We start from the raw sequence: 115,343 nt of genomic DNA, 5'->3' as shown, positions 1-115,343 counted from the left end.
GATCACCTAAGATAACCAAAGATTCACGATCATATAAAGGATGCTGACATGTGATCATTTCAAGTTCTTTTCCCTTAAATGTTTTGATGATGTTTTTCTGCGTTAATCCAAATTTTTCCCATAACGCATCAACAAGCTCCTGAAGAACTAATAATTTGCCTTTTTCACTTTCAACAAGTGCATATGTATAATCCTTATTCAAACAGATTGCTAAGTTTGCAGGGATTGTCCAAGGTGTTGTTGTCCAGATGACAAAACTTGTATCTGTATCTAAGATTCCTTTACCATCTTTTACAGGGAATTTCACAAAAATCGTAGGACTCTTGATATCCTTGTATTCAATTTCAGCTTCTGCAAGAGCAGTTTCACTGGATGGACTCCAATATACTGGTTTTAATCCTTTATAGATCAAGCCATCCATTGCCATCTTCCCAAAGATTTCAATCTGGTGTGCTTCAAATTCTTTTGTTAATGTGATATAAGGATGATCATAATCTCCTACCACACCTAAAGAAAGGAAGCCTTTTTTCTGTCTTTCTACCTGTTCTAAAGCATAGTTGTAGCAAAGCTTTCTAAAATCAGCCAGTTCCATTTCCTTACGGTTATATCCAAGCTTCTGGATAGCTGTTTCAATAGGTAAACCATGTGTGTCCCATCCTGGTACATAAGGCACCTTGTAGCCAGCCATAAAGCGGTTACGGATGATGACATCCTTTAAAATTTTATTTAATGCATGTCCTAAGTGGATATCTCCATTTGCATATGGAGGACCATCATGTAAAACGAATGCTTCGCATCCTTCTCTTTTTTCTAACATCTTTTCATAGATGTTTTGTTCTTTCCAGCGCTGCTGGAAGTTTGGCTCTTTACTTGGTAACTTTCCACGCATTTCAAACTTGGTATTTGGCATTAATAGCGTATCTTTATATTCCATCGTTTCTTCCTCCTTCATAAAAAAAACGCCCTTACTCTAAGGACGTTATTCACGCGGTACCACCTTAGTTCATATCATTTCTGATATGCACTTTCAACACGTAACGTGTGCTAAACCCGTACTTCCCTACTAACCATTCAGGAAATCTGCATCGAAAAGTGATTTTTTATTACCCTTCCTACAGCTTTCCACCAACCAGCTGCTCTCTATCAGTACCTGTAATAAAACATGTCTTTTCTGTTCACGCATTTACAATTCTTTTTTCAAAAGATCCATGTTGGGAATATTGGGTGTTTCAAATTCATCCAGTGCAGCTTCCAGTTGTCTTAACTCATCCTTCATGCTGCCTTTTAATTCATTTGCCTCATTTCCCAGTCTGGCAATATCCAGCAATATGCCCCTTGCCATGATTAAAGACTCTTTCACGATAGCATCTGCATTTTTCTGTGCTGTATCTACTACCATATTTGCTTCTTTCATCGCAATCCTTGCCATCTCTCCAGCTGCCTTCTCACGAATCGCCAGATTTTCCATGACCTTGTTATATTCCTGTTGTTTTTCAGCCAGTTCTTTTTCCATTTCTTCTACCTGTTTCAAAAGCACTGTTTGCTTTTTCTTCAGTTCTTCGTTTTCATTACTAAGCAAGGATATATAGTCATCGACCTGGTAACGGTTATATCCATTTTTCATCGTATCGAATGATTTCTTGTCCATAACATCACCTTTCGTCCTCACCTTCGGAAATAAGCGGCTTAATTCACAAATGGAAATAGCATTATTATTATGTCATAAATATGCCACTTCTTCAAGGGATTTTTGTGAATGTCATTGTATTTTTCCAGCTTTTTTCATTATTTTCCAAAATCATTCCTTTTATATGACATTCATTTTCACTATGATCATATGAAAGGAATATCCCCCTCCAGCTTTGAGGGTAGTCATGGGGGTAGTTTTGGGGGTAGTCGCATTAAACTATGAAGCAGTTTAAATGCGACTTATTTACATAAGAAAACTATGTGATGTAGAATATATGTCATTGTTTTCTTCTTTTTCTAATATGAATACCTCAAAGGTATATTCCTTTCCATTCACGAATATTTTTTTATCAAGAAACTTCCTTATTGTTTCCAAACTAATTAATTTTAGTTTCAATATCTGATCTTTTTTACTAATCCTTTTGGCAGATTTTTTTTAGATTCTTGCATTTTTGATAAAAATGTATGTATTTTATCTGAATCAAAGTTTCTTGTAACTAATGCAATAGAGAATTCATCTTCTTCAATTTTATCTTCTAGGAATACCTTGATAGCATGATAATACTTATGTGTATCATTAACTTGCTTAACAAACTTTTCAATATTTAAAGCAATAATTCTGTAATTATCCATATCTGCTTTCGTAGTATCTATACTAAACAAATTACGTTTTAAATCTAAAGCAAATGCTTTCATTTTTTTCTGTTGCTCATCAACGATAATAATAAATATGTCTATCATTGAAGCATTTTCTTTATTAACGATTGGTGAACGATATTCATGTGCATAGTATGCATACTGATTCCGTTGTAACACTATTTTTGAATAAAACACATCTAATCCGTCATCATGTTCTTCACTACATAGAATAGATTTTGATTCTCCTATTTTGTATAAAGTTCCTTTTATAATCCGATCATCATATATTTTTGCTTGTATGTTCATAGGCTGTACCTCAAAAAATAGCCTTTGCTTCTTCTATCAAATTTGAAACTGCATCTTCAAATTCAGTAAAAGAATAGCCAAATCGCTCGTTATATTCTGCTTGTTCAACAATACTTTTTCCATTATGTTTTTCAAAATTATATACCAGTACTTCGGAGTCAATCAAAAGATCTTCTTGTTCTAAATGACATTGTTTTAATATATCACAGATATTTTCCTCTTGGTATCTTTTAGATAGCATGAATAAATTATTAATTTTGTTTGTGATATTATCACTGTGTGTAGAAATGATGATACGTTTTCCTTGATTGCATAAACGATTCAACATTCTAACCATTTCAAATTGCTTATGTGGGTGCAGACTCGATTCTATTTCATCAACAATCAAAGTTGTGTAGTTTTCTACTCTTGTTAACAAATAATAAAATGGTAATAATTCAGAAATCATGGAAGATGCAACATATAGTGGTATTTCAATATTTTCATTTTCAACTGGTGTATATGTCACATCAATACCTATGTTTAGCTTGCCATCCAATAAATGCTCTTGTAAGAAGATGATTAGTTTCTTATTTATTTCAGCGATATCTTCTCGATAATAATAACCTTGTAAATAGTTTAAATAATCATATAGAGGTGTAGTCAGTGAAGTTCCTTTACTCATAAGATTTCCTTTAAATTTGTCTGTTGTGACATTCAAAAAATATTCTTTATATAGTAGTTGTAACCCTGTACGAGCAGCTGGAAAAAAGGTAGTGTATAAATCAAAACCCGCTGCATTTAACAAAAGATTGAACAAAACTTTATAACTACTTTCTCCTGTATAAGTATGATAATACTCTTTATGATCATGTTGATCATCACTCACGTCAAGCATGTATCGAAAATTTGATTTGTTAGATTCCTTTAGTAAACAAAACAGAAATGCGTCATTTTCCTCTAAAACAAACTCTAATTGGCATTTTTCAATAGGGATTGATGTTTTGAAAATTGATAATATGATATCATCCAATTCTTGTTTTAGTTCTTCATTTAATCTTTCTTGCATATCATAAATCCTATTGGAATCAATTTTAATTTTATTAGATGATAAATCAGCATTGCTAAACTCATATTTTAATAATAAATCCGTTTGATTTAAAACTTTTTGTATAAATCCATAAATCAATTGCATAAGATATGTTTTCCCACTGTTATTTTCCCCAACAAAAACAATAAATTTTCCTAATTCAATATCTGCTTTTTCAATCTTACCAAAATTTGTGATGTGTATAATTATTTTCATAGACAACGCCTCCATTCTGGTCTAAGTATACCATAGAAAGTGAAAGAAAAATAATGAAATCAAAAATTTGGAAATTTCTTTATTTGGGTAGCTTTTTGGGTAGTTATTTGGATAGTTATTTTCATTTCATTGAAATGAAAAAGCCCGCACATAGCAGGCCTTACTCATATTTTGCGACTTCAATAACTAGATGATCTTTTTTTGTCTTGTTGGATACTTCTAAAAACTTAAAACGCCCTGCTTTTCGTATCGATATCACACTGCCAGCACTAACCGTTGTGGAAGCCTGCTGGTTTACGGTATGATTGACCTTCACAAGTCCTGCTTTGATAAGATCTGTTGCTTTGCTTCTGGACATATGTCCAAGTGTAGATACCATCACATCTAAGCGTAAGGAAGATACGATTTTGGTTTCATATTTTAATTTTTGTTCATGTTGAATAGGTTCATTTGTTCGCTGAAAATGAAGAGAACAGCGTTTGATTTTGGTTAAGTTGCAGGTGATATAATTTTCAACCATCTCATCACAGAAAATATAGATTCTGTCATCCTCAATGATAAAATCTCCAATCATATCCCGTTCAATGCCAATATGCATAATGGCACCTAAGATATCCGGATGTGATAATTTAGAGAAGGATGAGGAGTAGTTGGCTTTTAAACAGATGGTAGGAAAAGCTGGTTCTTCATCATCATATGGTAGAAATGCAAAACGTACACGTTCCGCATTTGGATAACCGCCATCCATACGATAAAGAATCTGTTTCCCACAGATACTTTGTGCAATCGATGCTTCTTCAGGCGTAAAAAAGGGAGTAATGCATATCCGTCTATAACGTTGCATCTGATCAATGAGATCATATAGGCGTTTTACGAATTCTTCATTACCCCGAAAATGTTGTAACTGATGCTGATTCATTAATTACTCTTCGTTTGCATCCAAACTGATTTCTCCATGTACTGCTACATTTTTAGGAGCACACAGAATAACATTATGACCAATTTTCTGGATGGTTCCATCCAGAGCGAAAATAACACCTGTTAGAAAATCGATTGTTCTTTGCGCATAATCTCTTTGCAGCTTATGTAAATTAATAACGGCTGCCTTGTTTTCTTTCAAACGTTTTGCGACTTCTTCTGCTTCATCGAATGAACGTGGTTCAAACAAAACCATCTTTGTATCACCTGATAAACGACTTACCTTTGATTTTGGCTGTTCATATTCAGACAGGACACGGTTATCTTCATCTTCCTGTTCTACTTCTAACACATCATCTTCATCCATTGGTGCAATAAATTCTTTAAATTTTTGACCGATGCTCATGTTGGCATACCTCCTATACGTTATCACTATTTTATCACAAAGTTCTGCATAGAAAAAGGCTTTTTCCAAAAGAAAAGTGAGATTTAGCTAAATCTCACCAAAATCACATCGCCCTGAATATTTTCAATTTCCTTTACATCGATTTCTATTTCTTCTTTACCGAAGAAAAAAGGAAAGCATTTTTTGATACAGGAACGTGGCGGACATGCGTAGATTGCATAAATCAGATAGGAGCACGGATCAAAAGCAAGATCACAAACCGTTCCTATCAATGCCCCGTTTCGTATATTGATAACCTGTTTCCCAACGATATCTGAATACCTCATTTGCCTCACCTAGTTTATTGTATGAGGAAACTTCAAATGTGTGCTAGTTTTCAATATCTTTTCGTAATGCCGCAATAGCATTTTTTTCAAGGCGTGATACCTGTGCCTGGGATATGCCAAGTTCATTTGCGATTTCTGTTTGTGTCATATCATCATAGTAACGTTTTTTGATGATATCCAGTTCTTTGCCTTTTAAATGCTTCAGGCTCTTTTTTAATGCCATCACATTGGATAATTTTTCAATTTCATCATGCTCATCTTTGATTTGATCTAACAGAAACAATTCATCCCCATCACTGTTATAGACGGGTTCAAAGATACTTAATACGGATTGGGTGGAATCTAATGCATCCACGATATCTTTTTCTTTGACTTCTAATACAGAAGCTAAATATGCTGTGGTTGGTTCTTTTTGATAGGTATGTATATATTCTTCTTTTACCTGAAATGCCTTATATGCTAAATCTTTTAGATGTCTGGATACTCTGATGACCTGATTATCTCTTAAGTAACGTTTAATTTCTCCCATAATCATGGGAACAGCATAGGTAGAAAAACGCACCTCATGTTTTAAATCAAAGTTATCTATGGATTTCACAAGACCGATACACCCTACCTGAAACAGATCATCCATGTTTTCACAGCGGTTATGGAAACGCTGAACGATGCTTAGCACAAGCTTTAAGTTCCCATTGATCAGGGTTTCTTTAGCTTGTAAGTCACCGTTTTGTAAAGCGACAAACAATTCTTTCATTTCTGCATTGGTCAACACTTTTAAAGTGGATGTGTTGATCCCACTGATTTCTACTTTATAACGACTCATTTCTACAACCTCCTAGCCTTGTGTACTAGGAGTTTTCCCTTGTAAAATTTATGCTATACACGTGTTTATTTGTAAGTAACTGGAAAGAGATATCACTTGACAAACAGGAAAAAACCATGGTGTTTTATCATCATGGCTCTGTTGCTTTTTTCTTCTTTTCATCTTTTTGAAATTCCCGATATATCTTCATAAAGGCCCTTTTTTCTATCCGTGATACATAAGATCGTGAGATATTCATGGTTTTGGCAATTTCTCGCTGGGTCTGTTCCTTTTGTCCATATAAACCAAAACGCTTGGTAATGATTTCCAGCTCTCTGGCATCGAGTACGTGAATGAAACGTTTAAGCTTGGATACGTTATCTTCTAACATCATATCATCAATGATATTATCTTCTGGCGCGGATATCGCATCAATGAGTGTAATCTCACTGCCATCCTTATCGGTCGCAATGGCTTCGTTAAGTGATACGTTTTGAAAATAGTTTTTAGAGCTTCGTAAATACATCAATATCTCATTTTCTATACATTTACTGGCATAGGTTGTAAGCTTATGCCCTTTTTCCGGTTTGAAAGAATCAATAGCCTTGATCAATCCAATAGTTCCGATACTGATGAGATCTTCTTTTTGTTCCTTACGGATATCGTATTTTTTTACGATATGGGCAACCAAACGCAGATTGTGTTCAATCAGCTTATTGCGTGCTTCTTCATCATGATCTTTCAATAATGCGATACACTTTGCTTCTTCTTCCTTATCAAGTGGTTGTAAAAAACTGTTGTTTCGTATATATCCAACATAACATAACGCATTTGACAGTAATTCAAATAATGTTGTTAACATTTCTTATCACCTGTTATCAGTATATGATAAGGGATGTGACAACATGCGACAAAAAAATCGGATTACACACGTAATCCGATTGGTGTTGATGCGCCTGGTAAATAGATGCCGGCGATAACAACGTTTGCACCATTGTATCCACCATGTACGACTTGTCCATTACCTACATAAACAGCGATGTGACTTTTACCACTGCCATTATTTGCATAGTATAATAAATCACCTTGCTGTAAGTTATCTAAAGAAACCTGTGAAGCGATTTGCAAGAAGTTGTCTGGTCCCATGATGTGATGTTCAACGATCGCATCGCCATCCTCTTCTTCTACTGTGATCCATGCGGATTTTCCTACTGCTTCAATACTTTTTTCTGCGACTTCTTCACACCACATGTTTGCACCTACATAAGATAATGCTGTCTGGGCAATAGGATTTGTAACTGCTTCCTGCTGAGGCTGTGGAGCTTCTTGTTTTTTGGAAGGAGAAGGCGTGCTTTCCTGCTTTGGCTGTGACTGTTGTGTCTTTGCAGGGGCCTGTGTTTGTGTTTCATTAACTTCGTTATTTTCCACAGCCTGCGCTGTTTCATTTGTTTGTTGTTCTTTTTCAACGGTTTCTTTCTTTGTTTCTTTTTTACTTGTTTCTGCTTTTGGTGTAGCTTTCTTAGCATTTTTCTTTGTAGTGACTTCCTGTACCTGTTTCATAATATCTTTAGTGCCTGAATCGATATTCGTCAAACCGATTGCCGCAACCTTAGTACTTTCAGCTGTTGTATTGTTATAAACGATACCACCACAAATCAATCCAGCGCTTAATAATGCGCATGTACTATATGTCAACATTTTAGATTTTTTCATCTTCATGTCCTCCTTGTTTTAAACTGTGTTTCTTACTTCCTACTCATACTATACACAAAACTTTGTCACACGTAAACCCTTTAGCCTACATTTTATGACCTTTTTGTGATATTAAATGCATTTTTAGCATTTATGTGACACAGCTGTGATTATTTAGATAAAAAAAGACAGTCATCTTTCTGACTGTCCTAATTCTCTAAAAATGAACGATAATAGATTTTAAAACTTAATTTTTCGTTCAGTTTTTCTAATGCAATCTTAAAACCGTCAATATCAAAGACTGCGACATCAATATAAGAATAATGGATACCAATTGCCCCGCCAATCGTTCTAGCTAGTGACATATCATAGAATAATTTATTGATTTCCTTTTCTAGCTGTTGACGTAATAGTGCTTCTTTTTCATCTTCATATAAGACTTCATAAAATAGATAGCCATATTCTGCGCCACGCTCTTTCATATCTTTACATGACTGGTATTCTTGATTTAACAATTCCTCCTGAAGTTGTGGATTGGTGGTAATGATCATCTTCATATCTTTACGAAGGGTTTCACTTGGCAGCTTTTCATCCAGTTTGTATGCCATATAAATAGTGGTAGGATCATGGTACTCGCTCCACTCTTCATCAATGATGATATCACAGATATCTTCGTAAAAGTTAGGTAAAAGACACACATTTTCTTCATCACTTGGTGTGTCAATGATCGTAATGCTGTTGATTCTTGCTTCCAGCTCCAGTTCTCCAATGAACAGCTCCAGCATATAAGCAACCAGACGGTTACGATAATCTTCTTCCATATCCTTTAATGCTTCACAATATACTTCAATATCCAGCATCTTTAATGCTTCATTGATTTTGTAATAGATTTTAAAGTCTGCCCCACCATAGCGTTTTCCTTTCACATCAATATAGCTGTTCATTGCTTTTTGTGATAATGGTGGCCGCCATGGATTCAGGATCCAGTTTTCTTTTAACTGTTCTGGTGCATCTTTCACTAATAAAGCGCTGCAAAATTGTACGTTCTTATCTCCACCGCTTGGAAATGTCATTTCATAGAAGCCATTTTCATTCATTTCCAGCTCCATCTTTGTGCCGACAATCGTCGCTAATCGATGATTTAAATCCTCTAGCAGATGATCTAATTCGTGTTGATCACCTTCTTGTAATGCCTGTTCAATAGTGCTCTGTACCGTTTCAAAATACTTCCAAAAATTTTGTACTCTATGTTTTAGATTCATATCTACACCTCTATTCATTTCTTATCAATAAACAATACTGCTTCAAATCATAATTGTCATGTGTAATGACACTCATCAATTTAAAGCCGGTTTCTTCATATAATGCCAGATTGTCTTTATGATGTGTTTCCATTGTCACATCAAACCCTTTTTCTTTTGCATCTTCACATACACGTGTAATCAGCATTTTAGCTAGTCCCTGTTTTCGATCCTCTTTTTTTGTATACATCAGATCAATATGATATGACTCATGTGTCACAAATTCTTTGACCCAGCGGCTGGTAAACATATCCCAGCACTTGATCACATGCCATATGACCTGAAAGGAATGAGTGGATATCAGCATGGGAATCATTTTCATATTCAGACTAAATAAACGCAGATGATATTTCCATGCGTTTTCAAGTGATGTATCATAGACCACCATCACACTGTGCAGTTCTTTACTATCTGCGATAAAATGACTGTATGGACGAATTGCAGCCAAGTAGTGTTTAAAGAAATACTTTACCAGGCGCCTTCTTGATTTTTTATATGGAAATACGGTTTTATACAGTTCATCCTCATAAAAATTCTCTGCCATTTCTTTATAAAGATTGGCAATTTCATAGTCATTTAATTCATATAAACCAGCGAATGACATTTTTTCACATCCTTATTCCTCGCCCTATTATATCATATTTCTTCGATATGTGTAAATTATGAAAAGAACGTCTTATGTAATTAAACATTCACTAGACGTTCTTTCAGCTTTTTCAATATTTTTTTCTCTAAACGGGATACCTGTACCTGGGAAATCGACAATTTTCGGGCAATATCCTCCTGCTTCATACCTAAATCATAGCGATAGTGTAATAGCAGCTGATCACGTTCTTCTAAGCGTTTTACTTCATTCTCCAAACTGACCTTCATCACGACATCTTCTTCTTTACGATTTTTCACTTTATCTTCTAATAGAATTGGTGAGCCATCGTTTTCATAGATGGTTTCATCTAAAGAATAAACAAACTGATTTGCTTCAAATGCCACGATTACATCGCCAACATCTAATTGTAAATCATCTGCGATCTCCTGATAGGTTGGCTCATGATGCAGCTGTTGAAATAGTTTTTCTTTGCTTTTCAGCATCGTTAAATAACCTTCTTTAATGGAACGGGATATTCGCATACTGCCATCATCACGAAAGTATCGTTTGATTTCTCCCATAATAATTGGTACTGCATATGTAGAAAACTTTACACCATAACTGACATCAAAATGATTCAGGGCTTTCATCAATCCCACACAGCCTATTTGAAATAAATCATCCTGGCTTTGTTTCGGTCGATGAAATCGTTTCACAATAGAATAGACAAGCGGTGTATTCTGCGCAACGAATTCATCTCTTGCTTTGTTGTCCCCTTGTTGAATCAGATGAATCAGTTCTTCATTGCTCCGTTTGATTTCCATGTCTGATCTTCTTTTTGATTTGCAGATCACATCCCTTTCCCGCTTCACTATGAATATGGAATTCATCCGCAAATGTCTGCATTATGGTCATTCCCATACCACTTCGCTCCAAATACTCTTTGCTGGTATACATTGGCTCCATGGCTTTTTGGATATCATCAATACCACAGCCATCATCTTTCACGTGGATATAGATATAATGCTCATCATAGCTGACTTCCAGCAGGATGATGCCATCCTCTACATTCTCATATCCATGAATCATCGCATTGACGACTGCTTCCGCTAAAATTGTTTTGATTTCCATCACATCTTCCATAGGAAGATCTAACGGCATTAAAAATGCCACAACTGAGGTTCTCGCAAATGCTTCATTTTCTAATTTACTGTAGAATTCCAGTTTCATTTTATTCATAGTTTTACCTCATTTCTTTCATGTCGTATGATCTGAAAGATGCCTGACATCTGAAACAGCTTCTCATTGGCATTTGACAGGTTGCATACCACCAAAGTGCTGCCTTTTCGTTTCAACTGTTTATATCGTGCTAATACAAATCCAATACCTGTACTATCAACAAAGGTCACTTCCTCAAAATCTAGTTTCACAATCGTTGGCTGGTATTGTTCTATCAGATCGATACAGATCTGTTTCAGATTGGTTACACTGAGATTATCTAAATCGCCAAAGAAATAGAAATACAGGATACCATCTTTAAATTGATGCTTCATGTTTTATCACCCTTTCACCTGGACTATCTTATCACTTTTTTATTTCGGCTTGTGGATATTCGACAAAGGTTGTCAAAAGCAGTCAAAAAAAGCATATCCATATCAGATATGCCTTAATCATCCTCTTCTTCATCATCTAAATCCCAGCTGTATTCTTCCATATAGCCAGCACGCTCATCTGCATCATGAGCAACCTTCAACAGGCTGTATAATAAGATGAACAATCCTGCCAATGCAAGAAATAAAACAATCCATGCAAGACGTGACATGATTCAACACTTCCTTTACTCCCATAGTATGTGTCGTTTTACCAATTTAACTATTGACAAATATATCCTCAAATGTTTTCATAAAAATATCCACAAAGTTTAATGGTACCACATCATGATCCACACCAATGGGTACCTGCATATGATAGCCATCAGACATCGTAATTTCCATTGTACCGATTTTCTTATTGGCTTTATAAGGCAATTGGGCATCGATCTTGATTTCTTTTTTGGTTTCTTTTGGCTGTGATCCTTTTTGATACACATAGGATACATCATCTAATGTCACAATACCAGCAGTGGCTGGCTTTCCATTTTCAAATTTTTTTGTTTCTATCTTTGTGCCTTTTTTATACAGGGTTGCCTGTTCATATTGTGAGAATCCATAATCCAGCAGTTGTATCATTTCTTTATTTCTTACCTTGCTGCTTGGCTCTCCCATGACTACACCAATTAAACGCAAACCATCTTTTTTGGCTGTTGTAGTAATACAGGATAATGCCTCTGTAGTAAATCCAGTCTTTAAGCCATCTACTCCGGGATATTGTTTTAACAGCTTGTTAGTATTGACCAGCCAGAATTTTGAGTCACTGTTTTCTCTGATATATGCATCATACGTACTGGTGATTTTCAACAGCTCTTCCCCGCCTTCCTTGATCAGGGCACGGGCAATAATAGCCATATCTTTTGCGCAGGAATAATGGTCTGGATCATGCAAACCGGTAGGATTCGCAAAGTGGGTATTGCTTAATTTTAAAGTTTTGGCTTTTTCATTCATCATTTCCACAAAACCATCTACACTGCCACCAACCTTTTCTGACATGGCAACCATTGCATCATTAGCAGAAGCGATACAGATACTTTTGATCATATCTTTGACGCTCATAGTTTCATTGACTTCAAGAAAAACCTGTGAGCCACCCATACTGGCGGCATATTCACTGGTGGTTACCGTATCCTCCCATTTAAGTTTTCCATCATGTAAAGATTCAAATATAAGTAATAATCCCATCATTTTGGTCATGGAAGCTGGATATAGCTTTTCTTTTTCATTGCGTGCATATATGACTTTCCCTGTTGTATTTTCACACAGATATACACCTTTTGCACTGGGAGCTAAAACATTTGTTTGTGGTTCTTCTTTCTTTTCAACACATTTGACAGGCATGGTAAGTACAGGAAGCATCATACATGCACATAGTATTAGTAGACATATCTTTTTCATCGTTATCAACCTCACTATAAGCCTATGTGAATCTTGTATAAATAAGAACAACTACCCGGTTGAAATTTCATCAGATATCATGTACCATGATTAACGAGGTGATCATGATGCAAAGTGATAAGACATGGGAATATCAGGGCTATCTCATGCGTTCTTCCAGAATAGAAGATATGGAAGAATATTATATTCAGGGCTTTTGTAGACAAGATGATGAAGGAATACGTATGACTGGCAGTAAAAATCATTACACGAAAGAGGAAGTTACCACATATTTTCAAAATTGTTTACATGATCCAAATCGTTATGATTTTTTGATTTTTGCTCCTGATGGCACCATGATTGGAGAAAGTGTCATCAATGAAATTGACTGGGAATCAAGAAGTGCTAATTTCAGGATATATTTATTTTCGCCAACGATGCGTGGCAAAGGTATTGGCTTCTGGGCAATTTGTACGACAAGAGATTTTGCCTTTGAAAGCTTACATCTTCATCGCTTATCTTTAAATGTGTTTGCTTTCAATGAACATGCGTATAAAGCATACCTGAAGGCAGGATATCGGGAAGAAGGCAGACTTCGTGATGCGATATGGGATAAAACGCAATATGCAGATGATATTTTAATGTCAATTTTAGAAGATGAATGGAAAGAAAGCCATAACTCTGATACACAATCGTGACAGAGTTATGGCTTTTTTAGCTGGGATAATAATTAATGACCATGAAGCTAGTCGTTATTTCCTTTGGATTGATATAGGTATGCGAGATAGAGGAATCAAAGGCAATGCTATCTCCTTCTTTTAAAATGAATTCACCATTTTCGGTATCCAATATAAGTTCTCCCTGCATGACATAAATATATTCTTGCGATTTTTCACTATGTCCAATGGAGCTATTGGATGCCTTGGCATCTAATTCACAATAGAATAATTCAAAGTTTCTAGTCGGTGTCGTGGTGTAATAACAATATACGCGATAGGCATTGTTTTCACTTGTTTGTTTGATGGTTTCTTTTCTTTGTACGATGGTGGTTTCATCATCTACGCCATCAATCAATTTGGTATAGGGAACCTTTAGACCATTGGCGATTTTCCAAACGGTATTGATGGTGGGATTACTGTTGCCTTTTTCTATATCTGACAACATCGTCTTACTGATACCTGAAATACTTGCCAATGCTCCTAAGCTCAAATTTCTTTCCGTTCTTAATTTTTTTAAATTCACTGCGATAATTTTTCCTGGTTCCATAGCGTTCCTTTCTTTATGCTTGACAATTATAGTGAACAAACGTAAAATATATCGTATAAACATTCAATATATCTTACGTATGTTAGATATAAGAATATAGTTATTATAGGAGAAGTAACGTAAAAAAGCAAGGAGAACTGTCTATGAAACGAAAAGCTTTGAAGGTGGCACTGCCCCATACCCTACCGATTTGTGTTGGATTTTTATTTTTAGGAATTTCTTATGGGTTCCTGATGAAAAGTAAAGGATTCTCATTTTTGTATCCGATGTTCATGAGTATGTTCATCTTCGCAGGTTCTATGGAATTTGTGACGGTCAATTTATTATTATCTGCATTTAATCCTTTATATGCCTTATTATTAACGTTGATGGTGAACGCTAGACATCTTTTTTATGGGATTTCTATGCTGGATACTTATAAAGATTGTGGCATCAAAAAATATTATTTGATTTTTGGGATGTGTGATGAATCTTTTTCGATTAACTGCTCCACTATCCCACCTTTGGATATTGATCGTGGATGGTTTATGTTTTGGGTTACACTTCTTAATCATATCTATTGGGTCGTTGGTGCGACCTTAGGTGGATTGTTGGGATATATCATTCATTTTGATACGACCGGGATCGAATTTGTGATGAGTGCACTTTTTGTTGTCATGTTTATCAATCAATGGAAAGCGGCCAAAGATCATACACCTGCAATCATCGGCATCTTCAGCTCCCTTATTTGTCTATTACTATTTGGTGCTCAGAATTTTATGATTCCTTCGATGTTATTGATCGTATGTAGTTTTGCGATGAAGCGTTCCTCTTTGGAAATAGAAAGTGAAGGTGATGCATCATGACATTCATTCAGCAAATCATCATTATCATGATCGTCGTTTTGGGAACCATGTTGACGCGATTTTTACCATTTATCATATTTCCTGCGTATAAGACCCCGCCTGCTTTTATTAAATTCTTAGGAAAAGTGTTACCGAATGCCGTGATTGGTCTGTTGATCCTCTATTCCTTAAAGGATGCCGTATTTAGTGATTTTCATTGTCTGCCAGAGCTTATTGCTATTGGCTGTGTTGTTTTCTTTCATCAATGGAAAAACAATATGTTGCTAAGTATCGCAGGAGGTACAATCCTGTATATGTTTTTGGTTCAATATTGTTTCATCTAAAAAAACAGGAGAATTATCCTGTTTGAGCTTGTATTTTATGAAACAACAGTTGTTGAAGCGATGGTTCTTGTAGACAGCTTTTCTGTATCATGGTGATATCATGATCATGGAACTGCTTCATTAGTGCTTCTTTATCCTTTTGCATATGTGTGCCAGATAACATATATAAAGAGAAAATCATGATCTGCTTTGTGAAGGTAGCACTATCTAAGAATGGCACTTGCTTTTCCTGTATGATTCTGGTATGTTTTTTTACCTTGCATTGTGCTGCATACTTGGAAAATGCACCATGTGTACTGGAATGATATACAATAAGTAAATCCTGATGAGGTTTACTATATGTCTGTTCAATTATATCGATAAGCTGTACGACTTCTCTTTGTCCATCAAAAGGAAGTGTAAGCAGCTTTGCCTGATAAGGCTGTAGTAACTCTTTGATTTGAATATGAAAACGGCCATCCTGCATCAACATCGGATATAATGAAACTTCAATATGACAAGCATGTAAAATCGACAAGCTTTCTTCTAATGACAATACTTCCATATGCGTTTGATTTAATGTATTTATGACCATATCACTGAGAAATGCAAAGTGATATGCATAAGCTGAATTTTGTTGTTTCAAAGCTTCTATAAAAGAAGTGATTTCCCCACCTAATACCGATTGTATCTTTACACCATGAAAGACAAGCAGACATGCTTGCTTTTTTTGTATCGCCTCTAATAAAAACTTTAGAAAAGATACAGGATACACAGGCAGTTTTTTTAATAAGCTATATGCTTCTTTTCGAGCAGGCAGGATGGAAAGAAGCTTTTCACGCAATGCATATAAATAAGGCATTTCCCCTGCGTATTCTTCTTCATATACCTGTGCAAAGCGTTCTAACATAATACGATTAATAGCAGGATATCGGCCTTTGGTAGATACGCCAATGATTACATTATCATCTTCATAAGACAGCACACTGCCAACTTCCCCTTTGGTTGCGCTTAAACAAAGAATGCCCATTGCTTTACAATCCATAGTGATTTGATGATTCAGTAAGGGATCATTAGTGGCTGCATATACAAGCTTGTAGCCATTTAAGTATGATGGCGCATATGCATCATGAATACAAGGGATATCACAACACTCTTCTAAAAAAGTTTTGGATAATATTGTAAGCTTCGCTCCCTGCACTCTGTATTCTTTTGCTTTACGAAGGCCAACATGGCCTGCACCTATAATCAAGACTGGCTGATCTTTGATATCATATCTGAGCAGTATACTCATAAGCGTTTTAATGCTTCCTTGATGATGGATAGTGTGTGATCTAGTTCTTCCATCGTATGTGCTGTGGATAAAAACATACATTCATATGGGGATGGCGCAATCAGAATGCCATGATCATAGAGATATTGGAAGTAAGACACAAATGCCTTCTGATCGATATCTTTTACATCACGATAAGATTTTATCGTGTGGTCTGTAAAAAACAGTGTCAACAGACTGCCGCATTGATGAATCTGATATGGCAGATTATATTCGTTTAGGATATCTTGTATACCCTCTTTTAGGTAAGCACCTTTCTGATTTAATTCTTCATATACTTGTGGATGTTGTTTTAGATATGTGAGTAAGCGAACACCTAAGTGCATCGCCAAAGGATTTCCTGACAGGGTGCCTGCCTGATAGACAGGTCCACTTGGAGATACCATATCCATGATGGCTTTTTTACCACCATAAGCACCTACTGGAAGACCTGCGCCTATGATTTTGCCAAAACATGCCATATCTGGTGTGACGCCATAATATTGTGCTGCCCCGCCATAGGCGATACGAAAGCCTGAAATTACTTCATCAAAGATCAATATGATTTTTTCTTCCTCGCAAAGTTTTCTTAAATCCTGCAAGAACTTTTTATCAGCGTTCACAAGTCCCATATTGCCGGCAATCGGCTCTATAATAATACAGGCAATCTCATGAGGATTGGCTTTGATACATGCTTTTACGGAATCAATGTGATTGTATTCACATACCAGTGTATTTTTCACAACATCTTCAGGTACCCCAGGACTTGTTGGTGTCCCAAATGTCAATGCACCAGAGCCTGAGCTTACCAATAAACAATCGCTGTGTCCATGATAACAGCCTTCAAATTTGATGATTTTATCTTTACCCGTATAGCCTCTAGCCACACGTATGGCAGACATGGTGGCTTCTGTGCCTGAATTGACCATACGCACCATATCGATTCCAGGATAGGCATCAACGATTAAATCTGCCAATACAAGTTCTTCTGGTGCACATAAGCCATAACTGATTCCTTTTTCTATGACTTCCTGCATATGATTTGTCAATAATGGATGGGCATGTCCTAGGATCATAGGTCCCCAGGAACAGATATAATCAAGATAGTCATTGCCATCTACATCATAGATATGTGAACCAGATGCATGATCGACAAATAAAGGTGTTTCATTCGCACTGGAAAATGCACGTACTGGCGAATTAACGCCGCCTGGTATTTTTTTACATGCTTGTTGGAAGAAAGCTTCACTTCTTTGATGCATTATTGTATGCCTCCTTCATCGATCAGCTGTGCTAAATACAAGGCGAAATATGTAATGATCATATCCGCACCTGCACGTTTCATGGATAAGACACTTTCATAGATGACATCTTCTTTCATCAGTCCAGCATAGATAGCCTGCATCAGCATACTGTATTCTCCACTGACATTATATACACAGATTGGTGTATGGATATGCTCCTTGGCACGTGCCACAATATCTAAATAGCACAAGGCTGGTTTTACCATAACGATATCTGCGCCTTCTTCGATATCCGCTAAGATTTCACGCTGTGCCTCTTGTCCATTGGCATAATCCATCTGATAGCTTTTGCGATCGCCAAAACATGGCGCAGAGTCTGCGGCTTCACGAAATGGTCCATAGTAGCTAGACGCAAATTTTGCGCTGTATCCCATGATTGCCACATTAGTAAAACCAGCTTCATCCAGTGCTTCACGAAGGGCTTTAATATGTCCATCCATCATATCACTTGGTGCCACCATATCAATACCTGCCAATGCATAGCTGACTGCGATTTTAGATAATACAGGTAATGTCGCATCATTATCAACATCATGGTGTTCATCTAAGATACCACAATGTCCATGTGAAGTGTATTCACACATACAAACATCCCCAATGACATAGAATCGTTCATCATATGCTTTGATAAAGCGAATGGCACGTTGTACAATGCCATCGGATGCATATGCCTGAGAACCTGTTTCATCCTTATGGGCTGGTATTCCAAACAGAATACAGCTGAAGATGCCACAGGAAATCATTTCATCTAATACCTCATGTAAACGGTCAATGGAATAATGGTATACATTGGGCATAGAGGCGATTTCTTCTTTGATATTGTCCCCTTCTACGATAAACAATGGATAGATCAATTCTGATTTATCCAACCTGGTTTCCTTCATCATGTTGCGAATCACAGGATTTTTTCTTAGTCTTCTTCCTCGATACATATTATTTCAGCTCCTCTTTTATTAATGACAACAGTGCTTTTTTATCTGCTGTTTTACTTTCTATGATGTGTTTTGCGCCATATTTACGACATGCTTTGGTGGTATGTGGTCCTATGGAAAATATGGTATCTATATGTGCGAATAGATCTTTACATGCCTTTACATGAAAGGCACTAGAAGCCATCATGGCATCATAGTGTTCATAAGTGGTCGTAAATGGCTTCATGATGGTATGATACATTGCGACTACATGTACATCATAATCGGATAATGCCTCCTGTAAGATCGTATTATCATTGTCGGCTTTTGCCAACAGGATGCATTCGTCTTTTGAAATCGTCTGTTTCAGTAATTCTGCCATATGCCAGCTGTCACTTTGGGCACAGATGATATCGGATAAAATACCAAATTCACGTAATTCCTTTGCAGTCTTTTCTCCAATACAGGCAAATTTTATATGGGAAAGACAACGAGTATCACAGCCTTTTTCCATCAGAGAATGAAAGAAAGATGATACACCATGGCGACTTGTGAACAGGATACAGGAATAATCCATTATATCGATATCTGCCAATGCATTTTTATATTCTTCTATTTCTCCCACCTGTACCTCTTCTACCATGGCACCCGCTTCTCGTAAATCTTCTCCAATTAAGTGATGATCTAAATTAGGAATGAGAATACGTTTATGAAGTAATGGTTTAGATGTATAAAAATCCATTTGTTCATGTAAGGCAACCACATCACCTACCACGATCGTACAAGGACTTTCCATATCAAAGTCTTGATTTAATGCCTCCTGCAAGGTGGAATAGATACTTTTTTGATTATATCGTGCCCCGTTGGAAATAAGGGCAATGGGGGTGTCTTTCGCTTTGCCATGGTCAAGTAACCCCTGAAATACCTCCTGCTTATGTTTTAATCCCATTAAAAACACAAGGGTATCACTACTACAGGCCATAGAGCGATAATCTAAATCATTGATTTCATCATCTTTGGTATGTGCACTGTATACACGAAAGCCACGATTGATTCCACGCTGGGTAATGGGTATACCTGCATAGGTAAGCGCCGCAATACTGCTGGATATACCCGGCACTACCTCAAAGTCAATATTGGCTTTTGTTAAGGCGAGAACTTCCTCTCCACCACGGCCAAATACATAAGGGTCCCCGCCTTTTAAACGGATGACACGCTCATATCGTGATGCTTTTTCAATCAATGTTTCTTCAATCTTTGTTTGCGGCATCGTATGATGATGATTTTCTTTTCCTACATTGATGCATTCACAATGCGCAGGTACCAGCTGTAACAACAATGGATCAATCAATCGATCATATAACACACAATCTGCCTTTTTCAATAAGTCAATCCCACGTTGTGTCATTAAATCATAACCGCCACAGCCAGCGCCAATTAAATATACCTTTCCCATATTATCCTTCTTTCACATGTTGTTTCATATATGCTGCTGCCATTTCAGCTATCTCATGTTCCTTTTCTAATGGTTCTTCTAGCACGCTTTTTTCAAGTATTGTGCCCTCTTCATTTCCATAGACAAAGCGTAACTGGATGCTGTTTTCTTTGATATGACAACGAGCCCCAATAGGGGAATGACATCCTCCATCCATTGCTTTTAAATACGCCCGTTCTACTTTGATTTCTCTTGTATCTAGTGGTAAAGATAATTTATGAATCATATCTTTTAATGCTTCATCATCACTTCTTAATTCTAAGCCAATGGCACCCTGTGTCACAGCTGGAATCATTTCTTCTTCATCAAAGTATTGTGTAATCTGATGTTTTAATCCTAAACGATGCATGGCAGCTGCCGCTACAACGATACCATCCAGATCCATATCTTTCATTTTCTTTAAACGTGTATCGATATTGCCACGGATATGTGTGATTTCTAAATCCGGACGAAGCTTTAACAATTGATACTTTCGACGCTTACTGCCAGTAGCAATGATCGCATGTGGCTTTAATTCAGAAAGTGAAGCGGCATGCTGTAGCACCAAAACATCGCGACTGTCTTCGCGTATCATGACATCTCCTAGACACAAGCCCTCCTGCAGTTCACTTGGCATATCCTTCATGCTGTGGACTGCCAGATCAATTTGATGATCCAATAGCTGTTGTTCTATTTTCTTCACAAAGATCCCACTGGTATTCATCTGGTCTAAACGTGCCTGCTGATTCATATCTCCATGCGTCTTTACGATGACGATTTCATACGTATGCTGTGGATATGCCTGTTTCAACATCTCCATAATCTGATTTGTCTGTAGCAGGGCAAGTTTACTGCCTCTGCTTCCAATTCTTATCTTCATTTTTCTCCTCCGCCTTCAAATAGCTGTGATACAAGTTCTATATATTCATCCTTTTGTTTTGATGCATGTGACAACATCATCATAGGTTCTTTCACCATACGAAAAAAAGATGATCTTAATATTTTTTTTACAACCCGCTGTTCATGATGATCCAAGTCAATTTTTGAGATGATCAGCTGATAAGCTGCTTCTGCACTTTCTTCACTTTTACGCTGTAAAGAGGATAGCACTTCCTGCAGTTTTTGTGAATTCAGCCATGTGATGGTTTCCTCTACACCTTGTTCAATCATTTCATGTCCCTGTTTTAAAAGGGCTTTACGTTTTGCGATAGAGGCATCCTGTACATCTGATAGATCATCGATCACGATTAATTTAACGCCAAATGATTTCATGCCAGTATCAATATCCGGGGGCATTGCTAAATCCACACATACTTTGGTTTGATGAACTGTGGGATATGCTTCCTGTTTAATGATTTGATGAGGCGAGCTGGTCGCTGATATCAGGATATCGCTTTTTCCTGCATAGAGATAACGTTCTTCAAATGGAATGACTTCAATACGTTCATCATCTTTTAATGCTAAGGCCTTATCCATATGCCGGTTGCATAAATAAATTTTTTTCACAGGTTCATGTTCACAATACGTTAACATAAGTTTTGCCATTGCCCCACTGCCAATGATGCATACACATTGATTTTCAAATGTGATCAGCTGTTTGATTGCACGCATGGCAATATAAGGAATAGATAAAGGACTCGCACTGATCTGATAGGTCGTTTTGATCTGTTTTACGGTTTTAAAACAGTTTTGAAAGATACGATGCATCTGTTTTTTACATGCCTGCATATGACTTGCGAATGCATATGCCTCCTGTAATTGTCCTTCAATTTGATCTTCGCCCAGCACCAGAGAATGATATCCTGCACATACTTCATATAAATATAACAGTGCTGCTTTTCCTTTTTTGATTTTTAAATATCCCTGTAATGAAATATCCGCCATTTTTTCATAGATAGAAACTGCCTCTTCCAGCTGTTGTTCCTCATCATAAATCAAATATACTTCACTACGGTTACAGGTAGATAAGATCACTGCCTGCAAGATGCCTTTATTTAACAGCGATTCATAAAATTCCATCTTCTGGGTATCCATGAATGCTACATGTTTTCTTATTTCTTCACCAGCCTCTTCATGACTGATGCCAATCATTGCGAAATTCAATATGCTCACCTGCTTCCTTATTTATTATAGAGAAGTTTAGGATGAGAAACAAGGAATGTAAAAGGTATTTATTATAAAGATTTCTAATAGATCTATAAAAATATTATAATTGCTTCTCAAAAAGTGTTATGATAACATTGTCAAGGTTATGAAAAGGAGATCAAAATGGAAAAAGAATTATTACAGGAATTAAAAGATGAAATCGAACTGTTCCGTGAACAGACCAATAAATTCATCCAAAAGGAAATCAGTGTAAAGGATTTTAAGGGATTTTCCGGGGGTTTTGGAAGTTATGCACAACGTGGCGGTGAAAAATTCATGCTTCGTTTACGTATGAACCAGGGCGTCATGAGTAAGGACAAATTAGCCTTTTTATGTCGTGTATGTAAACAACATGATGTAAAAAAAGCACATATCACGACTTGTCAGACGATTCAGCTGCATGATTTAAGTGATGTGGATGTTCCATCCATTATGTCAGAAGCTTTAGATCACGATATCGTATGTCGAGGAGGCGGTGGAGATTTTCCACGTAATGTTATGTGCTCTCCCTTATCTGGTGTTGATCCGGATGAATATTTTGATGTATTGCCTTATGCGAAGGCTGTTGGGGAATATCTGTTGTCTATTATCAATAAATATTCTATGCCAAGAAAGCTGAAGGTGGCTTTTAGTAATACCATGCGAAATCAAACACATGCCAACTTCCGTGACTTAGGATTTATCGCGAATAGCGATCACACCTTTGATGTATATTGTGCAGGAGGACTTGGCAATAATCCTAAAATGGGTGTCAAGGTTGGTGATCATATCCAGCCAAAACACATTCTATACTATGTTTCAACCATGGTGCTTATGTTCATGGCGCATGGAAATTATGAAAACCGTGCAAAAGCTAGAACACGCTATCTGCAGGATACTTTAGGTATTGAAGCATTACAAAAGGAATTTAGTGAAAAGGTGGCCTTAGCTATTGAACGAGGAGAACATGATGTGGAAGTTGAAGAATATCATGTGCATAAAACCGGAGATGGTGTCATTGTAGAGGATCGTCGCATTTTCCCATTGAAGCATGATCTGTATGCAGTACATTATCATCCATTAGGTGGCACACTTGCGCCAGAAAAGTTAATGGAGCTATATGAACTGATCAAGGATATGGAAGATGTTGAAATCCGTATCACACCACAGGAAGGTATGTATATCATCAATCTGAATGGTGAAGAAGCGAAAAAAGTATTAGCCGCAACCACAGATGGCGCTACAAATAAATTTGAAACAAGCGTTGCCTGTATTGGTGCTACGATCTGTCAGGTAGGCTTACGTGATTCTCAGGGAGCCTTGATTGATGCGATCACCGCCCTTCGTCATGCTCATGTATGCACAGATTATCTGCCACGTTGTTACTTCAGTGGATGTCCAAGCTCCTGCGGTACTTCACAAATTGGCGCACTTGGATTTCAGGGTACTGTAAAATTAGTAGATAAAAAACCTCAGCCTGCCTTTAAATTAAGTATCATGGGGAATGCACATCTGGATGGAACCATCTTTGGAAAGGAAGCTGGTGTAATCTTACAATCTGATATTCCTGCTTTCTTACAGGATTTAGCAATTCAGACAAATGAAACAAAATTAACATTCCTTGATTGGGCCACTAAATATCCTGATCAATTAGATTTGATTTTAAAAAAATATTTATAAGTATTAAAAAAAATCGCGATTTGCGATTTTTTTTCTTTAGTATGGATAAACGCCTGCTGTTTTTGCCATATGCGCCAGCTATAAAGAATAATATGGATATTTGGGATGGATACCATCAAACTCAAATGTTTCATCATTCCAGTCAACCAACGCCTGATTATCAATATACGTTAAATGAAAATGCTGACACATCAGATAAAGTCCTTCGTTAAATTCATCCAATACAGCCTGTCCGCCATTTTTCTCCATAACTTCTTTTTGCATTGGGATAATGGAATTGACATAGATTTTCACATCAGGAAGTGTATCTTTGATTTTTAATATTTTTTCAGCATACACACTGATAAATGCTTTTACATCTTTATGAAAATGTAAAATATCATTCTTGCCAAATTCCATATAAATGATTTTCGGACACAGGACAAATACTTTTTCGATATCTTCATCAATCATATCGATACATTTTCCCCGTCTTGCTAATACATTATTTTTTCTCAATAAGCGAAAATCAAGGATAGATTCCGCAATAGAATCTCCCAGCAGGACACTATCTTCATAATATGGCAACATACGATAAATCGCCCTACCCTGTTTTTCATCCGCAATGATACGTTTATACGATTTTTCTTTCCTCAGTCGTTCATACTCTTTTGCATCCATGTAATACACCTCTTTCAAATCTCGAGCCTACCCTTGTACACCATGGTACATGTTGCTTTTCTTATATTATATGACCTAGATGTTATTTTTACAAGCACAAAAACAAAAAAAGGAAACAAATCATTTGTTTCCCTTAGGAAAGATAAATCTGTTTTACAAAATGAATCGATGTTTCCATCATTTCACATAGTAATTCATATACCTTTTTCATATGATGAGCCTTTAAATGTTCAATTAATAATTGATAATAAGCATAATATTCATTTTCCTTATTATCAAAGCTGTAGAAATAATTCAAATACATAAACCATACCAGCTGTTTGTTCAATACACGATAGATTTCAGACAGACAGGTGTTTCTTTGAAACAGCAGTTCTACCATGGGTGTAATGATCTTGCGTTTTTGATGCTCCATTACATCAATTAGTTTGGATAAATCATCTTCCGATATCTTTTTGATGAACGCTGGACCAAACCCTTTGATACACAGTTGCAATGCAGATAATGCATCTATGAACTGTTTCAAATTCTGTTTGACTTCAGGATTTTTTAGAAAATCATCCTTTTTGAATGCATCATAATTTACATAGCTGCCAATCCCATTGACCGTTTTTACGATACCATAATGATTCAATACCTCGATTGCTTTACGACTGGTTCTTAAACTAACGTTTTGTTTCTTCGCCAGCTGTTCAAGACTTGGCAGTTCTTTATGCTTCAGATAAACCCCGTTATGAATATCCATAAATATATCAATGATCACATTTTGATATAAGGCCTCTTTCTCATAATACCAATAAAATGGCATAGGATGAAAAGTTGTTTTTTCTTCATCTATGATACGCTGAATATAACTCTGGGTCTTTTTGGATATGGTATGAATCAGATATTTAATGGTTTTCTTTAAGACCTTGCTGTCTTTTTTCAAGATTGCTTTTAAAATGACAGAAAGCATGTTGCCAATAAATGCCATGTTTTTCTGAAATTCATTCTTACGCAAAGAGTAATCTGGAACTGCGACCAATATAAAATCCATCATCTGTGTAAATAAGGAGGATACATACACATTATTCAATAATGAAAAGGCATAGCTATAGATTTCCATTAACGCATTCATTAGCTCGGATGAAGTATGAAACTGTTTATCTTTTAAAGAATCTGCCATGTGATATAAATAGGCGATATCTTCATCACTTGCTCTATTAATGGCTTCCTGGGCAATGGTAGGCAGAATATATTCCATCGTATCAAATACCGCAGCAATCGATGGCAAACGCCCATATAGCATTTCCTCATACATGGCACGGTTTTCCCGCTTGTTTAAATCAAAGATGACCCGGGCATTGCGGCCTTTTTCCTGTTTGATCAAACCATCTTCTTCTAATAGGCGAAGGGCATGACGCATGGTATTTCGACCAACATGAAAAAGTTCACACAGCTCTAATATAGCGGGTAAATCTTTTACTATTTCATATTTTCCACAAACGATATCTGCTTTCATTTTCAAATATACCTGCTCTGTGATGGTTAGCTCAGCCAAGATTATCCCTTCTCTCGCCTTCTATTTTATCATGGGATACGACAATCGTCACGTTTTATCAATTGATTTTTTTGCTTTTCTGTTATACCATTTTGTGATAGAGGTATTTTATGAAAAAGAAAAACAAACAATATATAAAAACATTGGTTATTATTGCGTTTCTTATAACCGTATTATATTTACTCTTAAAAGATGATTATCAGATGATTTTGTCTGCTTTATCAAAGCTGCATATGATGGATGTCTTTCTGTTAGCACTCTTGGCAGCTTCCCCCTATATGATCAATGGTATTGTACTTACGAAGCTTTGTCGTCAAATCCATTCCTCCTATACTTATAAAGATGGTCTAATCAATGGATGGGTATCCTTGTTTTTGATGAACATATCAGCTTCTGCCCTTGCAAAAGGTGGACAACTGATATTAATGAAAGCTAAGAAAATATCTTATGATCATGGCTGTGGTATCTTAATGCTAGATCAAATGCTCTATCAAATCAGCTATGCTGTATTTTCCTTTATGATTCTGTTATGTTCTTCCTCTTATCTGGCTGTGCATTATCCCAAAGAACTGCCTTTCGCATGGGCTGGCATCTGTATTGGCATCATCCCGATTGCCGCAATGTTGTTTCTGTTTTTATATCCTAAACTGCCTGCCCTTGTGATACGTCTATTGCATTTTTGTATAACGAAGTTTCATTTAAAAATTGATGAAGCGATGCTCTGTGAAAAAATCAATACATTTTCAAATGCTGTATGGGCTTGTTATCCTAAATCAAGGAAAGAAAAGATCAATGCCCTCAAAATCATCTTATGGCAGATATTCCGTTTATTTTTACGTCATATCTTACCATTTTTTATCGCATATGCATTAACGCTGCCTGTGAATCTCCATAACTTCTTTATGTATTTCATGGCGAGTGTCTTTATCGATTTGATTTTATCCTCCCTGCCTGTTTATGGGAAACACGGAGTAGCGGAATCCAGTTTCATTCTAGTTTTTACACCATTTGTGAATAAGGTGAACGCTGCTAGTATGATGTTGTTATGGCGTATATTGACATTTTATGTAAATACTCTTATTGGCGCTGTTTTCACAATGTTATGTAAAGACATTGATGTAAAAGAAGTGAAAGAATCTTTCATAAATAGATAAAATATGATATACTTCAAACACGTGAGGAGAGAGAACGATGGGACCTTTTGAAGAATATTATATCTATGCACAAAAAATGATTGTACAAAAAGGAGATATTATATATGACGCGAAAGAGAATGGCAATGCCTTTTTCTTACATTCTGGTATTTGTGCACTTGGCAGTGTAGGAAAAAATGGAGAAATGAAAACACACCTTTATTTTATGGACCAAAGAATTATGGGATTTGCGCATTTTGCTAGACAAATCTATCCACACTTAGACAAGCTGCCCAGCAATCCTTTGATCATTATCGCCAAAACAGACTGCATCGTTTATAAGATCCATGCGGAAAAACTGCAGGAATTGATTGAAAACGATGTACATTTTAATCATTTGATGTTTGAAACATTATCACAGAATTATATGAATATATTCCAGCGCTATCTACAGATGGAAGAAGACAGTGTTCCCATTCGTGTAGCCATGTTTTTAATGGATTATGCACGTTTAGATCATGAGCAGCTGATGCTTCCCCGCTTCTTTACGTATTCAGAAATTGCGGAGTATTTAAATATCCATCAGGTTACCTTATCCCGTGTATTCTCTGCAATGCGTCATTTGGATTGTGTCAGTAAAGAAAATCATCATATCATGATTTTAAAACCTGATGTTTTAGAGGCAATCATTGATAAAAAAATCACATTGACATATTGATGTAAGCGTTTCGCAAATTTGCTTTATTCTTTGAGTTAATCGTGGTATAATGAATAAAACTCAAGGAGGTAACAAATCATGGATGTAATCTTTCACATTGATGAAATTGAAAAATGGGAGCTGACAATCAGCAATATTAAGAATATGCTTGTTTATGGAAAAGAAAATCATGATACTTATCACATCGAAATTGTCGCAAATTCTGATGCTGTAGAATGTCTGAGTCATCGTAATGATGAATATCAAGCCGTAATGGAAAAACTGAGTGAAGATGGTGTAACCATCTGTGCATGTCATAATGCATTAATGAAAAAGGGCATTTCTAATGGTGAGTTGTATTCATTTGTAGAAGTTGTTCCCGCTGGTGTCGTAGAGCTTGCGAAACGCCAACAGGAAGGTTATTCTTACATAAAGCCATAAAAATATATCCAGCAGAATTGATCTGCTGGATTTTTTTCATATAAAAAGGGAACGATGTTCCCTTTTAGTTTTCTAATTGTTTTCGCATAAATGCAAGAAACTGATCACAGATTTCAGGATCAAAGCGGGTTGCTTTGTTGTCGGTATAATATGCTTCGATATCTTCCATCGTCAACCCTTCGCTTTCATCATATCCAAGCTCCAGTTTATGCCAATCATAACTATCCACAATCGTGATAAAACGTGCCATATAAGGAATATCTTCCCCTTTTAAACCATATGGGTATCCCCTGCCGTTCCACCATTCATGATGGTATAGTTCTGCAGTAGCTATTTCTTCATAGCCAAACATAGAGCGGATGATGCGATTGCCAATCTGTGGATGACGATAAAATTCTTTGATTTCCTCATCACTGAAATCTTTTTGTTTTTCAATGACATAATCATCAATTCCCACCATACCGATATCATGCAGATAAGCAAAACGTGCAATTTCATCGATGAAATATTCATCCATCTCCAAGTACTTCGCAAAGCCTATGGCTAACTCTTGTACACGCAGGCTATGGCGTTCAATTCGAGGATGGGATGTAAACAGTTTTTCTAGCATCATAGAAACGATCATATTCTTTTGCTGCGGACTTTGTAAAACCTTTCTAGAATACATGATATCCTCACTCAAAGCCGCCACAATATCTAATGTTTCATAAGGAGAAGTTCTTGCGGCGACCCCATATGATACAGACAAAGGGATACCCTGTACTTCATGTTCTCCAACGATCACTTCAATTTTCTGAAGGAAGGAGCTTAATTTTTCTTTACTTGTCTTTGGACATAATAAACAGATTTCATCTCCACCCATACGTATCAGATTCCATTCCTTTAAAACATTCTTTTCTAGAATGTCACAGATGGTCATGATTGCCTTATCACCATATTCATGACCTAAGGTATCATTGATGATTTTTAAGCCATCTAAATCAATGGATGCGATACTGACAGGAAGATTAGAAAGATCATCTTCTAATTCCTTGATGCGTTTGATGTAAAACCGGCGATTATATAATCCTGTCATTGCGTCATGATAACTCATTTTTAAAATCTCATTTTGTTGATTTCTGATCTGGGTAATATCATGAATAATGGCACAATATAGTGTTTCCTTTTTTTCTTCCCCATATAAGGTACGACAATGAAATGGTTTACTGATTACATTTACATCACATATTTCTTTCTCACTGGTGTATAGCTGAAGCTCGATGACTTCTTTCTCTGAACCCTGCATCAATCGGTTTTTCATAAAATAGAATGTATCCTGGTGCTCAGGAAGGATATACTCCGTAATTTTATGACTGTTGATTAGGCTGGGCACAACACCAACTCTGCGACAGAATGTCTGGTTTGCTTCCACGATCCAATCATTTCCATTAAAAAGGACATAGCTGATTGGCGCTTCATGGAAGAGCAGCTGGTATTTATCCTTCAAACTGCTCAATTCCATATTGGTACGCATCAACTCTTCATTCTGATATGTAAGCTCCTGATGATAGATATTAACGGTTTCTACAATTTCTTCAATGCTTTCTTTTAAGAGCTGGGAATCTTTTACATCACTTTGTAAAACCTTGGCAATATTTGCTTCCAACTCCCTTTGGGAATATCTATTTTTCATGTCACAAGACTTCCTTCCAATTATTGATCACTTAGTATCGTCATTTTCCCCTGTATCATTTCTGCAGTACCATCACTGCGCTTCTTTTCCACAAACAACTGAATATATATCCATTCATAGACTTCATCGTTGCCTTTATAACGATACATGATCTCAATACAGTTTTTACCACCGCTGATACATTCATCCACTGCACTTCGTACATGAATGACATCATCTGGATGAATACGTTTCATAAAGTCATCTACAGAGAATTGTCGTTGATTACTATTGGTATCCTTGATATATGGGTACCATAATGTTTCATGTTTTAAATCATAACGCCACATACTGACATCACAGTTTTCACGCTGCCAGTATATTTTTCCTTCTCTTTCAAAAGAGGAGCTTCTCATCATTCTTAAATCACTAGCTTCAAGGAATGTGATAATAATACCTTCTACCGCATTGTATTCACTACGATATGGACGAATACGGACCAGCCAGTATTTTCCATCTACTTCATAAATTTCCTTATCCACATTTTCCAATGTTTTCTGAACATGACGAACATCATCCTGCCAGTTTGGATAGTTATCCATCAAAGACAGATGGGAAATCGGACGTCCAATATCCATATCCATGATATGGGTAATCTTGGATACGACTGGTGTTAGTTTTCTGATTTTTAAATCATTGTCCAGATACATTGCGCCAACCTCTACATTGATCAATAAATTATCCAGATCGGTATTCAAACGGGTCAATTCATCAATCTTGCTTTGGTATTCGCTATTCACGGTATATAATTCCTCGTTTACACTTTGTAATTCTTCATTGGTGCTTTGTAACTCTTCATTGGCTGCGACCAGTTCTTCATTGCTGGATTGCAGTTCTTCATTGGTTGTTTCTAATTCTTCAATAGTAGCCTGCAGGTTTTCTTTACTGATACGCAATTCTTCCTCCAGTTCCATAATACGCTTGCCGATTTCCTGATTGCTGTCGATATATGTGAATTTTTCTTCTTTTTTTGCTTCTTTGATTTCAAAAGTTAAAAGATAGAAAGCTGTTTTTGCGACTGTTAAGGTATAGCCATTGATCAAAATATTCTTTCCTTCAAATTCTGGGATATCGCTAGCACACATGGTTGCGACATTATCTTCTCCGGCATGTAATCTTCTCACAACACCATTCACAAACAAGCCAAGACCACCTGGCAAATTCGCATATAGATTCTGTGAGAATACACCTGGTTTAAAGCGTAGGATACGATGGATATCACTACCCATATAAATGATGTTATCCACATCATTGATGATAATGCTTGGTGGTGACATTGCAGAAAAAGCAGATTCTACAATCTTTTCTACCTTAATGCCATGATTATCAATATTACGATAGTCACTGGTTCTAAGAATACTGGAGAAATGCTCAGTTAAACCATTTGCATTGATAATCATATTACTGGTTGGTCGAATATCTTCTTTCTGACGATAGATCTTCCATTTACGGGAAATCACTTCAAAGGATTCATTCATTTCTCCAATGGATTCACTGCTTCCCATAAACAGATAGCCGCTGTTGTTTAATGCGTAATAGAAACGATATAACAGTTCCTGCTGTACATGGGTTTTCAAATAGATAAACAGATTACGACATATAATCATATTTAATTTAGAGAACGGTGGATCATTTAATACATTATGTGCAGAGAAGATGATCATCTTACGTATATCTGCATTAATACGATAACCGCTATCCTGTTTTGTAAAGTATTTTTTCAACAGGTAAGGATCGATATCCATGGCAACACTTGCGGAGTAGATTCCTTGTGAAGCAACTGCCAGTGCATTACGGTCGATATCCGTCGCAAAGATCTTGATTTCATAATCCAAATGATTACTTTCCAGATATTCATTTAACAACATCGCAATAGAATATACTTCTTCACCTGTAGAACATGCCACAGACCAGATACGAATCGTCTGGTTGACTGCTTTCATTTTTGGAATGACATTCTTTGCGATAAAATCAAAGGCTTCCGCATCCCTGAAGAATCCTGTAACACCAATTAATAATTCTTTAAACAGGGTTTCTTTTTCCTGATCACTGCCACTTAAATAATTCAGATATTCTTCCAAATTATGGAACTGATTGATACTGACACGACGTTCCATTCTTCGTACCAGGGTATTTTCCTTATAATTGGAGAAATCCATATGACAGTATTCTTTTAAAACATCTAAGATCTTAGATAATGTGTCTTTATGTAAAGGCTGTTCATTGGCTTCATCTGGATGCATATATGGATGTTGGATAAATCCCGTCATTGCCTTTGACATCTTTCCAGGAGGCAATACATAATCGCATAATCCGGTTGCGATACTGCTTAATGGCATACTGTTGAATGCGGCAGTTTTAGGTTCTTGTACCATGATCATACCACCATACTCTTTGATATCACGAATACCTAAAGAGCCATCACTTCCAGCACCACTTAAAACGATGGCAATGGCATATTTGCCACAATCTCTTGCAAGGGATCGAAAGAAATTATCGATGGCAAGATTAATCCCATTGATATTGTTTTGTTCATCTAATTTCAAATGTCCATGATGAATCGTCAATTCCTTTTTTGGCGGAATCAGATAGACGTGATTTGGTTTTACCTCTTCATCATCACTCGCCACATGGACTTCCATCTTGGTATAGCGGGCAAGCAGCTCGCTCATTAAACTCTTATAATCTGGTGACAAGTGCTGGATTACCACAAAGGCACATCCTGAATCATCTGGCATGCTTTTAAAGAAATCCTGTAATGCTTCTAATCCACCGGCACTTGCTCCCACACCGACTACATAAAACGCTTCATTCTCAGACTTATTTTCCTTTTTTACAATTTCCATAGCTCCACCTTCTTTATTAAACTGTTTCTTCGCATATATGATATGTGCTGCGTCCACTGCGTTTTGCTTCATATAATAACTCATCGGCTTTTCGCATCGCATTTTCCAATGAGGCGTTTTCTTTCACAAATACAACGCCCATACTCATTGTCACATCTACGTTTTTTGCATCTTCATATTTTTTCTCATGCATTTCTTTTAATGCCTGCTCACATAGAAGTGCAATCTCTTCCTTATTGGTATTCTGGATAAACAATAAGAATTCATCTCCGCCAAGGCGTGCAACGATTCCTTCATGGAATACATGTTTTAATATCGATGCAGTTTCAATCAATACATGATCTCCCGCAAAATGACCAAATTCATCATTTACCTGTTTGAATTTATCTAGATCTGCCATAATGATGGCACCACCCTGTTTGGATAATGCATGATTGATTTCTTTAAATCCTCCAGCACGATTATAGATGCCTGTCAAAGAATCTGTCGTGCTCTCTTTATACAGCTGTTCCTTTTCATTGATCTGCTGCTGGATATCTAAAATCTTGCCAATCGCATAAACTGGTCGATGTCCATAGTTTCCTATATCATAAATAATTTTAATTACCAGCTGATACCAGCGTTCACTGCCATCCAGCATACGTATCAAAACTTCTTCATGACGATCTAACGCATTTTCCAGATATTCTTCTAATACCGTCAATACCATATGTTCATTGGTTTCCTGTTTTGCGGATTCATCTTTAAAATGCTCAATCATTTCTTCATTTGCAATCTTTCCGATGCCTTCTTTACTGATTTTCATTGTATCCTTTTCAAAATCATATTCAAAGGTCATTTCTCCAGTGATTATCGATAACATCTGATATCGCTGATATTCCAGTTCAATGGCACGCTGTACTTCAAAACGATGCCGGTAATACATAAAGATTGCGCCAACAATTCCCGCAATCAACAATAATGCGACAAAACTAACACCAGCGATATGCTCATTCAAAAAATCCTTTAAATGAAAGCTTTCTTCCACGTAGGCATTCTTATAGATATAGCGGTTCAATTTTTCACTGTCTATCGTACGTATCCCTTTATTTAAAATACTGATCAGACGGGAATCTGTATTTTTAGATACCCCAAATGCATATTGATTCAATAAATATTCCGGTACAGAAAAAGTACTGAGGTTGTCCAAATGCAACTTGTTGGTATAATACGTCAGCTGATATGGATTGATATATGCATAATCAACTTCCCGATCATTTAATGCTTCTAATAAATCTTCGATATTGTTGTAGCGTTTATCTTCGTTTGCTTCCGCAATTGCGGGTGTATTTAAATAGGTGGTCCCTTTGATTTTGTCCTTTAATTCATTAGGATCCAGATTTTTATTCATAACCAGCATGATATCACTTACCAGCCATGGAGAAGTAAATGTGACATCCAATGTTTCTGCCTGTGATGCATCAAATGGTAATCCCATCAAAACAGAGGCTTCTCTATTTTTTATTTTATTTTTATATTCTTCATATGTTTTTACCATCTCATATTCAAATTTCATTTCCGTATTTTCAGAAATAAAATCCAGGATATCCTTGCCGATTCCTACCGCTTCACCATTTTTAGAATCTTCAATTGGCGCATTGTTTTCAAGTACCAATACCTTGATGGTACCATTTTCTTTGATGAATTCTTTTTCTTTGCTGTTTAGATGAATCTCCCCACACATATTTTCAAAATAACGATTATACAGTGTGGTTGTCAATAATGGATTCATTTTAGAAAGATCTAGAATTGCCTGATTCAATTCCGTTACGATTTCTGTATTTCCTTTGGTCGTCGCAAAATAGAATGCATCCGGTGAAAAGCGTGAAATACTTCGATAGTCCTCCGTATTTTCTAAATCTGTAAGCAGATAGGCATCCGCTTCTTCATTTTCGATTTTTTTGATTAAATCCTCTGTATCTAATGCCTCAATCTTGGTATAGGTAAATCCATTCATCGCCGCAAACTGATCTAGCTTTTCAATTCGTGTTTTCGCATTTTTATTAACGGCAATCTTTAAATCCTTTTTGGTTGCTAATGATTCCAAATTGACAAGATCACTATCATCTTTGACCGCAATAATATTATATGCATAGCCATATGGTTCACTTGGATAATCATACATTTTGGCGAGTGCATCATTGTAACGCATACAGCCCAGCAAATCAATTTCCCCATCTTCCAGCTGTTTTGTTAATGTGGTCAACTGTTCATTTAAATCTCCCTTTGCTTCTACAAACTCATATTCCCAATCATTGTATTGGGCAATCTGCATCAGATAATCATAAGTATATCCATAACGATTGCCATTTTCATCCTTCATCGTCAATCCTGACTGTATCGGATATCCTACTTTAATGACCCTTCGACTTGATGCATGCATTGGCAGCATAGAAATTGTCGGCAGCAACAAAATCAGCAGAATCAATATTGTATTGCGTATGTGCTTTTTAATTTTCATTGTATTGCATCCTCCTGATTATAATAAAAAGGCTGCCAAAACAGCAACAAAAAAAAGAACATTTTTTTTGCAACTGGCTATCCCCGTGGGACCCTGTAGTTTTGCGTCTCTATCTTGCGGTAGATTTGCCTATTTATATTTTCAAATTAATTATAACCTTTTTAGGAAAAAAAGGGAATATTTTTCCTACATTCGTAGAAAATATATTCCTTTTTATCCTTTATTTATCATTTTTTATCATCAATTCTATAATTTCTTCATCGGTTCCCTTCATTCCCTTGCGGGCAAGCTCTCCTACACTTTCTATTGTGGCCTTGATTCCCTTTTGAACAATGCCTTCTCCACAATAAAACTGCTTACCGCATTGATACATATAACAGCCCATAATCCCCGCATCAACGGCACTGGCAATCTTAGCGGCACAGCTTGGTTTTGCCCCATCACAGATCATACCGCTTGTGATTGCTAATGCATTGACAATCGTATGCGTAATGTTTTCATAGTTGCCACCCAAAAGATATGCAATCCCAGCACCTGCGCCAGCACCTGCACTCACTGCCCCACAATATGCAGACAATCTGCCAATGAACTGTTTTTGATAGATCGTGGAAAGATTACTAATCAATAATGCCCGATATAATTCTTCTTTGCTTTTTTGCAGCTCTTTCGCATATACAATAACCGGTAAAGAAGCACTCATGCCCTGATTGCCGCTTCCACTATTAATGATGACTGGCAATTCACAACCACTCATTCTTGCATCAGAACCGGCTGCAGCCATTGCTCTTGCCTTTACCTGTACACTGTCCCCATATACTTTCAACAGCATATTGGCAATACCTGCCCCATAGCATTTTTCAATGCCTTCCTTTGCAATCGCTGTATTGTAATCAATCTGGCGCTGCAAAATATCTTTGACATCATCTAAATCAGCGGTTAATGCGAAATCATAGATATCCTCCATGGATAAGGAAGCGTATGCTTCATCTTTTTGTTCCTTGCCACAGATACTTTTTTCAAACAGGATTTCCTGATTTTTTTCAATCAATACCACATTGCTGTGCTCCTGTGCTACTTTTACTTTACAATAAGACTTTTCATTAGATACAATCACTTCTAGCTCTAATGCATTTTCACATTTTAAAGGATGTACACGGATGCATTTTTCCTTCATGAAGGTATCGATTGCTGCACGCTGTTCTTCGCTTACCTCGCTGATAACTTCAAGATTTTTACTCGCATCTCCTGCGATAATCCCCACCACTGCCGCTACTGGAATACCTTTTCTACCACCGGTATTTGGTACGATTACACTTTTTACATTCTTGATGATGTTGCCACTGGCATAAATATCCACGGCATCAATTTCCTGATTGAATTTTTCTTTCGCAAGTGCTGCCGCAAATGCGATGGCGATTGGCTCCGTACAGCCCATTGCAGGAACCAGTTCCTTCTTTAAAATACTTACATAATCCTGATATCGCTGATCTTTTTTATCCATAATTCTACTCCTCTTCTACCTTAGTATATTTTAACATGGCAGAAAAAAAAGATATAGCCTTCTATATCTTTTTTGTGGATTTTTTCATTCGTTTTAATTCATAGATTTCATCTGCACAGGCAGCGACTTCTTTAGAGTGCGTTACCATAATGATACAATGACCCTCTTTTGCCAAGGACTTAAATATTTCAAGAATCTCAGCCTGTGTTTCCATATCCAGATTGCCTGTTGGCTCATCTGCCAAAATCACTTTCGGCTCATAAGACAAGCATCGTGCGATGGCAACTCTTTGTTGTTGACCTCCGGATAGTTTCAATATTCTGCGATTCATTTCTTCTTCATCCAATCCAACTTTTTCCAGCAACTCTCTTGCAATCATTTTGCGGTTTTCTTTCTTACCGGCAATTTCCATGGATAATACTACATTTTCTAAAGCGGTTAAATGCATTAACAAGTTATAATTCTGAAAGATTACACCAACATATTGACTTCGATAATGATATGGATCCATATCTGTAATATCTTTTGCATCATATAAGATTTTGCCTGATGATGGTTTGGTCAGTAAACTCATCATGGAAAGCAGCGTTGTTTTCCCTGCACCGCTTTTGCCTACGATGGCATAAATTTTTCCCTGTTCAAAGGACAAGGATACATGTTCAATAACATTTGTTTTTCCTGTATACGTATAACTAACATCTTGTAATTGTAAGATTTCCATATGATACACCTACTCTCTATCTGACAAAATCTTTAAAGGTTCATAACGTAAGATGCTCATAATCGCAACACCGCCAGACACCATTGTCAACAATACCGCAATGCCACATACTTCCAATACCACGATGATATCTGTAGCACTGCTTACTTCACGAATATATTGTTTTCCCTGTGCCATCATATCCTTTGACATTTCTTTATGATCACCTGTATCTTCTGGCATATCTTTCCCAAAATTTCCAGGACGATCATTTTGTGTTATGGTAGTGTTTTCTAACAACATATTGGTAACTGGTACACTGATACACGCACCTATGCCACTTCCTATCAGCATGGATACCATTGTCACAACAAATATCTCCAATACAAACTGACAAGCAATTTTGCGCTTATTCATACCTATAGCCGCAAGTACACCAATTTCATATTTGCGCTCACGGATATGATATATATGAAGAACCACTAGAATCAAGCCCGCAATCACAAGTACAACAACTAAGAAAATTGTCGCATATCCACTCAGGCTTTCCAAAGGTTGAAGACTTTGTTCATATTGATTCAGGTTTTGTGATTGTATCGTATAATCATCTGATAATCCAAGATTTCTTGCCTGTGCTTCAAAAGCTTCATATGCATCTACATTTTCAAACAGATAAGTCCCTGATACACTTGCCTTTAAAGCTTTATCACTATCCGTTTTATTTGATGCTTCCACAATCGTATCTATAGTTGTTGTACTTGTATATATCTGATTTGCAGGATCACTTCTCATGAATCCTATATCACTACTTGTTTCATTTAAGCTGTAAATTCCGCTAATTTTTAATTCTGTTACATCTTTGGTATTATCTGGATTTACCAGTTTTATGGTATCTCCAACAGCCAAAGTGTTATATTCTGCTAATTCTTCAGAAATGATACATGTGTCTTGATCACTTTCCAGAAACATCGTGCCCTTAGTTATACTGGCATTGCCTTCCACAAAAGTCGTCATTGCCTCCTGGGTGCTATAGCCAATAAGTGAAAAATCTGCACTGCTCATTTCTTTACCACCAAAATTCTTTCCCATATCTGGCATATGCTCATCACTTGATGATAGCGGCTCTATGCCTTCTGCATTCATTGACAAAGTTTCTGTATAGTAAAAATCTTTTACGCTTTCAGCTTTCGCATATGTTTGTAACTCTTCTAAAGAAAGTGAATGGATATTTGACAACATTTCTTTAGGATCCACATCCTCTGGATTCTCTTTGTTTCCCTGTTTCATAACAGACATACGATCAATGCCAATCGTTGCGTTAATGGTAAGCTCATCTAAGCCAGCAGCTCTTTGTTTTGCTGCTGCTTGATGAATGGATAATGAAAGGCAACAAGATAATCCAATGACGAGTGCAATGATGCCAAGCAATATATTCTTTCCCATATTTCGGCAGATGTTTCGCCATGCATTCTTTATGATATACATAATATTCCTCCTTATGCTCACCCATTATATAGAAGGAATGTGATGAAAACATGAAGAATATATGAAAAAAATAGAGATTTCAATGAAACCTCTATTCAATCGGTACCTGATAGAATCTGCCTTCGACATATTCTGTCTTTGTGACATTGATAAAACTTGATGTATCAATTTCTCTGATTCGGGTCACCAGACCTTTTACGGAATTAGAATCCACAACTGTATACAGCATCGTTCTTGGCTGTCCATAATATGTACCAATACCATCTAAACGCGTGACCCCATGATGGGTAGAATTCTGTATTTCTTCCACAACGATTTCTGGGTTGCTGGTAATAATGAAAATCGTCATTTGTTTATAACGTTTATGAACGGTATTGATGACCTGTGTACTACAGAACTGAAAGATGATGGAATATAAAGCTTTATTCCAGCCAAATAAATATCCTGCTGCCACAAGCATTACCGCATTCATCCCCAAGATGAAATTCCATGCCGGCTGACCAGTCTTTTTACTGATCCACATAGCGATAAAATCCGTACCTCCACTACTGGCATTGCCACGAAGTGCAATACCCAAAGCGATACCCTGCAAGATACCACCAAAGATTGTGATCAACAGGATATCCTCTGTGATATTGATACTTGGCATGATATCCGCAAATAGACCGGTTAAAAATATCATCAGACAGGAAAAAATCGTAAATTTCTTTCCTACCATTTTATAGCCGATAAATGCTGGAATGGCATTTAATAAATAATACACTGGTGAATATGGAATAGCGATATCAAGATATTGATCAAAGTATCGCTGAATAAAAACCGTTAAACCTGTAAAACCACCCGGAAACAAGCCCCCAGCATTAATAAATGTATTAATGTTTACTGCACATAGAAATGACGCAATCACCACTAAAACAAACGTGGAGATATCCTTTCTATTAAACGTATCCTTCATGTCTTAACTTCTCCTTTTTCTTGTAAGCATATTTATTATACACTCATTTATATTTAATTCTACCTATCTGTACATGTTTTCACTGTCATATTTTGTTTTTGTATATCATACACTGAAACGAAAGGATGCGATCAAATGAAAGAGTATTTATTTATTAAAAATCAGAACATTGATGCCATGCATACCCACTTTGCTTCTCTTGTGCATATGCAGGATATGTGGCTGTGTGGTTTTGAGGAAATCAGTTATGCACGTAAGAACTATGCCATCGTGGTAGATGGTGAGGTATATAACGAAAAACAAATTAAAGAAGAGTTACATGAAGCACAGTTTCCCCCTATTGCATCATTAGAAGAATTATTTTTATATGCCTATTTACACTGGAAAGAAGATTTGATGAAGCATATCGAAGGAGCCTATGCCTTCGTGCTGTATCATGATCATCAAATACTAGCTGCTAAAGATCCTTTGGGACTTTCTGTTCTATATTATTATGAGGATGATTACCAGCTTGTCATCAGTAATCGTATTTCCCTCATGCTGGATAATGCTGATATTACACCAAAGCTGAGTAAAGAAGGCGTTATGGACCTGTTTGCCTTTGGTCCGGGTATTCCTGAAAGCAAAACGATTCTTGATGGCATTCATCAATTAGCCATGGGACAATATTTTACGTATAAAGATAAAGTAGCATTAAAAACATATTATCGTTTACGTGCGAAAAAACATGAAGATGATATCGATACGACCGCAAAACATGTCTATGAACTTGTGGAAGCCTCTATCAAACGTCAGATGGACCAAGTGCATGCTTCTTTTTTAAGCGGTGGTTTAGACAGCAGTATCATCACAGCGGTATGTGCAAAGGAAACATCAGACTGGCGTACCTATTCCCTTGCCTATGAAGGCAATAAAGAAAACTTTAAAGGCAACATGTATCAGGTATCTTTAGATGATGATTATATCAAACAGATGTGTGAACGCTATCCTTTACAACATCAGGAATTGATGATTACACAGAAGCAATTGCGTGATGAATTAAAAAATGCCATGCTGGCACGTGAATTTCCTGGCATGGCAGATATCGACAGTTCCTTATTATGGTTATGTGAACAGGTGTCACAAAAAGAACGTGTGATTTTCAGTGGAGAATGCAGTGATGAAATCTTTGGCGGCTATCCTTGGTTTTATCGTAAAGAATTAAAAAATTTAGAAACATTTCCATGGCTAAGAAATGTAAATGATCGTATTTCCTTGTTGCATGAGGATATCAAGCACTTTGATTATCAGGGCTATATTAAGAAAAACTATGCGGACAGCATTGCGGATATGGATTATCTATCTGATGATAGTAAAGAAGACCGCCAAGCAAGGATTCACAGTGTTTTATGTCTGCACTGGTTCATGCAGACTTTGGTAGTACGTCAAATCACAATGGCAAACTGGGCAAACATCACGATACGAGCACCATTTGCGGATGTAAGAACATTGGAATATGTATATAATATCCCATGGGATATGAAGTTTTATAAACAAAATGAAAAAGGCATCCTACGTAAGGCATTTGAGAAACTGCTGCCAAAAGATGTCTGTTGGAGAAAGAAAAATCCTTTCCCTAAAACCCATAATCCCCTATACGCCGATCTGGTCGCTGATTTATTAAAGGAACGATATGATGATCCATCCTCTCCCCTGCATCGTTTATTTGATGACGCCACATTAAAAGAACTAATTGAAAGTAAAGGTGCATCTTATACCCTTCCATGGTATGGCCAGCTGATGAGTGGACCACAGCTATTAGCTTATCTTTATCAGATTGATCAATGGATCTTAACGTATCATGTACAATTGGATTTTTAAAAAGAAAACAGATCATTGATCTGTTTTTTCTAGTTTTACCTCTTCGATTTCATGGAATCGCTGTATCATTTTATCCGTTGTGATCTGCATTAGTTTCATATCCTGATAACATTTATCAAAATCATGATAGATCGTCTGATAACGTTTCTCGAAACGTTCAAATTCCACCTGCAGCTTTTTTAACTCCTGCTGGATACTGATCATATTTTCATTACGTTCAATGCCCAGATAAATTGCTTTTATAGCGGTAATATAAGCCATCAGCGTCGTTGGTGACACTAAATATACCTTTTGTTCATAAGAATATTGAATGATTTCTTCACAATTACCATAAATATAGGAGAAAACGGCTTCCGCAGGCAGAAACATATAGGCAAATTCCGCCGTTTCTTCAGGCAGGATATATTTATCATGAATCGTTTTGATATGCTTTTTTACATCACTCACAAATACCCGATGTAGTCTTGCCTTTTCTTCCTTGCGTGTTTCTTCCATACAACGATTATAATTTTCCAAAGGAAACTTAGAGTCGATACATATCATATGTAAAGGTGCTTTCGCAAAGACCACTGCGTCCGCAATACTGCCATTGCTTAATTTATATTGTTTCGCAAAACGCTTTTGATCTAAACCAAATGCATTTTCTAATAGTGTATACAACTCAATTTCCCCAAAGATTCCCCTCGTCTTTTTATCCGTCAATACATTTTGGATACTGGCTATTGACATACTGACTTCTTTTAGATTCTTCTGACTTTCATCCAGCTTTCCCATCTGTTCCATCACTTTGCCAAATGCCTGATTGGTAGAGGTATAGCCTTGTTGAAGATGATTATTTACATTCTTTTCAATAGAGAACAAACGTTGGGTGGTCGTTTCCCTTAAATCCATCATATCCGCTTTTAAAGAGGATGTCATTTCTTTTTGGAAATACTGCAGCTGTTCATTCATCTGTTTTTGAAGATTCCATAAACCAGCCTGTTGCTGTTTTTCACTTTCCGCTAATAATAAGCGCATTTCTTTTTTGTTATTGGTGGATGGACGCATCATAAAAAACATGACAATGATGACAACCACCAGCAATAAGACACATATCAATAAAAAATATTCCATAAAAAACCTCCAGTTCGCCTATACAAATAAAAGTAAATTAATAGTAGCATAAAATCAAGAATCCTGCTTATAAAAATTATGTGAAATAACATAATTCCATCATTTCATAAGACTGTTTAAAAACATCTTACAGATAGTCTGTTGGCGCTTAATGCCTCGGATATCTTTATGTAAGGTAATCGTTTTTCCATCTTCAAATAGGATACATACACTGTCTTTCTTTGTTTTTACGGAAATGATCGCACGATAATTCAACCAGATACATTCATCCTTTCGTATATCAGATAATGGAAATAAGATATCCTTTGTTTTCTCAGATAAAAGAATCGGTATTTTTTGATGAATACCACAAACCTTTTGACATGCCGCTTTTCTTCCTTCATAGCTGCTGCCATATCGTAAGCACCAGCGATCAATTAATTTGACACTATGTGTGTCTTTGAAACAGTGTACACCCTTTTCACTTAAACAATATACATCCGGATATTTTTCATACAATAAATAGATCATTCACATCACCAAGTATGGTTATACCATAAATAGATGAAAAAATCATAAAAGTGTAAAATAATTATAGAAAATACGAAAAAAAGATGTTTTTTTTACATCTTTTCCTGTTTAAATTGATTTCCAGTCATTTTTACGCTGCTCACACAGTCCTGCTTTTTCTTTCATATCATCATACATTTGAAGCAGTTCCTGTTTTAAATCCTCACATGTTTTTTTGATTGCCCGTACATGAAGTTCTAAGATATCTTCAATATGTACATGGTGTGCTTTCAACAGTTTTACCAGTTCTGGCACTTGGGAAAAAGCAGATGTTTCTAATTGGTATGATGAAACCGGATACCCCATCTTCATATAGATGATGATATCTAATACCAGTTTATTGCCTACACCTTTTTCAGTTCTTGCGATGGTAAAGCGAACATGATCCATATCCTCATAAGCAATCATGACTCTTCGATCACGTGATGTTAATTTGTTTTTCACATAACGGAAATAGATTTCCTCTGAATCAAAGATCATCGCATATTGATCCTCAAAGCAACAATGAAAACCTCCAAGATAACTGCTGAAATGTGGAATCCGCTGATTGTTTAGATACACATCACATGGCAAAATCTTATGTTTTGCGATTTCGTTAATATCTAATATAAAGTTCATAGCTCCTCCTTGTCGTAAATCCACTTATAGCTTACCATACTATTGAAAAAGAAAAAAGAGGCATTTTGCCTCTTTCATAAAGCTTTACTAGCAGCAGCCTCCATCACAGCCACCGCCACAGCTTGAACATCCACTCTGCTGTGCAGCATACTGCTGTTCGTATACCAATGTATCGATAACGAAACATTCGATTTCAACTTTTACATCCTTAGGAAGACGTGCAACCTGTACACAGCTTCTTGCTGGATATGGTTCTTCTAAATAAGAGCCATAAACTTCATTTAATTTATCGAAGTCATTTAAGTCTGCGATATAAATGGTTGTTTTCATAATGTGTTTGTAGCCAAGTCCCATATCAGCTAATACAGCACCGATATTTTTCATAACCTGGTGTGTCTGTTCTTCGATTGTTGTACCTACTACTTCACCAGTTTCTGGATCTAAAGGAATCTGTCCTGACAGATATACGAAATCACCTAACTTTGTAGCTGGTGAATAAGGTCCTAATGCTTTCGGCGCATTTTCTGGTTTTACTGCTTTAATAAAGATATTCATGTTCATTTCCTCCATTCATCTATTAATCCAGCAATTCTTCATCATCGTTATAGGATAGAATCGTAAGTTCAATTCTGGATGCCATTCCATCTTTTGTATCCAGTACTTTAATTTCAAAGTTTTCAAATTCTATTTCACGGCCCTTGCGAACCTTACGATGGTTATTCAGTTCATAAATCCATGCGGCAAATGTTCTGGCTTTTGTATCAGGAACATCCTGATCCTCCACATAAGTATCAAAGAAATCAATCAAGGAAACTTTTCCATCAATCTCAAAGGTATGTAGACCAATCTCTAATACATGATTTGGCAAAGGATCATATTCATCATAGATCTCTCCTACCAGTTCTTCCAAAACATCCTCCAGGGTAACGATACCGACGTAAACATGGGATGTCTGTGATTCTTCAACGATAGCGATATGCTCTCTTGATTTTTGTATATCTTCTAATACTGCAGGCAGCTTCTTACGCTGAGTCACAAATACTGGTGGCTGCATCAAATCCTTGATTACCACTTCTTTGCCCTCCAATAATGCATCTAATACATCACGTACACGCAGTATTCCCACAACCTGTGTTGTTTCATAGGAAATGACTGGTAAACGTGAGAGTTTATGATCATGTAATGTTGTTTTTAACTGATCATACGTTGCATTGTCATATAAGAATACAACCTGATCTCTTGGCACCATGATATCACGAACGTTTTTATCATCAAATTCGATGACACTTTCAATCAGTTCACGTTCTTCCTGTTCCAAGACACCTTCCTGTTCAATCGTACTGACGATTTCCAGCAGTTCATCTTCTGTCGCAGTGACATTTTCGATTTGAAGCTTTTCTTCCCAATGCTGTTCAATCTTTTCAACCACAAAAGAAATCGGGCGTAACACCGTTACCAGAATGCTCAATGGCTTAGCCATCAATAAGGCGATATTTTCAGCTTTCGCTTTCGCAACGATTTTTGGTGTAATTTCACCAAACGCCAAAATCAATACCGTCATCACACCAGTTGCTACCGCAACACCGGCAGCTCCTTTGATCAGTTCTGTCGCAAGACTTGTCAAAATTGATGTCGCAAGAATATTTACCACGTTGTTTCCAATCAAAATCGTTGTGATTACAGCGGTAAAATTCTTTGCATTAGCATATGCAGTTTTCGCTTTTTTATTTCCGCTTTTCGCCATCTGTTTCAAACGAATGACATTCAAAGAGGAATACGCTGTTTCTGCTGAAGAAAAACATGCCGACAAGGCAATTAGTATTACAAGTAAAATCAATAGGCCTATATGCGATCCGTCCAAAAAAAACCACTCCCCATACATATTGTTTTGCGAATCATAAACAGGAAATCAAATTTCCCGCCTCAGTAGTATTATATACGAAAATCAAAAAAATTCAATGGATACGCACATTTTTAAAATACATCTTATAAAAAAAGGAAGGACCTTTTTTCCTTCCTTTCCTGAATCATTCTAATGGTACACCCATTAATCGTTTTATAATATGTTCGATCATGGTCGCATTGCGATATGTCAACAGGTATTGTTTGGTGAATGATTGTCCATGGTAATGGATTTCCAAACAAAATGATGGCACCTCATCATCCAGAATCAACGACATGATCATTTTTAATTCATTATAATAATATGCTTCTTCATCTATAATCATACGATCACTTTTAAAGCGAATATGAAAATTATCATCACGCTCACGCATCGTTCTCAATTCTTCTAACACATCTTCTCGAAACTGTATTCGAATATGGGATGGATAATCTTTGAAACGCTCTTTCATAACTCTTGCAAGTCGTAAGCGCTGTTTCAGGGCAACCTCCTGTTGTTTCTTAATCTTGCGATTCACAATTGCCGCAATCTGTGTCATGTTTTGTGGCTTGCGTAAACAATACGCACGATGAACTTCCATCAAATCAATTGCATCACTTAAAGCGTTATGATCTACTGCTCCATGTATATCATAAGCACTCTTTAAATCATCTAAGGAGAGTGTGGAGGATATCAGCTGTTCTTGAAACTTCACAGATGGTGATATTTCCTTTTGAAGATCTTTCATATCCTTAAAAAATTCCATATCCAGATCATAATAGCGACAATTCTGTATCAATGTCCTTCGATCATCTGGTCCAAAGCTGTAAAATCTCACATTATCCATATCCTTTTCATAGCGATGAATCCATCGCATAAAGATTTCCATCACTATTGGTAGTGCTTTGGCATGTTCAATTTGATGAGTATTCAAATGTGTCATACGATAAACCACAGAAGTTAACCGTACAAAATTCATTGGTCTTACAAGAGAATAAAACTGATCCAGTTCTTTCCCATTATCATCCAGCATCACAGCCCCAATCGATATGATTGCCTGTTGAAATTTCCCTTTAATTTTTACCGCATCAAATTCGGCATCTAAATAAATATGTAACATAATCGTACCTCTTAACATGCTACATTATAAAGGCAAATGCATAAAATGACAAGGCTGTTTATATTTACAGATATTGCATCACGAGTTATTCATGATCACAATATCAAAAATTGATATCATCTTTTAATTGCGAAAAAACAGGTGTATCTCCACTATTTAAATAGATATATTCTTTATCTGTTGCATAACCTTGATGCCCATGCATGTTCATAAGCATACATGACTTTTTCATCTTGTAAGATTTCACACAAATGCTAAAATCATAATATTACGCCTTACATAAACGCACCAGCACCAGTTGTGGATGGTTATGTATACGTAAAGGTGCCTTGCTGTTGCCCAGTCCTCTGGATACAAACATGGTAGTATCACCCTTTACATAGCGTCCATTTGTATATTTTGGAAATATTCCCTGATTGGGAGCATACAGCCCACCTATCTTAGGCAAGCGAATTTGTCCACCATGTGCATGTCCGCAAAAACAGATATCAAAGCCACAGGCTGCATAAAAATCAAAATATTCCGGACGATGTGATAACAATATATGAAATTGGTTGTCACTCATCTGTTTTAGAGTCTGAAGATTATGTTGAAAGCGCTGTGGTTCATGAATATAAAATTTTGGATCCTTTACACCAATCAAGGTAATGGCTTCTTCGTTTCTACTTAATTCCACCATGCTGTTGCCTAATACCTCAACTCCATATGCCAATAATCGTTCCTTTAGATATGGATAGATTTCACTTGTGGCTTCATGATTGCCTGGTACATAATATACAGGAGCAATCTTGACTGCTTCCTTTACAAAACGTAAGGCTGGCTGAATATTATTTTTACGACAGCGTCGTTTATCTATTAGATCACCACTAATCAAAATGATATCCGGACTTGCTAGCTGAATTTCCTTCATTAGTTTTTTCTGATGAAAGCCAAAGCGTGCATTATGCAGATCAGATACCTGCAAGATACGAAAGCCATGAAAACTGCCTGGCAGTTTTTCGTTGTGATATACAAAAGAGCTGATATCCAGCTGATGATTTTGACGATATGCTGCACGTGCCAATAAAGCAGTTGCTACCGCACCACTTACCAATTGTATTGTTCTTTTTGTTTGTTTTTTCATTGTCGATCACGTCCGTTCTGTAGTAAGATGATACCATACATTCGATGTAAAAAAAAGAAAGGATTGATGGATTTATGAAACCGCATATTGCGATAATTGGTTCATGTACCACCGATGTCATTATAGAAATTCCCCACCTGCCTGAAAAGGAAGAAGATATTCATATCCGCACACAAACATTTGCCCTTGGCGGTTGTGCCGGTAACGCTGCCTGTATGTTGGATCTGTTTCATGTAGATTATCATTTATGCACACCCATTGGTACTGGAATCTATGCTGATTTTGTACGAAAACAACTAAAAAAACGTCACCAGACTCCCTTTTTCCCAGATAGTGAAGAAGAAAACGGCTGCTGCTATTGTTTTGTAGAGGATGATGAGGAACGCAGTTTTTTAGCCTTGCATGGTGCGGAATACCATTTTCAAAAGCAGTGGTTTGATCAGCTGGCACAGGAAGAAATCGATACAGTTTATATCTGTGGTTTGGAAATTGAAGAAGAAAGTGGTATATATATCATCGATTATTTAAAAGCACATCCTGATATCAAAATATATTTTGCCTGTGGTCCCCGCATTATGCATATTGAACAGGAAAAATTAGATACTTTGTTTTCCTTATCCTGTATCTTACACTTAAATAAGCAGGAGGCACTTGCCTTATCTGGAAAGGACAACATAGAAGATGCCGCAAAAGCTTTATATGCGAAAACGCATCAAAGTGTGATTATTACCCTTGGTAAAGATGGATCCTATCTATATGAAAACGCACATGGCATCTATTTACCTGTACAGGCAAAGACCCCAGTAGATACGATTGGTGCCGGAGATGGTCACATAGGCAGTATCATTGCCCTAACTTCTCTTGGCTATGATCTACCAAGTGCCATTCAAATCGCTAATCATATCAGTGGGGCAATCATTTCCAAAAAAGGCGCCTGTTTAACAAGTGATGAATTTGATGCCTGTATGAAAGAACTATCCCTGTTTCAATTCTGTTCGATAAACATATAGAAATCCAAAACCAAAGCATGCCAGTAAAAGTGTGCTTAAGATCCATAAAGATGGATCTTCTTTTTTTTCTTCTATCCTTTGAGGATTTAAACAGATCTGTAAGATATAAGTACGATCATAATTTCCCTGAGTGATGGAAAACTGCGTTGAAGTGTTCCCTTTGCTTAATGTATACGTGGCAAGTGGCAGATGCTTCATTTGACAATATCCTTTTTTATCACTGGTATAACTTTTTTGGAAATGATCAGATGTCAGTGTAAAGGTTGTATCCGCCATCGGCTTTTTTTCATCATTCAGCAATTGTATGGTAACATCTCCACATAATCTTTGATTGATGACATCTTTTAATACCATTGCTTTGCCTTCCTCATAAGAAAAACTTATATCTTCCTTATATATGTCATATCCATCCATGGTTGTTTTCTGTTTTAGATGATATACACCTGTTTCTAAATCCATCACTTTGACATTTCCCTGTTCATCACTTGTAATATCTTCTTTTATACAGATATCCTCCTGGTACAAAGAAAAAACAGCACCTCTTACTGGCAGATGATCATTTGTATATACATGAAAGCTCACATCGATATTCGCACTATGTATGGGCATGATCAGATAAAAGAAACAACACAACATCATAAAAAGCTTTATTTTCATAACCTCACCCCCTTTTCATTATATGAATGACAATAAAAAATATTGTCATCTATAGGCAGATGTATCATTGCTTATTTTCATTGCCCCATATACTGTAAGGAAAGGGGGATCATGATGAATAACACGTTTGGTCCATTACAAGTTGGTAATGTTGGCATTGCGGTCAATAAAATGCAGGGATATTTGAATATCATGCAAGGAAGAGGTTTTACTAAAACACGTGTCAAAGAAGATGGCAAATACGGTGTTGATACCGCAGATGCTGTAAGAGAATGGCAGGCATATGCCAATCTACCCATCAATGGCAAGATTGGCTTAGATACATGGAACAGTATTGTTAATCAACTTCGTGAGCTTGGCATCATCACCAATATTCCAGTATATTCTCGTTCCTATTATTTAACACAGGGCAATCAGGGACTGGATGTATTTAAAATGCAGGAATATTTAAATGAAATTGCCGCAAAAAATAATTGTTTACGTCCGATTCCATTAGATGGAACCTTTGGTCCAAGAACAACAACGATGGTTCAGCAGTATCAGTATTTATATGATCTGACGATTGATGGTGTGATTGGAAAGAATACATGGGATTCTATTATTAACGAAAGAAACGCTTTATAAGTGGAAAGTCTGTGAAACAATCACAGACTTTTTTCGTAAGTTATGCTATAATAAAAGTAATATATAGAAGCAAGAGGTGTCATTATGGATTTACAGGAATTAGATCAACAAATAGAACAATTGGATGTTAAGGAAAGCGTTTCACAACTTTATGAAGAATTTATAACGCAGCCTTCCTTTCAAAACGCCATCATAGAAAAACTTCATGCATTGATGAAACAGATGAAAGAGCCAATCGATACGCAAAGCTATGTACATATTCAGTATATGGAAGGATGTCACTATGAAGCAAACGGCAATAAAAACGCTGCACGTTATTGTGCAATGCGTATATTGCATGTCAAAGAATGCCTGATGCATCCAAAATATAAACGATCCTCCATGATTGTTTATGAACCATATGCTATAGAGGGTGAAGAAGCAGCTTTTATGATGCGCTATACAGATTTTATTCAAGGGGTATATCAAAGTATTAATAAAAAACTGCTGTTGATTTCTTTTGGCATATCTACCGTTTTATTTGTGGTGATTGCCTTATTGTTTAAAGTAAATCCTATGATTGCAGTAGTAGAAGCATTATTGATTGGATTGATCAATTATCTGCTTCAGAAAAGAAAAATGCCACAAATGTTTCAAAAGAACCAGACAGATGCCAGTGGGAAGTACATTGACAATGATTTAGAAGAGTTTGAAACAAGATTCCGTTATTGATGTAACGATCAAGGAGGGATGACTGTATGGGACCTTGCAGGGAGAATGAATTGACAGAAAAAATCAAGATGCTGGAAAAAGAACTTGATTACTACAAGAATTACGACGCTTTAACAAACATCTACAGTAAACAATCGTTTTATGAACATGTCGGAGATATTTTAAAACAGGCATCCCCTTCACAATATGAATTGATTTGTGCAGATATTGAACATTTCAAATTGATCAATGATGTATATGGTACAGATTTAGGCGATATTTTATTGAACCGGATTTCCATAAAACTGCAGGAAGCTTTTGGAAAAGAAGCCTGTTATGGAAGAATCGGTGCTGATATTTTCGCTATCTGTTTACCACGGGTACAAGGTGGAGATAAAGCCGCAGAAACAATCAATGAAATCTTTCACTCATTTTCAAAGGATATGGAAGTAATCCCAAGTATTGGTATCTATGATATCAAAGTATTGGATATTCCCGTATCATTGATGTGTGATCGGGCTATCCTTGCCGCAAAATCAGTCAAAGGCATTTATATGAAATACTATGCCTATTATGACAACAGCATGCGCAATGTTTTATTAGAGGAGCAAGAACTGATCAATGGCATTGATAAATCTTTAGAGAATGGTGAATTTGAGATATATTTTCAACCAAAGTGTAATATGAACACCAATAAGATCACCGGTGCCGAGGTACTGGTACGCTGGAATCATCCACAAAAAGGAATGATTTCCCCGAAAGATTTTATTCCTGTCTTTGAGAAAAATGGATTCATCAAAAAACTGGATCAGTTTGTTTGGGAAGAAAGTGCCAAATGGCTGCATAAACATGCAAAAGAACATAAAATCTTACCAATTTCCGTGAATATCAGTCGCATTGATATCTTTGGATTAGATGTACAGGATATCTTTCAAAATCTAGTCAAACGCTATGAACTGGATCCATCATGGATGCAGCTGGAAATCACAGAAAGTGCATATTCTAGTAGAAGCGATGAAATCATCTTTGTGATCAACCGCTTAATGAATCATGGATTTACTGTATTAATGGATGATTTTGGCAGTGGCTATTCTTCTTTGAATATTTTAAAAGATATCAATATAGATGTTTTAAAGATGGACATGCGTTTTCTTGATAAACAGGACCGTAAAAGTCAGGATATCATAGAATCTGTTATTCGTATGGCAAAATGGCTGAATTTAAAAATCATTGCGGAAGGTGTAGAAAGCAAGGAACAAGTAGATTTTCTTTTGAAAATCGGCTGTTTGTATGCACAGGGTTTTTATTATTATAAACCTATGCCCATGGATGCCTTTGAAAAATTGCTGGAAAACCGCGATTTGGTAGATTTTGAAGATAATAAAATGATGCTTGCCAACGATATCTCCTTAATTAAGTTAAAGGATCTTTTTCATGATGATATCGTATCTGAAATTTTACTTAATAATATATTAGGCGCTGTGGCGATTTATCGCTTTGATGGTAACAATGTATATGTCCAAAAAGCCAATGAAGCATATTATAAGCTGCATAAGTTTTCTATGCATAATAAAAATATTCTGGAAGTCATGCATCCAGATGATCAGCAGTTGTTCATGGATGCCTTAAAACATTCTTTAAATCAAAGGGATTCTGGCACAGATACGACTGTGCGCTATTTATATAATGAACAGATTTTGTGGCTTCACGTTCGCCTGTTCTTCTTATCTGATACAGCAAATGGAAAAATTCTTTATGCTTCCATCAATGATGTCAGTGCATATATGAATACTTTAGAAGAACTGCAAATGTGTGAACAGAGTTTTCGTATTGCTATGGATACGGATAAAATCACAATATTTGAACTGGATATCGCCAGTCATATGGTCACATATTCTAAACAGACACAACGTGCCTTTGGCCTTCATGATTGTGCTATGCCCGCTCCTGAAGGATTCATTAACCATGGTACAGTCTGCAAAGGCTATGAAGAGATCTTTGCCAAAACATATGAAAAAATATATAAAGGTGAAGAACACGCGTCCTGTGTCATCAAGGCGCGTATGGCAGACAAGAACATCGTATGGAATCGAATCACGATGACCGCTATTAAAAACAAGAGTGGAAAATCCATTAAAGCGGTTGGTGTCGTGGAACAGGTGGATTATTAAAAGCTTTTTGATTCATCACGTAACATAAATGATTTATGGACATATCGCATAAAATCGATACATGTAAATCTTTAAGATTCACAGGCATCCGCCTTGAGTTCATCGCAAGATTTCCATATACTAAATATCGAATGCATATGTCATACAATACAAAAAAAGATAAGCAGGTGAAGATTATGAAGCAAAAACTGAAGTCGGCCATTACACTATGCCTTGTTGCCATCATTATGATTTCTATGTGTCCTTTCGTTCATGCCCAACAACAAAAAGTGATCCGTGTCGGCTGGCCAATACAAAAGGGGTTAACAGAAAAAACAGAGGGTGGGTATAGTGGATATACCTATGATTATTTAAAAGAACTTGCCCAATACACTGGCTGGACATATGAGTTTGTCACAGTGGATGGCGATATAGATGAACAGTTGTCAAAGCTGTTGCAAATGCTGGAAAAAGGCGAAATCGATTTGATGGGTGCCATGTCCAATAATGAACAATCTGAAAAACTATATGACTTTCCAAGTGAGAATTATGGTAATGCCTATAGTGTATTAGCGGTAAATAAAAAGGAAGCAGAAATTGATGAATTTAACATTTCTGATCACAAATCCATTAAAGTTGCACTGTTGAAAAAAGCAACGAATCGAAATGACTTGTTTTTTCAGTATGCCGATTTGAATGGCATCAATTATGAAATCGTATGGTGTGATGATGACGTTGATCAGGCAGAAAAAGTCAATGCACAAAAAGCCGATGCTTTATTGACTGTTAACTTATCCATTCCTGATGATATGCGCTCCATTATCAAGTTCTCCCCTGTTCCCTTCTACTTTGCGACAACCAAGGGCAATACGGAAGTAGTCAGTGAATTAAATCAAGCGATTACCTACATCAGTGAAGTGTATCCAACATTACAATCTGATTTATACAATCGTTATTTCAATAAACAAGATGGAGATATCTATCTGAACAGTAAGGAACAGGCTTATATTGAAGAACATCCAAAATTAAAAGTGCTTGTCCATGATGGCTTTGGGCCGATTGAATATCTGGATAAAAACAATAAAATACATGGAGTAGCTTATGACATTCTCAATGATATCACAGAGAATATCGGCGGCAGTCTAGAATATGTCTATGCGAAATCTTATGAAGATTATCTGGATAAAATAAATAAACATGAAGTTGATCTGGTACTTTCCGTTGATTATGAATATGATTACGCTTTAAAAGATACGTTACTATTATCGACCCCTTATCTTGAAACAGAAAAAGTCATGGTTGTAAATGAAGATGTGAATGTACAGGACTTAGATAATAAAATACAGGCGATTTATAAAGGTGAAAAAAACAATAATGATCCTAAACAGGCAGTTTATTTTGATTCAATTGAAGAAACATTAAATGCAGTAGAATCTGGCACCTGTGATTTTGCCTATTCCAACAGTTATGCGGCTTCCTATTATCAATATCGCAATCACTATGAACACACCATTATTTATCCAAAAACCATCAATGATACCGTTCGCTACAGTATTGGGATTGCAAATAAGAATGATAAAATACTTTCTACGATTATCAATAAAGGTATTCGTTCTATTGAACCTAATAGACTGGAAAAATATCTATATCAAAATGCTCAGCAAAACCATGAATTTATGTTGTCACAGTTCTTTAAAGAGAATCCTCTCTTCGTGGCAATGTTTGTTATTTCTTTCTGTGCCTTTATCTTTATTGTTTTATTCCTGTATTATAAAAACAAGATTCGACTTGGCAAACAATTGGAATTAGAAAATACCCGCTATCGCTATTTGTCTGATATGATGCGAGAAGTAACATTTACTTATAACTATATCCAAGATGAAATCACACTTTCCAAGGAAGGTCAGATCTTATTTGAAACAGATGAAACCATACAGCCATTCTCAAAATATCACTATAAAGTAAAGGTAAACAATGGAAAAGACTCCATCTATCAACTGCTTATGAGAAAAGAAGATATAGATGAAGAAATGAAATTATACTTCCCTCATCAGGATCCCCAATGGTATCATATCATCACAAAAGTGATTTATGACCAGAACAAACCAGTATCCATCATCGGACGTTTCCAGAATATCCATGATCAAAAATTAGAAAAAGATAAGTTGTTGGAAACTAGTCGTATCGATGGTCTAACAAAGGTATTAAATTCTAATACATTCAAAAAAGATATTTCTGATTTACTGGAAGCAAGTGATGAACAATATGCATTTGCCATTATTGATATTGATGATTTCAAAAATGTAAACGATACGTATGGTCATTATGAAGGTGATCAGGTATTGATTACTGTCGCAAATGCAATGAAAGAGATTTTCCAGGAAAATGCCTTTATCGGGCGTCTTGGCGGAGATGAGTTTAGTGTATTCTTAAAATATGAAACCAGAGAACGTCTGGAGGAATTAATAAAAATGTTATTCCAGGAATTAGCTTATCTCAACAAGAGCGCAAAAACACCAATTCCAACCTTAAGTATTGGCGTTTCTATCCGTCATAAAGAGGATAACCTAAGAACTCTTTATCAAAGAGCGGATTCCCTGCTTTATGAAGTAAAAAATGATGGAAAGAATAATTATAGAATTGAAGCTTAAAGGATTGTCAGCAAACAATCCTTTTTGTTTGATCCTGATATGAAAAAGAACCCATTACAATAGATTTGTAATAAGTCCTTATCGTTATTTACTGACTTGTTCTTTTGATACTTCCCCATTGCCGCTTACGTTTACGATAAGATATAAAAGAGAAGATTCTAACAAATGATAGATAAAAGCGAAAGAATATTGCCTCAAAAATACATGCTATTATTGCTTTTATAAGATCTGTAAAGTGCAGATGCATATGACTGGTATAAATACGTTGTAGAAACGCTGTCAACGTTAAAATACTTCCATAAAATGCATATAACAGGAAGAAAAATATCATAAATTTGACGTTGATCAATCCTGTATAAGAAGCTAAAAGTATCGTAAATATACCAAAAACTTCAATCACTGGTGATAACAGCTCATAAAACAAATAATACATATAAGAAATCAGACTGACAAAGCCAAAGCGCAGATTTACAAACATTGCTCGGTATTTTAACATACATTGAAAAAGCCCTAAATGCCAGCGTCGCCTTTGTTTGCCTACATCTCTTAAGTTATGCGGTGCCTGTGACCAGCAGATTGCATTGGATTCATAACACATTTTATAAGAAAGCTGATTATTCCTACAAAACACATGTAATTTCACAGCTAATTCCATATCTTCACCTAAAGTATCATGATCATATCCTCCAGCAGCAATTACGATATCTTTCTTAAATAAGCCAAAAGCTCCAGAAATAATCAGATTACCATTATACTCATTCATCAAAATACGTGATGCAAGAAAGGACCGGTCGTATTCTACAACCTGCATACTTAAAATGATATTCCAAGGCATGTGATAATCTTTAACACGTCCCTGTTCCATCTTTACACATTGTGCAATTCTAATAAGCCCCGCGACTGCAATGACATCCTCCTGTTCCAGTACCGGCTGCATAATTTTCTCTAAGGAATCCTTTTGCAGCATACTGTCCGCATCCATACAAACAAAATACGGAAATTCACTAGCATTGATACCCATATTTAAAGCATCGCCTTTACCGCCGTTTTCTTTTTTGATCAATGTTAGTTTTATATTTCCAATATGCTTTTCATATACCGCTTTTACAGGTGCACAAGACAGCCTTTTATGAATCGGCCGATCCACCTGCCTTAAATCATAGGCCTGGATCAATTCTTCTGAAGTATGATCTGTAGAACCATCATCAACCACAATGATTTCATATAATCGATAATCCAGTTCCAACAATGATTTTATAGAAGAAACAATTGTCACTTCCTCATTATATGCAGGAACCAGGATAGATACAGGTAGATAATATTTATGTTTAACTTCATTTCGTATCTTGCTCATACGATTTTTACGATATAATCTAGTACCGCCAATCAATACAGATAAAAACAGATAAGATGCATATCCAATCATATACAAGATATAAAATACACCAACAGCATCTAAGAAATGTTGGATTGCGATCATCAGATACCACCATCCTTTTCCTGCATGGTATAAAACAGCATATCCTTTGCGTAAGGATCATTCCCTTGTAAGATTTCCTCTATATCTATTTGATTTGCCATTTTTAATAAACTTGCTGCGGCATTCTTCCTAACATACCAGTTAGAACTGGATAATGCTTTCTTTAACACAGTTTTTGTTTCTAAGGATTGATATATATCCAAAGTTGTACATGCGACGATACAGCACTCAATTTCATAAGTACCCTTTGCACATTCTAAAATCACTGGATATGCACCCAAATGAACATATTTTCGATAATAACGAAGTATTGCCAGACGTACCTCAAGATTTGAAGAACTGTCTTTTAATACAGGATAAAATTCATCTCCAAAATTAGGAGAAACATAGCGAATATAATCAATGATTGCTGCCATCATTTCCGGTTTCCAATCATCATAATGCTGCCATAAGCGTCTTGCCAGTTCTTCATGATTTCCCTGAAACTTCAATAATCCATCACTGATTAGTTTTCCATGGTGAAATTCCCGCTGTTCACTGATAATGGAAAATGCTGCTTCTATTCCCATGATATCACCTAAACGATAAAGTGCTGATAAAGTATTTTCACGACAATAGATTGTAGAGCCATCCAAATAAGGCAGCAGCATCTTCGCAAGTCGTAATGTTTCTTTATTAATATCCTCATATAAATCAGCAATTACCCAGCAGAAATATGCCTGTTCCATTTCATTATGTTTTAAATATTCAATGGATAATTCCTTAAACATAGGAATCATTTTATACAAATAAGTATTTAACAAAGGCTCTTTTTTAAATCGGATACAGGCATCATGAAATGCAATTAAATACTGATTTTTCTTCAGATTGCGCTGCATCATTGCCGCATGCAGCTCATCAATTTCTCCGCCTAGATATAACTGCATTAGCTGAAAATACATTTGCCTTGCATAATTATCCGTATCAAAACGCTGCTTCTTGCTCATAAGCCAATCAAAAACTGCATATGCGATATGATACAAAATCAAAGAAAGACAAATGAATATATATACACCAATCAGGGTTGTAATATTCCATCCGATCATGGCTGTTTCCTCCATGCTTCTTTTACAATATCATAAGATTGTTTCTTTCGCTCATGCGTTTCTGCTTTGTTCCATCGTTTTAATGTGACATCTTGCATTGGAATTTGTTTATCATTGATGGTCCCTAGCCCAACATATAGCTTAGATATTGTTTTCGTTTCTACACCATAATGCTCATAATAGTCTTGATGAATTTCCAGATTGGCAGGATTAGAAAAATTTAGCAATTGCCAAGGTATACGAATTTCTATACCATCTTTTCCAATCATAAAGTCACTTAAAGAATAATAGTCCTTAGATTCTGGGTTGCCATTTCCATATATTAGTTTTCCTGTTTCTTTTACTTCTGAATATACTGGTTTAGAATTCGTCACATTTTCTCGTATTTTCATTTTCTTTTGAATCATATTGATTGCCACAAATGCTGAATCATCTTTTTTAGGAGGATAAATAAATGGATCTTCCCCATCGATCATACTCAAAAAATTTTCACGAAGTGACTCATAGCGGCTCTGTACAAGCATCTGCGCCTTTATACCTTCTAGTTCTAAAATAAAATCCGCAGGTCTTTCAAATGTTGTTTCATGATCCTTCCATATTCTACTACCGCTTTCTGAAGTAATATCTATTGGAAGTATTAAATGATCAGATAATTTATCTTGGTTGCCATGAATAAAGAAATAGATTCCTTGTTCATCCTGCTTCATAGATAATTTTAATCCATCGTTGATATAAACAACATCATCTTCCTCCCATTCTTCATGAATGCCATCGATATATACCTTACGTTTTTCTTTTCCAGGATCAAATGCCAGTAATCCATATCCATGATTCATAGATTGAATATCATCCCAATAAATTGATTCATCCACATTGACTGCATAATTGGTATTCCATGTACGATTGCCCCATTCATCCTGCCAATGATGAATGATTGCGCCAGCACAGCCACTTTCCATAAAATCATCATAGGTTTCCATTAATGCCTTTCCCTGTGCCTTTTCATCTAGTGATTCTTTTGTATCACTTCCACGGGCACTGGAAAATCCATAATTACTAATTAATACTGGTACATCATAATAAGCATTTAATAAATCCACATAACCATTCAGGTAATGGGATGGATTCATCTGTGAAATTTCATTCTTTAATGTTTTCTTTGTATCTTCAGAAAAATATGTCATGAAATCACTTGGAACTTCAAACATATGATAAGACGCAATAATACCAGACTTCAAAGCATCTGTTGGCAGAATATGTGAAACATCAATTTGAACTGTTTTAGATAACTGTCCAGCATAAAATCCATCATATGCGAATGGGTCATTACCTGGATCATTAATAAAACTAATCAAAGATTGTCTGCCATATTTTTCACCTTCATACCGTAATCCATCATCCATCAAAGACGCTAACAGCGCCTCAAATGCATTAGCATCTTTATCTGTTTTTACATAAGTACCAGAAAATTGTGTAGTATTATGATTATGATTGGTATATGCAACTGTGTTATTATTCCAAGAATCACCAATTTGATATCCTAAAACCCATGAAGATATATCTTTTCGATAGGTACCCAACCCACGCCCACGATTCAATAAAATATTTTTCTTTCCATGAACGATATCAATTGCACTTCGTAAGTCCTGTTTCAGGATATCATAAAATTCTGAATCATATGCATCAAATGGTGTATTGTTTCCATAATCACTTACTCGCACGCCTTGAAACAGATAGAGCGGTTGATCTTTATGACCCTGATTAAATTCATACAGTGCATTATAAAAGTCATCATCCATTAATGTAGAAACATGAATTGTATTAGCACCCATTTCATGAATATCTTTCATCCATCGCATATAATCTGCTTGATCTGCCGCATAATCAGAAAAACGATAATTTGGCATTGACGCTGACATTTGCACACCTTTTACTTGAAATAACTCTCCATTGACATAAATCTGATTATCTTTCGTTATCACATTAGAGTTTATTTCATCTATTTCATATACATGAAAAATCAAGCCTGATTGATATTGTACATATTGGTAAATGACAATGCCTGCCACGAGGATAAACACTGCCCATAAATATTTTTTCATAGCCTCATCCTCACTTTAATAATGAATCTTTATTTTTAGAATCATGACAATACTGATACAATGTATCAATATGTTCATCCAGCCATGTTCCTCGTTCATGGATATATGTTTTCATTTGCACAACCGCTTCTTCCCAGCTTTTCACATTTCTTTCATCAGGTGAAAGCTTTTCAGTTTTAGGCAATAAAGATGCATCAAAACTATATCCCCATACTTCAAAATTTTTATCAATTTCTGTTCCTAAAAAAGCACATACTTCATCAATATAAGAATATAAATAAGCTTCATCTAATACATTTTTGCGTAATTGTTCATAGCGATGGATTACTTTATTCACAAAATCTTCATCTTTTAAAAGCATGCGATACCAATACAAATCATGAAACTGCATCGTATCCGTTGGCTGCTTTAGAAAGAAATTATCCATGGCATTATTAAAATCCCATACTGGTCCCATTGTCAGCTTTCCTTTTCCATCCTTATAAAGATATGTTGATCTTCTGCCAAAATCACTGATTCCAAAAAATTCCATAAAGACATACATATCCACAAAGCTGTCAACATCAATATACGCACGATATCCATTTTGCTGATCCATAAAATCGTATGAATACAATGCTTTTTCAAATCGAGAGATATCATCCTCAATATATGTTTTCCATTCATCTTTTAAATTTTTCGTACCAGGATAAACTACCCCAAAACGAGTATTCGTATCCTGTGTCATAAAGGTATAATAACCAAAGGTGTCTAATGCTTTTTGATTTTTAGAATCACTATCCATACGGATAATATAACTGATATATAAATCATCATCACTATTCTTTTTGATATTGACACGCTGTTCACCACGTCGGATACTTTCCATCATCAAATATAGTCCCTGATAATTACCATCTACATATAAACGGCAAAAACGTACATCTGGTGTAAATGGCATTACCTGACCGATCACATTCATACAAAGATAATTACGCATCAATGTTTTATCTAAGAATGGTCCATGCAATACCCATTCACTTTCTTTTCCCATGCCCATAACATCCAAATCGTGATCTCCATCGTCTTGTACAAAACGGAGTAGATATCCTTTCTTTGAAAACAAACGTGAAGAATGTCCACGATAACGTACAAGCGATTTTGTGACCTGAGTTGGTTTGTTATTTATACGATTGATCATCGTTTCATCGTCATAAATGGACACTTCCATTTCACTCATCTTTTCTCCCAATTCATTTACCGTGTACCCACTCACATTTCCCTCTTGGTCAATAACTGGCTCTCCAGGAATCTTCTTTCCCTGTGTATCAATAGAAACAATAGGTAAGCGGGTAGCTTCATCATCCATGGGTTGTGCACTTGTAATCATACGATGTTGATGAACACGTGCAAATAATGCTTTTTGATCTAGTGAGGTAAACATGAACGATACAAATAATGCTCCTACCACAACCAAGATACAAATCACCTTATTCTTCATATGAATTACCCACTGATTTCATCTGATTGTGTCACAATATTTACATATTCCATGTTTTCCAAGTTATACAGTTTTTCTGTGATAGATAATTCCATCAATTGCGCATGTTGATAAGCTTTACGATCCATTTCATATATCATTTCGATACTGTCTGGAGTTGTGTTTTTCACACGTAATAATGCTTTTTTATCAAAATATTCAAATACAATACCTTCAATTTGGCGCTCATTAGATAATGCCCCGCGGATAATTAGAAGAATACGGTTTTCATTACGAATCCTGCCCATCAACAACAATACGATAAATACAACGGCACTTCCAATAGATGCAACAGTATAATCTCCTACACCACAACAAATACCCACAATGATTGTCCAGAAAATATACATGGTATCTCTTGAATCTTTGATAGCAGTACGAAAACGAACAATAGATAAAGCACCGACCATACCCAAAGAAAGTGCAATATTATTCCCAATAACGGTCATAACAGTTGCGGTTAAAATCGTTAATGTCATTAAAGAAACATTGAATTTTTTACTATAAGCAGTACCTGTATGGGTATACCAATAAGATACATAAATCACGATACTGATCAAAGCCGCAGATACGATATGATAAATGATTGTTTCTACGCTCAGTGTACCACTCTGTTCCAAAAACTGCATTAAAACATCTTTCATTCTTTCTTCCTCCTAAAATACAAAATGTTTACTGATTGTTCTTCCTAAACAATATTTACTGACTGATGTTTCTGTTTTATCTACTTCCTGTAAAATATCTTTGATATAGCTCAATAAAAAACCATTATATTTCACTTCTAATACCACAAGATATGGATCCAATACCTGAAAAGGGATCATATCTGAAAATATATCAAACTGTGTTTCTGAAGCTACTATATGATGATCAAAGGTAATACGAATATTATTTTCTTTAGCGATAAATGCTTTTCGCTGATATTCAATAGTGGATACAGGGCGATAAACATACTGATTCATCATCGCATAACATTCTAATGCGAATGAACTTCCCTCTTTTAACAATACTGAAGTATTGCCTTTAATCAGCTGTTTTGCGTCTGCTTCTTCTAGAATCAGAGAACGTTTTTTTGATTGATTCCCTGCTTCTGTTTCATTTCCAGTTTGGCTTTTTTATCGCTAGCACCATAGTTTCTTAACCGAAGCTTACGGCGTATTTCAACTCCATCTTCTTTTTCTTGAAAATCACGATCATCAATGGAATCAAAATAAAGTGAACGAATGCAATATCCATCCTCTCCATTATGTGGATCCTGCATCATAATCTTTTCAAAGCGTCTGGATATACGGTAATATTGATCTAATGATATCAGATACTTTTTCTCCTGACGCAATACTTCATTCATCATCGTGAATCCCCACTCTCTTTCTGTCGTAATTTCTGATAGGACTGATATTCATGATATCCAATACCTAAAGAAACATGCGATTTTTTCTGTAATGCTGAAAAACTTTTTGATACAGCGAAAAGACCATCTTCCGCATAAGTTTGATTCTGGTCAAGTTCTTTCACACCGACATCCTGAAGTTCATATAACACACTGACTGCTTTATCATATGTACTTGCAAGGGCAACCTCACCTTCAATTTGCCCCCATTCATCCTGCTTCTGATAGTTCATAATTGCGATTTCATCACAATAAGGCATTAATTCTTCCAGTTGCTTTTTATAGCCTAGAGAATCATAAAAATAAGGAATACATGCGACAACCTGCAGATTATATTTTTGAGCATGTGTATACGCATATTGCATAAGCTCAACATAATCATCCAAGATTTCTTCCTGATCTTCATTCCATTCTTTTAATGCATATGGTTCTATATCTAACATAATGCCCGTGATTTTCCCTTGTGATAAGGAATGATTTAATAAATCTATCTGATCAATCATCTTCATAAGTGATGTTCCATTTTTTTCCAACACCCATTCTGGTTCTCCAATCATGGCATATAATTCTATTTTTTGTTTCTGACATTGTTTTCCTAATTCATCCCAAGCAGAGATTTCCCATGTATTAGGATATTGATATAATCGTTGAATTTTTTGATCAGATAATTGCTGAACTACTTCCTGTGCCGATTGTAAAGGCTCTTGTTTCCAGGACAGTATTGCATGTATACTACTTTCTTTGGTACCACATGCACTTAATCCAACCACAAATAAAATACATGATATTTTTTTAAAAAAGTTTTTTTGCATCTATTTCCTCCTCCCATTTTTATGCAAAATAGTAATTTAAAATCTATAAAAAACACTATGGTCTAGTTTTTTTCATAGATTAAGGAATAAAAACAAAATGGTTTAATAAAAAATAACCGTGTAAATAATATCATATTCATCTTATAAAATGTAAAAAAATGCGTAATTTTTTATACAAAAATACAAACAAAACATTTCAATTCTATCATCAATCTGTGAGTAGAAATATAATATAGAAAACCTTTCCAATAATGATAGTAGCATCTATTCTTTAGGAACAAGTAACCGTATCATCATATACTCACGTTATCCCCTACCATAATTTGACTGTTCATTCACATTGAAATGTTATTTTTTGATGAAATAAGCAATAAATATAAAAAATATTGATTATTCAGCCAAAATTTTCTTGACAACTTGCTCATTCAATCATATACTATAGCCAAGAGGTGATAAAAATGATGAGTGAACGTCAAAAGCTTATATTAAACCGATTACATAAGCAAGGAAGTGTCAATGTTGTTGATCTTGTGGAGCTTTGTCATACCAGTGAATCTACCATACGCCGTGACTTAGCGGAGCTTGATGAACAAGGTTTATTAAAAAGAGTACACGGTGGTGCTACTTTAATTCCTAAAGAAAGCAATACGACGGAAGACCCATTGAATGAGCGTCAAAATATACACATGGATGAAAAAGAACAGATTGGCAAGTATGCTGCCGCATTAATTGAAGCAAACGATGTTGTGTATATCGATGCTGGCTCTACAACATTATCATTGATCAATCATTTAAAAGAAAAGGATGCTCTTTATATTACAAATGGCCTTATGCAGGCACACATGCTTTCTTTAAAAGGTTATCATGTAATTTGTATAGGTGGCGAAATTCGTGGTATCACAGGAGCTTGTGTTGGTGCTAGGACACTTCAGGGAATATCTAAATATCATTTTACAAAAGGTTTTTTTGGGACAAATGGTGTAGATGTGGAGCATGGATTTACGACAGTAGATGGTGAAGAGGCTGCAATAAAAGAACATGCTATAAATCATTGCGCAATGCGTTATGTTTTATGTGATAAAAGTAAGTTTCAAATGGTTTGTCCTATAACGTTTGCTGATATTGATGATGCTATTATTATTACCACCCATTGTGATAATACTGAAATCAATCATTTAGGAACTATTGTGGAGGTAGAAAAACAATGATCTATACAATAACACTGAATCCATCTTTGGATTATATCATGCACATGAGTCATTTTGAAATAGGAGAAACTAATCGTTCTTTATATGAAGATATTTATCCCGGGGGTAAAGGATTTAACGTTTCAACAATTTTACATCGCTTAGGATTAGAAACAACAGCTTTAGGATTTGTTGCTGGCTTTACTGGAGAGGAAATCAAAAAACAATTAATAAAACGTGGATTTGAATGTAAATTATGTGAACTGGATCATGGCATTTCGCGCATTAATGTAAAAATGAAAGGTGAACAAGAAACAGAGATAAATGGCAGTGGTCCAGATATCACAAAAGACAAATTAGATGAAATGTTTCATCAGTTGGATGCACTAACCAGTGATGATTTATTGGTACTCGCTGGCAGTATCCCTTTATCCCTACCCGATGATATCTATGAACAAATCATGAAAAGACTTACAAATAAAAATATTAAAATTGTAGTAGATGCGACCAATAAACTTCTAACAAGAGTTTTGCCTTATCATCCTTTTCTGATTAAACCAAATAAACGTGAATTGGAAGAACTCTTCGGTATAGAGATACATGATCAAACAACCCTTATTACATACGCAAAAAAATTACAAAATCAAGGAGCTTGTAACGTATTAGTATCTTTAGGAAAAGATGGTGCCCTATTGATAAGTGAAGATCAACATATATACAAATGTGGCGCACCTCTGGGCACTTTGATCAATAGTGTTGGCAGTGGTGACAGTATGGTGGCTGGTTTTATTGCCGGATATCTAAAGCATCATTCTTATAAAGAAGCATTACGTCTGGGCAGTGCCTGTGGAAGTGCAACAGCTTTCAGTAAAGACCTTGCCTCATTGGATAAAATCAAAGAAATGTATCAACAAATTGAAAGTGAGGAAATTTTATGAAAATTCAGGACCTATTAAAAGATGTATCCGTCGATGTAAACGCCAATGTATCAGACAAAGATGAAGCCATCACACACTTAATTGATTTGATGGACAATCAAAAAAATCTGACAGATAAGGAAACATATAAAAAGGGGATATATGCAAGAGAAGCATTAAGTACCACGGGAATTGGTGAAGGCATTGCAATTCCACATGCCCAGAATGAAGCTGTTACAGCTTGTGGATTAAGTGCCATGGTAGTAAAAGATGGTGTAGATTATGCATCCCTTGATGGACAGCCGGCTAAATTGTTCTTTATGATTGCCGTTCCTCAAACTGGTGGAAATGAGCATCTTGAAATCCTTGCAATGTTATCTACCATGTTAATGGATACACAGTTTAAAGACAGCTTGATCAATGCAGCATCAAAAGAAGAATTCTTAGCATTGATCAATCAAAAGGAAACAGAACAACACGCAAAAGAAGATCAAAAAGCAGAAGCTTCTAAAACTTTTACTGGCACCTATCGCTTATTAGCAGTTACGGCATGTCCTACAGGAATTGCTCATACCTATATGGCAGCGGAGGCGTTAGAAGAAAAAGCTAAAGAAATGGGAATCACAATAAAAGTAGAAACAGATGGCAGTGGAGGCACAAAGAATGCACCTAGTGCAAAAGAAATTGAAGAATGTGAAGCCATTATTGTCGCAGCCGATAAAAATATTGAAATGGCTCGTTTTAATGGAAAACCAGTCATTCAGGTAAAAGTTGCCGATGGTATCAATAAAGCAGAAGAATTAATCAATCAGGCACTCTCAGGCAATGCTCCGATTTACCACAGTGATCATGCAGTTACAGCACAGAGTGATGAAAGTGGAGAAAGTGTTGGCCGCCAAATATATAAGCATTTAATGAATGGTGTATCCCATATGCTGCCATTTGTTATTGGTGGTGGTATTCTGATTGCACTTGCCTTCCTGTTTGATGATTATACAATCGATCCAAGTAATTTTGGTAAAAATACAGAACTTGCGGCATTCTTCAAAACGGCTGGTGATACAGCATTTAACTTTATGCTTCCAGTACTATCTGGTTATATTGCGATGAGTATTGCAGATCGTCCAGGACTTGCGGTAGGATTTGTTGGTGGTGCACTTGCCAGTGCTGGCAATTCTGGTTTTCTAGGTGCCTTAGTAGCTGGGTTTGCAGCTGGTTATCTTGTCCATGGTTTACGCAAACTATTTGATCATTTACCAGATGCGTTTGAAGGCTTAAAACCTGTATTATTATATCCTTTCTTCGGAATTCTTTTGATGGCAGTGCTTATGGCATTTATTATTAATCCACCTGTAGCAGCTATCAACAATGGCCTGACAGATTTCTTAAATTCTATGGGAGGTTCCAGTAAGATTTTATTAGGAACACTTCTTGGTGCTATGATGGCCGTAGATATGGGTGGTCCTATCAATAAAGCAGCCTATGTATTCGGTACTGCATCTATCACAAGTGGCAATTATGATATTATGGCAGCTGTCATGATCGGTGGTATGGTCCCACCTCTTGCAATTGCACTTGCCACATTCTTCTTTAAGAATCGTTTCACAAAAAAAGAACAGCAAACAACACTAACAAATGTGATTATGGGCTTCTCTTTCATCACAGAAGGTGCTATACCATTTGCGGCATCTGATCCATTACATATCATACCTGGATGTGTCGTTGGTTCTGGTATCGCTGGTGCTTTATCTATGGCGTTTGGTTGCACATTGATGGCGCCTCATGGTGGTATCTTCGTTATCGGTGTGATTTCCAATCCATTTGGATATCTTGCAGCACTAATCATTGGTTCTATTGCAGGTATGTTGGTATTAAGCGTATTGAAGAAACCTTTGAAAAACAATTCATAAACTAAAAAAGATGGCTTATCATTCGATAGGTCATCTTTTACTATGTTATTGTGGAATTCAACGTATGTAGGAAAATGAACCTACTTCAATCTCATAATGTAATCTATGTACACGCTTCAAACATGCATGTAGCAAAATAGAAACATTTTGGCTTTTTCATCATGGAAAAGCAGAACCATGAAAAAAGTGGAATTCAATAGCTAACTATCTATTGTGAGTTCCACTTTTTTAACTTCATAGTAAATTTAAGAATGCTTCATATTCTGCGTTTTCTTTACTCATACCACTTTTTTGATATGCTTCTATTTGAGATATCATCTTATGATATTCACTTGGAATGATTTTTTTGAACATAGGCAAATAAACATCCCAATTCGCTAAAATATTTTGTGCTTTTTTTGAATCAGTTGCGGCAGCATGCTCCATCAACATACTTTTTAACTTTGTCTGATCACTAGCAGAAATTGGTTCTACTTCCATATGATCCTGATATAGACTTGTATTCAGTTTGTCTTGTTCATCCAGAATATAGGCAACGCCTCCACTCATTCCAGCACCAATATTTTTTCCAAAGGTACCAAGGATTACAACACATCCACCAGTCATATATTCTAATGCATGATCTCCTACACCTTCCACAACCACTGTAGCGCCGGAATTTCTAACACAGAAACGTTCTCCTGCGATTCCATTAATATAAGCTTTTCCACTTGTTGCGCCATAGCATGCGACATTTCCAATAATGATGTTTTGATCAGCTTCAAAGGTTGCTTTTTTATCTACAGATACAATTAATTTTCCTCCAGATAAACCTTTGCCAAAGTAATCATTCGCATCTCCTGTAAGAGCAATGGTCAATCCTTTTGGAATAAATGCGCCAAAACTTTGTCCTCCTGAACCTTTCGCATGAATGATAAAAGTATCTTCTGCTAATGTATTGCCAAATGCTTTTGTGATGCGTGAACCAAACATAGCTCCAAAACTACGATCCTCATTATTGACATCTATCTGTATTTCATGAGCCTGTTTTTGTTCAAAACATGGCTGCATTTGAGGCCAAATCTGTGATTCATCTTTGATATGGGATACATCAAGTCTGCATTTTTCTACTTGAGGAATATTGGCATCATCATGATTTAAGATTGCGTGAAAATCTAAATGGATATGTGGAGCATCAATTTCTTTAATGACTTCTTTATGTCCAATCATTTCTTCAACGCTTGTAAAGCCAAGTGCTGCCATATATTCACGCATTTCCTGTGCGATAAATTTCATAAAGTTTTCTACATATTCTGGCTTTCCTGTAAACCGTTTTCTTAATTTTGGATTTTGAGTTGCTATGCCAAATGGACAGGTATCCAGATTACAAACACGCATCATCTTACATCCCATCGCCACAAGAGGTCCTGTCGCAAACCCAAATTCTTCTGCGCCAAGTAAAGCTGCCATAATCACATCTTTTCCAGTCATCAGCTTTCCATCAGTTTCTAAAACCACCTGATGACGCAGTTCATTCATTTGTAATACCTGATGAACTTCAGATAGCCCTAATTCCCATGGCATTCCTGCATGATAAACTGAATTTTTTAACGCTGCGCCAGTTCCTCCATCATGCCCACTGATCAAGATGACATCTGCCCCCGCCTTTGCTACACCAGCTGCAATCGTACCAACACCTGTTTCTGATACGAGTTTGACAGAAATTCTTGCATCTTTATTCACACATTTTAAATCGTAAATCAACTGTGCTAAATCTTCAATAGAATATATATCGTGATGAGGTGGTGGAGAAATCAATTGTACACCTGGTGTAGAATGTCTGGTTTTCGCAATCCAAGGATATACTTTTTTGGCAGGCAGCTGGCCTCCTTCTCCTGGTTTTGCACCTTGTGCAATTTTAATTTGAATCTCTGTGGCATGATTTAAATAAGCACTGGTCACACCAAAGCGTCCACTTGCTATCTGCTTAATTGCTGAACATGTATTTACACCATCTTTTATGGTAAATCGTTCTTCATCTTCTCCCCCTTCCCCTGTATTGCTTTTTCCATGCAGCCTGTTCATTGCGATAGCCAATGTGACATGGGCTTCTTTTGAAATAGAGCCATAAGACATTGCGCCTGTCTTAAATCGTTGAACGATTGTTTCTACCGGTTCTACTTCATCAATGGAAACTGGTTTTCGTTTCGTATAATCGAAGGTCCATAATCCTCTGATATTGGTTGGTTTTAATTCCTCATCAATCATTTTCGTAAAACTTTTAAATTTATAATAATCATTGGTTTTTGTGGCTTCCTGTAACATCTGGATGGTCACAGGATTATATAGGTGTTGTTGTTTATCTGTGGAAGATTTTTGCATACCATAAGTATTTAGACTTTCATCTGAGGATAAGGATGTATCAAATACCTGTGTATGGCGTCTTTGCATCTCCTGTTCAATCTCTTTTAATGTAATGCCACCGATTCTTGAAATTGTATCCGTAAAATATTCATCAATCACTTGCTGATCAATACCAATAGCTTCAAATACTTGTGCGCCCTGATAAGACTGTATCGTTGATATTCCCATTTTACTTGCTACCTTTACCACACCATGTAAAATCCCCTGATGATAATCTTCAATTGCCTGATGACAATCTTTTTTCAAGATACCTTTATTTACAAGCTCTTCAATAGTGTCATGCACAAGATATGGATAAATAGCACTTGCTCCATATCCTAATAAAGTCGCAAAATGATGAACTTCTCTTGGCTCTGCACTCTCTAAAATCATTGCTACCTGCATTCTTTTCTTGGTTTTGATCAAATGCTGCTGCATTGCAGATGTTGCAAGTAGACTGGGCATAGCGATATGATTTTCATCAACGCCACGATCACTTAAAATCAAAATGTTATTGTTATCTTTAATTGCCTTATCGGCTTTCATAAACAATTCTTTTATGGCAGTCTTTAAAGAAATGTTTTTATGATAAGTGATTGGTAATACGCATACCTGGAATCCAACCTGATGCATTTGCTTGATTTTGATTATATCACTCTTTGTCAGAATTGGATGATTGATTTTCAAAAGATGGATATTTTGTGGCAGCTCTTCTAACAGGTTTCCTTCTTTTCCAAGATATACACAAGTACTTGTGACGATTTCCTCACGGATGGCGTCCATTGCAGGATTGGTCACCTGTGCAAAGCGTTGCTTAAAATAATCAAACAACAGATGATGCTGGGGAGATAACACTGCTAATGGTGTATCATTTCCCATGGCAATTACAGGTTCACTGCCTGTTTTCGCAAATGGCAGTATATACTTCATGATATCTTCAAAAGAATAATCAAAAAACTTCTGTAATTTTTGTAATTGTGCAGTATCCATTGTATTTTCCGGCAGTTTTGGTACTGCTATATCTTTTAAAGCAATCACATGTTCTTTGATCCATGCGGCATAAGGATGACGTTTTGCATATTGTTGTTTGATTTCTTCATCTCTAATCAAAATCCCTTTTTTTGTATCAACCAGCAGCATCTTGCCAGGACGTAAACGATTTTTTTCTACAATATCTTCAATTGGAATATCTAATACACCAACTTCACTACTTAATATTAGCGTATCATCCTTTGTAATATAGTAGCGACTTGGTCTTAATCCATTACGATCAAGAATTGCTCCTGCAACTTCACCATCACTAAACAAAATACTTGCAGGTCCATCCCATGGCTCCATACGGCATGCATTATATTGGAAATACGCACGCATCTCTTCTGATAACTGCGTATCATTCTCCCATGGCTCTGGGATACACAACAAAACAGCTTCAGGAAGTGGAATACCCGCCATTACTAGAAATTCTATTGTGTTATCTAACATAGCAGAATCTGAACCATGTTTATCCACGATTGGTAAAATATGATCCATATCCTTTTGAAAGTAATGGGATGCCAGTGTTTCTTCCCGACTCATCATTTTATTCACATTGCCACGTATGGTATTGATTTCTCCATTATGTACGATCATACGATTGGGATGTGCACGCTGCCAGCTAGGAAATGTATTTGTAGAAAAACGAGAGTGTACCAAAGCAATCGCAGATATAAAATCTGAATCATGAAAATCCTGATAAAATTCACGTAACTGTCCTACCAGAAACATTCCTTTATATACGATGGTGCGACATGACAAAGAGCAAACATATGTGTTTGGACTGCTTTTTTCAAAGATACGCCGGATCACATATAGCTTACGATCAAAATCCATATCTGTTTTAAAATAATCTTCCCTTTTGATAAATGCCTGATAGATATTCGGCATAGCTGCCCTAGCTTTTTCATGTAAGGTTTCATCATGTACAGGAACTTTACGCCAGCCTAATAAATGAAGCCCTTCGTTTTCTAGTATACAGGCAAATTCTTCTTGTGCTTTTTTACATTCCCCTGCATCTTTTGGCAAGAAGAACATCCCCACGCCAAATCTTTCTGTGCATGTCGCATCAAATACTTTCTGAAAAAAGCCGTGTGGAATCTGAAGTAAGATTCCTACACCATCTCCCACCTGTCCACTGGCATCTTTTCCTGCACGATGTTCTAAGTGCTCCACAATGGTTAAGGCATCTTCCACCACTTGATGACTTTTTATACCTTTCATTTGAATAATGGCGCCAATGCCACAATTATCATGTTCTAAAGAAGGCTCATATAAGCCTTGTGTTTTCATTTGTTTTTCTTCTTTCATTCCATATCCACCTTTCTATCAAAACCCCAGATGTGCAATCATTCTTAACATCGCTTCGTATACTTTGTCATGATCCTGGAATGCACTTAAACGAAAATAGCCTTCTCCCTGCTTACCGAAGCCAGCGCCCGGTGTCCCGACAATTTGACATTTATCTAATAAATAATCAAAGAATTCCCATGACGTAAATCCTTTTGGACACGCCATCCAGATATATGGCGATATCTTTCCACCTATATGCCATATTCCTAAATCTTTTAATGTCTTGGTTATCATTTCTGTATTTTCTAAATAATACGTAATGGCTTCTTGTATCTGTTGTTGTCCAACTGGTGTGAAAACAGCCTGTGCTCCACGTTGTACAATATAAGAAACACCATTGAATTTCGTTGACTGACGACGAAGCCATAAATCATGTAATAACACATGATCTTTTTCTAAGGCTAAAGGGACAATCGTATACCCACATCGTACACCGGTAAAACCAGCCGTCTTTGATAGTGAACAAAATTCGATTGCACATTGCTTCGCACCTTCAATTTCATAAATACTGGAAGGATATGCCTGCGTTAAGAATGCTTCATATGCGGCATCATAGAAAATAATCGCCGAATGATCATTCGCCCAATCAACCCATGCCTGTAACTGTTTCCTGTTATATGCCGCACCGGTTGGATTATTTGGTGAACACAAATAAACAATGTCCCCATTTAGATCCTCCTGTGGCATAGGCAAAAAGCCATTTTCCTTTGTCCCATGAATAAAGATGATTTTCCTGCCTGCCATCTGGTTTATATCAACGTATACTGGATAGACGGGATCTGGAATGATGATGGTATTATCAATGGAAAAGATATCCAGCATATTTCCTAAGTCGCTCTTTGCACCATCGCTGATAAAGATTTCTGCATTTTCCAATGTTACATTCTTTTTTTCATAATACTTGCGTATTGCATCACGCAAAAATAGATATCCCTGTTCTTCGCCATATCCATGAAAGCTTTTTTTATCTGCCATTTCATCAACCCCATGGTGCATTGCTTCAATTACTACGGGGGCTAAAGGTAGTGTAACATCTCCTATTCCCAAAGAAATCACATCCGCATCAGGATGTTTTTTTAAATACGCTTCTTTACGCTTTTGTACCTCAGAAAAAAGATAATTTTTTTGTAATGTTAGAAAATTTTCATTGATATTCATACAGTTACCTCCATTTTTCCTTCAAATACTTCTACACAATCGCCTCTCATCAGCATACCTTCACTTGTATCTGTGATATATAGCCTGCCTCCTGTTAAACGGACTTCGATTTCTTTATTTTTCTCTAAACGATGGGTACGCACTGCTGCCGCAACAACTGCACATGCTCCCGTTCCACATGCTTGTGTTTCACCACTTCCTCTTTCCCAGACACGCATACATATTGTATGATCATCAATGATCTGTACAAACTCTGTATTGATACGATTGGGAAAACTGGTATGATATTCAAAAAAAGGTCCAATTTTCTTTAGTGGAAGATCATGAATATCCTGATGCATAAATATGATGGCATGTGGATTTCCCATGGATACACAACTGACGGTATATGTTTCATTTTGAATTTTCATCGGCTCATCCAATATGATTTTTTTTGTGGAAATTACAGGAATCTTTTCTGCCTCAAAACTAGGCTTTCCCATTTCTACAGTAACAGATGTGACCTGCTGATCCTGAATGTGAAGATGAAGCTTTTTGATTCCACTCTTGGTTTCTATTGTGATATCCTGTTTATCACATATATGATGTTCATATACATATTTTCCTACACAGCGAATCGCATTGCCACACATAGCACCTTCACTACCATCTGCATTAAACATGCGCATGCGGGCATCAGCAACATCACTTTTCTCTATACATACAATGCCATCCCCACCAATACCTTTATGGCGATCTGACAATTGATATGCTAATTTATCTATGTTTGTAAGCTTTTGATCAAAACATGGAAGGTAGATATAATCATTTCCACACCCATGCATTTTTATAAAATGAAGCATTTCTTTTTGCATTCTTCTATTCTCCTCTCACAGAAAAAAGACGCCCAACAAAAGATACCATAAGCATAAGTATCTAATATTGAACGTCTTTGTTCGCACATTACTTTACAATAAGAATATCGAAACGTCAATAGTTTTTTGAAAAATATGAAAGAAAATGCAAATTTATTTTTTTCTTTCATTTTTCTTAAAACTTTTCTTGACAAAAGTACTTCCCTATGCAATAATCACTCTCGTAAAGCAAAGGTGCTGTTGGATCAAATTCCATCAGCGCCTTTGTTTTTTTATTGAAAGGAGTGTTTATACACATGAGTGAATTAATCGTACCTAAAGCATATCAACCAAAACTGACCCTTTATGATACACAAACAGCCATTGGTATTTTAAGGCATACATTTGAGAAAGGGTTACAGGATGCATTACATTTAAAACGTGTTTCTGCCCCTTTGATCGTATCCCCGGATACAGGCATCAACGATGACTTGAATGGTATCGAACGTCCAGTATCCTTTGATATCAAAGAAGATACATCCACAGGACAGATTGTACATTCTCTTGCGAAATGGAAACGTATGGCATTATATCAGTATGGATTTAGTGTAGGTGAAGGTCTGTATACCGATATGAATGCAATCAGAAGAGATGAAGTTATGGACAATCTTCATTCCATCTATGTTGATCAATGGGATTGGGAACAAATCATTGATTCAAAAGACAGGAATATTGACACATTAAAAGAATATGTAAAGAAAATAGTTGCAGTTATCTGTGATACACAAACAGCAATGAAAGCTTTATATCCTACATTAACAACGACTCTAAGCAAAGATGTAAGCTTTATAACAAGCCAGCAGCTGGAAGATATGTATCCAAGCTTAACGCCAAAGCAACGAGAAGATGCCTATTTGAAAAAGTATAAAACTGCTTTTATTATGCAAATTGGTGATGTATTAGCATCAGGCAATAAACATGATGGCAGAGCTCCTGATTATGATGACTGGAAATTAAATGGAGATATTTTATTTTGGAATGAAACACTCCAACAAGCATTTGAGGTATCCTCTATGGGCATTCGTGTAGACAAAACAGCATTAATGGAACAGTTAAAAAAAGCAGGTTGTGAAGAACGAATGGCACTTCCATTCCATACGCTCTTATTAGAGGATGTATTACCTAGTACCATAGGTGGTGGTATTGGGCAATCCCGTATCTGTATGCTTCTGTTAGAAAAAGCACATATTGGTGAAGTACAGGTATCTTTATGGGATGATCAAACAATAAAAGGCTGTAAAGAGGCAAACATTCCCTTACTATAACTCACATTTTTTACATTTATTTCAGAAAATATTTCATTTTATACTTGACAATCTATCTAAATCAGCATATTCTATTACCATACAAACGGCAAAGGTGCTGATATGGAAACAAACTCCTATCAGCACCTTTTTCATTTGTTAAGAAACAAGGAGGAATTGTATGAATAACATCAGTGAATTATTCAGTTCTATGGTATTTAATGATACCGTGATGAAAGAAAAGCTGCCAAAAGCTACATACAAAGCTTATCATCAATGTTTATATGAAGATAAGACATTAGATGAAGAAAGCGCAAATGTCATTGCGAATGCCATGAAAGACTGGGCAATTGAAAAAGGCGCAACACACTATACACACTGGTTTCAGCCAATGACAGGTGTCACAGCAGAGAAACATGAAGCCTTTATTACACCGGAAGGCAATGATAAAATTATTATGGAATTCAGTGGTAAAGAACTGATTCAGGGTGAACCCGATGCCTCCAGCTTTCCAAGTGGAGGGTTACGTGCAACATTTGAAGCAAGAGGATACACTGCGTGGGATCCAACAAGTTATGCCTTTATCAAGGATAATGTATTATGTATCCCTACGATTTTCTGTTCCTATAATGGAGAATCTTTAGATAAGAAAACTCCGTTATTGAGAAGCCAGGAAGTGATTGATCACGCTGCCAGAAGGGTATTAAAACTATTTGGCAATCAGGTTCATCGTGTAATTACTACGGTAGGTCCTGAACAGGAATATTTCTTAATTGAAAAAGATCTGTTCTTTAAACGAAAAGATCTGGTTTATACTGGTAGAACATTATTTGGCAACAAACCGGCAAAGACACAGGAATTAGATGATCATTACTTTGGTGTCATTAAACCAAAAGTAAAAGAATTTATGGATGATCTAAATGAACAATTATGGAAATTAGGTATTTTGGCGAAAACACAACACAACGAAGTAGCACCATCCCAGCATGAACTTGCGCCAATCTTTACATTAGTCAATGTCGCAAGTGATCATAACCAGCTGACGATGGAGATATTGAAAAAAACAGCCTATCGTCATGATCTGGTCTGCTTACTACATGAAAAACCATTTGAAGGCGTGAATGGCAGTGGAAAACACAACAACTGGTCTATTGCGAGCGATACAGGAGAAAACCTGCTGGCACCTGGTCATACACCTAGTAAAAATGCTCAGTTCCTATTATTTTTGTGCGCTGTGATCAAAGCGGTTGATGAATATCAGGATTTGTTAAGGATCTCTGTATCCAGTGCTGGAAATGATCATCGTTTAGGTGCCAACGAAGCACCACCTGCAATCATTTCCATCTTCTTAGGTGATGAATTAAGCAATATTTTATCTTCTATTGAACAAGGTGTTCCTTATCGTGATAAAGATAAAGCTGTTATGAAAATCGGTATTCATACCCTGCCAGAATTCAAGCAGGATACCACTGATCGTAATCGTACATCATCTTTCGCCTTTACAGGCAATAAATTTGAATTCCGTATGTTAGGAAGCAATAAAGACATTGCCTGTACCAATGTCATATTAAATACAGCTGTCGCAGAAGAACTTTGTCAGTTTGCCGATCAACTTGAACAAGCAGAAGATTTTCAAACTGCCTTGCATGCGTTGATCAAACAGACCATCCATCAACATAAACGCATCATTTTCAATGGAGATGGATACACAGATGCATGGGTCAAAGAAGCTGAAAAGCGTGGATTATTAAATTTGAAGACAACAGCAGATGCCCTGCCTCATTATATTGATGAAAAAAACTTGCGATTATTTGAAAAACACAAAGTCTATACACGAGTCGAAGTGGCAGCCCGTTATGAAATCGGATTATCTAATTACAATCAGGTCATCCGTATTGAATCCTTAACAATGTCTAGAATTGCGAAAACTCAGATTTTACCAGCTGTTTTAAAATACAGTAAAGATTTATCCGATGAGGTCCTTCAAAAACGTATGGTTTCAAAAGATATAGACACAAGCAGTGAAGAAGCGATTATAAAACAATTAAGCAGTTATATAAAAGATTTATATCATGGGTATACTGCATTGGATGAAGCAATTGCACATCGTGATGAGCTTACATCAAATCAGGAAATCGCCAATTATAATCGGGATGTCATCCTGCCAGCCATGGCTGTCCTTCGAGAAGGTGCGGATGCATTAGAGCGTATTTGTGCTAAATCTTACTGGCCATTCCCAACTTATGGCGACTTATTATACAGCTTTTAGTTATCAAGAATTACACATAAACTTCCCTTAATATTTAAATAAAACACATCGTAATGATGTGTTTTTACTTTTTTGGTTTTCTTTCTATAATAGATTGATAATCATATAAATCTGTCACATATGCCCCATTAAAACATGCGCAACATAATTTCTCGGTATGAAACGCTTCCTTCATATCATGAATATCCAAAAAGCGAAGAGAATCAGCACCTAAATACGCACATAATTCATCTACATTCATGCGCGCCGATATCAATTCTTCATAAGACGATGTATCCACACCATATATACATGGAAAACAGATAGGTGGACTTGCGATTCTAACATGTACCTGATGAGCACCTGCCTCTTTCAGTAATTGTATGATTCGTTTACTGGTAGTCCCACGAACGATACTATCATCAATTAAAACAATATTTTTATCAGCTACAATCGAACGTACAGCGGATAACTTCATCTTGACACCACGTTCTCTTTGTTCCTGGGTTGGCTTGATAAATGTTCTCCCTACATAACGATTCTTGATCAATCCAAGTTCAAAAGGTATACGGCTTTGCTCTGCATATCCAATAGCAGCAGAAGTAGAAGAATCAGGAACCCCAACAACGATATCCGCCTGGATATCTTTATCACGTTTTGCCATAATCATACCAGATCGCTTTCTGGCATTATGTACGTTGATACCATCCAGTTCACTATCTGGTCTTGAAAAATAAACATATTCCATTGCACACATATGGTGATCACAAGCCGTTGTATAATGTGTACGAATCATGCCTTTTGGTGTAAATCCAATAATTTCACCAGGTGCTACATCATCAATATAATCCGCATTCGTCACTTGAAATGCACATGTTTCTGAGCTGACACAGACACCTTCATTCAATGAGGCAAATGACAAAGGGCGTAGTCCTTTTGCATCACGGATTGCATAAAGGCTGTCTTTTGTTAATACCAATACCGCAAATGCACCTTCGATCTGGGAAAACGCCTCCTTAATCTTCTCTAAAAACGTACCATTTGCTTTTTGTATCAGATGCAGAATAATTTCACTGTCGCTGCTGCCCTGAAAAATACTACCTTCTGCTTCCAGTTTTTTTCTTAAATTGTGCGCATTAATGATTTGTCCATTATGACAGACCGCAAATCCATCCTTCAACAGCTTTGCATACAAAGGCTGAACATTTTCCAGCTCACTGCCACCTGCTGTCGCATAACGTACATGGCCAATTGCATGAATTCCCTGTAGATCTTTTAAATGTTCTTCATGAAATACTTCACTCACCAATCCACGACGTTTTCTTATTTTCATATGCATGCCATCACTTGTTACGATTCCTGCGCCTTCCTGTCCACGATGCTGTAACGCATGTAAGCCATAATATGTAAGAAATGCCGCATCTTTATCCTTATATACTCCAAAAACGCCACATTCCTCATGCAGTACATCTTCATTCCATTCTTCCATTTTCTCATCTCCTATGATATCTTCGTATGACAGCATTTGCAATCTGTAATCTTGTCTGTTGTGTGTCCATTGCCTTCTTTTCAAGAAAACGATGGGCATCCTGTTCACTCATCTTCCCATTCTCCATTAATAGGCACTTTGCCCGGTTAATGGTTTTAATTTCTTCTATACGATGATTTAATTTTCCATTATCCTTACGTATCTTTTCCAGTTTTCGATGTGTCAATATCGCAAATTTCAATACCTGATACAAAGCAGTGGGATGTACAGGCTTAGGAATGGCCATAATACCAGCCTTTTCCATACGCCCTTGAATAAGTTCAATCTCACTATTTTGTATCAACGTCAATATACTTGCATCACTTTTTTCACTTATATCAAAACATAAAGCGTATCCTTTTTCGTCTAACAGGGGATAATTAATGATAATCAAGTCGTATGAATTTTCCAGAAAAAGACGACGTGCTTTAGAAGCATTTGTACAAAAAGTCATACTTACATCTTCTTCAATTGATAAAAACTTGCGTAAATAATCACTTAGTTTATTACTATTGGAAACAATCAGTATCCGTATCATTTTTCTATCACCCCTTTTTCATAGCATATGTCTAGCGACAATACCAGTCGATGATATCTTGTGGTAGAATATTTTTGACAAAGGAGCTCTCTCTTGCAATTTTCTTTGCGTCCGCTAATGTATTCGGCAGCTGTTGCAACAATTCATGATGTTCAAATATATCGCCTTTAACTTCCTCTACATGCATGTGTTGTTTAATTCCATCCATACCTGCTTCCACCAAAAGTGTAAAAGCCAGATAAGGATTACACATAGGATCAGGCGAACGTAGTTCAATTCTGGTATGATGCTGATCAGCTGCTGGAATACGTATTAAAGCAGACCGGTTATTCCTGCTGTATGCAATATATTTGGGTGCCTTATCTTTTCCAAGACGATCATAAGATTCCTCCATAGGATTTAAAAAGGCTGTAATTTCTCGTATATGATATAAAATACCAGCGATAAATGCATGCAATGTATCTTCAGAAACTACGAATAAATTTTCTCCGTTTTGATATAAGGAAAGATTAAGGTGTAATCCGTTCCCCGCAGCCCCTGCCATTGGTTTTGGTGAAAAATCCGCCTTTAAACCATTTTGTAATGCAACAACATCTACGACGTTCTTAAATGTCATTAGATTATCACAGGCACTCATAATTTCATCAAATTTAAAGTCAATTTCATTTTGTCCAGGTCCATGTTCATGATGACTGCTTTCAGGGATGATATCCATTTCTTCAAGCTCTAGACAGATTTCTCGACGCACATTTTCACCTTTATCCAAAGGTGCGATATCACAATATCCAGCGTGATCATAAGGTACTTTTGTAGGATTTTCATCATCGTCCCGTAAAAATAAATAAAATTCGCATTCTGTACCCGCCATGAATTCATAACCTGATTCCTGGTATTTGCTTAATGTACGATATAAAATCTTACGGCAATCCAATTCAAAAGCTTCACCATTTAAATAACGGATATCGCAATACATGCGTACCACTCTGCCGCTTTGAGGTCGCCATGGCAAAATTGCCAGAGTAGAAATATCAGGAACCAAAAATAAATCTGAATCCGCAATACTCTTAAATCCATCTATCGCGGATGCGTCAAAACTCATACCTGTTGTTAATGCCCTAGACAATTCATTAGGCATAATGGAAATATTTTTTTGCCTTCCAAGTAAATCAAAAAAAGCCAGTCGAATGAATTTCACATCATATTCTTCAATAAAATCCATCATATCGTTTTCTGTAGTAACCATAAGCATTTCTCCTTTTTTACGAAAAAAAGGCGTCAAAGAAATACGAAAACACTTTATGTTTCCTCTTTTGAACGCCTTTGTTCGATACACTAATTTTACAGAATTATGCTTTCTGTGTCAAATTTTTTTTACTACTTTTTTACAATCCTATGACCAAACTATTTTCCTATTTACAGCTTTATCTGAACGAATGCAACACATGATGCGAAAGAAGAGAAATCAAACATATTCGTTTCAAACGTTGATAATATTCTCCTAATAATACAAAAAGCCTGAACTATTCAGGCTTTTATTAAATACTTAATTGTATTGTGTACTATACTATTCTACACCAATGATGAAGCTGTAAACTGGTTGTTCCCCATTATTTACTTCTACTTCAACATCATATTTATCTTCGATATAAGATACAATTTCATTTGCTTCTTCTTCTTTTACATCTTCACCATAGATCAATGTCACGATTTCACTGTCATCATCTATCATGGTATCAATTAATTGACGCGTTGTTTCCATTTTATCAGGAAGAGATACAACAATATCTTTTTCCTTAATACCCATAAACTCTCCAGCTTTGATTTCCATTCCTTCAAATGTTGTATCTTTGATTGCATATGTTACCTGACCAGTTTTCACAAGTTCGATAGCATCGCTCATTTCAGATAAGTTCATATCGAAATCAACATCTGGATTAAACATAATACAAGCACTTAATCCCTGAGGAATCGTCTTTGTTGGAATCACATGAATATTTTGATCTTCACAAACAGTTGCGGCTTGCTGAGCAGCAAGTACAATATTAGAATTGTTTGGTAGAATGAAGATATTATCTGCATTTACCTTATGAACAGCTTCTACAAAATCTTCTGTAGAAGGATTCATCGTCTGACCACCACTAATGACATAATCAGCACGCAATTCTGTAAACATCTCTTTTAAGCCTTCTCCTGCAGCAACCGTAATGATTGCATATTTAGATCTAGGTTTTTCTTCTTCTTCAACCTTTTCTACAGTCGCATTCATCATGATATTCTCATGCTGCTCCTGCATATTTTCAACTTTTAATTTTGCAAATTCACCATAACGCTGTCCAAGATTTAAAGCATCTCCTGGTGTTAAAGTATGAACATGTACTTTTACGATATCATCATCACGAACACATACGATAGAATTACCAATACGAGCAAGTGAGTCACGTAATGCTTCTTCTTTGAAAGTCATTTGTGCATGTTCACTTAAACGGATAATGAATTCTGTACAATAACCATATTCTTCACTTTCCATTCCAGCGCCGGCAACTTCACTGGTACCTGTACTTTCTTCTTTCTGAATAACTGTTCCTTTTAATGCGGAAACAAATCCTTCAAAAATTGTGACTAAACCAGCACCACCACTATCCACAACACCAACTTCTGCCAAAACAGGCAATAATTCTGGTGTACGTTTCAAACTTTCTTTTGCTTCTTCTAACATTTTTTCCATAACCTGTAAACAAGTTACATTTTCTGTAGAAGTCGCATAAGCATATGTGTAATCCGCTGCTTCACGTACAACTGTTAAAATAGTTCCCTCTACTGGACGCATAACGGCTTTATAAGCAACACGACTTCCTGTCACAAGCGCATTGGCAAGCTGGAAACCATTGATCTCACGCATACCATCAACACCCTGATACAAACCACGGAAAATCTGTGATGTGATAACACCTGAGTTACCACGTGCCCCCATCAATAATCCTTTTGATAATACTTTTGCGATTTCACATACATCATCACTTGTACATGCAAGTGCTTCTTTTACACCAGCATTAAATGTCAATGACATGTTTGTTCCGGTATCCCCATCTGGAACAGGGAATACGTTTAATGCGTCGATTTCACTGAATTTGTTGGTTAACAGATTTGCTCCGCTTGCCAGCATATCCTTAAATATTTGTCCATTAATTATTTCCATAGTGCTCTACCTACTTCATTACTTTCACATCTTGTACATAAACATTGATTTTTTCAAAGTCCAGTTCCAATGATTTTTCCAATGTATATTTAACACGTTCCTGTACTTCATGAACGACCTCGCTGATCTTCACTCCATGTGAAACGATAATGTATAAATCTAGTTCCAATGCGTTATCTTTCTGATTGACAACGACACCTTTTGCGTAATTTTCTTTTCCCAGCAATTCAGCAATTCCATCTTTTACAAACTTCTGGCTTGCCATTCCAACAACACCATAACATTCGCTTACGACACCACCAGCCAAAGATGCGATTGCATCGATAGAAATATTGATATTTCCATACTGTGTACTTTTAGAGATTGACATAATATTCCTCCTTACATCTTAGTTATTATATCAAATAACCTTAGAAATTCCAACTAATCTATATGAAATCCATGATTTTTAGGTTAAAATGACGAACAATCTTCTGTATGAATGTTTGCTGTAGCATCATCCATCACTACACAAAGACGTTTCTTTTTCCCTTCTTTGATATTTTTCAATACCACTTCCTTATAATCCTTTAACAATGGCATGGAAGCATAATCCGTATATATAAAGTTTCCATCCTGCATAACAAGTTTTACCATGTTTGCATCATAGCTTGCTTTATACGGGTGTATTTCAGATATCATGGATATCATTTCTTGTGATACTTCACGGTCTTTCACGGCAAAGCTTTTTGCCAGATTTACTAACTGCTTGTCGTCAAAACCATCAATCAAAGGAAAGTTTGCGATAACAGAAAGATTATCCTGTGTGATTTCTTTAGTAGATCCATCCTCCAGCAATACATAGTTTTTTTCATCTTTCACGAAATATCCTATACTTGTTTTTTCTTTGATATGGATATGAATGGATCCGTTAGCTTTTGTTACCTCTGCATCCTTTATCATGTCATCCTGTTTCAGTTTATATTCAATATACAGCTTTGGCATGACTATGTATCTGGTATTATAAGAAAGATTTGCTTTCTTCAATACCATATTTTTCGTGTAAAACAAATTGCCATTTACATCCAGACTTTTTACCTTACTGGAATCACTTGTAAAATACAAAGCTCCACTCAGCAATAAGACGGATAAAACAATCAGACGAATCTTTCTGCGTCTTTTTTTACGTTTCTTTTTTTTATTCTGCAAGGCAAGAAACTTGGCTTCGACATCGTTATATAATAAATCGTTTATATCTTCCAATTAAAGCGCTCAACTTCCGTTATCAAATCAATGCCGAATCGTTCCTTGACTTCTTTTTGAATCATTTCTACCAGTTCTTTGATATCCTTAGCACTTGCCCCATCATCGTTAACGATGAAATTGGCGTGTTTATCACTCACCATTGCACCACCGATTTTCTTACCACGAAAACCGATTTTTTCAATCAATTCCCAAGCCTGTGCACTTTCAGGATTACGAAACATACTGCCAGCACTTGGCTTATCCAGTGGTTGTGAATCCATTCTACGCTTTCTGCGGGAATCCATTAAATCACGAATTTCTTTTTGATCACCAGGCTGTAATTTCATACGTGCTCCTAAAATAATCCAGTCACGGTGTACCTGGAAATCACTGTGGCGATAGTGAAAATCAAGTTCTTCTTTTGGGATTTTCACAATTGTGCCATCTTTTAAAGCATATACTTCTTCAATAATCTGTGAAAAATCACTCTTATATGCACCAGCATTCATAAAGATTGCTCCACCAATGGTTCCTGGTATCCCACTTGCAAATTCAAGTCCGCTAAAGGAATTTTTCATTGCTTCATGAGCCAGCAATACAGTACTACATCCAGCCTGAGCAACAACGGTGCCATCTTCTTCAAAATAGCTATCCGTAAAATAACGGTCTAAATTGATGATTGCACCCTCATAATCATCATCACTACACAGGATATTGCTTCCCTTGCCAAATATTTTTACAGGAATCTGTTCTTCTTTCAGGATATCCAATATTCTAAGTAAGCCCAACTCACTTTTTGGATAAATATAATATTTACAGTTCCCGCCAATACGAAAAGTCGTTTTCTTGCTTAACGAGATATTACTTTCTACATCTCCATAAGCCTGTAAGCGTTTCTCTAATATCATTTATCTTTCACCTTTACCATTTCTTCACACCATGCCAATATATCCGAACTTGCGTTTGGTTTCCCTAAAGACAAAGCGTTTTCTCTCATCGTTTTTTGTAATTCACGATTACCCATAATCTGATTGATTTTTTCTTTCAGCGTATTCGCATTCAAATCTTTTTCTTCAATCATAAATGCAGCATGCTGATCAACCAGTACTGAAGCGTTATAAAACTGATGGTTATGTGCAACATATGGACTTGGAATTAAAATACTTGGCGTCCCTAATGCCGTAATTTCTGCGGCTGTTGTCGCCCCAGCACGACATACGATCAAATCAACATGTTCCATAATTTCCAGCTGTTTCACATAATCAACAACAATAATATTTTTCTGATGAACACTTGCCTTGATTTCTTTGTAATTGTTCTTTCCTGTCACAAAAAGAATCTGATATTTTTCATCAACCTGTGGAAGTGCATCCTTCATAATTTCGTTTACACTGGTACTACCCAAAGATCCCATAACCACCAAAATAGTCGGTTTTTCCATTGATAAGCCCAATGATGTAAAATATTGTGCATCAAATTTTACATTGATTGCACTTGTTGCACGAGGATTTCCAAGCAGACGAGTATGTTCTCTGCCAAATTCCTCATAGCATTTTTCATAACAAATAACGATTCCATCCATCTTTTTTGCGACCATTTTATTTGAAACACCAACAATAGAATTTTGTTCATGTATCATCGTTTTTACATGGCGTTTATGTGCAGCAAGCATGACTGGTGCACTGACATAACCTCCAAATCCAATCGCAATATCTGGTTGAAACTCGTCTATGATGCGAAGTGCCTTTCGATAAGCCTTCATCATTAACAGAATGGCTTTTGCCTTCTGCATTGGATTGCCTACTAATCCACTGGCATGCAGTGCACGAAATGCATATCCTTGTGCAGGTACCACTTCACTTTCCATTCGATCATCGTTCCCTACGAATAGAATTTCTATATCTTTATATTGACTTTTGGCAGCATCCGCTAACGCCAGGGCAGGATAAATATGTCCCCCTGTGCCACCTGTGGCAATCAGCATTCTCATCTCATCACTCCTTGTTTTTTATTATACCATGTATCTTGTATTTCCGTTAGTATTTTTTGTGTTTTTCTATTACTCTTCATTCGCAATACTGGCGAGTAACCCCATACTTCCCATCATAACCACAAGCGAGCTTCCACCATAGGAAATAAATGGAAGTGTGATGCCCGTTACTGGAAATAAGCCGACAACAACGCCTAAATTGATCATTACCTGAATGGCGAACAATGAAATCAATCCTATCGCTACATAACATAAATAGGGATCCACACAGTTTTTCGCAATCTTTACACCTTCATAAATAACTAGCAGGAATAGCAGAATCAAAAACACACATCCGATAAAGCCAAATTCTTCCGCAAATATCGCAAATATAAAATCAGTCTGTGGCTCTGGAAGATAAAAATGCTTCTGCATACTGTTATCAAAACCAACACCTAAGATGCCGCCAGGACTTATCGCAAATAAAGATTGTATGATTTGAAATCCTGCACCTAATGGATCTTTCCATGGGTCCAGAAAAGATGTGATACGGGCAAGTCGATAAGGTGCAGATAATATTAAACCACCCAATCCCGCAACACCCAGCATTCCTACTCTCACAAAATAAGAGATTGGTGAATCTGCGGCCAGCACCATAACAACAATAGAACATACCATAACGATTCCACTGCCAAAATCCGGCTGAAGAAGAATTAATCCAAAGCCTAATGCTACCAAAAAACATGGAAAGATTAAATCTTTTTTAAACGTTTTGATACGATAGCGTTTTGCCAGATGATCTGCGACATATAAGATGATGGCGATTTTGAAAAATTCTGATGGCTGTATCAAAAATGACCCAACCCCAAACCAGCTTCGTGATCCGTTTCGCTGTACACCTAAGCCCGGTATTAAAACCAACAATAATGCAACTGTACAAATGATAAAGAAGATTTTCGCATGTCCTCTTAATTTTGTTAAAGATATTTTACTGCTCATCCACATCACAAAGAATCCAATCAACGCAAACACTGCCTGACGGCTCATAAAATACATGGAATCGTTGAATTTTGCATGTGCCCATACACGAGAACTACTGCCAACCATGATGACACCAATCACAACCAGTATTAATATCTCAATTGTTAGTCGTCTGCTTTTTTTATTGAACATGAGAAACCACCTCATCCAAGTGTATGCGAAAAAGCAAAAAAAAAGTAGTTTTTCTACTTTTTTCATGTAAAGCAACAACCATTACGATTGCTCATATTTTTCAATATAACATTCATGTTCTTTTGTAGTCTTATCATAATTGATAACTACTAACAACAAATTATCCAAATAATGTTTTAATACGTTTGGATAATTCTTATTCTTGATTTGTGAGATTGCAGTATCTACATTTTTATCATATTTTAATTCAACTATCATGGCTGGCTTATCATCTTTAGGGATGAAAGCAATATCTGCAAATCCTTTTCCCGTTGGTAATTCTCGAATAATCGTGTAATGCTCTTTCGCAGTGATATAAGCAAGACTGATTGTATAGGAAAGTGCATTTTCATCATTGTACTGCAAAATGCTTGTTTCATAATGTGAATTTTGAATATATTTCGCAACTTTATCACTGTCCATATTCCATGTAGCTTCCAACAAATCATTTGCATTTTTAAATAACGATGTCACGATGCCCCAATTAGAGTTTTTAATAGAAGTGATAAATGTTCCCTTAACTTCATTATTAGGTATATAAACTGTGCTTTTTGTTGAATCGTATCCAAGGTATCCTAAATGAATCAATAATGTAAAAACATCATCTTTCGACTTGAATGTAGTCATATCATTTTGGAATGATGAGGTATCTACTTTCACTTCATCCCCTGCAATCATAGAAATAATATTATCTTTCATTCCATCTAAATTTAAATCAATATATTTTTGTAATGCCTCAAATGTTTCTGTCTGGCTCCAGTAGTTTCTAAACTTTCCTGATTCAATGGATGAAGTTACAGAACGAGGTGAATAGATTGATACATTTTCTTCTAAATGATATCCGTTGTACCAGTATTGCATTGTAGAGAAATCAACATGATATTTCTCACATAGTGCACGGACTTCTTCCTCTGTAAATCCCATAAATTTAGAATAAGATTCAGGCTGAAGCATGGATATTTCATCGAACATATTCAATGCACTATGTGTACCATATTTTTTAATAGGCAAAATTCCAGTCATATAAGCCAGTTCTACATAGGGTTGGTCCTTTAATAAGTTTCTTAGATAGTCGAGATAACGCTCTTGTTCTTTTTTATCACGTTTAAATTCTCTGAAAATACAATCCCATTCATCAATAACAAAGATAAATGACTGATTATAATCGCTGTAGATTCGCTTTAGATAATTTTTTATATTTGGTGTAATTACATGTACATCATACTCTTTGGATAGCTCATAAATAACTTCTTGATTTAGAATGTCTAGCATATCTGATATGGAAGTTGAATCACTCAAGAATTCCTGCATATTCAAATGAATGACATTGTGCTGATTCAGATGCTTTTCATAGTTGTTCGTTGACACAACTTTCAAAGAATCAAACAGTTTATGAGAATCACACCCTTTTGAATAATAGGCAACTAACATATTGGCATCCGTACTTTTACCGAATCTTCTCGGTCTAGACACACAAACGAATTTTTGCTTTGTTTTTATTCTACAATTTATTTTTTCAATCAATAGAGATTTATCCACCATCAAAGTCGAATTAACCAATTCTTGGTATTGATCATTATTCGGATTTAAGTAAATACCCATTCCACATCATCCTTTCTTTGCTTATTATATCATTTTTATCACTATAAAGCACTTGTTTTCAAACGGTAACAACTTAATAATTTTTTGTTTTTTATATCTGAATAAAAATTAGGTTGTCAACAATAGTGCGAACAACCCTTTATAAATATTCATACCACCTTTCTTTGCTAATAAGCATATGTAATTTATTTTTTCCCAATGGATATATTGTAATGATATTTATATTCAGTGTTACATGATCGTTTTGCCCTTGAACATTTTCTTGCATGAACATATCCATATTTATGATAATGTAATTCAGAATTTCCAAAATGTCCTTTTTCCGGTCTTACTTTAAATCGTTCTTTTAAAAAAATAATTTCCCAATCATCATTACTGAAGAACTTGGGAACTTCTCCAACCCTTGGATACAAATTAACTGGATACTTTTCATTATCATCTTCATCAACCGCCATTCAATAATGTAAATATAGCCCGTATCACATCTTTTCTGGATCCATGGAAAGATCCATTAGGTGTAGGATTTCAAATCATACAATCTTTATTTGTGATAAGTCCTGGAGGTATCTTAGGTGTTGGCTTTGATAACAGTATGCAGAATCATTAATATCAGTTGTAAATGAAGGCGGAGAAAAGTCGATAAGGGGCAGATAATATTAAACCACCCAATCCCGCAATCCCCAGCATTCCTACTCTCACAAAATAAGAGATTGGTGAATCTGCGGCCAGTACCATAACAACAATAGAACAAACCATAACGATTCCACTGCCAAAATCGGGCTGAAGAAGAATTAATCCAAAGCCTAGTGCTACCAGAAAACATGGAAAGATTAAATCTTTTTTAAACTTTTTGATACGATAGCGTTTTGCCAGATGATCTGCGACATATAAGATGATGGCGATTTTGAAAAATTCTGATGGCTGTATCAAAAATGACCCAACCCCAAACCAGCTTCGTGATCCGTTTCGCTGTACACCTAAGCCCGGTATTAAAACCAACAATAATGCAACTGTACAAATGATAAAGAAGATTTTCGCATGTCCTCTTAATTTTGTTAAAGATATTTTACTGCTCATCCACATCACAAAGAATCCAATCAACGCAAACACTGCCTGACGGCTCATAAAATACATGGAATCGTTGAATTTTGCATGTGCCCATACACGAGAACTACTGCCAACCATGATGACACCAATCACAACCAGTATTAATATCTCAATTGTTAGTCGTCTGCTTTTTTTATTGAACATGGGAAACCACCTCATCCAAGTGTATGCGAAAAAGCAAAAAAAAGTAGTTTTTCTACTTTTTTCATGTTTCCTTAGTGATTGGTTTCTTTCAAAATATACCTTGTATTTTTTGACGCACCAATCCTTGTGATTATATTTTTATCTATCATTTCTTTTAATATCGCACGTGCCCTTCTTTGTTTTACTCCTAATAGATTTTCCACTTCAACCGTGGTAACTTCACCTTTTTCTACAATTCGTTTATAAATAATTTGTTGCTGCTTTGTTAACTCGACTTTAATATAGTTGCCAACACTTTTTAGTAATCCATTATCACTTTCCGGCACTTTTTCGGCACTTTTTCGGCACTTTGCCATCGCTTTCCGGCATCTCTATTTTTAGATATCTATATCATTTTTTCTTTGAATTTCTTCAATTTTGTTTTCAATAAACGTCACAACATCCATCAGTTTTAAATCATCAGAATGGATCATCAAACGATCTAATTGAAGAGATTCACCTATCAGAATACATAATCCACCTTTTTCTTCATTCCCTGTAAACTGATAACGAACACCAAGGAATTCTCCTTGTATAATCATCCGTATCTGTATCTTGTTTGATTACTTCTTTTTCCCCATGAAGAATCAATTCACTTAATTCTATGGAACGCATATAAATATAATTTTCCAGTATTTTTAATCGCTCATCACTCAAATTATAGTGTGGATGCTTATAGAAATGAAAATTATACAGTTTCTTTAGATATTTTATATCCTCATGATCACAAAACCATGTAATCAGTTTTTCATGCGTTGCTCCAAGCGCTGATTGACTATGTGCTATCTTGTATTCATCAAAGCGTTTTTTATTCATAATATCTTCATCTTTCAAATAAGAGAATAATGAAATACCATGGTCAAATAAAGGCGCAAACCCTGTAAATTTATTTGTTGCATTATTTTTTAGTAATCCAAAATTGCCAAAGTGACGATCTTCATTTAATATCAATGCATCAAACAAAATCATGTGCTTAAAATCTTTTACAAAGCCTAACTTTTTGACTTTATCCACTAGGCATGAAATAGAATATTCTTCCAATACATGACCAATAGGTACATAAGATATATCTTTTGATGTAAAGTTTTCACAAACAGATGCCAATATGCCTTTCCAAATTTCTAAATCATATGAAACATGTATAATTCCCATAGCCTTCGCTACTTGTGCTGCATAACATTCTGAATAAGGTTCTCTTCCTCCATTTGAATATAGTTCTGCATTTATTCCCCCTTTATATAAATATAAAGTATTTTGCACTCTTTTCCATGCTTTTGGCAACATACCATTGGTTGTCATTTCTGGACTAGGGCTAAGTTCTTTAAGTGTTTCACTGTATCCGGTAAATGCCACCAAGCTTAATGCCTCTGAAAAACTATTATCATAAAGATTATAATCATCAAAGCGTCCATGAAAGTCTTCTTCTACCACCCAATAGATATCATTCACAGACAATGCCATGCAGATTTTCAAAGATTCTTCTAAGTCATTTTCATTTAATCCCTGACTCATCAATATTTCTTTTACAAACGCTCGATTACGAGGAATCATTCTGCTCTTCAACCATAATCAAATACATCCTTGCTTTTCCATAATATTTCCACAATCATTTCATCATAAAAATTCTTATGCATCTCAAACTTGATAAGCTCTTTATCATATTTTTTTAAAATAAACACACTCATTTTTAAACCTCCCTTCTTTACAAAATCAGGCACAAAGTCATTTCTTCGTGCCTTTTATATTATTTTTTATTTTCTTTTACTTTATATTCTCCATTCCATGGTACCATCTTCGCATGCAACAAATATCTGGCATCACTTGCTTCCCCATTAACTTCATAGGAACAGGTTGATAATGTAATCATACGATCACTTGCATTCATTTCGACATCTCGTTTGTTTTCTGCCAAGCCTTTAATCATATCAATATATGCTAAATAGCTTTGTTCATCTCCGGAATATGTGGTATAAGATGGACTGCCATCTTTTGTAGAATACATACTGATGACTTCACAACGATAATTGCCATCTGGTGTAAACAGATATACATATGGATGAGATGTATAGAATCCAGCATCCTTAAAATTTTCTAATTCCGCAAACATCGTTCCATGTTTAACATTATGTCCAAAAATAAAAGTGTTATTATCCTTAAATTCACCATTTGCCTGATAATCCATGAAAATCGCACCCGCATAGTTTTCAGCCTTTAAAAAAGTATGTGTCAAATAGAAAGAATTATCACTTCCATGAACGATGGGATAATTGATATCCGTATCAGGAATAATGATCCATCCAACAATTTCAGGATTTGCTTCTTTTAAAGCCTTCCAGTTGATTGTAAAAGGTTCTTCTTCCGGTTTCGGTTTTTCTGGTATCTCTGCAATATTAATTAATTCCGCTTTTTCTTTTCCTTCTTCATGATTTTGAGAAAATATATCATACAGCTGGTATCCACTATAAATGAACACCCCCAGTGCAATTACAAATAAAATACGCCATATCCATGGATTTTTCTTTTTTCCTGATTTTTTACTCATGCGAATCACTCCTCGTGTTTTATTTTACCATATATTTTACATACTGCCATTCCATTTGATATAATAAGAAAAATAAGATTTATGCAAATAGATAAGAAATGTGCAATTTTGATTTACAAAGTTTTTTGATTGTGCTATCATACATTTAGACATTTATCTAAATGTTCTAGTCGAGGTGATGAAATGGGATTTCAGGAAACTTTTAAAGCGTTATCTGATCCTACTAGAAGGGAGATCATCACGTTGTTGAAGGATGGAAAAATGAGTGCTGGTGAAATCGTCTCGCACTTTTCTATGACAAACGCAACTATCTCCCACCATCTGTCAGTTCTTAAGCAGGCTGATTTGATCAGTGATGAGCGAATCGGCAAGCATATTTATTATGAGCTGAATACCAGTGTGATTGATGAAATCATAGGATGGATCACATCTTTGAGGAAAGGAAATGAATGATATGGGGAAACAGAAAATCTTTTATGTATTATTCTTTGGCATGATCATTGTGAACCTTTTATTTTACACAAAACTGCCTGATCAAATTCCTGTCCATTGGAATTTAAACGGTCAGATTGATGATTATGCATCAAAATTATTTATCTTCTTTCCAGCAGTATTCTTATTATTGATGAAAATCGGTTTTGCTATCTTGAAGTATATTGATCCAAAAGGCAGCAACTACGAACGTTTCAAACATACATTGGAAGTGATTCAATTAGCAGTTTACCTATTTATTTTTTGTTTATGGGTAATCACGTGGGTTGCATGTTTTGATCCTGATTTAATCAATATCTCTTTTATGATGAGTTTATTATGTGGTGCTGTATTCACAATCATGGGTAATTTGATGCCAAAGTTTAAAACAAATTATTTCATTGGTATCAAAACACCATGGACATTATCCAATGAAACCGTATGGATGAAAACCCATCGCATGGCAGGAAAGCTTTGGTTCTTTGGTGGAATCCTGATGATTATCATAACTATGTTTCTTAAAAGCAGTCACATGATCATGGACTTATTTATGATTACTATTTGTATATTAGCAATTGCTCCTTGTATCTACTCTTATGTATTATATCGTAAAATCACACAAAACGTGTGAAAGAAAGGATGAACAACATGATTGAAATTAAAAATGTCACAAAAGTATATGGAGGAAAACATAAAGCCGTTGATGCTATTTCATTAACGATACCAACTGGTGAAATCATAGGCTTTATCGGACCAAATGGTGCAGGTAAAACCACAACGATCAAAATGATTACTGGTGTATTGAATCCAGATGAAGGGGAAATTTTAATCAATGGCAAAAACATTGTAAAAGAGCCATTAGAAGCAAAAAAAGAATTTGGCATCGTACCTGACAACGCAGATATCTTCTTGCGTTTAAAAGGAATCGAATATTTAAATTTTATGGGCGATATTTATGAAGTAGAAAGCAATGTAAGAAAAGAGCGTATTGCACATCTTGCGAAAGTATTTGAAATGGAAAATGCTTTAAATGATAAGATCTTATCTTATTCTCATGGTATGCGTCAGAAAATTGTCATTATGGGTGTATTGATTTCTGATCCAAATGTATGGATTCTGGATGAACCAATGACTGGTCTTGATCCACAATCTTCTTACTCATTAAAAGAAATGATGAAGGAGCATGCTGCCAAAGGCAATACAGTATTCTTCTCTACTCACGTTTTGGAAGTTGCGGAAAAGCTTTGTGATAAAGTTGCGATCATTGATAAAGGTCATATCATTTTCTTTGGCACTTTGGAAGAATTACAAGCACAGCATCCTGATTGTGATTCTCTGGAATCCTTATTCTTAGAGGTCATTCAACATGCGTAAGTTTTTATCTCTGACCAAAGTTCTTGTCAAGAATACAATGGGGTCATTAACGGATGGAAAAAGTAAAAAAGGATTCCAGATCTTTATGTATATCATCTTATTCATCTGTTGTTTCCCTATGGTATTTGTATTCTATTACATGTTTGATGAACTAATTAAAGTCTTAGCACAAATTCACCAGGAAGGTGTAATGATTGGTTTTGGATTCCAGATTGCAAATTTCGTCACATTCTTATTTTCTATCTTTCTGATTCCAAGTGTCTTTTATTTCAGTAAAGACAGTGAAACATTATTGTCCCTGCCTATTAAGCCACAGACCATTCTGGCAAGTAAGTTTACGGTCTGTCTGATTTATGAATATATATTCTCTTTGGCAGTTGCGATTCCCTTACTTGTGGCATATGTACACAATGTAGATGTTACCCCTTTATTCTATATTTTTGCTGTGATTGTAGTTTTAACACTACCTGTTTATCCACTAATTTTAAGCAGTATCATTTCAATGTTAGTTATGCGTTTTGTGCCATTCTTTAAGAATCGTGATCGTTTTAATATGATTGGTGGTATCGTAGCAGTTATAATCGCCATGGGATTTAGTTATTTCATGAATTCTGAGAGTATGCAAAATATAGAGCCACAACAGTTGATATCTATCTTGATGGATGGAAATAATTCCTTGATCAATATGTTGTCTTTGATCTTCCCTGGTGTCCCATACGCCGCAAAGGCCTTGTATAACGCTGATATTCTCTCATTTATCATAAATATCGTTATCACCATTGCCGCAGTAGCATGCTTCTTGTTTATTGGCAAAATGGTATATTTCAAAGGTGCTATTGGATTTAATGAAACCGGAAGCAATCGTAAGAAATTATCTGACAAAGAATTTGATAAAACAACACATCAGAAAAACAAGGTACAGACCTATATGATGAAAGAATTCAAATTATTGATCCGCACCCCTGTATATTTCTTGAATTGTATTGGTACAAGTGCTATCATGCCTATTGTATTTATCATCATATACTTTACAAGTGCATCGGACATAGATTTATCTGCATTATCAGGATTCTCTTTTGAAGGCTTTTTGCCTTATGCCGTTTTAATTGGTCTTGCTGGTGGTATCCTGTTTGCGAATATGAATCTGATTTCAGCGACAGCTATTTCTCGTGAAGGCAGCAATGTGATGTTTATGAAATACATTCCGATGGAATTTAAGCAGCAGATTCATGCGAAAACAAACTGCGGTATTATCGTTTCCCTGATTTCCATGCTGGTTACGGTAATTATCGCCTATGTGATTTTCCCTTACCTGCCAATCTATTATTATATTGTTTGTTTCTTGGCAAGTATCATTACGACACTTTTAGGAAATTATGCTGGTATCTTAGTAGATATGGCACATCCAAAGCTTGTTTGGGAACAGGAAGCTGCCGCTGTTAAACAAAACATGACCGCAATGATTGCCATGATGGGTGGTATGGCTTTATGTGGTTTAATGGTATTTGCAGTATTTATGTTACCATTTGATGATATCACAATGACTACTACCCTTGTTACTGTGGTATGTATTGCTTTAACACTTGTACTTCGTATACTTGTTGATAAATCCGCAAAAAAACTATTTGAAAGGATTTAATACACATGAAAAACGTACTATTATATTTTGGTGCAAACCCTGAAAAGAAAGACAATGTTTGTAAAATATTAGAAGATTTACATTTAACTCCGATTGTTGTAAGTGATGAAGAAAACAGCCAGCAGGTGGGATATCTGATGAAACTTGCAGACTTTACGAAGCAATCAGAAAAAGGTGAACGTATCGCTATGGATTTGATGGTATTTGAAGACGTGGATGATGATACCATTAGAGAATTCACAAAATTCAGTAAGTTATTACATTGTGAAATGCCACAAAAAGCAATGCTTACCGAACACAACAAAAACTGGAAGCTATGTGATCTATTACAAGAAATCGAAAAGGAACACGCCTATTTCGCTTATGTAGAAAAGATTCACACCATGTTAAATGAAAGTCAACATCTAATCATTGATGATTATACCAAAGACTCCTGGAAAGCTTACGAAACAGCCTTCTACGCAGCCTATGATGCCATCCAGAAGCAATGTTCTATGGATGAGATAAAAGCTGTCTATGAGCGTTTCTATAAGGCTAAGGAAGGATTGAAAAAAGCATAAAAATAAACCCCGTCAAAATGAATTGGCGGGGTTTATTTTATATATTGCCTTTTAGATATGAGATGATATCTACTATTTGAATATTATTCGTTGATAGTTTTTTCGCAAGGCTTATTAACTGATTATATGTTAACTCATTACATTTTTCAATATCAAGCAAGATGCGGTATGCAATAGATAACTCATTAATAGAAAAGCCATATTTTTCATGAAACAGTTCTTCTTAATTTGCTAAATACATTGCCTTATATTGTAATTTCCAATACATTCCACATGCCTTTTGTCTAACTTTATCATCGCTACTCTCTAATGATTTTTCTCTACAATCTTTTTCACCATGGAATCATCAAAGATAAGTTCTTGTTCATACTCTTTCATGGATGCCTTGTAAAAGTCATGAAATTTTTCTTTAAATGCATGAAATGCATCTACAACATCTGTCATTAGATTAATTTACAAAACTCAACATTTTTCTTTAGTTCTTCTTCTGTCATATTCTTGGGAATCATACTCATGTTCCTCCTATTCTTTAAGGAAATTATAACACTCAGTATTTTCTGCTTCAATATAATATTTTTAAAAATTAATTAATTGGCGCCTGAAACGATTGTTTTCGGTTCTAACCATAAAGTAAAGACAACATGATATTTTAGAAGATTTACATTTAACTTTAATTCAAAAAGTGATATGTTGTATTTGAAGATGCTAATGATGACATTAGAAAATTCACGAAATTTACTAAACTACTTCATTGTGAAATGCAAAAAAACTATATTCATCAAACATAACAAAAACTGGAAGTTGTAGGATCTATTAAAAGAAATAGAAAAAGAACACGTCTATTTCTCTTATGTAGAAAAGATTTATAGCTCATTAAAAATGAAAAGAGCAAAAACTGTCTATGAGCGTTTCTACGGACTAAAACGATTGTTTAAAAAAATCTGAAAAATTGATAATGTAATTCTTATTAGCATATTAAAAAATTATTATCCTATATGTACACAACAAAACGCATTTAATTTCATATTTCTTATTTTTAACCTAATTCAACAAATCCAGTTTATTCATTACTACATTCTTCATTAATTTTATTTTTCATTTGTAATATAATTGATTCAATTTGATGTTTTTTTTACATTCATCTTCTCGGATGTTAATTATATTGCTTCAATATTCTATTTGTTCTTCCATATTTTGTCTTGGCATTAACAGTACCTCCTTCATCTTATTTGAATTTTATAAGATTCAGTTAACGTTTACTAGCTACGAGTTATTTGATGTTTACTTCGTAAAATAGTCCTAAAAAAAGACACAGATCATAATTTTCTGTGTATTCTATACTTTGTTCTGATAATATTCTATTAAAAACAGCATTTACAAAAAGTAATATGATACTATTTTAGTTTAACTAATTTTAATATATATTTAAAATTTAATAAACACTCAACTAATGCAATTAAAATCATCATAATTGTACAATATACGTTTTTTTGATAAAATAATGCAAATATAACTATCATTAATATAACGCTTTTAAACATATATTTTCTATCCAAATGGATATCAATCATTTTTTTGATGTCAAAATGTCGATAAATAGCCATAACAGCATACGCAATTAAAGTTGAAATTGATGCAGCATATAAACCAATATAACTAATTAACAATAGATTAATTATTATATTAACGATAGCTGAAACAATTGATGTATTCATTACCTGTTTCGTCATTTTTTTTGCAATGTATATAGCACTATATAATCCAACCGCAACATTGAAAATCATTGCAACTATTAATATTGGTACATTGTCTAAAGCTGCATTATATTTATCATCTATGAACAATCTGAATACTATTGGCATTACTGCAATCAAAAGCATACCTAGACAAGTAAATGCTTTTAATACTATATTAATCACATTAGATATGAATCTATTACTATCATTTTCATTTACATGTAAACTAACTGATTCAGCCCATGATAGCTGAAATACGTTAAACACACCTATAAAAAGAGAAGAGAACTTATTAGATACAGCATAAATACCATTTGCCGATACACTAAGCATTATTGATATAATTGTTCTATCCGATGCATTCACTATCCACCATGATATACCATTTGGAATTAATGGTATTGAATATGATAATATTTCTTTCAAATAGTTTAATCTTATAGCATTAAACGATATATATTTTTTTAAATCTAGAGAATAGAAAAGATAACTAATAGTCATAATATTTGCTATTATCATACTCAAAAGCATTCCGTCAGCTTCCATTTTTAAAACTGGAATAAAAATTACATTTAAAAAAACCGTAGTTATACCATTGATGCAACAAGATATTGAATAATTAATATTTTTCCCTAAACCTCTAGAAACTTGAATAAAATATTGAGAAAAATAACTCATAATTATCACAATATATATTAAATATTTGTATTTAATATTAAGAAAGAAAGAAAGTGGAATAAATAAAATAGTGCAAAAAATTGCAATAACTGTTAAAGTAAAAAGAATGGTAGTAATAATGCGTTTCGATTCTTCAATATCTTTTCTTTTATCAACTAAAAATCTAAATGCTGCCATTTCTAAATCAAGTGATAGTATAGGTACAAACAACGATATATAAGTAATTACTAAATCAACTATTCCAAATTCAGATGAAATTAAATACTTTGTATATAATGGTAATAATAAAATCGTGATAAACTGTGTACAAGCTTTCCCAATAAAGATTATAATGGTATTTTTTACCAGTTCTTTATTTTTATTCATTGATTAATCCTCTACGCTTATACTTTTCACTAAATAGTTTATTTCTAATAAATCTAGGTAGTAGATAAGCATGATCATTTATAAAAAATGACAATTTTCTTTTTGAACTAGTATATTGTTCTGTATAGTATTTATTAATACAGTAATTATATCCTTCTTTTTCATAATCTAGCCAAAAATCAGTATACAATTTATTTTTCTTGAATGCGCTTGTTAAACATTTATTACCATTTTTTGCTTCAATGAAATTTTTTTCAAACAATTTTACATTTGGTAACTTTTTAATAAGATTATTCCCTTTTTCTGAATTTATTAATATTAAAGAAATTCCTTTTTCATCATTACGTAGTTGCCTTGTTTCAGAAACATATCCCCAAAAATCTGCTAATGTTATATCAGATACTCTCTCTTCACCAACATATTTGCATGTGTCGCATACGTCATTTGTTATCAAGTCGGTCAAAAACAATCTCAAATATGGATCAACACAAGTATTTTTTTCATATACTCTATTATCCTTCAGATCAATTCTCATACTAAATACATTCCAACTTGGTTTTTTATATCTAAAATTTATATTATCAATCTTAGTTAATTTGTTATCTTGTAAATAATCATTAAATACTCTTGGAGATGGTGCTCCGTGACACAAAACATCAATTGTAATTAAATTTTCATATTCTTTTCGTAAATATTTTTTTAAGCCTGCGATTTGACAAGCAACACCACTAAATAAAACAAATTTCCCTTGTATTAAGTCCTTTTCAACATCAATAAATATATTTCCGACATAACTTTGAACGTATTTACTACCTTGTGATTTCTTTATATCATTAATATTTACAAAACGTTCGTGCTTTATTAAATTTCTATCGTCTATGCTAACGCCATAAACAATTCCGCCAATTGAAATAATTACTGAAGCCATCTCAAAAAATAGACCTCCGGAACTACTTTTTTCTCTAACACTATCGTTTTTTGTCCATCCTGCATAGCATTTTTCCCATTTACTTTTACTTATTTCACTTAATTCTGGACAAACATGCTCACATTGATGACAACCAACACATAATGAATCATCAATTAACGGAATGTAAAACCCTTTTGTATTTTGAGAAATTTGAATAGCATTTTTTTTACATGTAGAATAACATGCCATGCATCCAGTACATCTTTTTGGTAAGTTCATAACTACAAAATTCACTCCTTAACTCTTCTAGAAAATATTTTAAAAGAAAAAAATCAAACTCTTTATAAAAATTTTCATTTGGTTTAATACAATAATTAGATAACATCTATAATGATTTAAATTTTTTCAAAAATACTCTTAAGTTTATCGTAGTATTCTCGTTTAAAATAAGGTTTAATTTCAGTATTATTTTGCGAAGATATTATATTACTTGCTAAATTACTAATATTTTTAATATCATCGCAGTAAAAGGCATAATCATCATATATGTTCTTAAACCACTTTACTCCTGTTGAAACTTTGTGATCTTTTGTTTTCATAACAATTACAGGTGTATTTGAAATTAAAGAAAAAATAGTACCATGATATCTATCTGTAATCATTAATTTATAATTTGCAAAAGTATCAATTTTTTTCCATACAGCAGTTTGAATGGAATTTGAGTTTATATCAATTAATTCACGATCATTTGTATCAGTAACATTTACAGATGATATTTTTCTTAAATCATTTTCTAAAGCAGAAATTTCTCCATAAGAATAATATTTTTCTCCATCATTCCTTACACACAACGCTATGCCATTTCTCTCTTGAGAGTATACTTTTTTACCGATTAGTGTTGTAACAATATCTGGAAATAATTCAATATTGATACCTTTAAAATTTTGACTTGCATAATCATAAGATAGTTGGTCTCTAGTCAATAAAAGCAATCGTTCACATTTTTTTAAAGTTTCATACATACTTAACATATTGTTATTATTTTCATATAAAATTGTTTGCGGAAAAATCAAAACTCTATTCTTATAAAATTCATTCAATATAGTTAATCGAACTTTATCATCTGGATGACCGTCCGTCATCGTATATCCACTTTGAAAAATAATAACATGTTCTTCTTTTAAGTACTTTTTCATTAGATCAAGCATTTTCTTATTAAATCTATTTACGACTGCTGATGGAATTTCTATCACCCTAAAATTCGAATAATTTTCCTTACACCAATTTTCAATACACATTCTTTGTGCTAAATCACCTAAATTGTTATGTTCTGGTGCACAAAAATACCATATTATATTTTCTTTCTCAATAGTATTAATGTCACTACAAACACGAGCAAACATTTTTTTTACTTTTGGATAAGACTTTACACTTCTAAAGTATATTACTGGAATCTTAATGATTTTTTTTATGTTTTTATTTTTATTCAAGAAAAAAGTGATTTTATTTTTTAAATCCATTCTATTTATCTCCTTCTATTCCCAAAAAACATATGGAATAATACCAGACCAATATGGTCTATATACCAAAATAATTATATAGTAACTTAAGCAAATAATTATCAATATAACAACAAATAATCGTCTATTATTTATTGATTTGAAAGTAAATATCATATTAGGGATTGTAATACAATTGATAATTGAAAAATAGACAGCCATTCTATCCAATATTGCTCCATTAATTGAAACAAAACTGATGACGCAAGACAACAGTGAACAATAATAACCTATTTTCAAAATACTAGATTTATTATTCTCATAATTTCTTTTATATGAATAATTAACAAATACAAAGAAAAGAAATTGCAGAATAGCTTTTAAAATTGTTCCAATTTGATTTTCTAAATAGTATTTATCTGAAGTCAAATAAGATGTATATTTAGGTACAATTCTTATCACTAGATTTATCAGCTGATTAGCAAATAATGTAGATATCAATGCAACTGCAATAATTATTCTTCGATTACTATTTGTAATTTCAATTTTCATTAATGGATATAATAGAATTGTTATAATAGCAGAAGAATGAAATAAAGATGCTAAAATTACTAAACCAAGAAATTTAAATCTTTTTTGTTTTTCCAAACAAACAATAGCTAAAAATACAAATCCTATAGCTAAATATTGTCTTAATAAACACATTGAATTTGAATAATACATTAATCCAACAAACATTAATAAAGACATCCATGGATATTTAGACTCTTTATAAAAGAAATAATATGTCATTAGAAGAATTAGGACTGAACTAAAGAATAACAAAAGGTGTGGATTATCACTTAATTGCTTAATCATTACATTAAAAAATCTATAGCCTACCTCAAATCTATCTACATAATATACAAACATATCTTGAATTGATTTTACAGCATTAAACGCCCTTACATACATATTAGTATCTGTACCAATACTTAATCCACGACAACCTGAAACAATCAATAAACTAATAAATGTAATGCATAAATATACTCTGGAATATAATTTTTTATTTTTATAATTACTATCATAAAGGATAATTGCAAGTAACAAAATCAAAAAAATAAGAAATAAAAAAATAGTCATTTATTTATCCTCTATTTTTTTTATGACCTTTGCAGGAATACCAACTGCAACTGAATTACTTTCTATATCATTTAGGACCACAGCATTTGCACCAATTGCAACATTATCTCCGATTTTTATTTTTCCAAGAACGACTGCACCTGTGCCTATTAATACATTATCACCAATTACAGGAGCCCCTGGTTTTCCACTTCTACCACCAATAACTACATTTGATTGTATTTTACAGTTTCTACCAATAATTGCCTCTTCATGTAGCACAACTCCACTTGCTCCATGTGGAAATATTGTACCATCACCTATACTTGCTTTATATGGTATTGTAGCTCCACAAATAATCCTAATTGACATTTTTATAATCTTTGGCAAAATTGGTATTTTATGTTCATATAACCATCTTGAAATTTTATAAATTTTTAGTACACCTTTATTCTCCATAAACTTCTCCTTCACTAATTATAAATTGATAGCCATTTGATTGCTGTGTTTTTTATATCAAAATTATCATAACATATTGATTTTGTTTTTTTATTTTTGCATTCTTTTATCGTACTTATCCATTTAGCATCGTCATTAATGGATATATAGCTAACATTTCCTAAATTTGCTTCTTTACTAACATTATCATTTGCAATGCAAATACATTTATCATTTACTATTTGTTGTTCAATTAATACTACAGGTAATCCTTCACCGTATTTAGATGGTAACAAATGGCAATCAAAAAGAGACATGTAATCATTTACATTTTTAACTTTACCCGTGAATACTACGTTATTAATACTTTCATCAATAACTTTTTTTTCTAAATTATTAAATAAAGGCCCTGATCCAATCAATATAAATAAATATTTATCCGAATCCAATTTTTTTGCTAAATCTATAGTATATTCGAAATTTTTCATATCATTAAATCTTCCAACTTGACCAACTACGATTTTTGAATCGGATATACCGTATTTCTTTCGTATATCATCCACTTCATTCTTGTCAATTGTCTTATATTTTTGAATATCTAATCCATTATACAACATATCTACATCAGCATTTTGAAAAAATAAATTATCAGCAGCAACTTTGCTGCATGCCACTAATTTTGTTGAATATCTATTAATTAATAACTTACATATTGGAAGATATATTATTTTTTTTAACTTACTGCACTTTCTTTGAACATCTGATGTGTGTGAATGACATATTCTGGTATTTACATTGCATTTTTTTGCAGCGTATAAACCAACACAAGATTGAAATGACGTATGAAAATGAATAATGTCATATTTATTATTTTTCAAGATACTTAATATTAATCTATAATACTTTAAAACACCAATTTTTCTTACATCACCTTCTAAAATGAATATATTTGATCCTTTTTTCCTTAATTTTTCAACCAGTTCCAAATCACAACCATCATGGGTAATAAAATCGAACATAAATTGTTCGTTACCGTTTTCTTGAGCATTTAAAACATTTAAGATCGCTGTTGTATCTCCACCATTTCCCAAAAAACCGACAACATGCAAAATTTTTTTCATTCACTACTCTCCTTTATTTTTGAGGTAAATTCTTTTTATACTTGCGTGGTAAGCCCAACCAAAAATACATCTAATAGATTTAAATATACTTAACTTTTCAACGCCCCTATATAAATACCAAGTTCTTTTTAATGCATTTAATTTGTTACTACTTAAAGAATTATTCACACGTCTATATGCAGCTAACACTTCGTTTTGACCATTAAACTTAACACCATTCTTCAACATTTGAAGCCAAGTTGCAGAATCTTGGCCTCTTCTAACATTAGGCATGACAAGTAGTTTCTTATTAACTTTTTGTAAATCAATAAATACACCAACTGTCTGAATAATTGTATTGCTCAACAACTGATTATAAGTAATAGATTTTGGCATTTTGACAATTTTATTTAATTTAGAACCATCTTCATTAATTTTTTCGTAATCACAACAAATAAATTGCGCGTTGTTTTCATTAACGTAATTCACCTGTTTTTCTAATTTTTCAACATACCATAAATCATCTGCATCTAAATATGCAATATATCTACCTGTAGATAATTCTAATCCTTTATTTCTAGCCACAGCAGCTCCACTGTTGCATTCTAAACAATAGTACCTAATCCTATTATCTAATTCTTCATACTTCTTGATTATTGTAGCCGAATTATCAGTAGAACAATCATCAACCAAAATCAGTTCCCAATCTTTATAACTTTGATTAATTACACTTTCTATAGTTTCCGATATTAATCCTGAAGCATTATATACAGGTGTTATAATTGAAACCTTACTATTCATTTCCATATGTATTTCCTCCCAAACTTCTTATCTTTAGTTTATTTCCAAAATATAAATCATAATGATCTAGAGAAAAAGGCATAAAATCAGAGCAAGGAGAAAACGTAAGCTCCGAAAAATATATTTTCTCATTTATACAGAATAAATCCACTCTTACAAAATCAAAATCAGCAGATAAATCTCTTGCTATTTTTTCCATTTCTTTAATCTTTTTAGGCAATCTTATTTTACCTTTTATTGGGTCATGATCTTTTCTGGTAAAAGGCGAAACTTTTCCATCCATATCAAAAAAAGTTGCTTGCATATTTCTAAAACTTCCTTCAGGAGCTACAGATACATAGAACATTAATGGTTCCCCATTAAAACAAAAAACTTATAATCTTTAATCTCATCTTCCAGGAATTTTTCGCAAATAATCTTTCTTTTAATTTTGCTATAATGAGGCTCTACAGAAACAAGCCCAAAATCTTCATTTATCCATCTATTTAGTTTTACTTTTGCAGCCTTGTAATCAAAAACGTTTTTATCATTACATAAAATGTTATAACCAGCGCCATGATTGCATTTTAAAACAAATTTTTGAGGAAGATTTTCCCATTTGATTTCGTCTACAGAATTACATGAAAAATACAAATCATTTAATAAATAATCGTAACCTTTCTCTCTTATATATTCTCGCACCAGATATTTATCTGTACATTTAATTACTAATTCATTATTTTGATAATTATTAAGCTTAAGCCAGTTAATTTTATCGTTAAATGTTTTAGGATTTTTAATATTTAGTTTTTTATGCATTCTTACTCTATACATTATTTTATTCGAAAATACAGGAGAAATTCTAGAGACACATTTTCTTAAAATTCTAATAATATTTTTCATTTTATTCATTAGTTCTTTAATCCCTTCTAAATAAATCTCTTGTGTATACTTTATTTTCAATATCATTTAGACACTCATCATATCTATTTGCAACAATTGCATCACTTTGTTTTTTAAAAATTTCTAAATCATTTACAATCTCACTTCCAAAGAACGTTTCACCATTTTTTAAAGTAGGTTCATAAATAATTACTTTTGCGCCTTTAGCTTTGATACGTTTCATTACACCTTGTATAGACGATTGTCTAAAGTTATCTGAATTAGACTTCATTGTTAATCTATATACACCAACGGTAATATCTTTTTCATTAGATGAATCATATTCGTTGTTATCTTGATAACTGTAATATCCTGCTTTTTCTAAAACACGATCTGCAATAAAGTCTTTTCTTGTTCTATTTGATTTAACAATTGCACTCATCATATTTTGTGGTACATCTTGGTAGTTAGCTAATAATTGTTTTGTATCTTTAGGCAAACAATATCCACCATATCCAAATGATGGATTATTATAATGCGTACCTATCCTAGGATCTAAACATACTCCGTTAATAATTTGTTTAGTATCTAGACCTTTCATTTCTGCATAAGTATCTAACTCATTAAAATAAGATACACGTAAAGCTAGATAAGTATTTGCAAATAGCTTAACTGCTTCAGCTTCAGTAAATCCCATAAATAATGTATCAACATTATCTTTAATTGCACCTTCTTGAAGAAGTTCAGCGAACACATGAGCTGCCTCCAAAAGTCTATCATCATTTATATCTGTTCCAACAATAATTCTTGAAGGGTATAAGTTATCATATAAAGCTTTTGATTCTCTTAAAAATTCAGGAGAGAAAATAATATTTTTACTTCCTGTTTTTTCACGAATACTTTGTGTATAACCTACAGGTATTGTTGATTTAATAACCATAATAGCATCTGGATTAATTTCCATTACTAATTTAATTACTGATTCAACAGCACTTGTATCAAAGAAGTTTTTCTTTGAATCATAGTTAGTAGGTGCTGCAATAACTACAAATTTAGCATCTTTATATGCTTCAATTGCATCTAATGTAGCTATTAAGTTTAATTTTTTTTCTGCTAAATATTTTTCAATATAATCATCTTTAATAGGCGATTTTTTATTGTTAATTAATTCTACTTTTTCTGGGATAATATCAACCGCAACAACTTCATGATGTTGAGCTAATAATGTGGCAATACTTAATCCTACATATCCTGTTCCTGCTACTGCTATTTTATAACCCATATAATCATTCCTTCCGATTTGATTTTCACTATTTTAAACATACTCTATTACAATCTTCGAACCAATCATTAAAAGATTCTTCTAGTATCCAATGAAATTGATATCCTGAATTTTTCAATTTGTCACCATTGATGTTTGTACTAACCATTATTTTTTTAACTCTAGCCGGATGAATACCAACTGCTTTACCACCAATAGGACCCACAATTGCAGCAACTCCCATTAAAAATTTATCATTTACACTAGGAATCCAACTATTCATTCCAGTAGCTTTTTTCATTGTTTCACAAATTTGTTCAATATTATAGGCTGGTTCAAACATACAATTCCATACTCCAGATTTCCCATTTTCTAAACTCCACATAAAGAAATGAACTAACTCTTTAACATAGATACATGCTTTAATAGTATCTTTTCTAGTATAGAAGAAATAATGTTTTTTAATTCCAGAGTAAAGACGTGCCATATTTCCATGTTCTCCTTTACCATACACAATACCAAGCCTTTTTTATTTATGGTTGGCACAGTTCTAAGGTTTACTCCCTTATATTCATTTGAAGTATTACCATCAAACTCCTGTCCACTTACATGATGACCTCTTCTATTGAAACATGTAATACTATGGCCTAAGGCAACTATCCTTGTACTTAATTCTTCTACAACGATTTCTACACCCCCTCTCTTGATGGAATTCTTTTTTGCCCTAACATTGCTATTCCTAATTTTTCTTTCAAAATTTATTTATCAAAAAGCAGAAGGATCCCAGCGCTCATCAATAATGGATAATATATAATTGATTTATCATAAATAAGAAGCAATTTTTTAGAAATCACCATGATTAATGGATACAATCTTTTCCCTGATCCTCCTGCTAATATAATTTCTTTCATTTCTTTACTTCATTTTGTTTGATGATTTCATTTATAAATATTTTTGCAGAACTAATAGAATCAGTATACGGTCGCATAACATAAAGTGGTGTACTTCCATATGAGTATGTAGGCACCATATCTCCTTTACCATCTACCAAAGTGCTTTGCACATCCCATTTCGCCATATCATTTATCTGCATTTGTATTAATGCTGTTATCTCATCTGTTTTCATGTTTGTTTGAAACATACCTTGTACTGCATTCAAGATTGATTCATAATTCTTAATGATATTGGTCGTTGTCATCTTATTGATCATTGCACGAATGACTTCCTGTTGATTTTCTCCACGATGACGATCTCCTGCATTATAAGCATATCGCTCTCTCGCAAATCCTAATGCACATCTTCCATCCACATGGTTTTCACCTTGTTTAATATTACATCTTGGTCCATTGCGTAAGTTAACATCTTGATCTGAATTGATGTCAATACCACCTAATGCATCTACCATCGTTGTTAAAGTATCAAAATTGATTCTAATATTGTAGTTGATATCTACTCCAAGAATATTTTCAATAGTGGCCTGGCTTACTTCAACTCCATACAATCCAGCATGTGTCAGCTTATCCATTGCTCCAGTTTCACATACACCATCATGGCATTGTAAAGATACATAATAATCACGTGGTATAAAGACTAATCCAATCTTTTTCTTCACCGGATTGACTGCCATTAACATATTGACATCGCTACGACTTGTTGTTGTAATAGGCCCTGTTGTATCGATTCCTGAAATATAAACAATAAAACTTTCTTTTGTGACAGAAGCTGATTTTAGATTTTCAATCGTTTTTTGTTTATCCAATGTATAAATTACCTTTGTTTCAGATTCAAACTTTTTATCAATCAGATTAAAGCTATCACGAAATCCTTCATTCATGATGATGGCATCTGTTTTATCATTTAATAGATCTTGAAGCATTTCTTCACCACTTGCATATTCCGTTTTTGATACCTGATTTGAGAATTTTTCATTCAAACGGTTTAACATAAAATCTGTATTCTCACGATCTATGTTTTTCATAATACCAAACTGTTTTCCATCTAAATCTTCTATCTTCTGGAATGCACTGTCTTTCTTCACTAAGACAGAAACAGTAGTTGTTTGAATATTTCCATTTGAGATTTTATTGATAGTTTCTTGAGCTTTATTGATAACTTTTACATTCACAAAAATCATCAACACACTTAAAAAAATCGCTAATACTTTACTATCTATTTTCACTGTTTTATTCGTTTTGCTAGACAATTGCATAAAGATAACTAATCCTAATAAAACAGCTAATATCAATATAACGATTGCTAGGTATTTCAATGGCAATAATTTGTAAACACTATATGTTAAAACAAGACTTACAATTAACTGTATGATCCAGAAAATATGCTTTCCTATCTTCTTTATATTCTCCATGTAAGCCTCCTATTTCTTATCATCCTTGATCCATGAATCTTTGACTTCTTTCACGATCTTGTAATATGTAGATCGTTTCATTCCCAATTGCGCTCGATAAGCATCGTGGCTTAATTCTTTTCTCATAATCCTTTTGATGTTTTCTTCAAAATCATCTGGTACTTTTATTCTTGGTCTGCCAAAACGACCTTCTCCTTTGTATTTCTTTTCTAGCGCCTTATCGATGCCTGCACGTTGAAGTTTTCTTGCTCTATTCTTTCTACTTACTTCAATGAAATCCATAAGTTGTAACATTACATCGACATCTAAGTCCTCATCATCGATTGTTAATAATTGAGCATGAATGTCTTTTAATGTTTGTAGCTTATCTTTTAGACTAACTTCTTCTGATGAGATACAATCAATAGATGGAACCAGTAACTTATCGTTATCTTTTAATTTTTTAACAAGATCATTCCATCTAATATCATCATTTTCTGTATCATCGATATAGATTTGATTTTCCTTCAAATTCAATGAATTTAAAACGTTCTCTTTTTCATTTTTATTTGGTAAGTATGCATAAAAATATTCCATTTTTATACACCTTCCTTATGACTCACTATTATAGTAATAACCATAATAGTGTTTTGCTTCTGCTTCTACTTTTGTAAGTACAGTTCCTAAGATATTTGCACCGTTTCTTTGTAGCTGTGTGATTGCTGCTTTCGCATCATTCTTATTAGTTTCTTTCGCTGAAACTACATAAATCGTTCCATCCGTTACTGTGCTTATTGGAATCGCATCTGCTACTGCATCTACTGGTGGACAATCAATTACGATAAAATCAAATCTTGTTCTTAGCTTTTCAATTAGGTGTTTGAATTTTTCACTAGAAAGTAGTTCTAATGGATTAGGCACTTTCATCCCGCTTGTTAGTAAATAAAGCTTTCCATCACTTGTGTTATCCTTGAACTTCTGGAAATATGTATCATCATTCACATCAAAGCTATCAAAATTCTTCATTAAGTTGCTTAATCCAACTTTATTTGAAACATTAAAAATCTTATGTTGTACTGGTTTTCTTAAATCACAGTCCATCAATAATACATTGTGATATTTCGCAATACTGACTGTCGCAAGATTACTCGCTACGGAGCTTTTTCCTTCTGCTGGATTTGTACTTGTTAGATTGACTACTTGAATATCTCCCTCAAATTGGGAATATTCAATATTCGTTCTTAACTGTCGATATACTTCTGAAAAATCAAACTGTGATTGTTTTACTGTTTTCTTCTTTTTCTTATCATGTCGCTTTGGCGCAAGTTTTCTTTCCATCCTATCTTCCTTTCTTTCTTAATCTATCGAAGATAGATTTTTTCTTTATGACTTCCATTTCTTCTAAATGTTCGTTGTTGATGATATGCATTGGATTTTCTTGTAATAAAAGAATGGCATTTGCTTTTCCATATTCTTTTTCTATAATTGCATAGATATCTGATAGCTTTGCGATTCGATGGCCTTTACTTCTATGAGTATCACTTGCTATCACATGTACCATACCTTCTTTTAAAATCTTTTCTGCATTCTTCCTACATACATCCCCATGTGTTCCTAAAAGACTTGTTCGATTGACTTGTATATAACAACCTAGTTCTATCCAAGACTGTACTCTGTCTAAATCAATCCCTTTAGGAAAGTAACGTTCCACATGTGCGATAATAGGTCGATATCCTCTGACTTTTAATTCATACAGATAATCTTCTGCATAATCGTTATGATCCATGTTTCGTCTAACATCAAACTCTACAAGTAAATATTTAGAATCAGCTAATGTGTTAAAAGCTTTAGAATCAATCATATCTAAATACTCATGGTTTAAAAATACCTCTGAACCACTATATATTTCGATATCATAAGTTTTTGCTAATTCTTTTAATTCATCAATACGATCATTGATGATATCGATATTGGATACATCGTGCGTTCCTGGCACAAAATGTGGTGTAGATATAATTGTTGTAATACCATCTTTTCTTGCCTGTTGTAATGCGATGATGGCATCCTCTTTTGAAGGCATTCCATCATCAATTTCCCATGCTAGATGATTATGTATATCTATAAACTCCATATCTTAATCCTCAAACCAAGGAATTTCTCCTAATACTGGTACACCTAAGAAGCTTTCTGCTTCTGCTTTTGTTTTCAAACGTTTATCAAATAGATATTGTAAGAACACATATCCACAAGACAATAATAATCCAGCCATAGAACCAACAGCTGTATTCATCTTTTTGCTTGGTGATACAGGTACATCATTGACTTTTGGTTGATCAGATATCGTCATATTCTTGATATCCAATTTTTCCTGCATTTCCTTAAAGAATATATCCACTGTTTTACTAACGATTGCCTGTGATTTTTTAGGATCATCTGTTGTTGCTTTTACATCTATAATTTCTGTTTCATTCACGTTTGTAATAGAAAGTGAATTTTTCACTTCTTCTACATTTTCAATATTCAATTCATCCGCAACTTTAGATAAGATCGTTTCACCTTGCATCAAAGAAACATAGTTATTCACCATCTTTGAATTTGAGTTTACCGCATTATAATCTGCATACCCTTGTTCGGTTACTTTTGGTATCAGATAGATTCTTGCGGAACTTGCATATTTCTTTGTCATAAAGAAATTGGTCACAAGAAATGCAATGACTGCACCTAATACTGTACAGATCACGATCATCTTGATATTCTTCTTCAAAAGCTTCATTAAAGCACTGATATCAATTTCTATTTCATCATTTGTTTTATTTATATCTTCCATACATTACTCCTAACTTGTAAAAAGGACACACTCCTCCCTTCCCCCACATAAAGTGTTGAACGGTTTAAGTATGTCCCTGTATATTCCATAATGTGCCCCTGGCAACTTTTACTTCTTTATTCAGTTCGTTTTATGATTTCTAGTGGTATCGTTACATTGATCTTCTTGTGTAACATCTCTGCCTCTAATACTGCTTTGCGTTTATGTCTGTCTATCTTACTGATATGACTTTCATAACCTTTCAATGGTCCTTCTGTTATGATCACATGGTCATTTTCTATAAATCCTACGGATTTCTTTAATGTATGTTTTTCATCCAACAGACCTTTTAGATATTGCTTTTCTTCTTCATATAATGCTGGTATTTCATCTTTATAATTTAATTCTTTTACGATGCCTTTTTTTCTTGTTTTGAGTTCTCTTAGTTTTGTTTGAAAGTCTTGATGTTTATCTTCACTTTCCACAAAGATATAACTTGGAAATAATGGTTTCTCTATGATACGGTCTACACTGTTCTTTCGTCTGATTAACTCTATCTTAGGATAGAAGGCATACCAGTTTTCTTCTTGATTCAAGAAGTCACACAGCTGTCGTTCCTTGCCACCCATAACAAACAATACATACCAGTTTGATTTAGACATAGTTTTATTTAGCCCCTTCTTTACGAATTACTGCACCTATTGTTTGAAATATGATTTTAATATCTAACCAAATAGAACAATGATCTACATAATATAATTCCATTGCGACTCTTTCTTCATAAGTCGTATTACTACGTCCATTTGCTTGCCAATAACCGGTTAATCCTGGTGTTACACTTAATAGTTTATCAACTTGATCTCCAAATTTTTCTAGTTCTTTTTGAACAACTGGTCTTGGTCCAACAACACTCATATTCCCTATAATAATATTTAATAATTGTGGCAACTCATCCAGACTTGTTTTTCTAAGAATTTTCCCTATTTTGGTTATTCTTGGATCATTTTCTAATTTGAAATTTTCTTCATACTCTTTTTTCTGTTCAGGAGTCAATTTTTTCAGTAATTCTTCAGCATTTGTTACCATTGTACGAAATTTATAAGTTGGCAATGGTTTTCCATTTTTTCCTACACGCATATGTTTAAAGAATACTGGCCCTTTTGAGTCTACCT

At 34.9% G+C, this 115,343-nt stretch carries 105 protein-coding genes, 5 pseudogenes, 1 riboswitch and 1 other annotated feature (1 of these 112 running past the window's edge); of the genes and pseudogenes, 24 read left to right on the top strand and 86 right to left on the bottom strand.

Annotated elements, in window-relative coordinates:
* The 17 genes from ileS to DW114_RS09860 all read right to left on the bottom strand — a co-directional run.
* On the bottom strand, positions 1 to 934 hold the start of the coding sequence (gene ileS, locus DW114_RS09935) for an isoleucine--tRNA ligase (protein ID WP_117453595.1). Its footprint begins 1,796 nt before the window's first position; the window shows 934 of its 2,730 coding nt (coding positions 1-934); its start codon is at positions 932 to 934; its stop codon lies off the left edge, out of view.
* 35 nt (positions 935 to 969) lie between these two features.
* Positions 970 to 1,187: a binding site (T-box leader), on the bottom strand.
* Complete coding sequence (locus tag DW114_RS09930) at positions 1,184 to 1,648, bottom strand: DivIVA domain-containing protein (protein ID WP_117453594.1); 465 nt, start codon at positions 1,646 to 1,648, stop codon at positions 1,184 to 1,186. Its footprint overlaps the feature before it by 4 nt.
* Before the next feature lie 434 nt (positions 1,649 to 2,082).
* Positions 2,083 to 2,634 (bottom strand): hypothetical protein, encoded by a 552-nt coding sequence (locus DW114_RS09925; RefSeq protein ID WP_117453593.1) that lies wholly within the window; start codon positions 2,632 to 2,634, stop codon positions 2,083 to 2,085.
* Between the two features lie 10 nt (positions 2,635 to 2,644).
* Positions 2,645 to 3,919 (bottom strand): ATP-binding protein, encoded by a 1,275-nt coding sequence (locus DW114_RS09920; protein ID WP_158552269.1) that lies wholly within the window; start codon positions 3,917 to 3,919, stop codon positions 2,645 to 2,647.
* Between the two features lie 160 nt (positions 3,920 to 4,079).
* A complete protein-coding gene (locus DW114_RS09915) occupies positions 4,080 to 4,838 on the bottom strand; it encodes an RNA-binding protein (RefSeq protein WP_117453591.1) in 759 nt (252 codons plus the stop codon).
* A gap of 3 nt (positions 4,839 to 4,841) precedes the next feature.
* A complete protein-coding gene (locus DW114_RS09910) occupies positions 4,842 to 5,243 on the bottom strand; it encodes a cell division protein SepF (protein WP_117453590.1) in 402 nt (133 codons plus the stop codon).
* A gap of 83 nt (positions 5,244 to 5,326) precedes the next feature.
* Positions 5,327 to 5,569: a PRC-barrel domain-containing protein gene (locus DW114_RS09905; protein ID WP_117453589.1), complete on the bottom strand. Its 243-nt coding sequence runs from the start codon at positions 5,567 to 5,569 to the stop codon at positions 5,327 to 5,329.
* A 43-nt stretch (positions 5,570 to 5,612) separates the two neighbouring features.
* Positions 5,613 to 6,392, bottom strand: a complete 780-nt coding sequence (locus tag DW114_RS09900; protein ID WP_117453588.1) for a SigB/SigF/SigG family RNA polymerase sigma factor — start codon at positions 6,390 to 6,392, stop codon at positions 5,613 to 5,615.
* A gap of 130 nt (positions 6,393 to 6,522) precedes the next feature.
* A complete protein-coding gene (gene sigK, locus DW114_RS09895) occupies positions 6,523 to 7,233 on the bottom strand; it encodes an RNA polymerase sporulation sigma factor SigK (protein WP_117453587.1) in 711 nt (236 codons plus the stop codon).
* A gap of 62 nt (positions 7,234 to 7,295) precedes the next feature.
* A complete protein-coding gene (locus DW114_RS09890) occupies positions 7,296 to 8,084 on the bottom strand; it encodes an NlpC/P60 family protein (RefSeq protein WP_233509585.1) in 789 nt (262 codons plus the stop codon).
* A gap of 188 nt (positions 8,085 to 8,272) precedes the next feature.
* Complete coding sequence (locus DW114_RS09885; protein WP_117453586.1) at positions 8,273 to 9,325, bottom strand: hypothetical protein; 1,053 nt, start codon at positions 9,323 to 9,325, stop codon at positions 8,273 to 8,275.
* Between the two features lie 10 nt (positions 9,326 to 9,335).
* Positions 9,336 to 9,968 carry a GNAT family N-acetyltransferase gene (locus DW114_RS09880; RefSeq protein ID WP_117453585.1) on the bottom strand — a complete coding sequence of 211 codons (633 nt, stop codon included), beginning with the start codon at positions 9,966 to 9,968 and terminating at the stop codon, positions 9,336 to 9,338.
* A gap of 80 nt (positions 9,969 to 10,048) precedes the next feature.
* A complete protein-coding gene (locus tag DW114_RS09875) occupies positions 10,049 to 10,774 on the bottom strand; it encodes a SigB/SigF/SigG family RNA polymerase sigma factor (protein WP_117453584.1) in 726 nt (241 codons plus the stop codon).
* A complete protein-coding gene (gene spoIIAB / locus DW114_RS09870; RefSeq protein ID WP_117453583.1) occupies positions 10,752 to 11,189 on the bottom strand; it encodes an anti-sigma F factor in 438 nt (145 codons plus the stop codon). Before spoIIAB ends, DW114_RS09875 begins: the two co-directional genes overlap by 23 nt.
* Positions 11,186 to 11,503, bottom strand: coding sequence for an anti-sigma factor antagonist (locus DW114_RS09865; protein WP_117453582.1), 318 nt, complete (start codon positions 11,501 to 11,503; stop codon positions 11,186 to 11,188). The genes spoIIAB and DW114_RS09865 overlap by 4 nt, the downstream gene beginning before the upstream one ends.
* 113 nt (positions 11,504 to 11,616) lie before the next feature.
* A complete protein-coding gene (locus DW114_RS21505) occupies positions 11,617 to 11,772 on the bottom strand; it encodes a hypothetical protein (RefSeq protein ID WP_178695162.1) in 156 nt (51 codons plus the stop codon).
* Positions 11,773 to 11,818: 46 nt separating this feature from the next.
* Positions 11,819 to 12,997, bottom strand: coding sequence for a D-alanyl-D-alanine carboxypeptidase family protein (locus tag DW114_RS09860; protein ID WP_117453581.1), 1,179 nt, complete (start codon positions 12,995 to 12,997; stop codon positions 11,819 to 11,821).
* A 104-nt stretch (positions 12,998 to 13,101) separates the two neighbouring features.
* On the opposite strand from DW114_RS09860, the gene DW114_RS09855 reads away from it, so the two are divergent.
* A complete protein-coding gene (locus tag DW114_RS09855) occupies positions 13,102 to 13,674 on the top strand; it encodes a GNAT family N-acetyltransferase (RefSeq protein ID WP_233509587.1) in 573 nt (190 codons plus the stop codon).
* 16 nt (positions 13,675 to 13,690) lie between these two features.
* Here DW114_RS09855 and DW114_RS09850 read toward each other — a convergent pair whose 3' ends face one another.
* Positions 13,691 to 14,242: a helix-turn-helix domain-containing protein gene (locus tag DW114_RS09850; protein WP_117453579.1), complete on the bottom strand. Its 552-nt coding sequence runs from the start codon at positions 14,240 to 14,242 to the stop codon at positions 13,691 to 13,693.
* Between the two features lie 143 nt (positions 14,243 to 14,385).
* On the opposite strand from DW114_RS09850, the gene DW114_RS09845 reads away from it, so the two are divergent.
* Positions 14,386 to 15,087: an AzlC family ABC transporter permease gene (locus DW114_RS09845; protein ID WP_117453578.1), complete on the top strand. Its 702-nt coding sequence runs from the start codon at positions 14,386 to 14,388 to the stop codon at positions 15,085 to 15,087.
* Positions 15,084 to 15,410, top strand: coding sequence for a branched-chain amino acid transporter permease (locus DW114_RS09840; protein ID WP_117453577.1), 327 nt, complete (start codon positions 15,084 to 15,086; stop codon positions 15,408 to 15,410). The genes DW114_RS09845 and DW114_RS09840 overlap by 4 nt, the downstream gene beginning before the upstream one ends.
* A gap of 13 nt (positions 15,411 to 15,423) precedes the next feature.
* Here DW114_RS09840 and DW114_RS09835 read toward each other — a convergent pair whose 3' ends face one another.
* Genes DW114_RS09835 through hemA form a run of 6 tightly spaced genes read right to left on the bottom strand, consistent with a single transcriptional unit; the run spans position 15,424 to position 22,493 of the window.
* Complete coding sequence (locus tag DW114_RS09835; RefSeq protein WP_158552268.1) at positions 15,424 to 16,683, bottom strand: precorrin-2 dehydrogenase/sirohydrochlorin ferrochelatase family protein; 1,260 nt, start codon at positions 16,681 to 16,683, stop codon at positions 15,424 to 15,426.
* Positions 16,680 to 17,966, bottom strand: coding sequence for a glutamate-1-semialdehyde 2,1-aminomutase (gene hemL / locus DW114_RS09830; RefSeq protein ID WP_117453575.1), 1,287 nt, complete (start codon positions 17,964 to 17,966; stop codon positions 16,680 to 16,682). Before hemL ends, DW114_RS09835 begins: the two co-directional genes overlap by 4 nt.
* Entirely contained in the window at positions 17,963 to 18,937 is a 975-nt protein-coding gene (gene hemB, locus DW114_RS09825) for a porphobilinogen synthase (protein WP_117453574.1), read from the bottom strand. Before hemB ends, hemL begins: the two co-directional genes overlap by 4 nt.
* A 1-nt stretch (position 18,938) precedes the next feature.
* Positions 18,939 to 20,372, bottom strand: a complete 1,434-nt coding sequence (cobA, locus tag DW114_RS09820; RefSeq protein WP_117453573.1) for a uroporphyrinogen-III C-methyltransferase — start codon at positions 20,370 to 20,372, stop codon at positions 18,939 to 18,941.
* A gap of 1 nt (position 20,373) precedes the next feature.
* Positions 20,374 to 21,270 carry a hydroxymethylbilane synthase gene (gene hemC / locus DW114_RS09815; RefSeq protein ID WP_117453572.1) on the bottom strand — a complete coding sequence of 299 codons (897 nt, stop codon included), beginning with the start codon at positions 21,268 to 21,270 and terminating at the stop codon, positions 20,374 to 20,376.
* The gene (hemA, locus tag DW114_RS09810) at positions 21,267 to 22,493 is read right to left on the bottom strand and encodes a glutamyl-tRNA reductase (protein ID WP_117453571.1); all 1,227 of its coding nucleotides are present in this window, start codon (positions 22,491 to 22,493) and stop codon (positions 21,267 to 21,269) included. Before hemA ends, hemC begins: the two co-directional genes overlap by 4 nt.
* Positions 22,494 to 22,658: 165 nt before the next feature.
* Here hemA and DW114_RS09805 point away from each other — a divergent pair, with 165 nt between their 5' ends.
* Positions 22,659 to 24,194 carry a nitrite/sulfite reductase gene (locus tag DW114_RS09805; protein WP_117453570.1) on the top strand — a complete coding sequence of 512 codons (1,536 nt, stop codon included), beginning with the start codon at positions 22,659 to 22,661 and terminating at the stop codon, positions 24,192 to 24,194.
* A gap of 78 nt (positions 24,195 to 24,272) precedes the next feature.
* On the opposite strand, the gene DW114_RS09800 is transcribed toward DW114_RS09805, so the two are convergent.
* Together DW114_RS09800 and DW114_RS09795 are read right to left on the bottom strand one after the other, a co-directional pair.
* Positions 24,273 to 24,854 carry a GDSL-type esterase/lipase family protein gene (locus tag DW114_RS09800; RefSeq protein WP_117453569.1) on the bottom strand — a complete coding sequence of 194 codons (582 nt, stop codon included), beginning with the start codon at positions 24,852 to 24,854 and terminating at the stop codon, positions 24,273 to 24,275.
* Between the two features lie 133 nt (positions 24,855 to 24,987).
* A complete protein-coding gene (locus DW114_RS09795) occupies positions 24,988 to 26,394 on the bottom strand; it encodes a GntR family transcriptional regulator (protein WP_117453568.1) in 1,407 nt (468 codons plus the stop codon).
* Positions 26,395 to 26,504: 110 nt separating this feature from the next.
* On the opposite strand from DW114_RS09795, the gene DW114_RS09790 reads away from it, so the two are divergent.
* From DW114_RS09790 to DW114_RS09780, 3 genes are all read left to right on the top strand, one after another.
* The gene (locus DW114_RS09790) at positions 26,505 to 27,548 is read left to right on the top strand and encodes a lysylphosphatidylglycerol synthase transmembrane domain-containing protein (RefSeq protein ID WP_117453567.1); all 1,044 of its coding nucleotides are present in this window, start codon (positions 26,505 to 26,507) and stop codon (positions 27,546 to 27,548) included.
* A 37-nt stretch (positions 27,549 to 27,585) separates the two neighbouring features.
* The gene (locus tag DW114_RS09785; RefSeq protein ID WP_117453566.1) at positions 27,586 to 28,245 is read left to right on the top strand and encodes a Crp/Fnr family transcriptional regulator; all 660 of its coding nucleotides are present in this window, start codon (positions 27,586 to 27,588) and stop codon (positions 28,243 to 28,245) included.
* Positions 28,246 to 28,323: 78 nt separating this feature from the next.
* A complete protein-coding gene (locus DW114_RS09780) occupies positions 28,324 to 28,665 on the top strand; it encodes a DsrE family protein (protein WP_117453565.1) in 342 nt (113 codons plus the stop codon).
* Positions 28,666 to 28,729: 64 nt separating this feature from the next.
* Here the strand turns inward: DW114_RS09780 and DW114_RS09775 are convergent, their stop codons facing one another.
* From DW114_RS09775 to DW114_RS09745, 7 genes are all read right to left on the bottom strand, one after another.
* Positions 28,730 to 30,337 carry a diguanylate cyclase gene (locus DW114_RS09775; RefSeq protein ID WP_117453564.1) on the bottom strand — a complete coding sequence of 536 codons (1,608 nt, stop codon included), beginning with the start codon at positions 30,335 to 30,337 and terminating at the stop codon, positions 28,730 to 28,732.
* Between the two features lie 20 nt (positions 30,338 to 30,357).
* Positions 30,358 to 33,294 carry a CheR family methyltransferase gene (locus tag DW114_RS09770; RefSeq protein WP_158552267.1) on the bottom strand — a complete coding sequence of 979 codons (2,937 nt, stop codon included), beginning with the start codon at positions 33,292 to 33,294 and terminating at the stop codon, positions 30,358 to 30,360.
* Positions 33,239 to 35,722, bottom strand: coding sequence for a diguanylate cyclase domain-containing protein (locus tag DW114_RS09765; protein ID WP_117453562.1), 2,484 nt, complete (start codon positions 35,720 to 35,722; stop codon positions 33,239 to 33,241). Before DW114_RS09765 ends, DW114_RS09770 begins: the two co-directional genes overlap by 56 nt.
* A 65-nt stretch (positions 35,723 to 35,787) precedes the next feature.
* Positions 35,788 to 35,862: riboswitch (cyclic di-GMP riboswitch) on the bottom strand.
* Between the two features lie 80 nt (positions 35,863 to 35,942).
* Positions 35,943 to 37,223: a serine dehydratase subunit alpha family protein gene (locus tag DW114_RS09760; RefSeq protein ID WP_117453561.1), complete on the bottom strand. Its 1,281-nt coding sequence runs from the start codon at positions 37,221 to 37,223 to the stop codon at positions 35,943 to 35,945.
* 61 nt (positions 37,224 to 37,284) lie between these two features.
* Positions 37,285 to 37,944: an ABC transporter ATP-binding protein gene (locus DW114_RS09755; RefSeq protein WP_117453560.1), complete on the bottom strand. Its 660-nt coding sequence runs from the start codon at positions 37,942 to 37,944 to the stop codon at positions 37,285 to 37,287.
* A 9-nt stretch (positions 37,945 to 37,953) separates the two neighbouring features.
* Positions 37,954 to 39,408 carry an ABC transporter permease gene (locus DW114_RS09750; RefSeq protein WP_117453559.1) on the bottom strand — a complete coding sequence of 485 codons (1,455 nt, stop codon included), beginning with the start codon at positions 39,406 to 39,408 and terminating at the stop codon, positions 37,954 to 37,956.
* A 91-nt stretch (positions 39,409 to 39,499) separates the two neighbouring features.
* Positions 39,500 to 40,363 (bottom strand): YitT family protein, encoded by an 864-nt coding sequence (locus tag DW114_RS09745; RefSeq protein ID WP_117453558.1) that lies wholly within the window; start codon positions 40,361 to 40,363, stop codon positions 39,500 to 39,502.
* A gap of 135 nt (positions 40,364 to 40,498) precedes the next feature.
* Between DW114_RS09745 and asnB the strand changes: the two genes are divergently transcribed.
* Entirely contained in the window at positions 40,499 to 42,223 is a 1,725-nt protein-coding gene (gene asnB / locus DW114_RS09740) for an asparagine synthase (glutamine-hydrolyzing) (RefSeq protein WP_117453557.1), read from the top strand.
* Between the two features lie 12 nt (positions 42,224 to 42,235).
* Here asnB and DW114_RS09735 read toward each other — a convergent pair whose 3' ends face one another.
* From DW114_RS09735 to DW114_RS09705, 7 genes are all read right to left on the bottom strand, one after another.
* Positions 42,236 to 43,336, bottom strand: a complete 1,101-nt coding sequence (locus DW114_RS09735; RefSeq protein WP_117453556.1) for a DNA recombination protein RmuC — start codon at positions 43,334 to 43,336, stop codon at positions 42,236 to 42,238.
* A gap of 99 nt (positions 43,337 to 43,435) precedes the next feature.
* The gene (locus DW114_RS09730) at positions 43,436 to 43,846 is read right to left on the bottom strand and encodes a competence protein ComK (RefSeq protein WP_117453555.1); all 411 of its coding nucleotides are present in this window, start codon (positions 43,844 to 43,846) and stop codon (positions 43,436 to 43,438) included.
* Positions 43,847 to 43,954: 108 nt separating this feature from the next.
* Complete coding sequence (locus DW114_RS09725) at positions 43,955 to 44,503, bottom strand: hypothetical protein (RefSeq protein ID WP_117453554.1); 549 nt, start codon at positions 44,501 to 44,503, stop codon at positions 43,955 to 43,957.
* 87 nt (positions 44,504 to 44,590) lie between these two features.
* Positions 44,591 to 45,058 carry a RidA family protein gene (locus DW114_RS09720; RefSeq protein ID WP_117453553.1) on the bottom strand — a complete coding sequence of 156 codons (468 nt, stop codon included), beginning with the start codon at positions 45,056 to 45,058 and terminating at the stop codon, positions 44,591 to 44,593.
* A 22-nt stretch (positions 45,059 to 45,080) separates the two neighbouring features.
* Entirely contained in the window at positions 45,081 to 46,364 is a 1,284-nt protein-coding gene (locus DW114_RS09715) for a hemolysin family protein (protein WP_117453552.1), read from the bottom strand.
* 166 nt (positions 46,365 to 46,530) lie between these two features.
* Complete coding sequence (locus tag DW114_RS09710) at positions 46,531 to 47,505, bottom strand: exonuclease domain-containing protein (RefSeq protein ID WP_158552266.1); 975 nt, start codon at positions 47,503 to 47,505, stop codon at positions 46,531 to 46,533.
* A 268-nt stretch (positions 47,506 to 47,773) separates the two neighbouring features.
* Positions 47,774 to 48,628, bottom strand: coding sequence for a metallophosphoesterase (locus DW114_RS09705; RefSeq protein ID WP_117453550.1), 855 nt, complete (start codon positions 48,626 to 48,628; stop codon positions 47,774 to 47,776).
* Positions 48,629 to 48,702: 74 nt separating this feature from the next.
* Between DW114_RS09705 and DW114_RS09700 the strand changes: the two genes are divergently transcribed.
* Entirely contained in the window at positions 48,703 to 49,638 is a 936-nt protein-coding gene (locus tag DW114_RS09700; protein WP_117453549.1) for a carbohydrate kinase family protein, read from the top strand.
* Here the strand turns inward: DW114_RS09700 and DW114_RS09695 are convergent.
* A complete protein-coding gene (locus DW114_RS09695; protein ID WP_117453548.1) occupies positions 49,603 to 50,295 on the bottom strand; it encodes an MSCRAMM family protein in 693 nt (230 codons plus the stop codon). The two genes, DW114_RS09700 and DW114_RS09695, sit on opposite strands and share 36 nt — an antisense overlap.
* 114 nt (positions 50,296 to 50,409) lie before the next feature.
* On the opposite strand from DW114_RS09695, the gene DW114_RS09690 reads away from it, so the two are divergent.
* The 4 genes from DW114_RS09690 (at position 50,410) to DW114_RS09675 (ending at position 56,410) form a co-directional block, all read left to right on the top strand.
* Positions 50,410 to 50,919, top strand: a complete 510-nt coding sequence (locus DW114_RS09690) for a peptidoglycan-binding domain-containing protein (protein ID WP_233509588.1) — start codon at positions 50,410 to 50,412, stop codon at positions 50,917 to 50,919.
* Between the two features lie 84 nt (positions 50,920 to 51,003).
* Positions 51,004 to 51,630 (top strand): phage holin family protein, encoded by a 627-nt coding sequence (locus DW114_RS09685; protein WP_117453546.1) that lies wholly within the window; start codon positions 51,004 to 51,006, stop codon positions 51,628 to 51,630.
* A gap of 26 nt (positions 51,631 to 51,656) precedes the next feature.
* A complete protein-coding gene (locus DW114_RS09680) occupies positions 51,657 to 53,780 on the top strand; it encodes an EAL domain-containing protein (protein ID WP_117453545.1) in 2,124 nt (707 codons plus the stop codon).
* A gap of 176 nt (positions 53,781 to 53,956) precedes the next feature.
* Positions 53,957 to 56,410, top strand: coding sequence for a GGDEF domain-containing protein (locus DW114_RS09675; protein ID WP_117453544.1), 2,454 nt, complete (start codon positions 53,957 to 53,959; stop codon positions 56,408 to 56,410).
* An 88-nt stretch (positions 56,411 to 56,498) separates the two neighbouring features.
* Here the strand turns inward: DW114_RS09675 and DW114_RS09670 are convergent, their stop codons facing one another.
* From DW114_RS09670 to DW114_RS09640, 7 genes and pseudogenes are all read right to left on the bottom strand, one after another.
* The gene (locus DW114_RS09670) at positions 56,499 to 57,890 is read right to left on the bottom strand and encodes a glycosyltransferase family 2 protein (RefSeq protein ID WP_117453543.1); all 1,392 of its coding nucleotides are present in this window, start codon (positions 57,888 to 57,890) and stop codon (positions 56,499 to 56,501) included.
* On the bottom strand, positions 57,890 to 58,975 hold the full coding sequence (locus tag DW114_RS09665) for a hypothetical protein (RefSeq protein ID WP_117453542.1): 1,086 nt from the start codon (positions 58,973 to 58,975) through the stop codon (positions 57,890 to 57,892). Before DW114_RS09665 ends, DW114_RS09670 begins: the two co-directional genes overlap by 1 nt.
* Positions 58,972 to 61,077: a hypothetical protein gene (locus tag DW114_RS09660; protein ID WP_117453541.1), complete on the bottom strand. Its 2,106-nt coding sequence runs from the start codon at positions 61,075 to 61,077 to the stop codon at positions 58,972 to 58,974. Before DW114_RS09660 ends, DW114_RS09665 begins: the two co-directional genes overlap by 4 nt.
* 10 nt (positions 61,078 to 61,087) lie before the next feature.
* Positions 61,088 to 62,557, bottom strand: coding sequence for a CotH kinase family protein (locus tag DW114_RS09655; protein ID WP_117453540.1), 1,470 nt, complete (start codon positions 62,555 to 62,557; stop codon positions 61,088 to 61,090).
* Positions 62,558 to 62,562: 5 nt separating this feature from the next.
* Complete coding sequence (locus DW114_RS09650; protein ID WP_117453539.1) at positions 62,563 to 63,240, bottom strand: DUF4956 domain-containing protein; 678 nt, start codon at positions 63,238 to 63,240, stop codon at positions 62,563 to 62,565.
* A gap of 12 nt (positions 63,241 to 63,252) precedes the next feature.
* Positions 63,253 to 63,944, bottom strand: a pseudogene (locus DW114_RS21650) (polyphosphate polymerase domain-containing protein).
* A complete protein-coding gene (locus DW114_RS09640; protein WP_117453538.1) occupies positions 63,944 to 64,798 on the bottom strand; it encodes a hypothetical protein in 855 nt (284 codons plus the stop codon). The pseudogene DW114_RS21650 and the gene DW114_RS09640 overlap by 1 nt, the downstream one beginning before the upstream one ends.
* Positions 64,799 to 65,259: 461 nt before the next feature.
* Here DW114_RS09640 and DW114_RS09635 point away from each other — a divergent pair, with 461 nt between their 5' ends.
* From DW114_RS09635 to DW114_RS09625, 3 genes are read left to right on the top strand one after another with little or no spacing between them, the layout of a single operon-like run.
* A complete protein-coding gene (locus DW114_RS09635; RefSeq protein ID WP_199483584.1) occupies positions 65,260 to 66,006 on the top strand; it encodes a DeoR/GlpR family DNA-binding transcription regulator in 747 nt (248 codons plus the stop codon).
* Positions 66,003 to 66,923, top strand: coding sequence for a 1-phosphofructokinase (gene pfkB / locus DW114_RS09630; protein ID WP_117453536.1), 921 nt, complete (start codon positions 66,003 to 66,005; stop codon positions 66,921 to 66,923). Before DW114_RS09635 ends, pfkB begins: the two co-directional genes overlap by 4 nt.
* A complete protein-coding gene (locus DW114_RS09625; RefSeq protein WP_117453535.1) occupies positions 66,920 to 68,812 on the top strand; it encodes a PTS fructose transporter subunit IIABC in 1,893 nt (630 codons plus the stop codon). The genes pfkB and DW114_RS09625 overlap by 4 nt, the downstream gene beginning before the upstream one ends.
* A 234-nt stretch (positions 68,813 to 69,046) precedes the next feature.
* Here DW114_RS09625 and gltB read toward each other — a convergent pair whose 3' ends face one another.
* Genes gltB through dapF form a run of 3 tightly spaced genes read right to left on the bottom strand, consistent with a single transcriptional unit; the run spans position 69,047 to position 75,591 of the window.
* Positions 69,047 to 73,537 (bottom strand): glutamate synthase large subunit, encoded by a 4,491-nt coding sequence (gltB, locus tag DW114_RS09620; protein WP_117453534.1) that lies wholly within the window; start codon positions 73,535 to 73,537, stop codon positions 69,047 to 69,049.
* An 18-nt stretch (positions 73,538 to 73,555) separates the two neighbouring features.
* Positions 73,556 to 74,737 (bottom strand): LL-diaminopimelate aminotransferase, encoded by a 1,182-nt coding sequence (locus DW114_RS09615; protein ID WP_117453533.1) that lies wholly within the window; start codon positions 74,735 to 74,737, stop codon positions 73,556 to 73,558.
* Positions 74,734 to 75,591: a diaminopimelate epimerase gene (gene dapF, locus DW114_RS09610; RefSeq protein ID WP_199483583.1), complete on the bottom strand. Its 858-nt coding sequence runs from the start codon at positions 75,589 to 75,591 to the stop codon at positions 74,734 to 74,736. The genes DW114_RS09615 and dapF overlap by 4 nt, the downstream gene beginning before the upstream one ends.
* A gap of 296 nt (positions 75,592 to 75,887) precedes the next feature.
* On the opposite strand from dapF, the gene asnA reads away from it, so the two are divergent.
* The gene (gene asnA / locus DW114_RS09605; RefSeq protein WP_117453532.1) at positions 75,888 to 76,895 is read left to right on the top strand and encodes an aspartate--ammonia ligase; all 1,008 of its coding nucleotides are present in this window, start codon (positions 75,888 to 75,890) and stop codon (positions 76,893 to 76,895) included.
* A 160-nt stretch (positions 76,896 to 77,055) separates the two neighbouring features.
* The gene (locus tag DW114_RS09600; RefSeq protein ID WP_117453531.1) at positions 77,056 to 79,143 is read left to right on the top strand and encodes a glutamine synthetase III; all 2,088 of its coding nucleotides are present in this window, start codon (positions 77,056 to 77,058) and stop codon (positions 79,141 to 79,143) included.
* A 64-nt stretch (positions 79,144 to 79,207) separates the two neighbouring features.
* Here DW114_RS09600 and purF read toward each other — a convergent pair whose 3' ends face one another.
* The 11 genes from purF to DW114_RS09545 form a co-directional block, all read right to left on the bottom strand.
* A complete protein-coding gene (gene purF / locus DW114_RS09595; protein ID WP_117453530.1) occupies positions 79,208 to 80,611 on the bottom strand; it encodes an amidophosphoribosyltransferase in 1,404 nt (467 codons plus the stop codon).
* A 4-nt stretch (positions 80,612 to 80,615) separates the two neighbouring features.
* Positions 80,616 to 81,188, bottom strand: a complete 573-nt coding sequence (locus tag DW114_RS09590) for an ANTAR domain-containing response regulator (protein ID WP_117453529.1) — start codon at positions 81,186 to 81,188, stop codon at positions 80,616 to 80,618.
* Positions 81,189 to 81,219: 31 nt separating this feature from the next.
* Positions 81,220 to 82,431 (bottom strand): glutamine synthetase family protein, encoded by a 1,212-nt coding sequence (locus DW114_RS09585; protein ID WP_117453528.1) that lies wholly within the window; start codon positions 82,429 to 82,431, stop codon positions 81,220 to 81,222.
* Positions 82,432 to 82,752: 321 nt separating this feature from the next.
* Positions 82,753 to 84,384, bottom strand: a complete 1,632-nt coding sequence (locus DW114_RS09580) for a DAK2 domain-containing protein (RefSeq protein WP_117453527.1) — start codon at positions 84,382 to 84,384, stop codon at positions 82,753 to 82,755.
* Between the two features lie 10 nt (positions 84,385 to 84,394).
* On the bottom strand, positions 84,395 to 84,754 hold the full coding sequence (locus DW114_RS09575) for an Asp23/Gls24 family envelope stress response protein (protein WP_117453526.1): 360 nt from the start codon (positions 84,752 to 84,754) through the stop codon (positions 84,395 to 84,397).
* 83 nt (positions 84,755 to 84,837) lie between these two features.
* Positions 84,838 to 85,626, bottom strand: coding sequence for a cell division protein FtsQ/DivIB (locus tag DW114_RS09570; protein WP_117453525.1), 789 nt, complete (start codon positions 85,624 to 85,626; stop codon positions 84,838 to 84,840).
* Positions 85,614 to 86,516 (bottom strand): UDP-N-acetylmuramate dehydrogenase, encoded by a 903-nt coding sequence (gene murB, locus DW114_RS09565; RefSeq protein ID WP_117453524.1) that lies wholly within the window; start codon positions 86,514 to 86,516, stop codon positions 85,614 to 85,616. The genes DW114_RS09570 and murB overlap by 13 nt, the downstream gene beginning before the upstream one ends.
* The gene (gene murG, locus DW114_RS09560; protein ID WP_117453523.1) at positions 86,513 to 87,598 is read right to left on the bottom strand and encodes an undecaprenyldiphospho-muramoylpentapeptide beta-N-acetylglucosaminyltransferase; all 1,086 of its coding nucleotides are present in this window, start codon (positions 87,596 to 87,598) and stop codon (positions 86,513 to 86,515) included. The genes murB and murG overlap by 4 nt, the downstream gene beginning before the upstream one ends.
* Positions 87,599 to 87,667: 69 nt before the next feature.
* A complete protein-coding gene (ftsW, locus tag DW114_RS09555) occupies positions 87,668 to 88,750 on the bottom strand; it encodes a putative lipid II flippase FtsW (RefSeq protein ID WP_117453522.1) in 1,083 nt (360 codons plus the stop codon).
* Between the two features lie 81 nt (positions 88,751 to 88,831).
* Positions 88,832 to 90,391, bottom strand: a complete 1,560-nt coding sequence (locus tag DW114_RS09550; RefSeq protein WP_117453521.1) for an AAA family ATPase — start codon at positions 90,389 to 90,391, stop codon at positions 88,832 to 88,834.
* 185 nt (positions 90,392 to 90,576) lie between these two features.
* Positions 90,577 to 90,846 carry a hypothetical protein gene (locus DW114_RS09545; RefSeq protein ID WP_117453520.1) on the bottom strand — a complete coding sequence of 90 codons (270 nt, stop codon included), beginning with the start codon at positions 90,844 to 90,846 and terminating at the stop codon, positions 90,577 to 90,579.
* Between the two features lie 14 nt (positions 90,847 to 90,860).
* Here DW114_RS09545 and DW114_RS09540 point away from each other — a divergent pair.
* Positions 90,861 to 90,995 (top strand): annotated as a pseudogene (locus DW114_RS09540) (FtsW/RodA/SpoVE family cell cycle protein); the annotation flags it as partial.
* 29 nt (positions 90,996 to 91,024) lie between these two features.
* Here the strand turns inward: DW114_RS09540 and DW114_RS09535 are convergent.
* The 6 genes and pseudogenes from DW114_RS09535 to srtB all read right to left on the bottom strand — a co-directional run.
* Positions 91,025 to 91,642: pseudogene (locus DW114_RS09535) on the bottom strand (FtsW/RodA/SpoVE family cell cycle protein); the annotation flags it as partial.
* Positions 91,643 to 91,713: 71 nt separating this feature from the next.
* Complete coding sequence (locus DW114_RS09530) at positions 91,714 to 91,998, bottom strand: hypothetical protein (RefSeq protein ID WP_117453519.1); 285 nt, start codon at positions 91,996 to 91,998, stop codon at positions 91,714 to 91,716.
* 21 nt (positions 91,999 to 92,019) lie between these two features.
* Positions 92,020 to 92,223 carry a hypothetical protein gene (locus DW114_RS09525; protein ID WP_117453518.1) on the bottom strand — a complete coding sequence of 68 codons (204 nt, stop codon included), beginning with the start codon at positions 92,221 to 92,223 and terminating at the stop codon, positions 92,020 to 92,022.
* Positions 92,171 to 93,232 (bottom strand): XRE family transcriptional regulator, encoded by a 1,062-nt coding sequence (locus DW114_RS09520; RefSeq protein ID WP_117453517.1) that lies wholly within the window; start codon positions 93,230 to 93,232, stop codon positions 92,171 to 92,173. Before DW114_RS09520 ends, DW114_RS09525 begins: the two co-directional genes overlap by 53 nt.
* An 8-nt stretch (positions 93,233 to 93,240) precedes the next feature.
* Complete coding sequence (locus tag DW114_RS21970) at positions 93,241 to 93,366, bottom strand: hypothetical protein (protein ID WP_255411932.1); 126 nt, start codon at positions 93,364 to 93,366, stop codon at positions 93,241 to 93,243.
* 59 nt (positions 93,367 to 93,425) lie between these two features.
* Positions 93,426 to 94,223: a class B sortase gene (gene srtB / locus DW114_RS09515; RefSeq protein ID WP_117453516.1), complete on the bottom strand. Its 798-nt coding sequence runs from the start codon at positions 94,221 to 94,223 to the stop codon at positions 93,426 to 93,428.
* A 183-nt stretch (positions 94,224 to 94,406) separates the two neighbouring features.
* On the opposite strand from srtB, the gene DW114_RS09510 reads away from it, so the two are divergent.
* Genes DW114_RS09510 through DW114_RS09490 form a run of 5 tightly spaced genes read left to right on the top strand, consistent with a single transcriptional unit; the run spans position 94,407 to position 98,267 of the window.
* Complete coding sequence (locus tag DW114_RS09510) at positions 94,407 to 94,676, top strand: autorepressor SdpR family transcription factor (RefSeq protein WP_117453515.1); 270 nt, start codon at positions 94,407 to 94,409, stop codon at positions 94,674 to 94,676.
* A 1-nt stretch (position 94,677) separates the two neighbouring features.
* Positions 94,678 to 95,325: an SdpI family protein gene (locus tag DW114_RS09505; protein ID WP_158552332.1), complete on the top strand. Its 648-nt coding sequence runs from the start codon at positions 94,678 to 94,680 to the stop codon at positions 95,323 to 95,325.
* Between the two features lie 17 nt (positions 95,326 to 95,342).
* On the top strand, positions 95,343 to 96,068 hold the full coding sequence (locus DW114_RS09500; RefSeq protein WP_117453513.1) for an ABC transporter ATP-binding protein: 726 nt from the start codon (positions 95,343 to 95,345) through the stop codon (positions 96,066 to 96,068).
* On the top strand, positions 96,061 to 97,707 hold the full coding sequence (locus tag DW114_RS09495; RefSeq protein WP_117453512.1) for a putative ABC transporter permease subunit: 1,647 nt from the start codon (positions 96,061 to 96,063) through the stop codon (positions 97,705 to 97,707). Before DW114_RS09500 ends, DW114_RS09495 begins: the two co-directional genes overlap by 8 nt.
* A 5-nt stretch (positions 97,708 to 97,712) precedes the next feature.
* The gene (locus DW114_RS09490) at positions 97,713 to 98,267 is read left to right on the top strand and encodes a DUF3783 domain-containing protein (RefSeq protein ID WP_117453511.1); all 555 of its coding nucleotides are present in this window, start codon (positions 97,713 to 97,715) and stop codon (positions 98,265 to 98,267) included.
* A gap of 1,394 nt (positions 98,268 to 99,661) precedes the next feature.
* On the opposite strand, the gene DW114_RS09485 is transcribed toward DW114_RS09490, so the two are convergent.
* From DW114_RS09485 to DW114_RS09390, 18 genes and pseudogenes are all read right to left on the bottom strand, one after another.
* Complete coding sequence (locus DW114_RS09485) at positions 99,662 to 101,047, bottom strand: lipopolysaccharide biosynthesis protein (protein ID WP_117453510.1); 1,386 nt, start codon at positions 101,045 to 101,047, stop codon at positions 99,662 to 99,664.
* Positions 101,040 to 102,236: a Coenzyme F420 hydrogenase/dehydrogenase, beta subunit C-terminal domain gene (locus tag DW114_RS09480; protein ID WP_117453509.1), complete on the bottom strand. Its 1,197-nt coding sequence runs from the start codon at positions 102,234 to 102,236 to the stop codon at positions 101,040 to 101,042. The genes DW114_RS09485 and DW114_RS09480 overlap by 8 nt, the downstream gene beginning before the upstream one ends.
* Before the next feature lie 116 nt (positions 102,237 to 102,352).
* Positions 102,353 to 103,477 carry a polysaccharide pyruvyl transferase family protein gene (locus DW114_RS09475; protein ID WP_117453508.1) on the bottom strand — a complete coding sequence of 375 codons (1,125 nt, stop codon included), beginning with the start codon at positions 103,475 to 103,477 and terminating at the stop codon, positions 102,353 to 102,355.
* A gap of 15 nt (positions 103,478 to 103,492) precedes the next feature.
* Positions 103,493 to 104,581, bottom strand: a complete 1,089-nt coding sequence (locus DW114_RS09470; protein WP_117453507.1) for an EpsG family protein — start codon at positions 104,579 to 104,581, stop codon at positions 103,493 to 103,495.
* Complete coding sequence (locus tag DW114_RS09465; RefSeq protein ID WP_117453506.1) at positions 104,582 to 105,019, bottom strand: serine O-acetyltransferase; 438 nt, start codon at positions 105,017 to 105,019, stop codon at positions 104,582 to 104,584. It abuts the gene before it with no gap.
* Positions 105,020 to 105,033: 14 nt separating this feature from the next.
* Entirely contained in the window at positions 105,034 to 106,119 is a 1,086-nt protein-coding gene (locus DW114_RS09460; RefSeq protein WP_117453505.1) for a glycosyltransferase, read from the bottom strand.
* Positions 106,120 to 106,122: 3 nt separating this feature from the next.
* A complete protein-coding gene (locus DW114_RS09455) occupies positions 106,123 to 106,905 on the bottom strand; it encodes a glycosyltransferase family 2 protein (protein WP_199483635.1) in 783 nt (260 codons plus the stop codon).
* A pseudogene (locus DW114_RS21645) lies at positions 106,892 to 107,697 on the bottom strand (ATP-grasp fold amidoligase family protein). Before DW114_RS21645 ends, DW114_RS09455 begins: the two are co-directional and overlap by 14 nt.
* Before the next feature lie 100 nt (positions 107,698 to 107,797).
* Entirely contained in the window at positions 107,798 to 109,042 is a 1,245-nt protein-coding gene (locus DW114_RS09440; protein ID WP_117453502.1) for a nucleotide sugar dehydrogenase, read from the bottom strand.
* A gap of 28 nt (positions 109,043 to 109,070) precedes the next feature.
* Positions 109,071 to 109,508 carry a hypothetical protein gene (locus tag DW114_RS09435; protein ID WP_158552330.1) on the bottom strand — a complete coding sequence of 146 codons (438 nt, stop codon included), beginning with the start codon at positions 109,506 to 109,508 and terminating at the stop codon, positions 109,071 to 109,073.
* A 292-nt stretch (positions 109,509 to 109,800) separates the two neighbouring features.
* Positions 109,801 to 109,932: pseudogene (locus DW114_RS09425) on the bottom strand (sugar phosphate nucleotidyltransferase); the annotation flags it as partial.
* Positions 109,929 to 111,386 (bottom strand): LCP family protein, encoded by a 1,458-nt coding sequence (locus tag DW114_RS09420; protein ID WP_117453500.1) that lies wholly within the window; start codon positions 111,384 to 111,386, stop codon positions 109,929 to 109,931. The gene DW114_RS09420 and the pseudogene DW114_RS09425, both read right to left, overlap by 4 nt.
* Before the next feature lie 9 nt (positions 111,387 to 111,395).
* Positions 111,396 to 111,962 (bottom strand): hypothetical protein, encoded by a 567-nt coding sequence (locus tag DW114_RS09415; RefSeq protein ID WP_117453499.1) that lies wholly within the window; start codon positions 111,960 to 111,962, stop codon positions 111,396 to 111,398.
* 15 nt (positions 111,963 to 111,977) lie between these two features.
* Positions 111,978 to 112,703: a CpsD/CapB family tyrosine-protein kinase gene (locus DW114_RS09410; protein ID WP_117453498.1), complete on the bottom strand. Its 726-nt coding sequence runs from the start codon at positions 112,701 to 112,703 to the stop codon at positions 111,978 to 111,980.
* A 1-nt stretch (position 112,704) separates the two neighbouring features.
* A complete protein-coding gene (locus DW114_RS09405; RefSeq protein WP_117453497.1) occupies positions 112,705 to 113,496 on the bottom strand; it encodes a tyrosine-protein phosphatase in 792 nt (263 codons plus the stop codon).
* A 3-nt stretch (positions 113,497 to 113,499) separates the two neighbouring features.
* Complete coding sequence (locus tag DW114_RS09400) at positions 113,500 to 114,192, bottom strand: YveK family protein (RefSeq protein ID WP_117453496.1); 693 nt, start codon at positions 114,190 to 114,192, stop codon at positions 113,500 to 113,502.
* Positions 114,193 to 114,308: 116 nt separating this feature from the next.
* Positions 114,309 to 114,833 (bottom strand): antiterminator LoaP, encoded by a 525-nt coding sequence (gene loaP, locus DW114_RS09395; protein ID WP_117453495.1) that lies wholly within the window; start codon positions 114,831 to 114,833, stop codon positions 114,309 to 114,311.
* Positions 114,834 to 114,837: 4 nt separating this feature from the next.
* Positions 114,838 to 115,343: sugar transferase (locus DW114_RS09390; protein WP_147323136.1), on the bottom strand; the 506-nt coding region annotated here is incomplete at its 5' end.

The organism is Absiella sp. AM09-50 (assembly GCF_003433845.1).
Taxonomy (GTDB): Bacteria; Bacillota_I; Bacilli_A; order Erysipelotrichales; family Erysipelotrichaceae; genus Hoskinsella; species Hoskinsella hominis.
The sequence above is the reverse complement of the archived record's forward strand: the minus strand, read 5'-3'. Positions and strand labels throughout refer to the sequence as shown.

Bases quoted from the DNA above. Each gene is read 5' to 3' on its own strand.
- DW114_RS09435 (WP_158552330.1), bottom strand. From the start codon at position 109,508: ATGGCACGTCTTTACTCTGGAATTAAAAAACATTATTTCTTCTATACT.
- DW114_RS09510 (WP_117453515.1), top strand. From the start codon at position 94,407: ATGGGATTTCAGGAAACTTTTAAAGCGTTATCTGATCCTACTAGAAGG.
- DW114_RS09485 (WP_117453510.1), bottom strand. From the start codon at position 101,047: ATGAATAAAAATAAAGAACTGGTAAAAAATACCATTATAATCTTTATT.
- DW114_RS09500 (WP_117453513.1), top strand. From the start codon at position 95,343: ATGATTGAAATTAAAAATGTCACAAAAGTATATGGAGGAAAACATAAA.
- DW114_RS09805 (WP_117453570.1), top strand. From the start codon at position 22,659: ATGGAAAAAGAATTATTACAGGAATTAAAAGATGAAATCGAACTGTTC.
- murB (WP_117453524.1), bottom strand. From the start codon at position 86,516: ATGATATTAGAGAAACGCTTACAGGCTTATGGAGATGTAGAAAGTAAT.
- DW114_RS09905 (WP_117453589.1), bottom strand. From the start codon at position 5,569: ATGAGGTATTCAGATATCGTTGGGAAACAGGTTATCAATATACGAAAC.
- DW114_RS09885 (WP_117453586.1), bottom strand. From the start codon at position 9,325: ATGAATCTAAAACATAGAGTACAAAATTTTTGGAAGTATTTTGAAACG.
- srtB (WP_117453516.1), bottom strand. From the start codon at position 94,223: ATGAGTAAAAAATCAGGAAAAAAGAAAAATCCATGGATATGGCGTATT.
- ftsW (WP_117453522.1), bottom strand. From the start codon at position 88,750: ATGTTCAATAAAAAAAGCAGACGACTAACAATTGAGATATTAATACTG.
- DW114_RS09640 (WP_117453538.1), bottom strand. From the start codon at position 64,798: ATGCAAAAAAACTTTTTTAAAAAAATATCATGTATTTTATTTGTGGTT.
- DW114_RS09585 (WP_117453528.1), bottom strand. From the start codon at position 82,431: ATGGTTACTACAGAAAACGATATGATGGATTTTATTGAAGAATATGAT.
- DW114_RS09900 (WP_117453588.1), bottom strand. From the start codon at position 6,392: ATGAGTCGTTATAAAGTAGAAATCAGTGGGATCAACACATCCACTTTA.
- pfkB (WP_117453536.1), top strand. From the start codon at position 66,003: ATGATCTATACAATAACACTGAATCCATCTTTGGATTATATCATGCAC.
- DW114_RS09635 (WP_199483584.1), top strand. From the start codon at position 65,260: ATGAGTGAACGTCAAAAGCTTATATTAAACCGATTACATAAGCAAGGA.
- DW114_RS09550 (WP_117453521.1), bottom strand. From the start codon at position 90,391: ATGGGTATTTACTTAAATCCGAATAATGATCAATACCAAGAATTGGTT.
- hemC (WP_117453572.1), bottom strand. From the start codon at position 21,270: ATGAAGATAAGAATTGGAAGCAGAGGCAGTAAACTTGCCCTGCTACAG.
- DW114_RS09760 (WP_117453561.1), bottom strand. From the start codon at position 37,223: ATGGATAAAAAAGATCAGCGATATCAGGATTATGTAAGTATTTTAAAG.
- DW114_RS09790 (WP_117453567.1), top strand. From the start codon at position 26,505: ATGAAAAAGAAAAACAAACAATATATAAAAACATTGGTTATTATTGCG.
- DW114_RS09685 (WP_117453546.1), top strand. From the start codon at position 51,004: ATGGATTTACAGGAATTAGATCAACAAATAGAACAATTGGATGTTAAG.
- loaP (WP_117453495.1), bottom strand. From the start codon at position 114,833: ATGTCTAAATCAAACTGGTATGTATTGTTTGTTATGGGTGGCAAGGAA.
- DW114_RS09775 (WP_117453564.1), bottom strand. From the start codon at position 30,337: ATGAAAAATAGATATTCCCAAAGGGAGTTGGAAGCAAATATTGCCAAG.
- DW114_RS09480 (WP_117453509.1), bottom strand. From the start codon at position 102,236: ATGAACTTACCAAAAAGATGTACTGGATGCATGGCATGTTATTCTACA.
- DW114_RS09745 (WP_117453558.1), bottom strand. From the start codon at position 40,363: ATGAAGGATACGTTTAATAGAAAGGATATCTCCACGTTTGTTTTAGTG.
- DW114_RS09765 (WP_117453562.1), bottom strand. From the start codon at position 35,722: ATGAAAATTAAAAAGCACATACGCAATACAATATTGATTCTGCTGATT.
- asnB (WP_117453557.1), top strand. From the start codon at position 40,499: ATGAAAGAGTATTTATTTATTAAAAATCAGAACATTGATGCCATGCAT.
- DW114_RS09680 (WP_117453545.1), top strand. From the start codon at position 51,657: ATGGGACCTTGCAGGGAGAATGAATTGACAGAAAAAATCAAGATGCTG.
- DW114_RS09475 (WP_117453508.1), bottom strand. From the start codon at position 103,477: ATGGATTTAAAAAATAAAATCACTTTTTTCTTGAATAAAAATAAAAAC.
- spoIIAB (WP_117453583.1), bottom strand. From the start codon at position 11,189: ATGAATAAAATGAAACTGGAATTCTACAGTAAATTAGAAAATGAAGCA.
- DW114_RS09915 (WP_117453591.1), bottom strand. From the start codon at position 4,838: ATGAATCAGCATCAGTTACAACATTTTCGGGGTAATGAAGAATTCGTA.
- DW114_RS09725 (WP_117453554.1), bottom strand. From the start codon at position 44,503: ATGAACTTTATATTAGATATTAACGAAATCGCAAAACATAAGATTTTG.
- DW114_RS09505 (WP_158552332.1), top strand. From the start codon at position 94,678: ATGGGGAAACAGAAAATCTTTTATGTATTATTCTTTGGCATGATCATT.
- purF (WP_117453530.1), bottom strand. From the start codon at position 80,611: ATGGAAGAATGGAATGAAGATGTACTGCATGAGGAATGTGGCGTTTTT.
- DW114_RS09880 (WP_117453585.1), bottom strand. From the start codon at position 9,968: ATGTCATTCGCTGGTTTATATGAATTAAATGACTATGAAATTGCCAAT.
- DW114_RS09705 (WP_117453550.1), bottom strand. From the start codon at position 48,628: ATGAAAAAACAAACAAAAAGAACAATACAATTGGTAAGTGGTGCGGTA.
- DW114_RS09695 (WP_117453548.1), bottom strand. From the start codon at position 50,295: ATGAAAATAAAGCTTTTTATGATGTTGTGTTGTTTCTTTTATCTGATC.
- DW114_RS09545 (WP_117453520.1), bottom strand. From the start codon at position 90,846: ATGGCGGTTGATGAAGATGATAATGAAAAGTATCCAGTTAATTTGTAT.
- DW114_RS09785 (WP_117453566.1), top strand. From the start codon at position 27,586: ATGGGACCTTTTGAAGAATATTATATCTATGCACAAAAAATGATTGTA.
- DW114_RS09405 (WP_117453497.1), bottom strand. From the start codon at position 113,496: ATGGAGTTTATAGATATACATAATCATCTAGCATGGGAAATTGATGAT.
- DW114_RS09845 (WP_117453578.1), top strand. From the start codon at position 14,386: ATGAAACGAAAAGCTTTGAAGGTGGCACTGCCCCATACCCTACCGATT.
- DW114_RS09780 (WP_117453565.1), top strand. From the start codon at position 28,324: ATGGATGTAATCTTTCACATTGATGAAATTGAAAAATGGGAGCTGACA.
- DW114_RS09415 (WP_117453499.1), bottom strand. From the start codon at position 111,962: ATGGAATATTTTTATGCATACTTACCAAATAAAAATGAAAAAGAGAAC.
- DW114_RS09580 (WP_117453527.1), bottom strand. From the start codon at position 84,384: ATGGAAATAATTAATGGACAAATATTTAAGGATATGCTGGCAAGCGGA.
- DW114_RS09530 (WP_117453519.1), bottom strand. From the start codon at position 91,998: ATGGCAAAGTGCCGAAAAAGTGCCGAAAAAGTGCCGGAAAGTGATAAT.
- DW114_RS09410 (WP_117453498.1), bottom strand. From the start codon at position 112,703: ATGGAAAGAAAACTTGCGCCAAAGCGACATGATAAGAAAAAGAAGAAA.
- DW114_RS09400 (WP_117453496.1), bottom strand. From the start codon at position 114,192: ATGGAAGATATAAATAAAACAAATGATGAAATAGAAATTGATATCAGT.
- DW114_RS09850 (WP_117453579.1), bottom strand. From the start codon at position 14,242: ATGGAACCAGGAAAAATTATCGCAGTGAATTTAAAAAAATTAAGAACG.
- DW114_RS09675 (WP_117453544.1), top strand. From the start codon at position 53,957: ATGAAGCAAAAACTGAAGTCGGCCATTACACTATGCCTTGTTGCCATC.
- DW114_RS09690 (WP_233509588.1), top strand. From the start codon at position 50,410: ATGAATAACACGTTTGGTCCATTACAAGTTGGTAATGTTGGCATTGCG.
- DW114_RS09700 (WP_117453549.1), top strand. From the start codon at position 48,703: ATGAAACCGCATATTGCGATAATTGGTTCATGTACCACCGATGTCATT.
- DW114_RS09520 (WP_117453517.1), bottom strand. From the start codon at position 93,232: ATGATTCCTCGTAATCGAGCGTTTGTAAAAGAAATATTGATGAGTCAG.
- DW114_RS09920 (WP_158552269.1), bottom strand. From the start codon at position 3,919: ATGAAAATAATTATACACATCACAAATTTTGGTAAGATTGAAAAAGCA.
- dapF (WP_199483583.1), bottom strand. From the start codon at position 75,591: ATGCAAAAAGAAATGCTTCATTTTATAAAAATGCATGGGTGTGGAAAT.
- DW114_RS09670 (WP_117453543.1), bottom strand. From the start codon at position 57,890: ATGATCGCAATCCAACATTTCTTAGATGCTGTTGGTGTATTTTATATC.
- murG (WP_117453523.1), bottom strand. From the start codon at position 87,598: ATGAGAATGCTGATTGCCACAGGTGGCACAGGGGGACATATTTATCCT.
- DW114_RS21505 (WP_178695162.1), bottom strand. From the start codon at position 11,772: ATGTCACGTCTTGCATGGATTGTTTTATTTCTTGCATTGGCAGGATTG.
- DW114_RS09525 (WP_117453518.1), bottom strand. From the start codon at position 92,223: ATGATTATACAAGGAGAATTCCTTGGTGTTCGTTATCAGTTTACAGGG.
- DW114_RS09835 (WP_158552268.1), bottom strand. From the start codon at position 16,683: ATGAGTATACTGCTCAGATATGATATCAAAGATCAGCCAGTCTTGATT.
- DW114_RS09660 (WP_117453541.1), bottom strand. From the start codon at position 61,077: ATGAAAAAATATTTATGGGCAGTGTTTATCCTCGTGGCAGGCATTGTC.
- hemB (WP_117453574.1), bottom strand. From the start codon at position 18,937: ATGTATCGAGGAAGAAGACTAAGAAAAAATCCTGTGATTCGCAACATG.
- DW114_RS09875 (WP_117453584.1), bottom strand. From the start codon at position 10,774: ATGGAAATCAAACGGAGCAATGAAGAACTGATTCATCTGATTCAACAA.
- DW114_RS21970 (WP_255411932.1), bottom strand. From the start codon at position 93,366: ATGAGTGTGTTTATTTTAAAAAAATATGATAAAGAGCTTATCAAGTTT.
- DW114_RS09650 (WP_117453539.1), bottom strand. From the start codon at position 63,240: ATGAAAGATGTTTTAATGCAGTTTTTGGAACAGAGTGGTACACTGAGC.
- DW114_RS09910 (WP_117453590.1), bottom strand. From the start codon at position 5,243: ATGAGCATCGGTCAAAAATTTAAAGAATTTATTGCACCAATGGATGAA.
- DW114_RS09625 (WP_117453535.1), top strand. From the start codon at position 66,920: ATGAAAATTCAGGACCTATTAAAAGATGTATCCGTCGATGTAAACGCC.
- DW114_RS09465 (WP_117453506.1), bottom strand. From the start codon at position 105,019: ATGGAGAATAAAGGTGTACTAAAAATTTATAAAATTTCAAGATGGTTA.
- DW114_RS09855 (WP_233509587.1), top strand. From the start codon at position 13,102: ATGATGCAAAGTGATAAGACATGGGAATATCAGGGCTATCTCATGCGT.
- DW114_RS09590 (WP_117453529.1), bottom strand. From the start codon at position 81,188: ATGATACGGATACTGATTGTTTCCAATAGTAATAAACTAAGTGATTAT.
- DW114_RS09930 (WP_117453594.1), bottom strand. From the start codon at position 1,648: ATGGACAAGAAATCATTCGATACGATGAAAAATGGATATAACCGTTAC.
- sigK (WP_117453587.1), bottom strand. From the start codon at position 7,233: ATGTTAACAACATTATTTGAATTACTGTCAAATGCGTTATGTTATGTT.
- DW114_RS09710 (WP_158552266.1), bottom strand. From the start codon at position 47,505: ATGTTACATATTTATTTAGATGCCGAATTTGATGCGGTAAAAATTAAA.
- DW114_RS09440 (WP_117453502.1), bottom strand. From the start codon at position 109,042: ATGGGTTATAAAATAGCAGTAGCAGGAACAGGATATGTAGGATTAAGT.
- DW114_RS09655 (WP_117453540.1), bottom strand. From the start codon at position 62,557: ATGAAGAATAAGGTGATTTGTATCTTGGTTGTGGTAGGAGCATTATTT.
- DW114_RS09800 (WP_117453569.1), bottom strand. From the start codon at position 24,854: ATGGATGCAAAAGAGTATGAACGACTGAGGAAAGAAAAATCGTATAAA.
- DW114_RS09665 (WP_117453542.1), bottom strand. From the start codon at position 58,975: ATGATCGGATGGAATATTACAACCCTGATTGGTGTATATATATTCATT.
- DW114_RS09840 (WP_117453577.1), top strand. From the start codon at position 15,084: ATGACATTCATTCAGCAAATCATCATTATCATGATCGTCGTTTTGGGA.
- DW114_RS09615 (WP_117453533.1), bottom strand. From the start codon at position 74,737: ATGAATATCAATGAAAATTTTCTAACATTACAAAAAAATTATCTTTTT.
- DW114_RS09770 (WP_158552267.1), bottom strand. From the start codon at position 33,294: ATGAAGCAAAACGCAGTGGACGCAGCACATATCATATATGCGAAGAAA.
- DW114_RS09860 (WP_117453581.1), bottom strand. From the start codon at position 12,997: ATGAAAAAGATATGTCTACTAATACTATGTGCATGTATGATGCTTCCT.
- DW114_RS09600 (WP_117453531.1), top strand. From the start codon at position 77,056: ATGAATAACATCAGTGAATTATTCAGTTCTATGGTATTTAATGATACC.
- asnA (WP_117453532.1), top strand. From the start codon at position 75,888: ATGAGTGAATTAATCGTACCTAAAGCATATCAACCAAAACTGACCCTT.
- DW114_RS09455 (WP_199483635.1), bottom strand. From the start codon at position 106,905: ATGGAAATGAATAGTAAGGTTTCAATTATAACACCTGTATATAATGCT.
- DW114_RS09865 (WP_117453582.1), bottom strand. From the start codon at position 11,503: ATGAAGCATCAATTTAAAGATGGTATCCTGTATTTCTATTTCTTTGGC.
- DW114_RS09720 (WP_117453553.1), bottom strand. From the start codon at position 45,058: ATGAATATCTTTATTAAAGCAGTAAAACCAGAAAATGCGCCGAAAGCA.
- DW114_RS09925 (WP_117453593.1), bottom strand. From the start codon at position 2,634: ATGAACATACAAGCAAAAATATATGATGATCGGATTATAAAAGGAACT.
- DW114_RS09750 (WP_117453559.1), bottom strand. From the start codon at position 39,408: ATGTATATCATAAAGAATGCATGGCGAAACATCTGCCGAAATATGGGA.
- DW114_RS09755 (WP_117453560.1), bottom strand. From the start codon at position 37,944: ATGGAAATCTTACAATTACAAGATGTTAGTTATACGTATACAGGAAAA.
- cobA (WP_117453573.1), bottom strand. From the start codon at position 20,372: ATGGGAAAGGTATATTTAATTGGCGCTGGCTGTGGCGGTTATGATTTA.
- DW114_RS09470 (WP_117453507.1), bottom strand. From the start codon at position 104,581: ATGACTATTTTTTTATTTCTTATTTTTTTGATTTTGTTACTTGCAATT.
- DW114_RS09495 (WP_117453512.1), top strand. From the start codon at position 96,061: ATGCGTAAGTTTTTATCTCTGACCAAAGTTCTTGTCAAGAATACAATG.
- DW114_RS09575 (WP_117453526.1), bottom strand. From the start codon at position 84,754: ATGTCAATCTCTAAAAGTACACAGTATGGAAATATCAATATTTCTATC.
- gltB (WP_117453534.1), bottom strand. From the start codon at position 73,537: ATGAAAGAAGAAAAACAAATGAAAACACAAGGCTTATATGAGCCTTCT.
- DW114_RS09735 (WP_117453556.1), bottom strand. From the start codon at position 43,336: ATGGAATATTTTTTATTGATATGTGTCTTATTGCTGGTGGTTGTCATC.
- DW114_RS09890 (WP_233509585.1), bottom strand. From the start codon at position 8,084: ATGAAAAAATCTAAAATGTTGACATATAGTACATGCGCATTATTAAGC.
- DW114_RS09490 (WP_117453511.1), top strand. From the start codon at position 97,713: ATGAAAAACGTACTATTATATTTTGGTGCAAACCCTGAAAAGAAAGAC.
- DW114_RS09460 (WP_117453505.1), bottom strand. From the start codon at position 106,119: ATGAAAAAAATTTTGCATGTTGTCGGTTTTTTGGGAAATGGTGGAGAT.
- DW114_RS09420 (WP_117453500.1), bottom strand. From the start codon at position 111,386: ATGGAGAATATAAAGAAGATAGGAAAGCATATTTTCTGGATCATACAG.
- DW114_RS09730 (WP_117453555.1), bottom strand. From the start codon at position 43,846: ATGATCTATTTATTGTATGAAAAATATCCGGATGTATATTGTTTAAGT.